Annotated in this window: 101 protein-coding genes, 2 tRNA genes and 1 pseudogene (2 of these 104 cut by a window edge); 68 read left to right on the forward strand and 36 right to left on the reverse strand. The window is 58.8% G+C overall.

The window, feature by feature from the left end; genetic code table 11:
- The 3 genes from ACZ5RI_RS00220 to ACZ5RI_RS00230 form a co-directional block, all read left to right on the forward strand.
- A protein-coding gene (locus ACZ5RI_RS00220; protein WP_464514102.1) for a hypothetical protein crosses the window boundary here: on the forward strand, window positions 1-681 show its 3' portion. It extends 369 nt beyond the left edge of the window; 681 of the gene's 1,050 nt are visible here — the last part of the coding sequence; its start codon lies beyond the left edge, outside the window; its stop codon occupies window positions 679-681.
- Window positions 682-814: 133 nt separating this feature from the next.
- On the forward strand, window positions 815-2,470 hold the full coding sequence (gene ettA, locus ACZ5RI_RS00225) for an energy-dependent translational throttle protein EttA (RefSeq protein WP_464514103.1): 1,656 nt from the start codon (window positions 815-817) through the stop codon (window positions 2,468-2,470).
- Between the two features lie 114 nt (window positions 2,471-2,584).
- Complete coding sequence (locus tag ACZ5RI_RS00230) at window positions 2,585-3,097, forward strand: hypothetical protein (protein WP_464514104.1); 513 nt, start codon at window positions 2,585-2,587, stop codon at window positions 3,095-3,097.
- Between the two features lie 266 nt (window positions 3,098-3,363).
- Here ACZ5RI_RS00230 and ACZ5RI_RS00235 read toward each other — a convergent pair whose 3' ends face one another.
- Window positions 3,364-4,236, reverse strand: a complete 873-nt coding sequence (locus ACZ5RI_RS00235) for a PDZ domain-containing protein (protein WP_464514105.1) — start codon at window positions 4,234-4,236, stop codon at window positions 3,364-3,366.
- 410 nt (window positions 4,237-4,646) lie between these two features.
- Here ACZ5RI_RS00235 and metK point away from each other — a divergent pair, with 410 nt between their 5' ends.
- Both metK and trmB read left to right on the forward strand, forming a co-directional pair.
- On the forward strand, window positions 4,647-5,837 hold the full coding sequence (gene metK, locus ACZ5RI_RS00240) for a methionine adenosyltransferase (RefSeq protein WP_464514106.1): 1,191 nt from the start codon (window positions 4,647-4,649) through the stop codon (window positions 5,835-5,837).
- Between the two features lie 7 nt (window positions 5,838-5,844).
- Window positions 5,845-6,558, forward strand: coding sequence for a tRNA (guanine(46)-N(7))-methyltransferase TrmB (trmB, locus tag ACZ5RI_RS00245; RefSeq protein WP_464514107.1), 714 nt, complete (start codon window positions 5,845-5,847; stop codon window positions 6,556-6,558).
- Window positions 6,559-6,665: 107 nt separating this feature from the next.
- Here the strand turns inward: trmB and ACZ5RI_RS00250 are convergent, their stop codons facing one another.
- The gene (locus ACZ5RI_RS00250; protein ID WP_464514108.1) at window positions 6,666-9,392 is read right to left on the reverse strand and encodes a TonB-dependent receptor; all 2,727 of its coding nucleotides are present in this window, start codon (window positions 9,390-9,392) and stop codon (window positions 6,666-6,668) included.
- 313 nt (window positions 9,393-9,705) lie between these two features.
- Between ACZ5RI_RS00250 and ACZ5RI_RS00255 the strand changes: the two genes are divergently transcribed.
- Window positions 9,706-11,331, forward strand: a complete 1,626-nt coding sequence (locus ACZ5RI_RS00255; RefSeq protein WP_464514109.1) for a family 43 glycosylhydrolase — start codon at window positions 9,706-9,708, stop codon at window positions 11,329-11,331.
- Window positions 11,332-11,398: 67 nt separating this feature from the next.
- Here the strand turns inward: ACZ5RI_RS00255 and ACZ5RI_RS00260 are convergent, their stop codons facing one another.
- The gene (locus ACZ5RI_RS00260) at window positions 11,399-12,274 is read right to left on the reverse strand and encodes an aldo/keto reductase family oxidoreductase (protein WP_464514110.1); all 876 of its coding nucleotides are present in this window, start codon (window positions 12,272-12,274) and stop codon (window positions 11,399-11,401) included.
- Between the two features lie 95 nt (window positions 12,275-12,369).
- On the opposite strand from ACZ5RI_RS00260, the pseudogene ACZ5RI_RS00265 reads away from it, so the two are divergent.
- The 14 genes and pseudogenes from ACZ5RI_RS00265 (at window position 12,370) to ACZ5RI_RS00330 (ending at window position 29,235) form a co-directional block, all read left to right on the forward strand.
- Window positions 12,370-13,289: pseudogene (locus ACZ5RI_RS00265) on the forward strand (LysR family transcriptional regulator).
- A 172-nt stretch (window positions 13,290-13,461) separates the two neighbouring features.
- Complete coding sequence (locus ACZ5RI_RS00270; RefSeq protein ID WP_464514111.1) at window positions 13,462-13,806, forward strand: hypothetical protein; 345 nt, start codon at window positions 13,462-13,464, stop codon at window positions 13,804-13,806.
- A 180-nt stretch (window positions 13,807-13,986) separates the two neighbouring features.
- Window positions 13,987-14,499, forward strand: coding sequence for a ribosome maturation factor RimP (rimP, locus tag ACZ5RI_RS00275; RefSeq protein ID WP_464514112.1), 513 nt, complete (start codon window positions 13,987-13,989; stop codon window positions 14,497-14,499).
- Window positions 14,500-14,550: 51 nt separating this feature from the next.
- Window positions 14,551-16,215, forward strand: a complete 1,665-nt coding sequence (nusA, locus tag ACZ5RI_RS00280; protein ID WP_464514113.1) for a transcription termination factor NusA — start codon at window positions 14,551-14,553, stop codon at window positions 16,213-16,215.
- A gap of 57 nt (window positions 16,216-16,272) precedes the next feature.
- Entirely contained in the window at window positions 16,273-16,929 is a 657-nt protein-coding gene (locus ACZ5RI_RS00285) for an RNA-binding protein (RefSeq protein ID WP_464514114.1), read from the forward strand.
- Window positions 16,926-19,673: a translation initiation factor IF-2 gene (infB, locus tag ACZ5RI_RS00290; protein WP_464514115.1), complete on the forward strand. Its 2,748-nt coding sequence runs from the start codon at window positions 16,926-16,928 to the stop codon at window positions 19,671-19,673. The genes ACZ5RI_RS00285 and infB overlap by 4 nt, the downstream gene beginning before the upstream one ends.
- Window positions 19,674-19,770: 97 nt before the next feature.
- Complete coding sequence (locus ACZ5RI_RS00295) at window positions 19,771-21,405, forward strand: tetratricopeptide repeat-containing sulfotransferase family protein (protein WP_464514116.1); 1,635 nt, start codon at window positions 19,771-19,773, stop codon at window positions 21,403-21,405.
- A gap of 238 nt (window positions 21,406-21,643) precedes the next feature.
- A complete protein-coding gene (gene rbfA, locus ACZ5RI_RS00300) occupies window positions 21,644-22,144 on the forward strand; it encodes a 30S ribosome-binding factor RbfA (protein WP_464514117.1) in 501 nt (166 codons plus the stop codon).
- An 80-nt stretch (window positions 22,145-22,224) separates the two neighbouring features.
- Window positions 22,225-23,169, forward strand: coding sequence for a tRNA pseudouridine(55) synthase TruB (gene truB, locus ACZ5RI_RS00305; RefSeq protein ID WP_464514118.1), 945 nt, complete (start codon window positions 22,225-22,227; stop codon window positions 23,167-23,169).
- 9 nt (window positions 23,170-23,178) lie between these two features.
- Window positions 23,179-23,448 (forward strand): 30S ribosomal protein S15, encoded by a 270-nt coding sequence (gene rpsO / locus ACZ5RI_RS00310; RefSeq protein ID WP_464514119.1) that lies wholly within the window; start codon window positions 23,179-23,181, stop codon window positions 23,446-23,448.
- A gap of 154 nt (window positions 23,449-23,602) precedes the next feature.
- On the forward strand, window positions 23,603-25,741 hold the full coding sequence (gene pnp / locus ACZ5RI_RS00315) for a polyribonucleotide nucleotidyltransferase (RefSeq protein ID WP_464514120.1): 2,139 nt from the start codon (window positions 23,603-23,605) through the stop codon (window positions 25,739-25,741).
- A 432-nt stretch (window positions 25,742-26,173) separates the two neighbouring features.
- Complete coding sequence (locus ACZ5RI_RS00320) at window positions 26,174-27,415, forward strand: sulfatase-like hydrolase/transferase (protein WP_464514121.1); 1,242 nt, start codon at window positions 26,174-26,176, stop codon at window positions 27,413-27,415.
- A gap of 17 nt (window positions 27,416-27,432) precedes the next feature.
- The gene (locus ACZ5RI_RS00325; protein WP_464514122.1) at window positions 27,433-28,230 is read left to right on the forward strand and encodes a PI-PLC domain-containing protein; all 798 of its coding nucleotides are present in this window, start codon (window positions 27,433-27,435) and stop codon (window positions 28,228-28,230) included.
- A gap of 237 nt (window positions 28,231-28,467) precedes the next feature.
- Window positions 28,468-29,235 carry a 2-keto-4-pentenoate hydratase gene (locus ACZ5RI_RS00330; protein WP_464514123.1) on the forward strand — a complete coding sequence of 256 codons (768 nt, stop codon included), beginning with the start codon at window positions 28,468-28,470 and terminating at the stop codon, window positions 29,233-29,235.
- 149 nt (window positions 29,236-29,384) lie between these two features.
- Here ACZ5RI_RS00330 and ACZ5RI_RS00335 read toward each other — a convergent pair.
- Window positions 29,385-29,470: transfer RNA gene (locus ACZ5RI_RS00335), tRNA-Leu, on the reverse strand.
- Window positions 29,471-29,568: 98 nt separating this feature from the next.
- Window positions 29,569-30,249, reverse strand: coding sequence for a dethiobiotin synthase (gene bioD, locus ACZ5RI_RS00340; RefSeq protein ID WP_464514124.1), 681 nt, complete (start codon window positions 30,247-30,249; stop codon window positions 29,569-29,571).
- Window positions 30,250-30,454: 205 nt separating this feature from the next.
- Between bioD and bioB the strand changes: the two genes are divergently transcribed.
- From bioB to ACZ5RI_RS00370, 6 genes are all read left to right on the forward strand, one after another.
- On the forward strand, window positions 30,455-31,495 hold the full coding sequence (bioB, locus tag ACZ5RI_RS00345) for a biotin synthase BioB (protein WP_464514125.1): 1,041 nt from the start codon (window positions 30,455-30,457) through the stop codon (window positions 31,493-31,495).
- Window positions 31,496-31,500: 5 nt separating this feature from the next.
- Window positions 31,501-32,763: an adenosylmethionine--8-amino-7-oxononanoate transaminase gene (locus tag ACZ5RI_RS00350; protein WP_464514126.1), complete on the forward strand. Its 1,263-nt coding sequence runs from the start codon at window positions 31,501-31,503 to the stop codon at window positions 32,761-32,763.
- Window positions 32,764-32,868: 105 nt separating this feature from the next.
- A complete protein-coding gene (purH, locus tag ACZ5RI_RS00355; RefSeq protein ID WP_464514127.1) occupies window positions 32,869-34,467 on the forward strand; it encodes a bifunctional phosphoribosylaminoimidazolecarboxamide formyltransferase/IMP cyclohydrolase in 1,599 nt (532 codons plus the stop codon).
- A 100-nt stretch (window positions 34,468-34,567) separates the two neighbouring features.
- Entirely contained in the window at window positions 34,568-35,488 is a 921-nt protein-coding gene (locus tag ACZ5RI_RS00360) for an ROK family protein (protein ID WP_464514128.1), read from the forward strand.
- A 672-nt stretch (window positions 35,489-36,160) separates the two neighbouring features.
- Window positions 36,161-37,102, forward strand: coding sequence for a protein translocase subunit SecF (gene secF / locus ACZ5RI_RS00365; protein WP_464514129.1), 942 nt, complete (start codon window positions 36,161-36,163; stop codon window positions 37,100-37,102).
- Window positions 37,103-37,347: 245 nt separating this feature from the next.
- Window positions 37,348-38,463 (forward strand): glycoside hydrolase family 5 protein, encoded by a 1,116-nt coding sequence (locus ACZ5RI_RS00370; protein WP_464514130.1) that lies wholly within the window; start codon window positions 37,348-37,350, stop codon window positions 38,461-38,463.
- A gap of 90 nt (window positions 38,464-38,553) precedes the next feature.
- On the opposite strand, the gene ACZ5RI_RS00375 is transcribed toward ACZ5RI_RS00370, so the two are convergent.
- Window positions 38,554-38,730 (reverse strand): Flp family type IVb pilin, encoded by a 177-nt coding sequence (locus ACZ5RI_RS00375; protein ID WP_464514131.1) that lies wholly within the window; start codon window positions 38,728-38,730, stop codon window positions 38,554-38,556.
- 195 nt (window positions 38,731-38,925) lie between these two features.
- Between ACZ5RI_RS00375 and ACZ5RI_RS00380 the strand changes: the two genes are divergently transcribed.
- The 3 genes from ACZ5RI_RS00380 to hpnJ all read left to right on the forward strand — a co-directional run bounded on the left by ACZ5RI_RS00380 (window position 38,926) and on the right by hpnJ (window position 42,126).
- Complete coding sequence (locus ACZ5RI_RS00380; RefSeq protein ID WP_464514132.1) at window positions 38,926-39,387, forward strand: pilus assembly protein N-terminal domain-containing protein; 462 nt, start codon at window positions 38,926-38,928, stop codon at window positions 39,385-39,387.
- Window positions 39,388-39,466: 79 nt separating this feature from the next.
- Window positions 39,467-40,699, forward strand: a complete 1,233-nt coding sequence (gene hpnI / locus ACZ5RI_RS00385) for a bacteriohopanetetrol glucosamine biosynthesis glycosyltransferase HpnI (protein WP_464514133.1) — start codon at window positions 39,467-39,469, stop codon at window positions 40,697-40,699.
- Window positions 40,699-42,126, forward strand: a complete 1,428-nt coding sequence (gene hpnJ, locus ACZ5RI_RS00390; protein ID WP_464514134.1) for a hopanoid biosynthesis associated radical SAM protein HpnJ — start codon at window positions 40,699-40,701, stop codon at window positions 42,124-42,126. Before hpnI ends, hpnJ begins: the two co-directional genes overlap by 1 nt.
- Before the next feature lie 94 nt (window positions 42,127-42,220).
- Here hpnJ and ACZ5RI_RS00395 read toward each other — a convergent pair whose 3' ends face one another.
- Window positions 42,221-43,147: a hypothetical protein gene (locus ACZ5RI_RS00395; protein WP_464514135.1), complete on the reverse strand. Its 927-nt coding sequence runs from the start codon at window positions 43,145-43,147 to the stop codon at window positions 42,221-42,223.
- A 469-nt stretch (window positions 43,148-43,616) separates the two neighbouring features.
- On the opposite strand from ACZ5RI_RS00395, the gene hpnK reads away from it, so the two are divergent.
- The 9 genes from hpnK (at window position 43,617) to ACZ5RI_RS00440 (ending at window position 53,399) form a co-directional block, all read left to right on the forward strand.
- Window positions 43,617-44,459, forward strand: coding sequence for a hopanoid biosynthesis-associated protein HpnK (gene hpnK, locus ACZ5RI_RS00400; RefSeq protein ID WP_464514136.1), 843 nt, complete (start codon window positions 43,617-43,619; stop codon window positions 44,457-44,459).
- 28 nt (window positions 44,460-44,487) lie between these two features.
- Window positions 44,488-45,471 carry a lysylphosphatidylglycerol synthase domain-containing protein gene (locus ACZ5RI_RS00405; RefSeq protein ID WP_464514137.1) on the forward strand — a complete coding sequence of 328 codons (984 nt, stop codon included), beginning with the start codon at window positions 44,488-44,490 and terminating at the stop codon, window positions 45,469-45,471.
- A gap of 13 nt (window positions 45,472-45,484) precedes the next feature.
- Window positions 45,485-46,480, forward strand: coding sequence for a hopanoid-associated sugar epimerase (gene hpnA / locus ACZ5RI_RS00410; protein WP_464514138.1), 996 nt, complete (start codon window positions 45,485-45,487; stop codon window positions 46,478-46,480).
- Window positions 46,477-47,634: a glycosyltransferase gene (locus ACZ5RI_RS00415; protein ID WP_464514139.1), complete on the forward strand. Its 1,158-nt coding sequence runs from the start codon at window positions 46,477-46,479 to the stop codon at window positions 47,632-47,634. The genes hpnA and ACZ5RI_RS00415 overlap by 4 nt, the downstream gene beginning before the upstream one ends.
- A gap of 11 nt (window positions 47,635-47,645) precedes the next feature.
- Window positions 47,646-48,506, forward strand: coding sequence for a squalene synthase HpnC (gene hpnC, locus ACZ5RI_RS00420; RefSeq protein ID WP_464514140.1), 861 nt, complete (start codon window positions 47,646-47,648; stop codon window positions 48,504-48,506).
- A 130-nt stretch (window positions 48,507-48,636) separates the two neighbouring features.
- The gene (gene hpnD / locus ACZ5RI_RS00425) at window positions 48,637-49,491 is read left to right on the forward strand and encodes a presqualene diphosphate synthase HpnD (protein ID WP_464514141.1); all 855 of its coding nucleotides are present in this window, start codon (window positions 48,637-48,639) and stop codon (window positions 49,489-49,491) included.
- A complete protein-coding gene (hpnE, locus tag ACZ5RI_RS00430) occupies window positions 49,488-50,747 on the forward strand; it encodes a hydroxysqualene dehydroxylase HpnE (RefSeq protein ID WP_464514142.1) in 1,260 nt (419 codons plus the stop codon). Before hpnD ends, hpnE begins: the two co-directional genes overlap by 4 nt.
- Window positions 50,748-50,787: 40 nt before the next feature.
- On the forward strand, window positions 50,788-52,725 hold the full coding sequence (gene shc / locus ACZ5RI_RS00435) for a squalene--hopene cyclase (RefSeq protein ID WP_464514144.1): 1,938 nt from the start codon (window positions 50,788-50,790) through the stop codon (window positions 52,723-52,725).
- A gap of 8 nt (window positions 52,726-52,733) precedes the next feature.
- Complete coding sequence (locus ACZ5RI_RS00440; protein WP_464514145.1) at window positions 52,734-53,399, forward strand: phosphorylase family protein; 666 nt, start codon at window positions 52,734-52,736, stop codon at window positions 53,397-53,399.
- On the opposite strand, the gene hpnH is transcribed toward ACZ5RI_RS00440, so the two are convergent.
- Together hpnH and ispH are read right to left on the reverse strand one after the other, a co-directional pair.
- Window positions 53,343-54,494, reverse strand: coding sequence for an adenosyl-hopene transferase HpnH (hpnH, locus tag ACZ5RI_RS00445; protein ID WP_464514146.1), 1,152 nt, complete (start codon window positions 54,492-54,494; stop codon window positions 53,343-53,345). The two genes, ACZ5RI_RS00440 and hpnH, sit on opposite strands and share 57 nt — an antisense overlap.
- 12 nt (window positions 54,495-54,506) lie before the next feature.
- The gene (gene ispH, locus ACZ5RI_RS00450; RefSeq protein WP_464514147.1) at window positions 54,507-55,433 is read right to left on the reverse strand and encodes a 4-hydroxy-3-methylbut-2-enyl diphosphate reductase; all 927 of its coding nucleotides are present in this window, start codon (window positions 55,431-55,433) and stop codon (window positions 54,507-54,509) included.
- Between the two features lie 231 nt (window positions 55,434-55,664).
- Between ispH and ACZ5RI_RS00455 the strand changes: the two genes are divergently transcribed.
- Both ACZ5RI_RS00455 and ACZ5RI_RS00460 read left to right on the forward strand, forming a co-directional pair.
- A complete protein-coding gene (locus ACZ5RI_RS00455) occupies window positions 55,665-56,576 on the forward strand; it encodes a polyprenyl synthetase family protein (protein ID WP_464514148.1) in 912 nt (303 codons plus the stop codon).
- Window positions 56,577-56,618: 42 nt separating this feature from the next.
- Window positions 56,619-57,248 (forward strand): ABC transporter substrate-binding protein, encoded by a 630-nt coding sequence (locus tag ACZ5RI_RS00460; RefSeq protein ID WP_464514149.1) that lies wholly within the window; start codon window positions 56,619-56,621, stop codon window positions 57,246-57,248.
- Between the two features lie 221 nt (window positions 57,249-57,469).
- Here ACZ5RI_RS00460 and hpnN read toward each other — a convergent pair whose 3' ends face one another.
- Complete coding sequence (gene hpnN, locus ACZ5RI_RS00465; RefSeq protein ID WP_464514150.1) at window positions 57,470-60,145, reverse strand: hopanoid transporter HpnN; 2,676 nt, start codon at window positions 60,143-60,145, stop codon at window positions 57,470-57,472.
- A 159-nt stretch (window positions 60,146-60,304) separates the two neighbouring features.
- Here hpnN and ACZ5RI_RS00470 point away from each other — a divergent pair, with 159 nt between their 5' ends.
- Entirely contained in the window at window positions 60,305-61,003 is a 699-nt protein-coding gene (locus tag ACZ5RI_RS00470; protein ID WP_464514151.1) for a glutamine amidotransferase, read from the forward strand.
- Between the two features lie 139 nt (window positions 61,004-61,142).
- Complete coding sequence (locus tag ACZ5RI_RS00475) at window positions 61,143-62,705, forward strand: tetratricopeptide repeat protein (RefSeq protein WP_464514152.1); 1,563 nt, start codon at window positions 61,143-61,145, stop codon at window positions 62,703-62,705.
- A 116-nt stretch (window positions 62,706-62,821) separates the two neighbouring features.
- Here ACZ5RI_RS00475 and ACZ5RI_RS00480 read toward each other — a convergent pair whose 3' ends face one another.
- The 5 genes from ACZ5RI_RS00480 to ACZ5RI_RS00500 form a co-directional block, all read right to left on the reverse strand.
- The gene (locus ACZ5RI_RS00480) at window positions 62,822-63,214 is read right to left on the reverse strand and encodes an Mpo1-like protein (protein ID WP_464514154.1); all 393 of its coding nucleotides are present in this window, start codon (window positions 63,212-63,214) and stop codon (window positions 62,822-62,824) included.
- A 120-nt stretch (window positions 63,215-63,334) separates the two neighbouring features.
- A complete protein-coding gene (locus ACZ5RI_RS00485) occupies window positions 63,335-63,991 on the reverse strand; it encodes an SdpI family protein (RefSeq protein ID WP_464514155.1) in 657 nt (218 codons plus the stop codon).
- Entirely contained in the window at window positions 63,984-64,277 is a 294-nt protein-coding gene (locus tag ACZ5RI_RS00490; protein ID WP_464514156.1) for an autorepressor SdpR family transcription factor, read from the reverse strand. Before ACZ5RI_RS00490 ends, ACZ5RI_RS00485 begins: the two co-directional genes overlap by 8 nt.
- Before the next feature lie 97 nt (window positions 64,278-64,374).
- On the reverse strand, window positions 64,375-64,953 hold the full coding sequence (locus ACZ5RI_RS00495; protein ID WP_464514157.1) for a septation protein IspZ: 579 nt from the start codon (window positions 64,951-64,953) through the stop codon (window positions 64,375-64,377).
- A gap of 59 nt (window positions 64,954-65,012) precedes the next feature.
- A complete protein-coding gene (locus ACZ5RI_RS00500) occupies window positions 65,013-65,612 on the reverse strand; it encodes a DUF1134 domain-containing protein (protein WP_464514158.1) in 600 nt (199 codons plus the stop codon).
- A gap of 268 nt (window positions 65,613-65,880) precedes the next feature.
- Between ACZ5RI_RS00500 and ACZ5RI_RS00505 the strand changes: the two genes are divergently transcribed.
- Together ACZ5RI_RS00505 and ACZ5RI_RS00510 are read left to right on the forward strand one after the other, a co-directional pair.
- Window positions 65,881-66,930 (forward strand): hypothetical protein, encoded by a 1,050-nt coding sequence (locus ACZ5RI_RS00505; RefSeq protein WP_464514159.1) that lies wholly within the window; start codon window positions 65,881-65,883, stop codon window positions 66,928-66,930.
- A 68-nt stretch (window positions 66,931-66,998) separates the two neighbouring features.
- Complete coding sequence (locus ACZ5RI_RS00510; RefSeq protein ID WP_464514160.1) at window positions 66,999-67,847, forward strand: PhzF family phenazine biosynthesis protein; 849 nt, start codon at window positions 66,999-67,001, stop codon at window positions 67,845-67,847.
- Between the two features lie 8 nt (window positions 67,848-67,855).
- Here the strand turns inward: ACZ5RI_RS00510 and ACZ5RI_RS00515 are convergent, their stop codons facing one another.
- Window positions 67,856-68,998 (reverse strand): MFS transporter, encoded by a 1,143-nt coding sequence (locus ACZ5RI_RS00515; protein WP_464514161.1) that lies wholly within the window; start codon window positions 68,996-68,998, stop codon window positions 67,856-67,858.
- Between the two features lie 217 nt (window positions 68,999-69,215).
- Here ACZ5RI_RS00515 and ACZ5RI_RS00520 point away from each other — a divergent pair, with 217 nt between their 5' ends.
- A complete protein-coding gene (locus ACZ5RI_RS00520) occupies window positions 69,216-70,373 on the forward strand; it encodes a phosphoserine transaminase (RefSeq protein WP_464514162.1) in 1,158 nt (385 codons plus the stop codon).
- Between the two features lie 80 nt (window positions 70,374-70,453).
- The gene (gene serA / locus ACZ5RI_RS00525) at window positions 70,454-72,031 is read left to right on the forward strand and encodes a phosphoglycerate dehydrogenase (protein WP_464514163.1); all 1,578 of its coding nucleotides are present in this window, start codon (window positions 70,454-70,456) and stop codon (window positions 72,029-72,031) included.
- A 77-nt stretch (window positions 72,032-72,108) separates the two neighbouring features.
- Here serA and ACZ5RI_RS00530 read toward each other — a convergent pair whose 3' ends face one another.
- The 6 genes from ACZ5RI_RS00530 to cydP all read right to left on the reverse strand — a co-directional run bounded on the left by ACZ5RI_RS00530 (window position 72,109) and on the right by cydP (window position 76,249).
- Window positions 72,109-72,426, reverse strand: coding sequence for a chorismate mutase (locus ACZ5RI_RS00530; protein WP_464514164.1), 318 nt, complete (start codon window positions 72,424-72,426; stop codon window positions 72,109-72,111).
- Window positions 72,427-72,519: 93 nt separating this feature from the next.
- Window positions 72,520-73,155 carry a hypothetical protein gene (locus ACZ5RI_RS00535; protein ID WP_464514165.1) on the reverse strand — a complete coding sequence of 212 codons (636 nt, stop codon included), beginning with the start codon at window positions 73,153-73,155 and terminating at the stop codon, window positions 72,520-72,522.
- 112 nt (window positions 73,156-73,267) lie between these two features.
- Complete coding sequence (gene cydX, locus ACZ5RI_RS00540) at window positions 73,268-73,354, reverse strand: cytochrome bd-I oxidase subunit CydX (protein WP_464515515.1); 87 nt, start codon at window positions 73,352-73,354, stop codon at window positions 73,268-73,270.
- 16 nt (window positions 73,355-73,370) lie between these two features.
- Entirely contained in the window at window positions 73,371-74,504 is a 1,134-nt protein-coding gene (gene cydB, locus ACZ5RI_RS00545) for a cytochrome d ubiquinol oxidase subunit II (RefSeq protein ID WP_464514166.1), read from the reverse strand.
- 5 nt (window positions 74,505-74,509) lie between these two features.
- Window positions 74,510-76,072, reverse strand: a complete 1,563-nt coding sequence (locus ACZ5RI_RS00550; protein ID WP_464514167.1) for a cytochrome ubiquinol oxidase subunit I — start codon at window positions 76,070-76,072, stop codon at window positions 74,510-74,512.
- 9 nt (window positions 76,073-76,081) lie between these two features.
- Complete coding sequence (gene cydP, locus ACZ5RI_RS00555) at window positions 76,082-76,249, reverse strand: cytochrome oxidase putative small subunit CydP (RefSeq protein ID WP_464514168.1); 168 nt, start codon at window positions 76,247-76,249, stop codon at window positions 76,082-76,084.
- 504 nt (window positions 76,250-76,753) lie between these two features.
- On the opposite strand from cydP, the gene ACZ5RI_RS00560 reads away from it, so the two are divergent.
- The 3 genes from ACZ5RI_RS00560 (at window position 76,754) to ACZ5RI_RS00570 (ending at window position 79,442) form a co-directional block, all read left to right on the forward strand.
- Window positions 76,754-77,377, forward strand: a complete 624-nt coding sequence (locus ACZ5RI_RS00560) for a TetR/AcrR family transcriptional regulator (RefSeq protein WP_464514169.1) — start codon at window positions 76,754-76,756, stop codon at window positions 77,375-77,377.
- Window positions 77,378-77,470: 93 nt separating this feature from the next.
- On the forward strand, window positions 77,471-78,091 hold the full coding sequence (locus ACZ5RI_RS00565; protein WP_464514170.1) for a TetR/AcrR family transcriptional regulator: 621 nt from the start codon (window positions 77,471-77,473) through the stop codon (window positions 78,089-78,091).
- A gap of 403 nt (window positions 78,092-78,494) precedes the next feature.
- On the forward strand, window positions 78,495-79,442 hold the full coding sequence (locus tag ACZ5RI_RS00570; protein WP_464514171.1) for a 1-phosphofructokinase family hexose kinase: 948 nt from the start codon (window positions 78,495-78,497) through the stop codon (window positions 79,440-79,442).
- Window positions 79,443-79,511: 69 nt separating this feature from the next.
- On the opposite strand, the gene ACZ5RI_RS00575 is transcribed toward ACZ5RI_RS00570, so the two are convergent.
- From ACZ5RI_RS00575 to ACZ5RI_RS00590, 4 genes are read right to left on the reverse strand one after another with little or no spacing between them, the layout of a single operon-like run.
- A complete protein-coding gene (locus ACZ5RI_RS00575) occupies window positions 79,512-79,841 on the reverse strand; it encodes an SMR family transporter (RefSeq protein WP_464514172.1) in 330 nt (109 codons plus the stop codon).
- 3 nt (window positions 79,842-79,844) lie between these two features.
- Window positions 79,845-80,303, reverse strand: a complete 459-nt coding sequence (locus ACZ5RI_RS00580; protein WP_464514173.1) for a threonine/serine exporter family protein — start codon at window positions 80,301-80,303, stop codon at window positions 79,845-79,847.
- Window positions 80,303-81,106, reverse strand: a complete 804-nt coding sequence (locus ACZ5RI_RS00585; RefSeq protein WP_464514174.1) for a threonine/serine exporter family protein — start codon at window positions 81,104-81,106, stop codon at window positions 80,303-80,305. Before ACZ5RI_RS00585 ends, ACZ5RI_RS00580 begins: the two co-directional genes overlap by 1 nt.
- Window positions 81,107-81,145: 39 nt before the next feature.
- Window positions 81,146-81,856: a TerB family tellurite resistance protein gene (locus ACZ5RI_RS00590; RefSeq protein ID WP_464514175.1), complete on the reverse strand. Its 711-nt coding sequence runs from the start codon at window positions 81,854-81,856 to the stop codon at window positions 81,146-81,148.
- Window positions 81,857-82,095: 239 nt separating this feature from the next.
- Between ACZ5RI_RS00590 and ACZ5RI_RS00595 the strand changes: the two genes are divergently transcribed.
- The 4 genes from ACZ5RI_RS00595 (at window position 82,096) to ACZ5RI_RS00610 (ending at window position 85,777) form a co-directional block, all read left to right on the forward strand.
- Window positions 82,096-82,926, forward strand: coding sequence for a 2-keto-4-pentenoate hydratase (locus ACZ5RI_RS00595; protein ID WP_464514176.1), 831 nt, complete (start codon window positions 82,096-82,098; stop codon window positions 82,924-82,926).
- A 140-nt stretch (window positions 82,927-83,066) separates the two neighbouring features.
- Complete coding sequence (locus ACZ5RI_RS00600) at window positions 83,067-84,386, forward strand: MFS transporter (protein ID WP_464514177.1); 1,320 nt, start codon at window positions 83,067-83,069, stop codon at window positions 84,384-84,386.
- A gap of 96 nt (window positions 84,387-84,482) precedes the next feature.
- Window positions 84,483-84,821, forward strand: a complete 339-nt coding sequence (locus ACZ5RI_RS00605) for a hypothetical protein (RefSeq protein WP_464514178.1) — start codon at window positions 84,483-84,485, stop codon at window positions 84,819-84,821.
- Between the two features lie 320 nt (window positions 84,822-85,141).
- Window positions 85,142-85,777, forward strand: coding sequence for a S24 family peptidase (locus ACZ5RI_RS00610; RefSeq protein WP_464514179.1), 636 nt, complete (start codon window positions 85,142-85,144; stop codon window positions 85,775-85,777).
- A gap of 83 nt (window positions 85,778-85,860) precedes the next feature.
- Here ACZ5RI_RS00610 and ACZ5RI_RS00615 read toward each other — a convergent pair whose 3' ends face one another.
- Both ACZ5RI_RS00615 and ACZ5RI_RS00620 read right to left on the reverse strand, forming a co-directional pair.
- Window positions 85,861-86,517 carry an MlaC/ttg2D family ABC transporter substrate-binding protein gene (locus tag ACZ5RI_RS00615; protein ID WP_464514180.1) on the reverse strand — a complete coding sequence of 219 codons (657 nt, stop codon included), beginning with the start codon at window positions 86,515-86,517 and terminating at the stop codon, window positions 85,861-85,863.
- A gap of 84 nt (window positions 86,518-86,601) precedes the next feature.
- Complete coding sequence (locus ACZ5RI_RS00620; RefSeq protein ID WP_464514181.1) at window positions 86,602-87,357, reverse strand: MlaA family lipoprotein; 756 nt, start codon at window positions 87,355-87,357, stop codon at window positions 86,602-86,604.
- 126 nt (window positions 87,358-87,483) lie between these two features.
- Here ACZ5RI_RS00620 and ACZ5RI_RS00625 point away from each other — a divergent pair, with 126 nt between their 5' ends.
- The 6 genes from ACZ5RI_RS00625 to ACZ5RI_RS00650 all read left to right on the forward strand — a co-directional run bounded on the left by ACZ5RI_RS00625 (window position 87,484) and on the right by ACZ5RI_RS00650 (window position 95,931).
- Entirely contained in the window at window positions 87,484-88,491 is a 1,008-nt protein-coding gene (locus ACZ5RI_RS00625) for an ArsR/SmtB family transcription factor (protein ID WP_464514182.1), read from the forward strand.
- Window positions 88,488-89,351, forward strand: a complete 864-nt coding sequence (metF, locus tag ACZ5RI_RS00630) for a methylenetetrahydrofolate reductase [NAD(P)H] (protein WP_464514183.1) — start codon at window positions 88,488-88,490, stop codon at window positions 89,349-89,351. Before ACZ5RI_RS00625 ends, metF begins: the two co-directional genes overlap by 4 nt.
- 43 nt (window positions 89,352-89,394) lie before the next feature.
- A complete protein-coding gene (gene metH / locus ACZ5RI_RS00635) occupies window positions 89,395-93,087 on the forward strand; it encodes a methionine synthase (protein WP_464514184.1) in 3,693 nt (1,230 codons plus the stop codon).
- 72 nt (window positions 93,088-93,159) lie between these two features.
- Entirely contained in the window at window positions 93,160-94,011 is an 852-nt protein-coding gene (locus ACZ5RI_RS00640; RefSeq protein WP_464514185.1) for a hypothetical protein, read from the forward strand.
- 27 nt (window positions 94,012-94,038) lie between these two features.
- Window positions 94,039-94,947, forward strand: a complete 909-nt coding sequence (locus ACZ5RI_RS00645) for a retroviral-like aspartic protease family protein (RefSeq protein ID WP_464514186.1) — start codon at window positions 94,039-94,041, stop codon at window positions 94,945-94,947.
- Between the two features lie 69 nt (window positions 94,948-95,016).
- On the forward strand, window positions 95,017-95,931 hold the full coding sequence (locus ACZ5RI_RS00650) for an aspartyl protease family protein (RefSeq protein WP_464514187.1): 915 nt from the start codon (window positions 95,017-95,019) through the stop codon (window positions 95,929-95,931).
- Between the two features lie 23 nt (window positions 95,932-95,954).
- Here the strand turns inward: ACZ5RI_RS00650 and ACZ5RI_RS00655 are convergent, their stop codons facing one another.
- Window positions 95,955-96,695: an NADPH-dependent oxidoreductase gene (locus ACZ5RI_RS00655; RefSeq protein ID WP_464514188.1), complete on the reverse strand. Its 741-nt coding sequence runs from the start codon at window positions 96,693-96,695 to the stop codon at window positions 95,955-95,957.
- 388 nt (window positions 96,696-97,083) lie between these two features.
- Between ACZ5RI_RS00655 and ACZ5RI_RS00660 the strand changes: the two genes are divergently transcribed.
- Window positions 97,084-98,034 (forward strand): aspartyl protease family protein, encoded by a 951-nt coding sequence (locus tag ACZ5RI_RS00660; RefSeq protein ID WP_464514189.1) that lies wholly within the window; start codon window positions 97,084-97,086, stop codon window positions 98,032-98,034.
- Window positions 98,035-98,098: 64 nt separating this feature from the next.
- Here ACZ5RI_RS00660 and ACZ5RI_RS00665 read toward each other — a convergent pair whose 3' ends face one another.
- The 4 genes from ACZ5RI_RS00665 to parE all read right to left on the reverse strand — a co-directional run bounded on the left by ACZ5RI_RS00665 (window position 98,099) and on the right by parE (window position 103,994).
- A complete protein-coding gene (locus ACZ5RI_RS00665) occupies window positions 98,099-98,587 on the reverse strand; it encodes a peptidylprolyl isomerase (protein WP_464514190.1) in 489 nt (162 codons plus the stop codon).
- A complete protein-coding gene (gene coaD, locus ACZ5RI_RS00670) occupies window positions 98,571-99,092 on the reverse strand; it encodes a pantetheine-phosphate adenylyltransferase (RefSeq protein ID WP_464514191.1) in 522 nt (173 codons plus the stop codon). Before coaD ends, ACZ5RI_RS00665 begins: the two co-directional genes overlap by 17 nt.
- 10 nt (window positions 99,093-99,102) lie before the next feature.
- A complete protein-coding gene (gyrA, locus tag ACZ5RI_RS00675; RefSeq protein ID WP_464514192.1) occupies window positions 99,103-101,889 on the reverse strand; it encodes a DNA gyrase subunit A in 2,787 nt (928 codons plus the stop codon).
- A gap of 131 nt (window positions 101,890-102,020) precedes the next feature.
- Window positions 102,021-103,994: a DNA topoisomerase IV subunit B gene (gene parE, locus ACZ5RI_RS00680; protein ID WP_464514193.1), complete on the reverse strand. Its 1,974-nt coding sequence runs from the start codon at window positions 103,992-103,994 to the stop codon at window positions 102,021-102,023.
- Between the two features lie 539 nt (window positions 103,995-104,533).
- Here parE and ACZ5RI_RS00685 point away from each other — a divergent pair.
- Window positions 104,534-105,973, forward strand: coding sequence for a sensor histidine kinase (locus tag ACZ5RI_RS00685; RefSeq protein ID WP_464514194.1), 1,440 nt, complete (start codon window positions 104,534-104,536; stop codon window positions 105,971-105,973).
- A gap of 48 nt (window positions 105,974-106,021) precedes the next feature.
- Here ACZ5RI_RS00685 and ACZ5RI_RS00690 read toward each other — a convergent pair whose 3' ends face one another.
- The 3 genes from ACZ5RI_RS00690 to ACZ5RI_RS00700 all read right to left on the reverse strand — a co-directional run bounded on the left by ACZ5RI_RS00690 (window position 106,022) and on the right by ACZ5RI_RS00700 (window position 108,657).
- The gene (locus ACZ5RI_RS00690) at window positions 106,022-106,690 is read right to left on the reverse strand and encodes a DUF1349 domain-containing protein (RefSeq protein WP_464514195.1); all 669 of its coding nucleotides are present in this window, start codon (window positions 106,688-106,690) and stop codon (window positions 106,022-106,024) included.
- A gap of 162 nt (window positions 106,691-106,852) precedes the next feature.
- Window positions 106,853-108,262 (reverse strand): type I glutamate--ammonia ligase, encoded by a 1,410-nt coding sequence (gene glnA / locus ACZ5RI_RS00695; protein WP_464514196.1) that lies wholly within the window; start codon window positions 108,260-108,262, stop codon window positions 106,853-106,855.
- Window positions 108,263-108,318: 56 nt separating this feature from the next.
- Window positions 108,319-108,657, reverse strand: a complete 339-nt coding sequence (locus tag ACZ5RI_RS00700; protein WP_464514197.1) for a P-II family nitrogen regulator — start codon at window positions 108,655-108,657, stop codon at window positions 108,319-108,321.
- Window positions 108,658-108,989: 332 nt separating this feature from the next.
- On the opposite strand from ACZ5RI_RS00700, the gene ACZ5RI_RS00705 reads away from it, so the two are divergent.
- From ACZ5RI_RS00705 to ACZ5RI_RS00735, 7 genes are all read left to right on the forward strand, one after another.
- Window positions 108,990-109,538, forward strand: coding sequence for a histidine phosphatase family protein (locus tag ACZ5RI_RS00705; protein ID WP_464514198.1), 549 nt, complete (start codon window positions 108,990-108,992; stop codon window positions 109,536-109,538).
- Window positions 109,539-109,556: 18 nt separating this feature from the next.
- On the forward strand, window positions 109,557-111,062 hold the full coding sequence (locus ACZ5RI_RS00710) for an NAD(P)H-hydrate dehydratase (RefSeq protein ID WP_464514199.1): 1,506 nt from the start codon (window positions 109,557-109,559) through the stop codon (window positions 111,060-111,062).
- Window positions 111,059-111,700, forward strand: a complete 642-nt coding sequence (locus ACZ5RI_RS00715) for an NUDIX hydrolase (protein ID WP_464514200.1) — start codon at window positions 111,059-111,061, stop codon at window positions 111,698-111,700. Before ACZ5RI_RS00710 ends, ACZ5RI_RS00715 begins: the two co-directional genes overlap by 4 nt.
- Window positions 111,701-111,707: 7 nt before the next feature.
- Window positions 111,708-112,247 (forward strand): N-acetyltransferase family protein, encoded by a 540-nt coding sequence (locus ACZ5RI_RS00720; protein WP_464514201.1) that lies wholly within the window; start codon window positions 111,708-111,710, stop codon window positions 112,245-112,247.
- Between the two features lie 243 nt (window positions 112,248-112,490).
- A tRNA-Leu gene (locus ACZ5RI_RS00725) sits at window positions 112,491-112,574 on the forward strand.
- A 105-nt stretch (window positions 112,575-112,679) separates the two neighbouring features.
- Window positions 112,680-114,041, forward strand: a complete 1,362-nt coding sequence (gene tig, locus ACZ5RI_RS00730; RefSeq protein WP_464514202.1) for a trigger factor — start codon at window positions 112,680-112,682, stop codon at window positions 114,039-114,041.
- A 128-nt stretch (window positions 114,042-114,169) separates the two neighbouring features.
- Window positions 114,170-115,343, forward strand: partial view of a BtaA family protein gene (locus tag ACZ5RI_RS00735; protein WP_464514203.1) — the 5' portion only. 41 nt of this gene lie beyond the right edge of the window; 1,174 of the gene's 1,215 nt are visible here — the first part of the coding sequence; its start codon is at window positions 114,170-114,172; its stop codon lies beyond the right edge, outside the window.

A 115,343-nucleotide genomic window follows, 5' to 3' on the forward strand; every position in this document is an offset into this window, starting at 1 on the left:
AATTTCGGCCAGGCCTTCTCGCGCGCGGGTCGTAACCCCTATCTGCTCAGCGGGCGGGGGAACTGGGCGGGCTATGCCGCGCTCAGCGTGCCGTTCGACCGGATGAAGCACGATACCGTGCTGGCCGGCCTCAGCTGGGATTTCGCCAAATGGGGCGGGATCAGCATGGCTGCCGCCCAGACCACCACACAGGGCGGCATGGGCGCATTGGGCAATGCCGAGGCGGCGATCAGCCGTTCGCGCCTGATGAGCCTGGGCGTTGCGGCCCATGTCGGCTTTGGCAATGGCTGGGTCACCACCCTGGCCTATAATCAGGGTGCCTCGCAGCTCAGCATCAGCCCCGGCGCGGGTGACGAGGCGGTGCACAGCCAGTCTTACGGCATTGCCGTGGCCAAGCAGGGCCTGTTCGGCCATGACGCGCTGGGCCTGTCGCTGTCGCACCCGGCGGGTGGCTATAACACCCCCGCCAGCATCGGGGCCGAGATGCAGCAGTTCCAGTTTTACGGCCGCGATAAGCTGCTATCCGGGGTGATGCCCGAAACCGATATCGAGCTGGGCTATATCACCACCTTCATGGGCGGGCCGCTGTCGCTGCAGGCCAATGCGGGCTATCAGCTGCATTATAATGGCCAGAACCGCGACTCGCTGTCGTTCATGAGCCGGGCCAAGATCAAATTCTGATCCCCCGCCATAAGACTTAAAACCCAGGCGGATCGCCGAACCAAAGCCAAACTGCGGCGCGGTCTGGGCTTGACGGCACGCCGCCAGCCACTAAAACCGCGCAGCAATCACATTCCAGCAAAAGGGGACCGACATGGCCGGGCCGCAATTCGTTTACTTCATGAAGGGTCTGTCCAAGACCTATCCGGGCGGCAAACAGGTCCTCAAGGATGTCTGGCTCAGCTTCTACCCCGGGGCAAAAATCGGCATTGTCGGCGTCAACGGTGCCGGTAAATCGACCCTGATGCGCATCATGGCCGGGATGGATACGGAATTCTCCGGCGAGGCCCAGGCGGCAGACGGCGTGCGCGTCGGCTATCTGCCCCAGGAACCGCAGCTTGATCCGACCAAGGATGTGCGCAGCAATGTGATGGAAGGCGTGGCGGCCAAGCAGGCGCTGGTCGACCGCTACAACGAGATTGCCGCCAATTACACCGACGAGACCGCCGACGAAATGTCCCGCCTGCAGGACGAGATCGAGGCCCAGGGCCTGTGGGATCTCGACAGTCAGGTCGATCAGTCGATGGATGCGCTGGGCTGCCCCGAAGGCGATGCCGATGTCACCACGCTGTCGGGCGGTGAAAAGCGTCGCGTGGCACTGTGCAAGCTGCTGCTCGACGCCCCCGATATTCTGCTGCTCGACGAACCGACCAACCATCTTGATGCCGAGACGGTGGGCTGGCTCGAAAAAACCTTACGCGAATACAAGGGCTGCGTCATTCTGGTCACCCATGACCGTTACTTCCTCGACAATGTCACGGGCTGGATTCTGGAACTCGACCGCGGCAAGGGCATTCCGCACGAAGGCAACTACTCGAAATACCTCATCGAGCAGGAGCAGCGCTTCCTCAAGGAAAGTCAGGAAGATGCCGCCCGCCAGCGCTCGATCGCCCGCGAACGCGAATGGATTCAGCAAAGCCCCAAGGCGCGTCAGGCCAAATCCAAGGCGCGTATCAACGCCTATGAAGATCTGGTGGCCCAGTCGCAGGAACAGCGTAACGGCACCGCGCAGATCATCATTCCGGTGGCCGAACGCCTTGGTGATGTGGTGGTCGAGGCGGAAGGTCTGTCGAAAGCCTTTGAAGACCGGCTGCTGTTCGAAGATGTCAGCTTCAAACTGCCGCCGGGCGGTATTGTCGGCGTCATCGGCCCCAACGGTGCCGGTAAAACCACGCTGTTCAAGCTGCTCACCGGGCAGGAAAAGCCCGACGCTGGCAGCTTAAAAGTTGGCGAGACCGTCCATCTGGGCTATGTCGATCAAAGCCGCGATGCGCTGGATCCGTCCAAGACCGTGTGGGAGGAAATCTCCGGCGGCCTTGATGTGATCGAGCTGGGCAAGCGCACCATGAACAGCCGCGCCTATTGCGGCGCGTTCAACTTCAAGGGCGGCGACCAGCAGAAAAAGGTCGGTCAGCTTTCCGGTGGTGAGCGCAATCGCGTCCATCTCGCCAAGATGCTGAAGTCCGGCGCCAACCTGTTGCTGCTTGACGAACCGACCAACGATCTCGACGTCGAAACCTTGCGGGCGCTCGAAGTGGCGCTGGAAGAGTTTGCCGGTTGCGCCATGATCGTCAGCCATGACCGCTGGTTCCTCGACCGTATCGCCACACACATGCTGGCGTTTGAAGGCGACAGCCATGTCGAATGGTTTGAAGGCAATTATCAGGATTACGAAGCGGACAAAAAGCGCCGCCTTGGCATGGATGCCGACCAGCCGCACAAGATCAAATACAAACGCTTCGCACGCTGATCCTTTTTGCGATCTTCATAGACAAAAGGCCGGAGCAATCCGGCCTTTTTTTTATTATTGAGAACACCGCGGCATCAACCTAAGGTGTAAAACCAATTAGTATGAGGTGAGCATATGTGCGAACAACTACCTACAGCTACTGAAAAAAGCTCACCTCAAAAAATAACAGACCGTTTCACTCGATGGCAAAAAACCACCATTGAGCAAATGACATATTCAATAAATCTTACCTTAGGTTTCTCGGTCGCCACATTAGGGTACGAAGCCAGCATCGTTTTGCGAGACCATTTTTGGAATTTTAGTATTCAAAATAGGTGGGCATTTATATGCGAAATTATTTCATTAGCCCTCACTGCGCTCTCTACCTTTTTGCTGGTTACATCATGTGCGCTTGGACTCTTCTGTACAATAAACCGCTTGGCCGACTTTCGTCTAACGGCACAGATTTCTAGGAAAGACCACCAGAGAAGCAACTGTCATAAATTACTGGAAGATAGAATTTATTCAAAGATATTAGGAAAAAGAACTTGGTGCCTATTCAGATGGCATATTTTCACTTTTGGAGGAGGTATTCTTTTTGCAGTACTTGGGATATTAGTCTTGAGCATTTATAATTTTATGCGCTGATTTTTATGCGGATATAAGAACCTCCAATTCACCCTGGCCACCCACCAAGGCGGCCATCCAGAAATGCGAGTAAGGAAACGCCCCTTCCGCCTCGCTATTGCTCGGCACCTTCCCCGCGCGCGGGGCAGGAGAAGTGCCCGCGGGCTCATGCTTCGGGCGGGCCTCATCCTTCGACAAGCTCAGGATGAGGAGATTGGTATCGTTTCATTTTCCTCATCCTGAGCTTGTCGAAGGATGAGGCGGATGTGGATAAAACAACCCCGCCCCTACCCCGCCAGCGGCACGGCCTTTGTGATTGTTTTATCATCGCGGCGGATGGTCAGTGTGATCTCCTTCGCGGTGGGATCATCGATCTTGTGGCCGAAATCTTCCGGCCCTGATACGGGCTGACCATTCACGGCGGTGATCACATCGCCCACCAGAATATCGGCACCAAAGGCCGGGCTGTCATCGACCACCACGGAAACGCTGACGCCTTTGTTGGTGCCAAGCTCTTTGCGCTCGCCATCATCCAGCGCGCGATAGATCGCCCCGAAGCGCCAGCGGATTTTGACAAAATAGAACGCGGCATAATCGTTGTAATTGACCGTGACCGGCATCCAGACCATGTCCGGGCCATAGTAGAACCCGCGACGGCCCCAACCCGGTCCCCAGCCCCAGCCGTGCCCCCAACCAAACGGCCGGGGAGGCCCAAAGCGTGAGCCAAAGCGGGGCCCAAATCCGGGGCCATAAAAGGGTGACGGGCCGACCATATCGACCGGCTCAACATCGGTGACCGAACCGGTGTAGCGCGGCGGTAAAACCACCACCAGATCGGCACCAACGCGTTTGGCCTGCGCCACCGCATCGGTGTCATGCTGGCCCTTGCCGCTGTTGAAGACCGAGCTGCCGATCAGCACATAGCCGCGCTTGGCATAGGAGTTGACCAGCCAGTCGACATCCACATCGGGGTCGGTGCCGCTCCACGAGGCGTGGGCTAGCCGCGGATTTTCCGGTGCCGGTGCAACACGCTTGGTCGCCAGATCCGCCAGCGCGCCATCGGAAGGGGTGTAGTAGCGCGAATAGCCACCAACGCAGCCCGCCAGCAGCAGGGCCAGCCCCAGCCCGAAGAAACCGCGCAATATTGTTCTGTTATGCATCGCCATTCGCCATCCCCAAGATGTGCTGTGCCTGATGGGGCCATAAGCCCTTTGGGTTTAATATAGTCCCTGACCGGGCGGTCCGGGACTCCCATCCCCGACAAAAGCCGCTGATAAATATTAAAAATAAGAGAAACCCGCATTCACGCCAGCGAGAAAATCGGCCGCACACGCACCATCACCGCCGGCAATGTGCACGAAAAAATCGCCGATCTGGCGAAGGATGAGGATTTGTCCAAATTTATTCTGTAAGAAATTTGGCCTGTCCGCGAAACCTGCGCCGACAAGAGACCCACGTCCTAACCATAGAAAGATATGTCAAAGTCTGCATATGGTCATTGACCTGAGGGGCTTTCCCTGCGAAAACCGGCACTCTAGTTTGCCGAAAGCTTGTTTCTCCGGAGGTGCATATGGCACGCAAGGATTATCTGTTCACCAGCGAAAGCGTATCGGAAGGCCATCCCGACAAGGTCTGCGATCGCATTTCGGACGAGGTGGTTGACCTTTTCTTCCGTGAAGGCCCGAAATACGGCTTTCAGCCTAAGGATTTGCGCGTAGCGTGCGAAACCCTGGCCACGACCAACTTCATCGCCATCGCCGGTGAAACCCGCGGCCCCAAGGAAATCACCTTCGACATGATCGAAGCGGCGGCCCGCGAGGCTGTGCGTGACATCGGTTATGAGCAGGATGGCTTCCATTGGAAGAATGCCAAGGTGGATATCCGCCTGCATGCCCAGTCGCCGCACATTGCTCAGGGCGTTGATGCCTCGGGTAACAAGGACGAAGGCGCGGGCGATCAGGGCATCATGTTTGGCTATGCCTGCAATGAAACCCCGGTTCTGATGCCGGCCCCGCTCTATTACAGCCACAAGATTCTGGAGCTGATGGCCAAGGCCCGCCACGCTGGCAAGGCCCCCAAGCTCGGCCCTGATGCCAAGAGCCAGGTTACCTTACGCTATGTCGATGGCAAGCCGGTGGAAGTGACCCAGATCGTGGTCTCGACCCAGCATCTTGATGCCGCGATGACCTCGGCCGACGTTCGCGCCGTGATCGAACCCTATGTCCGCGAAGCCCTTCCGGCGGCGTGGCTGAACGACAAGACCGTCTGGCACGTCAATCCGACCGGCGCGTTCGTCGTTGGTGGGCCGGATGGTGACTGCGGCCTGACCGGGCGCAAGATCATTGTGGATACCTACGGCGGGGCGGCCCCGCATGGCGGCGGCGCGTTCTCGGGCAAGGATCCGACCAAGGTTGACCGTTCGGCGGCCTATGCCGCCCGCTATCTGGCCAAGAATGTGGTTGCTGCCGGTCTGGCCGACAAAGCCACCATTCAGCTTGCCTATGCCATTGGCGTATCCGACCCGCTGTCGGTCTATGTCGATCTGCACGGCACCGGCAAGGTGGAAGAAGCCAAGCTGGAACAGATCCTGCCGCAACTGGTCAGCTTAAAGCCGCGCGGGATTCGCGAGCATCTTGGCCTGAGCAAGCCGATCTATGCCCGCACCGCCGCCTATGGCCATTTTGGCCGTGAGCCCGATGCCGAGGGCGGCTTCTCGTGGGAGAAGACCGATCTGGCTGACAAGCTCAAGGCAGCATTCTGAGCCGTATATGACGGACGCGGAAACACATCCGCAGCAAAAGCTGTTCGGGCGGAGGAAAGGTCCAAAATCCTCCGCCCGTCAGTTTTTTTTGCGGGAAAAATTATTACCCCATCTGTTGCTGGATCTGGCGGCGCTGACCGAGCCGACAAAGGCTTTTGGCACACCGGTCGATGAGGTGTGGCTGGAGATTGGTTTCGGCGCTGGCGAGCATCTGCTGGAGCAGGCGCAGAATAATCCACACACCGGGCTGATCGGGGCGGAAGCCTATCAGTCCGGCACCGACAAACTACTGTCGAAGCTGGGTGATCTGACCGGGGACGATATCGAACGCCGGGGCGAGCTGCCGCAAAACTTACGCCTGTTCGAAGGCGATGGCCGCGATATTTTGGCCGCCCTGCCCGATGGATCGCTCAGCAAATTCTTCCTGTTGTTCCCCGACCCGTGGCCCAAGAACCGCCACGCCCCGCGCCGTTTTGTGCAGACCGAACTGCTCGACACGCTGGCGCGGCTGCTGCGCCCCGGTGGGGAGTTTCGGCTGGCCAGTGATGATGCGACCTATGTCGCGTGGTCACTGGAACGGGTCATGGCGCACCCCGATTTCACATGGGCGGCACAGGGGCCGGATGACTGGCGCGTGCATCCCACCGGATGGCCGGTGACGCGCTATGAACAAAAGGCACTGCACGGCCCACCGGCCTATCTGTCCTTTATACGGAAATAAGACAAACGGACGGGGCAACCCGTCCGTTTTTTTGCATCGCAACCATCTAAAAAAACGCCATCCTGCCGGGGCAGGATGGCGCAAGTCATCATAGGGAGAGAGAAAAATCAGTAGGCGTATTTGACCGTCAGCAGCATGGTGCGGCCGGTATCGACGGTATCAGTCAGCGCCGAAGAATATTTGCCGACCTGCGCCTTGTAGGACAGATCATTCATCAGGTTCGAGATCGAGAAGTCTGTACGCAGACCATAGCCGATATCGTAACCGACATGCAGATCAACGCGCTGCATCGGCTGCACCCACAGATCGTCCCAGCTTTCGCCCTGACTTAAATAGTCATAGTTCGATACGTAAGCGCCGGTGTAGTGCCAGATGACATCGAACTGCAGGCCATATTTATCATAGAACAGCTGCAGGTTGGCGACATTGGCCGGGGCATTCTGAATCTGCTCGTCATGCATGGTGGTGTTTTTGCCCAGATCGACCTTGGTCCAGTTGTGGGTGTAGTTGCCACCAACACCAAAGCCTGACATCCAGCCAGACAATTCTTCCAGCTTCTGACGGAATTCCAGCTCGACGCCATAGACATGGCCCGAACCGCCATTGGTCGGCGTGGTGACATTGGTCACCGTGCCGGAATTCACATAATCGGTGCCACTGTTATAGATGTAATGGGATAACAGCTTGGCAAAGGCCGACGCCTGCACGTAACCGCCATGGCCCGAATACCACTGACCCGACAGATCAAAGTTCACCGCGGTGACCGGCTTTAAGTTCGGGTTGCCCTGGGTGACGGTATTCGAATCTTCGCCATAGTCGATGGTGCTGTGCGCCGCCAGCTGCACAAAGGCCGGGCGGGTATAGCTGGTCCACACCGAGGCGCGATAGAGCGCATCTTCACTGGGGCGGTAATTGATAAACAGACTGGGCAGCAATTCGCTATAGCCCGTGTTGCTGGAGGTAAAGCCACCGCCCTGCCAGTTGCCGCTGCTGTCGTAATTATCAAGCCAGTAGACGTTGTGAATGTCTGTATGTTCAAAGCGTAAACCGGGGATCACTTCGAGCGGACCCCACACCAGATTGGCCGAGACATAGCCCGCCGTCACCGCTTCACGCCCGTTCTGGGTGTTACACAGGCCACCGATGGTGGTGCTGGCACAGCTGTCGGATTCGCCGTTGCTGTATTTATCAAACAGCGCCAGCAAAGCCTTCTGATTGATCTTCGGCACCGACCATGTGTACTGACCGGGATAGACCTCGTCCCAGCTGCCGCTGGTGATGCCGAGCGAGGCAAAGGAACGCCCGTCGCTGAATTTGGCATTGGTCCAGTCGGTATTATCGACATGACGCCAGCTGGTGGTGTGTTTGACGCCGAACTGAACCTGTTTCAGCGCCCCCAGATCGAAATCATACGCCCCATCCAGAATCAGACCGAGCTTTTCCTGCCCCGAATGCTGCACCGTCAGCTCGCCCGAGCGGCGCGCCGGGTTGGCGGTCAGATCATCCAGACGGGCCGCCATCGCACTGGTCAGCTGGGCGGTGGGGAAACCATCGCCATCCACAGTGGCCAGCGTGGTACCGCCATAGGCAAAGCCGTTCGACCCGCCACTGTCATTGAGCGGACGATCAGAAATTTCGATATGATTGGGCCGGTCGTTATTGCCCCAGCTGTAAAACACCTTGCCGCTGATGGTAAGCTTATCGAACTTGGTCTCGCCGCCGATCTGCGCGGTACCCAGATTGGCATTTTCCGGATTGGTTTCGTACCACAGCCGGGTCGAGACATCACCGATCACCGGCTGATACAGCCCCGTGGTGCCGATTTCGCTGCCACTTTTGCCGGTGCTGACATTCATGCCGATGATCTGGCTTAAGGTCGAATCCTGCCGGGTGTGGGCAAAGGCATAGGTGACGCGGCCATAGACATGCGTCGTGTCCGAGACATTCCAGTCGAGCGACGCATTACCGCCATAGCGCGAGGTCGAGCCGGACGAGATACCAACATTGTACCCGGTCGTTTCCAGATTCCTGGCCGGGTTATAACCCGACGGGTTTTTGCCATTGGCATCGGCCACCGCAAAGGCCCAGGCGCTGTCGCTGTGTGCCTCGGTCGCCACGCCCAGCTCGCTGTTGGCAAAGCGGCGCAAATCATAATAGGCGCTGGCATAAAAGCCGAACTGCTGGCGGCTGCCGAATTTCACCGAACCATCGGCGGATACCGAATAACCCAGCCCCTCGGCACCGTAATCCATCGCACGGGTTTCACCGCGCCCACCCAGCGTGGCGCTGAACGTGGTATCCTTGTCGAAATCGAAAGCGGTCGGTGTGCGGTAATCGATGCTGCCACCGATGAAATCGAGCTCGTCACCCGCACCACCGGTTTTATTGACCACGATGGTCTGAAGGCCCGATGGCGGCAGCAGCGATAACTGAACCTCGCGGCTGTAGGGCATGCCCTGCGCAACATCGACGCCGTTGATCAGGTTCAGCGTGAATTCCGAATTCATGCCGCGCACCTGCGCGAACATGCCTTCGCCGCGTGAGGCACCATCAATACCGCCAAAGAACGAATTGCCGGTGTTGGTCACGTTAATGCCAGGAAGCAGCTGCAACGCCTCGGCGGCGTTATGCACCGCGGTATGCGACAAATCCTCGGCGGAAATTACGCTGATGGTGTTGGCGGCGTTGAACTGTGCATTGTCGGCGGCATAACGGTTTGCCACCACATGCACGGTTTCCACCGTATCCGTATCATCGCTGGCGGCGGCCCACAACGGCACCGCAACAGCCGAACAGGTTACAACACTAACCAAAAGAACGGATCTTAAACGCATAAGCTACCCCTCTCAACCGAACCCACATGCAAGTCACTTGCTCACCGGGAACGGGCTGCTAGGTAGCGGCGCTGTAAAAAGCTTTTATGACCGTCCTGTTACGGTGGCGTTGCGTCGCAGGGTTTTTCGAAAACGTGACTTTTCCGCCGCAGCGCAGGCCAAACCGTGTACGGAGGGATAGGCCTGATCGCAGATTTGAATACGCCAGCCATATCAAGGGTTGCCGACAAAACGGAACCAGCACAGTATGGCCGCCGACCAAACACTCCACCAAAACGCTTATTATATAAAGATCAACTTTAAGGCAGACCACATGCGTGCAACATCCCGGCGGGGCCTGATCAAGGCCGCCATTCTTGGTGCGGGCGCCACTCAGTTGCCATCGGCGCTGGCAGCCCCCAGTCCCACGGCAAAGATCACCCCCACCACCTGCGCACCAACGCTGCACTATGGCCATGGCATTGAGGGCCAGCGCAAAGCGGATCTGGGCAATGGCACCTATGTTAACCCGATCATCCCGGGTGACCATCCCGATCCCACCATCCTGAAAGATGGCAGCGACTATTACATGACGTTTTCGTCGTTCCAGTCTTATCCCGGTGCGGTTATCTGGCACTCGCGTGATCTGGTGAACTGGGCACCGATCGGTCCGGCGCTGACCAAACCAATCGGCTCGGTCTGGGCAATGGATCTGGTCAAGCACAAAGGCCGCTATTTCCTTTACATCCCGACCACAACGGATTCCGGTCAGGGCGTTTATGTTATCCATGCCGATACCATTGCCGGGCCGTGGAGCGATCCGATTGATCTGAAGCTGTCCGGCTGTATCGACCCCGGCCATGCGGTGGGCGAAGACGGCAAGCGCTATCTGTTCGTCAACGGCGTGCGCCGTATCCGCCTGACCGATGACGGGCTGGCCACCATCGGCACGCTGGAACATGCCTATGATCCGTGGCACTACCCCGAGGACTGGGTGGTCGAAATGTTCTCGGCCGAAGGGCCCAAGATTATGCGCCATGGCGACTGGTTCTATCTGATCTCGGCCGTGGGCGGCACCGCGGGCCCGCCGACCAGCCACATGGTGATTGCGGCACGCGCCAAATCAATCGATGGCCCGTGGGAGGATTGCCCCCACAACCCGATCATCCACACCCAGAGCAAGGACGAGCCGTGGTGGTCACGCGGCCACGCCTCGCTGGTTGAAGGGCCGGGGGGTGATTGGTGGATGGTTTATCACGCTTACGAAAACGGTATGCGCACGCTGGGCCGCCAGACCATTCTGCAGCCGATGGAATGGACGGCGGATGGCTGGTTCCAGGCCACCGGCGGCATACTGGCGACACCGCTGCCCAAGCCGAAGGGGGCTAGCCCCAGCCCGTCCGGTCATGCGCTGTCGGATGACTTCTCGACCAACAAGTTCGGCGTACAGTGGAGCTTCTTCAATCCGCAAGGTAACGAGATGCAGCGTGTGCGCTATGGCGACCACGCTTTGCAGGTGGCAGGCAAAGGCACCGCGCTGGCCGATTGCTCGCCACTGACCTTTGTCACCGGCGACCGCAGCTATGAAATGGAAGTCACCATTGAACTGGGTCAGGGCGGCGCACAGGCTGGTATCACCCTGTTCTATAGCGAACGGATGTTCTGTGGCATCGGCTTCAATGGCGACGAGATTTTCAATTACATCTATGGCGAAGAACAGAAATGGATGCGCCAGAAGATGCCAGCCAAGACCGTGCGGCTGAAACTGCGCAACGAAGAAAACATCGTCACCCTGCATTACGCCATCGATGGCAAACCCTGGGTCAAATACCAGCAGCAGATGGAAGTCTCAGGGTTCAATCACAATGTCTTCGGCGGCTTCCTCAGCCTGAAACCGGGCCTGTTCTGCGCCGGCAACGGCACGGCCACATTTAAAGATTTCCGCTATCTCGGTCTGTAACTAAAGCACCCCTATGCCCCCATGTTTTGCCTGTCCTGGCTTGGCCCAGCAAAACATGGGGCATATCTCAGCGGACCGGTGTCGCGATCTGGTTTAATTCCGTCACCGCATCCACAGGCAATGTGATGGCAGCGGCAGCCAAATTTTCCTGCAAATGCGCAAGGGAAGATGTGCCAGGGATCAGTAAAATATTCGGCGCGCGCTGCAGCAACCAGCTCAGCGCCACCTGCATCGCTGTTACCCCAAGCCGCGCCGCCACCGCCGACAAGGCCGTCGACTGCAATGGCGTAAAACCGCCGAGTGGAAAAAATGGAACATAGGCGATCCCGTCGCGGGCGAGATCATCAATCAAGGCATCATCAGACCGCTGCACCAGATTATAGTTATTCTGCACACAGACAATATCGGCGATACGCCGCCCTTCAGCGATCTGCGTCGCAGTAACATTGCTGAGACCGATATGGCGCACCAGTCCTTGCCGTTGCAATTCGGCCAGTGCAGTGAGTGGCGCTTCAATCGAACCTTCTGCCGGACCATGGACACCAAACATGATACGCAGATTAACCACCTCCAGCACATCAAGCCCAAGATGGCGCAGATTATCGTGCACCGCCTCCGTCAGCGCTTCGGGTGAACAGGCATCCAGCCAGCCACCAGCGGCGTCACGCCGGGCACCAATCTTGGTGACCAAAACGAGGTCGGCGGGATAGGGCGCCAGAGCCTCGCGGATCAGAAGGTTGGTGACATGGGGGCCGTAAAAGTCACTGGTGTCGATATGGTTGATCCCGGCGGCAATGGCCGCACGTAATACAGCCAGGGCGGTCTCACGGTCCTTGGGTGGGCCGAACACACCTGGTCCGGCCAACTGCATGGCACCATAGCCAAGCCGTTTCAGCCGGTGGCCACCTAACGGATATGTACCGGATTGATCAGAATGGGACATGACGGACCTCTTCGAAATTGCCCTGCAGAAATAGACGATATCGCGCCGTACGATAATATGGTACAATCCGCACAAGCTGTTCGGAGGAGCGAACAATCGCAGCAGACCTATCTGACCTTAATGCCTTTGTAGCCGTGGCGCAGGCCGGGGGCTTTCGTGATGGCGCACGGGCCAGCGGGCGCAGCGCATCCGGCTTAAGTGAGGCCGTCAGTCGTTTGGAGACGCAACTTGGCGTTCGTCTTCTCAACCGGACTACACGTAGCGTGGTCACGACCGAGGCTGGCGCTGGATTGCTACAGCGGCTGAGCCCCGCCCTGACCGAAGTTGCCGCCGCTATCGATGCCGTGAACAGTTTTCGCGACACCCCGACGGGCACGTTGCGTCTGAACGTACCGGCCAGCGCTGCGCGGCTGGTGCTGCCACAGATCGTGCCGCCGTTTCTGGCTACGCACCCGGATATTCGCCTCGAAGTCATCACAGAAGAAAGCTTTGTCGATGTCATTGCGGCCGGTTGTGATGCCGGTATCCGTTATGAAGAACGACTGGAGCAAGACATGATCGCCGTGCCCATTGGCCCCCGCATACAACGCTTTGCGACGGCCGCGGCACCGGCCTATCTCAATCGCCATGGCCGCCCCGACCACCCACGCGATCTGCTGCAACACGCCTGCTTGCGCGGTAAATTTGCAAGCGGGGTAATGCCGCCCTGGGAATATGAACGTGATGGCAACGTACTTCTGATTGATCCCAGCGGCCCCCTGATCATACGCGCGGGCGGTGCGTCAGATTTAGCAATTGATGCGGCCATTGCCGGAACCGGTATTGTCTATTTGTTTGAAGACTGGCTGCGGCCCTATCTCAACAGCGGCACGCTCGAAGCGATCCTGGAACCGTGGTGGCAATCATTCTCGGGGCCTTCCTCTACTATCCCGGACGGCAGCTGGTGCCCGCGCCGCTACGCGCGTTTATCGACTACATCAAAAATTCAGCAAACAAAGCTTTTGCGCCGCCGTAAGAGGGGGCACCGTATCGTTTTGCTGTGCGTGCCATGGTTAACGCGACTACGGCCCACGCAACAACCACAACTTGTAACTTCAAATCTCATTATGGCGCCCCGCCAAAACCTGGCATGAAAAACCACGTGTAAAAATTTGCGGGCACCCGCGCCTTCGGTTATAGAAAGCGCCATGAGCCAAAACGACGACGACGATTACAAGACACCCCGGTTTTATATACAGCCCGGCGACATCGCCCCGCTGCTGGGGGGATTGTTCATCTTCGCGATGACCCTCGCTATGGTTTACTTTTTCTATTTGCGCCCGGTTTCGCCCTTTGAGATTTTGATTCCCAAGGAAAAGCCCACCCAGTACGTGCCCAAGCCGATACAGGGCATGATGCCAGCGGCAGCGGTAACCGGTGAAGACAAAACCGCACCGCAAAGCGCCGCGCCGGCCACCCCGGCTGCACCGCAACAGGCCGAGGAGCCGCGCGTAAACGGCACCGACCGTGCGGAACAGCCCGAGAAGCGGTAAAAAACACCCGTAACTTTGAGTCCGCTTGCGCTTTGAGGCGCTTCGCGCTACAAAACCGTCATCCCGATACAACATAGTGATGTTGTGTGGCGGTTTCATAGAACCGCCGCGGGGATAGGGTTTGTCTGAGGCTGACGTCTGACCGCAGCCTCGGTTGTTTTTGCCAGCCATTTTTAGGGAGTGTCCGCCATAGTCGCCGCAACGTTGCATCTGGAAGAAGTTTTTGCCCCTGTGGTCGAAGCCGCCGGGTTCCAGCTGGTGCGCCTGCGCCTGACCGGCACCCAGCAACAAACGTTGCAGGTGATGGCTGAACGGCCCGATGGCACCATGGATGTCGAAGGCTGTGCCGCCTTAAGTGACATTCTGTCGGATTTCATCGAAGCCAATGACCCCATCGGCGGTGATTATCTGCTGGAAATTTCCTCGCCCGGTATCGACCGCCCTCTGACCCGGCTTAATGATTTCGCGCGCTGGTCGGGCCATGAAGCCAAGATTGCTCTGGTGGCGCCGGTGAACGGGCGCAAGCGCCTGCGCGGCGAGCTGCAGGGGCTGGCGGGTGACGAGGTTATGGTTGTTGTCGATGGCAAAACCATCCAGTTTCCGTTTTCGGCCATCACCGAGGCCAAACTGGTGCTGACCGACAAGCTGATTGAAGAAGATATGCGCCTGCACAATATTGCGGGCGAAGACTGATCTCACGGGTAACCTACAGCACGCCGTCGTGCGTGCGATAAGGAGATGACAATGGCAACGGTTGCCGCCAATAGAACCGAGCTTCTGCAGATCGCTGATGCGGTCGCCCGCGATAAGTCGATCGACAAGCGCGTTGTGCTCGCCGCTATGGAAGAAGCCATGCAGCGCGCGGCGAAAGCCCGCTATGGCAGTGAGAACGAGATTAAGGTCGAGATCGACCCCAAGACCGGTGAAACCCACATTTCGCGCTATCTGCATGTGGTCGAGCTGGTCGAAAACGACAAGACGGAAATTGCGCTCGAAGATGCGCATACCCGTAACCCGGCCGCCCAGATCGGTGACATCATTGCCGAAACCCTGCCGCCGGTCGATTTCTCGCGTATGTCGGCCCAGACCGCCAAGCAGGTCATCGTGCAAAAGGTGCGCGACGCCGAGCGTGAACGCCAGCATGACGAATACAAGGACCGCATCGGTGAAATCATTCACGGCGTGGTCAAGCGTTCGGAATTTGGTTCGGTGGTGGTCGATCTGGGCCGCGCCGAGGGTGTGGTTCGCCGCGACGAGATGATCCCGCGCGAGAATTTCCGCACCGGTGACCGTATCCGCGCCTATATCTATGACGTGCGCCGCGAAACCCGTGGGCCCCAGATTTTCCTGTCGCGCAGCCATCCCCAGTTCATGGTTCGCCTGTTTGCGCAGGAAGTGCCGGAAATCTATGACGGCATTATCGAGATTCGCGCCGTGGCCCGTGATCCGGGTTCGCGCGCCAAGATCGCCGTGATCTCCAAGGATTCCTCGATTGATCCGGTCGGCGCCTGCGTCGGTATGCGCGGCGTGCGCGTTCAGGCCGTGGTGCAGGAACTGCAGGGCGAACGCATCGACATCATTCCGTGGTCGAACGAACCGGCCACCTTCATCGTTAACGCGCTGGCCCCGGCCGAAGTCAGCAAAGTGGTGCTCGACGAAGACAGCCATCGCGTCGAGGTTGTGGTGCCGGACGAGCATCTGTCGCTCGCCATTGGTCGCCGCGGCCAGAATGTCCGTCTGGCGTCCCAGCTCACCGGCTGGCAGATCGACATCATGACGGAAGCCGAGGAATCGGAACGCCGCCAGAAAGAATTCGCCATCCGCACCAAGCTGTTCATGGAAGCGCTCGACGTTGACGAGACCGTGGCCCAGCTTCTGGCATCGGAAGGCTTTGCCGAGATTGAAGACGTCGCCTATGTGCCGCTGAACGATCTGGCCTCGGTCGAAGGGTTCGACGAAGACACCGCGCAGGAACTGCAGAACCGCGCCCTGGAATTCATCGAAGCCCGCAACAAGGAACTGGACGACAAGCGCCGCGCCCTTGGCGTGGACGATGCCGTGCTCAATGTCGAAGGCATCAACCTGCCGATGGCGGTTGCCCTGGGCGAAGCCGAAATCAAAACGCTGGAAGATCTGGCTGGCTGCGCCACCGATGACCTTCTGGGCTATTATGAGACCGGCAAGGACAAGGAACGGACCCGCATCAAGGGTGCGCTGGAAGACTTTGACCTGACCGCGGCTGACGCCAACGCCATTGTCATGGCGGCCCGCGTTGCCGCCGGCTGGATCGAGGCTGATCCCGAACCGGAAATCGTCGAAGAAGACGAAGAAGCCGAGGGTGAGGCCGCCGAAGACGGTGAAGAAGCCGAAGAAGGCACAACAGTAACCGCCGAAGACGGCGACGCATAAACAAGGTTACCCCCCATAAAACGGGGATAACCGTCAGAAACAAGGTGTGAGCCCCAAGTGACGGCCAAACGGATCAAAAAGGGTGAAGACGGCGAAAGACGCTGTCTGGCGACGGGGGAGATTTCCCCGTCGACCCATATGATTCGCTTTGTCGTCTCTCCCGACGGCGAAGTTGTTGCGGATCTGGCAGAAAATCTGCCGGGCCGTGGCCTTTGGGTAACGGCTTCACGCGAATGCTTGGAAAAGGTCACCAGTGGCAACGCCTTTGCCAAAGCGGCACGCGAACCCGTCAAGGTTGCACCAGATCTGATCAACCGTTTGGAAGATCTGCTGAAACAACGCATTGCCGAACGGCTGGGCCTGGCCCGGCGGGCCGGTCAGCTGGTTCAGGGCTTTGACAATGTGCTCAAATCCCTGGATACCGCTCGTCCATCAAGCCTCCTGATTGAGGCGGCGGACGGCGCGGCAGACGGCAGACGTAAAGTCTTACAGGCTGCCCATGCCCGGGGAAGAACGGTGGTCGTGGTCGATTGTCTCAAGGCAAGCGAATTGAGCTTGGCTCTGGGGCGAGAGAATGTGATACATGCCGCAGTAAGGCCCGGTGCCCTGGCGGATCGACTGATGGTCGATGTTGCCCGGCTGCAGGGTTTGCGCGCATCTGAAGTGGAAGGAATGGCTGGGGATAACCCCGCCGGTAACGAAAGAAACGCATGAGCGAGAGCAAGGACACCTCCACGCGCCAAAAGGGCCAGGGGCCGAACGCGACCAAGACCACGTTGACGCTGAAGAAGACGGAGACCTCCACCGTCAAGCAGAGTTTCAGCCATGGCCGGACGAAGGCGGTGGTGGTCGAGAAGAAGCGTACCCGCGGCGAACAGCCGGCGGCAGCGGCTGCCAAGCCGCCGCAGGATAACAAGACGCGCGAGTTCACCCCGCGCACGGTGCCGGTGCACAAGGAAAATGTGCCCCAGCGCGCCGGTGTGGTGTTGCGTCAGCTGACCGATGAGGAAAAGACCGCCCGCGCCAAGGCGCTGGCCGGTGCCCGCATCGCCGAGGCCGAAGCCCGCAAGCAGGCGGAAATCGATGCCAAGCGTCGGGCAGCAGAAGAAATTCTCTTAAAGAAAGAGCGTGAGGAAGCCGCCAAGCGCAAGGCAGAAGAAGATGCCCGCAAGGCTGCCGAAGAGGCCGTCCGTCAGCGCGCCGCCGCCGAAGCGGCCCGTCGCGCCGAGGAAAGCGCCCCGGCTGGTCAGTCTGGTGCACCGGCACCCTCGCAGAATACCGGCCGCCCGCAAGGTCAGGGCCGGCCGCAGCAGGCCCGGCCGCAGGGGACACGCCCCGCACACGGTGCGCATAACAATGCCGCCGCCAATGCCGAAGCCGATCAGAGCAAGGCCGCCGCGCAGGGCGTCGGTGGCAAGCCGACATCCGGCAAGAAACCCGATGCCGCTGCCCCCAAGGCGGGTGAAGCCGCGCGTCGCCGCGGGCCGATGGACGAAGAAGAGTCCAACACCAAAAAGGGTGTCAAAGCCCCGGTTAAGACCCCTGTCGTCAAAAAAGAGGCGGATCGCCGCCGCGGCAAGCTGACCGTGACCAAGGCGCTGTCGGGCGATGACGAACGCATGCGTTCGCTGGCCTCGTTCCGCCGCCACTTGCAGCGTGCCAACAAGGGCTCGCAGGCACAGGCCGCCGTTCAGGCCGGTCCCCGTGAAGTGACGATTCCGGAAAACATCACCGTAGCCGAGCTGGCCAACCGTATGGCCCGCCGCGCCGTTGACGTCATCAAGGTCTTGATGAAGAACGGCATTATGGCAACGGTGAACGACATTATCGATGCCGACACCGCCGATCTGGTGGCGACCGAATATGGTCATACCGTCAAGCGCGTGGCCGAATCTGACGTGCTCGAGGGCCTCAAAGGGGCCCAGGATGATCCCGCCGAGATGACCCCGCGTCCGCCGATCGTGACCGTGATGGGCCATGTCGACCACGGCAAGACCTCGTTGCTGGATGCGCTGCGCACGACCGATGTGGTTGCGGGCGAAGCCGGCGGCATCACCCAGCATATCGGTGCCTATCAGGTTAAGCTGAAAAGCGGTCAGCGTATCACCTTCATCGATACGCCCGGCCATGCGGCCTTTACCGAAATGCGTGCCCGCGGCGCCAAGGTGACCGATATCGTCATTCTGGTGGTGGCGGCCGATGACGGCGTCATGCCCCAGACGATCGAGGCGCTGAATCACGCCAAGGCCGCCGGTGTGCCGATCATCGTGGCGATCAACAAGATCGACAAGCCCGGTGCCGACCCGATGCGGGTCAAGACCGAGCTGTTGCAGCACGAAATTCAGGTCGAAGATCTGGGTGGCGAGACCATTGCGGTGGAAATCTCTGCCAAGCAGGGTACCGGCCTCGACAAGTTGCAGGAAATGATCCTGTTGCAGTCCGAAGTGCTCGAACTGAAGGCCAATCCGAACCGCACGGCAGAAGGTGCCATCATCGAAGCCAAACTCGACCGCGGTCGTGGCCCGGTGGCCACCGCCCTGATCCAGCGCGGCACCCTGAAGCTTGGTGACATTGTCGTTGCCGGTGCCGAATGGGGCAAGGTGCGTAACCTGCAGAACGAACGCGGCGAATCGCTGGAAAGCGCCGGTCCGTCGGTTCCGGTCGAGGTTCTCGGCCTGTCCGGTGCGCCGGAAGCTGGTGACGAATTCGCGGTGGTGGATTCCGAAGCCCGCGCCCGCGAGATCACCGAATATCGTTCCCGCAAGAAGCGCGAGACCCAGCAGGCAGCCCATGCCCGTCTGTCGCTCGATCAGCTGCTCAAGCGTCAGGCCACAGCCGGTCAGAAGAAGATGCTGCCGCTGGTCATCAAGTCCGACGTGCAGGGTTCTGCCGAAGCCATTCAGGGGGCGCTCGACAAGCTGGGCACCGACGAAGTGGCGGCGCAGGTGCTGCAGTCGGGTGTTGGCGGCATCACCGAAAGCGACGTTATTCTCGCCCACGCCTCGGGCGGTGCGATCATCGGCTTCAACGTCCGTGCCGACAAGATGGCGCGCGAACGGGCCAAGCGTGATGGCGTCGAAATCCGCTATTACAACATCATCTACAATGTGGTGGATGACGTGAAGGCGGCGCTGTCGGGCATGCTGGCACCGGAAACCCGGGAAAAGTTCCTCGGCAATGCCGAAATCCTGGAAGTGTTCAGCATTACCAAGGTTGGCAAGGTCGCCGGTTGCCGCGTCACCGAAGGTCAGGTCCGCCGTGGCGCCAAGGTCCGCCTGATCCGCGACCATGTCGTGATCCACGAAGGCGAGCTGTCAACGCTCAAGCGCTTCAAAGACGAGGTCAAGGAAGTCCAGAACGGTCAGGAATGTGGTATGGCCTTCGCCAACTATCAGGACATCGTCAAGGGCGACATCATCGAAGCCTTCGAAGTCGAAACCATCCAGCGCGAACTCTGAGCGCCGGACGAAAAATGGCCGGGGCAGGCAGCTGCCCCGGCTTTTTTTTCATCAAAACGGCAGGTAACGGCCAAACGGGTAATTTAAGGAACTGTCGATGCTACAGCAAAATCCGGAAATTCAGCGCCGTCTGGCCGCGATCGATGCGGCAATGCGCCGGAACGATGTCGCCACCGCCGGGCGGATGGCCGCCGAGGCGATCCGACTGGGCTGTGACATCCCGCAGATTCTGGTGCTGGCCGCGATCGATGCCTTAAACCGGGGCGATCCGCTGGCCGCCCTGCCGCTGGCCGAAAAGGCCCGCAGCCTGCTCAAACGCGACCCTGAAGTGCTGAATGTCTATGGCTCGGCGCTGTCGGCACTGGGCCGCGACCGCGAAGCCCTTACCGTCTTTGACAGCGCGCTGCGGCTGGCCCCGGACCGCCCCAGCCTGCACTACAACCGTGGCTGCAGTCTGGATGCGCTGGGCTATAACAACCATGCCACCCGCGCCTTTGAACAGGCCGTGGCGCTGCAGCCCAATCATGCGGCGGCTCAGGGACGGCTGGCCTATATTGCGATGATGCGCGGCGATGTCGCCGAGGCCCGCCGCTATGGCGAAATGGCCCGCCGCTATGCCCCGGACGAGCCTTCGGCCCTGATGGCGCTGACGCTGGCCGAGACCGAGGAAAAACATTTCGACACCGCCCTTGGCCATGCCCAGCGGCTGCTGCAAACCTGCCCGCCCGGCGGGGTCAATTTTGCCATCGCGCAAAGCCTCGCCGGGGATGCGCTGGATGGCATGAAACAGCCGGCCGAGGCCTTTGCCGCCTACAGCGCCCATAACGTCACCATGCGCGCCCGCTATCGCGCCGAATATGAGCGCCCCGATCTGACCGGGGCCCGTCAGGAAGCCGAAAATCTGGCGACCTATTTTGCCACCGCCCCGGCGGAACAGTGGCGCGCCGATCCGGCCACAGCGGTGGCCCATGCGCCGGTGAAGACCCATGTCTTTCTGGTTGGCTTTCCCCGTTCCGGCACCACGCTGCTGGAACAGGTGCTGGACGCCCACCCCGATGTGAAAACCATGCCGGAACGCGAATGTCTGGAGGAAATGGCCGCAGAATTCGTCCTGAAGGACGGCGGGCTCGACCGGCTGGCGCTACTGGATGGTGCCGAACTGGCCCGCTGGCGCAAACGCTATTGGGACCGGGCCGCGGAACAGGGCTCCAGCGCCGACCGCCCGGTTTTCATCGACAAGCTGCCGCTGCATTCGGTGCTGCTCTGTCTGGTGGTCAAACTGTTCCCCGACGCCAAAATCCTGTTCGCCCGGCGCGATCCGGTCGATGTGGTGTGGAGCTGCTTCCGCCGCCGCTTTGGCATGAACCGCCAGATGTACGAGCTGACCAGCCTTACCGGTGCGGCACAGTATTACGATGCGGTGATGCGCCTGTCTGAGCTGTATCGGGCCAAGCTCGGCCTTGCCACCTATGACACGGTCTACGAACGTCTGGTGTCGGATTTCGAGGGCGAAACCCGGGAAATCTGCGACTTTCTGGGAATTGACTGGCGCGAGGAGCTTAAAAGCTTTGCCCGCACCAGCCGCCAGAACGCCCCCGACACCCCCAGCGGTCTGCAGGTCGCCCGCGGCCTCTACAGCTCGGCGGTCGGGCAATGGGGCGCCTATCGTAAAGAGCTGGCGCCGATCCTGCCCACCCTGCAACCGTGGCGGGCACGCTTTGGTTACGAATGACGGCGCAAAAATCATCCCCTGTACGCCATGGCGAAATTAGTCTAGAGCGACGGACGCTTAAACGCGCTTCACCCCTGGTTCAGAGCCATGGCCGCTCTAGTCCTTTGTTTTGTCGCAACTTTTAAGCGCAAAACGGCCGATCGTTTTGCCCGCGTTGCCCCAGGCTTTTGTTTTATAGTACGTCTTGCGAGCGTTGCGCCCGACTTTGCCGTAAGATGCGCCCACCAAGGAGTTGCCTATGCCCCGCCCGCGCCACCATGCCGCCGCCAATCGCAACGGCCCGACCCAGCGCCAACTGCGCGTGGGCGAAGTGCTGCGCCACACTCTGGCGGCCATCCTGCGCGATGGTAATGTGCACGATGTCGATCTGGTCGGTGTTTCGGTCACCATCACCGAGGTCAAAACCTCGCCCGACATGCGCCATTCCACCGTGTTCTGTGAACCCTTGGGCGGCAAGGACGCCGCCAAGGTGATCAAGGCACTGAACCGCCACAAGGCCTTTATCCGCGGCGAGCTTGGCCGCCAGATCACCCTGCGCTTCACCCCGGAACTGCATTTCGTCGAGGATGTATCGTTCGCCGAAGCCGAGCGGATCGAGACGATTCTGAAATCCCCGCTGGTGGCGCGCGATCTGGAAGCCGAGGACGCAGATTTGGACGATGAGGCCCCCGGTTCGGACGATGAGGCCCCCGGTTCGGACGATGAGGCCCCCGGCGAGCCTGACAAGCACCAGGACTGACATACCGTTTCCCTTAAAAAGCCCCCGCGACCGCCTTAACGCTTTAAGGGGGAAGGACTTTTTTATCCGACAGGACAATTATGGCACGTAAGAAAAAAGGCAATCCGGTCCATGGCTGGGTGGTGATCGACAAGCCGTCGGGCGTGGGTTCGACCAAAGTGGTGGCCATCGTGCGCAGCGTTTTCGAGGCGCAAAAGGCCGGTCACGCCGGAACCTTAGACCCGATGGCCAGTGGCGTGCTGGCCATTGCGCTGGGCGAGGCGACCAAAACCGTGTCCTATGCCATGGATGGCGAGAAGACCTATCGCTTCACCGCCCGCTGGGGCGTGGCGACCGATTCCGACGATGCCGATGGCAAGGAAACGGGAACCTCGGATGTGCGCCCGACCCGCGATGAGATCGAGGCGATGATCCCCCGTTTTGTCGGCGAAATCCTGCAAACCCCGCCAATCTATTCGGCCATCAAGGTCGATGGCGCCCGGGCCTATGATCTGGCCCGCGAGGGCGAAACACCGGAACTGGCCGCCCGGCCGATCTTTGTCGAGGCCGCCCGGCTGGTTAACATCATCGACGACGACCATGCCGAGTTTGAAATGTCGTGCGGCAAGGGCACCTATGTCCGCGCTTGGGTTAGGGATTTGGCCATCGCGTTAGGTACATGTGCCCATGTCAGCGTGCTCAGGCGCACGAAATCGGGCTCTTTTTCGGAAAAGGACGCGATTGCACTGGAAACCTTGGAAGGTTTTATGCATAGTCCCGCCGCTTTTGAGCACTTGAGGCCTATTACGACCGCGCTGGACGGCATCCCGGCGCTGGCCATGACGGGTCCGGACGCCCTGCGTCTGCGTAGCGGTAATCCGGTGATGGTCCGTGCGAACCAGTTCGCAACTATCACCGCCGCGGCAGATGGGGACGACCTGCAAGGGCTTACGGTCTTTTGCACCGAAGGCGAGGATGAGCCGGTTGCGCTCACCGAATTCGTCGCCGGTGAATTAAGGCCGTTCCGTGTTTTCAACCTATCTTAGGGATGACCGATGACTATTACTGCAGAACGTAAAGCCGAACTTATCATTGAATATGCGACGAAGCCGGGCGACACCGGTTCGCCAGAAGTGCAGGTTGCTGTGCTGTCCGAGCGCATCACCAATCTGACGGAGCATTTCAAGACTCACAAAAAAGACAACCATTCGCGTCGCGGCCTGATCAAGCTGGTCTCGCAGCGTCGCCGCCTGCTTGACTATGTCAAAGCTGTCGAAGTGAAGCGTTATGAGTCCCTGATTGCTCGTTTGGGCCTGCGCCGCTGAAGGCCGCCGTCTCAACAGCATCATAAGTACCGCGCGCGCGTTTGCCGGCTCCTGCCGCAGACGCGCGTTTGCGTATTTTAGTTTCATCACTGCATACCCCGCACGGTGGCAATCCGGCCCCGCGGGAACGAAGGCAAAAGTAGGAAATCAACATATGTTTGATATTGCACGCGAGGAAATTGAATGGGCCGGGCGCAAGCTTGTGCTCGAAACCGGTAAGGTCGCCCGTCAGGCCGACGGCGCCGTTATGGCCACCTATGGCGAAAGCGTTGTGCTGGCCACCGTTGTCGGTGCCCGCACCCCCAAAGCCGGCGTCGACTTTTTCCCCCTGACTGTGAATTATCAGGAAAAATATTTTGCTGCCGGTAAGATCCCGGGTGGCTATTTCAAGCGTGAAGGTCGCCCCACCGAGCGCGAGACCCTGATTTCGCGCCTGATCGACCGCCCGATCCGTCCGCTGTTTGTTGATGGCTATAAGAACGAGACCCAGGTGGTCGTGACCGTCTTGAGCCATGACATGGAAAACGAAACCGACATTCTGGCTCTGGTCGCAGCGTCTGCGGCACTGACCATTTCGGGCATTCCCTTCATGGGCCCGATCAGCGCAGCGCGCGTCGGCTTCTTCGATGGCGAATATGTTCTGAACCCGACCATCGACAAGATGCCGGGGACCAAGCTTGACCTCGTCGTCGCCGGTACGGCCGATGCGGTTCTGATGGTCGAATCCGAAGCGCACGAGCTGTCGGAAAGCGAAATGCTGGGTGCCGTGATGTTCGGCCACCAGCAGATGCAGCCGGTCATCGATGCCATCATCCGCCTGGCGGAAAAGGCCGCGAAAGAGCCGCGCGTGGTGCCGGAAAACACCACCAAGCCGATCTATGACGCCGCCAAGGCGCTGGTTGGTGAAGAACTGAAGGCGGCGTTCAAGATCCCGCAGAAGTTCGTCCGTCGCGACAAGATCGAAGAGATTGCCAAGAAGGCCGCCGCTGAGTTTGTCGGCGAAGGCGAAGGCAAGCTCGACGCGATCAAATTCGGCGGGATCATGCATGACCTCGAAGCCGAGATCATGCGCACCATGGTGCTCGACACCCACACCCGCATCGACGGGCGTGATCTGGTCACCGTGCGCCCGATCGTGGCCGAAGCTGGCATTCTGCCGCGCACCCATGGCTCGGCCCTGTTCACCCGTGGTGAAACCCAGGCGCTGGTCGTGGCCACGCTGGGCACCGGTGAAGACGAGCAGATGGTCGACAGCCTGGAAGGCACCTACAAGCAGAACTTCATGCTGCACTACAACTTCCCGCCCTACTCGGTCGGTGAGACGGGGCGCATGGGCTCGCCGGGCCGCCGTGAAATCGGCCATGGCAAGCTGGCATGGCGCGCCATTCACCCGATGCTGCCGAAGAAGGAAGAGTTCCCCTACACGATGCGCGTCGTGTCCGAGATCACGGAATCGAACGGCTCGTCTTCGATGGCCACCGTTTGCGGCACCTCGCTGTCGCTGATGGATGCCGGTGTGCCGTTGTCGCGTCCGGTGGCGGGTATCGCCATGGGCCTGATCAAGGAAGGCGATCGTTTTGTCGTCCTGTCCGACATCATGGGCGACGAAGATCACCTCGGCGACATGGACTTCAAGGTGGCCGGTACCGACAATGGTATCACCGCCCTGCAGATGGACATCAAGATCTCCGGCATCACCGAAGAGATCATGCGCACCGCTCTGGCCCAGGCCAAGGACGGTCGTCACCATATCCTCGGCAAGATGTCGATGGCCTTAAGCCAGAGCCGCGCCGATGTTGGTGAACATGCCCCGCGCATCGAAACCATCAAGATCCCCACCGACAAGATCCGTGAAGTGATCGGCACCGGCGGTAAGGTCATTCGTGAGATCGTCGAAAAGACCGGCGCCAAGATCAACATCGAAGACGACGGCACCGTGATGGTGGCCTCGGCTGATGGGGAATCGATCCGCGCCGCCGTCAAGTGGATCAAGTCGATCACGGCAGAGCCGGAAATCGGCGAGATCTATGACGGCAAGGTCGTCAAGGTGATGGACTTCGGTGCCTTCATCAACTTCTTCGGGCCGAAGGACGGCCTGGTCCATATTTCCGAGCTGGCGCCGAACCGCGTTGCCAAGACCTCGGATGTGGTCAGCGAAGGTCAGGCCGTGAAGGTCAAGCTGTTGGGCTTTGATGATCGTGGCAAGGTGCGCCTGTCGATGAAGGTTGTCGATCAGGTCACCGGCGAAGATCTGTCCAAGAAGCAGGCGGAAGAAGCCCCCAAGGCTGAATAAGTACGCGCGCACTAGCGCAGCAAGCTTCAAACGAAATAAAACCACCCGCAAGTATTACTTGCGGGTGGTTTTATTTTTCCTTATGCAATATTTCAGTATAGGAGCCGATTTTAATTAACATACTAAGTAAATAGCGTGACAACCATGCAGCCTCATGATAGTGAGTTGAAAAAAATACATCTTAGGTTGCAATCCAGTATATTCAACATATCTACACATTCAATATTCAAATCAGTGTTCAACAAATATTTATTATATAATATATTAGCTTTCGTCATATTACCAAATATAATTTTCGTATTTCCCGCAACAGGAATCGCTATACAGAAGTCATACTTTAGTTATGACTTCTTGTTACTTAGTATATTTATGTTCTTTTTACGCTCCACTCTCACAACAATTATATACTGCCTACTTAGCTTCGTAAGCCTTTTGTCCATTACTGCACATGTGTTTCACTTCAACCTTGACGAGCTTTTCTACGCGAGCGGAAATACAAACCAACTCGGCTTCGATCCACATCTCATTCCGATTTTCCCGCTTCTTGCCTTTTTTCTCTTCTATGGCGCGGGAGGTTATCTCGCATGGAAATCCGCCAGACAGCACAGTAGCGTGCATGCAATCATAATGGCCGTGCTGGCGATAGGGCTTGCAATTTCAGATCATGCCAACGGCTCTTTATGCGCCAATGCTCCGGGATTTGTTGAGAAACTGCTTCCATCAACTTTTCAGCTATCCTCCTGTGATCACCTGAGCAGCCCGGTCAATTTCGTTCGTTCAGACAGTAAAGTTCTAATCTCAAGCATCTATGGAGCATTCAGGGACGCCGGAAAACCAACGGTGTGGACAAAAGAACCTTCGGCAATTCAAATTGCCCTGACTAAACAGCTTACCGATGTGCGACCGGCCGATTTATCAAACGAAAATCTCGTCCTGATATTAGTGGAATCCTGGGGGGATACCCCACGTCGCCCGGATGTGCAGCAGACAATCCTTGCCCCAATCCTGACACCACGCCTAACTGCCAGCTATACCTTGCAACGTGGCACGGTGCCTTTCCACGGCTCGACCACACATGCCGAATTACGCGAGCTTTGCGGCGTTGACGGAAACTTCCGTAAGATTACCTCGCGCAGCACACTGCAGTGCCTTCCAGACGTTCTGGCTAAAGATGGCTACGCCGTGCATGGATATCATGGCTTTTCCTACGATATGTTCGCACGAAACCGGTGGTGGCCCTTAATTGGCATTCCAAAGCAAAACATGCACTTTATGGAACAAATCGAGCCACAACATCCCGATCGTAAATGTGGCATGGCCTTCCGTGGAATATGCGATGCGGACATCATTGCCGACACGCAATCCGTCCTACGCCGCAGGCAGAAAGCCTTTGTCTATATTTTGACCCTGAATTCGCACCTGCCAATTACTATCGATGACAAGGATCTGGCCCGTATACCCTGCCAGCGCCTTAAACTTGATGAAAGCCAGTGCGCACTGGCGGTATCATGGCACATTGTCATGAGTGCCGTGGCCAAACTGGCCGGATCGTCGATCAATCCCACGCGCTTTGTCGTCGTTGGCGACCACGCCCCCCCGTTATGGTCGAGTGCATCGGCAGGGCTATTTGATCAGAAGCTGGTACCTTACTTTATCCTAGCGCCGCGTTCGTAAGGCAGGATTGACAGTCCATGCAAATTCTTAACCGTATACCACGCCATCTCTGGTTATTTCTGGTGATAGCAGCCGGACTACTACTGCTGGCGTATGCACTTATTCGAGGCAATCTCGGCGCAAGCCTGCTTGTCTCTGACAGCGATCATCTACCACCATCAAGGCCACGAATCGCACATGCTGGCGGGGCTATAGCTAATCAGACCTATACCAATTCTGTGGCAGCTCTGAACATTAACGCCGCACACTATAACCTTTTTGAACTGGATTTTAATTTTACCGCAGATGGTTACCTTGTCTGCACCCACAATTGGGCCGCCCCCCCCACCAAGCCCCCGACGCTACACCAGTTCTTGCTGGATCAGGCACATGCCGCTTACCCAAAATGTACGATTGGCACTGTAATTACGTGGCTTGACGCACACCCCGGCAAACGCATTGTCACCGACGTAAAAGACGACAACATCAAGGCGTTATCCTATATTGCCAGGCATTACCCGGCTTATATCAACCGTTTCATTCCACAGATCTACTTCCCACATGAATACCGCCCCGTCCGCACATTGGGCTACCGCGATATCATATGGACGCTCTACCGTTATCGCTGGGGCGGGATATTCGTTTTGTCGAACCTGCGATCCATGCATTTGTACGCAGTGACTATGCCGCTTAAGCGGGCCTATGCGCTGCCGCCGCTACTAAACCGCATGGGTATCGCAAGTTATGTGCACACAATTGACGCCCCAGCTCAGTGGGCAGAGCTGAAACGCGCAGGGGTGGCAGAGATCTATACCGACACCCTTGTTGAAAAATGAAGCTACGCCTTCATCCCGCCCCCCTAAGCCGAAGATGCGTGTAATCAAAAAACACAGCCCGCCCGCCCCACCGCGGGCGGTTTTGTTTTGCCCCGACGCTTGGCGAACGAGCCCTTGCGCGCTACCGTAACGGTAATCTTAACGGCCCTGTCCCACATGGATGCCGGGGCCCAATACAGCAGGAACAGACACGCTTAAAATCAAACCCAGAAAAACAAATCAGGAAGCAGAAACACCATGCCGTCAATTGCCCGGATTAATCGCCTCGCCAATCTGATCGCCGCCGCCCGCAAAGCGAGCCAGAAACTGCCGCTGCCGCCGGAGGAACTGATCCCCGCCACAGCCACCGAAGCCGAAGCGGTGCAGGTGACCGCCGCGCTGCAGATGGGTGGGATCGGCGGCTACAAGGTGATGAAGGCCAAGGACAGCGAAACCGGCATATGGGGCATCATTCCTGCCCCCCGAATTTATGCCGCCCCCGGCCCGATCATGGCGCCGGAGCTGCTGGTTGAGCTGGAAGTTGCTTTCCGTTTCCGCACCGACCTGCCCGGCCACGAGGATGGCTCGGACTACAGCCTTGAGGAGGTTGAGGACGCCATCGAAGGCGCGCTGCCGGTTTACGAGCTGTTGTCACAGCGCTGGCAGGTTGCCGCCCCCGCCCTGTTCCCAACCATCTTGCTGAACCACGCCGATACGCTGGGCAACTGGGGGCTGGCCTATGGCACGCTGATTCCGGACTGGAAAAAGCTGGTGCGCGACGATCTCAAAGTGGCGCTGACGGTCGGCGGCAAACAGGTGGTGTCGCAAACCGGCGGCCATGTTTCGGGCAACCCGGCCGCGCCGCTGCTGTGGCTGGCCAACGCCCTGTCCCGCCATGGCCATGGCATTGTCGCCGGTCAGATCGTCACCACCGGTGCCTTTGGCGGCGCGCATCTGATAAAGGCAGGCGAAGACGCCACCGGCACCATCGAAGGCTTCGCCCCGATCACGCTGAAACTGAGCTGATAACCGCCAGAGACAAAGACGCAAAAGCCGCCCTCACCGGCGGCTTTTTTTTTCGGGAGTGGTGCACCCCAATAAGGGCACAGTCGGCAAAAATCGCGGCTGAGCATTGTGGGTTGGTGGGCGGCACACTGCGAAGCCGCCAACAAAAATGGTGCCCCTGGCCGGACTTGAACCAGCACGCCCGTGAAGGCAACAGATTTTGAGTCTGCCGCGTCTACCATTCCGCCACAGGGGCAAGCACATTCTGCGAATGGTCGGGTGGGTATATCGGACGGGCGCGGGGGCCGTCAACGGCCAGATACCGCAGCAACCGTCTTTTGTTTCCTCCGGCGATCAGCCCGCCAGCAAGCCCGCCAGAGTGGCAAAATCAGCGCCATTATCGCGTTCGGCCGCCCGTCTGGGGGCCAGCACCATCGGCACATCAGGCAGAAAGCGGGCCAGCGTGGCCAGCGTCTGGTCGTGGGGCACCGCGCCATCGCCCGAATCGTTGAGCACCAGCGCGGCCACGGTGAGGCCCCGTGCCGCCAGCACAGCATGGGCGGTCAGGATATGGCTGATGGTGCCCAGATAGGTCCCCGCGACCAAAATGGTGGGCAGGCCGAGATCGGCCATCCAGTCGAGCACGGTGCGGCGGTGATCCAGCGGCACCATCACCCCACCCACCCCCTCGATCAGCCTGAGGCCCGGCCCGGCTGCGGCGTTACGGGAAAAATCGACCAGCGCGGCGTAATCGACGGCTTTGCCTTCGGCGGCGGCGGCCATATCGGGCGACAAAGCCGCCGTGAACCGCCACGGGGTAATGGCATCAAGGGTTTGCGGGGTTACCGGCTGGCCCATGGCCGCCAGAATGCGCCCGGCATCGCTTCCCCCGGCCCGATCCATGGCAAAATCGCTGAGCAGGGGTTTAAAGCCATAAACCGCCTGCCCGGCCCCACGCAAAGCCCGGATCAGCCCGGTGGTGACATAGGTTTTGCCGATATCCGTTCCGGTAGATGTCACAAAATATGCAGCCATGACTATAACCCTTCTTAACCCAAAGCAACGTGCGCAAAAGTGGGAACCGGTTTTGCGCGTAAAGTTGCGACAATATAAAAATAGGGCGACGGCCGCACCGCCAGGAAGCGGCCGTTGCACGAGTCCCGCGCTAGGTCTTGCGTCGGCGCGGATGCCGTTCTAATCCCGCCGGTGTCATTATCGCAAAGCCCTTTCAGGACGCCCCATGCCGCAGCCCATTTCCACCCTTCGCCATGACTGGACCAAAGACGCGCTGACCGCGCTCTATGATCTGCCGTTTGCCGACCTGATCTTCCGGGCGCAGAGCATCCACCGCCAGCATTTCGATGCCAACAAGGTGCAGGTGGCCATTCTGTTATCGCTCAAAACCGGCGGCTGTCCGGAGGATTGCAGCTATTGCCCGCAATCGGCGTCGAACGACACCGGGCTTAAAGCCACCAAGCTGATGATGAAGGAAAAAGCCATCACGGCAGCGAAACAGGCCAAAGACGCCGGTGCAGGCCGCTTCTGCATGGGGGCGGCGTGGCGCGTGCCCAAGGAAAAAGACCTCGACGCGGTGTGCGAAATCGTGCGCGAAATTCACGATATGGGCATGGAAACCTGCGTCACCCTTGGCATGCTGACCGAGGCGCAGGCGCAGAAACTCAAAGATGCGGGGCTGGATTATTATAACCACAACCTCGACACCTCGCCGGAATATTACAACAAGATCATCACCACACGGACCTATCAGGACCGCATGGACACCATCGCCGCGTTGCGCAAGGCCGACATCAAGGTGTGCTGCGGCGGCATTGTCGGCATGGGCGAAGCCAAGGAAGACCGCATCGGCCTTATTCAGGCGCTGGCCAATCTGCCCGAACATCCCGAAAGCGTGCCGATCAACATGCTGATGCGGGTGGCGGGCACCCCCTTAGAAAACGCCGCCGATGTGGACCCGATTGATTTTGTCCGCACCATTGCGCTGGCCCGCATCGCCATGCCGGCATCGTTCGTGCGCATTGCGGCGGGCCGCGAACATATGAGCGATGAAACACAGGCGCTGTGTTTTCTGGCCGGGGCCAACTCGCTGTTCTCGGGCGAGGTGCTGCTGACCACCGAAAACCCCGGCGTCAATCATGACCAGATGCTGTTTCAGAAACTGGGCATGACCACCACGACCGAGGTGCCCGAATGCATCCAGCCTGAAGAACTGAGCACGGATGACATTGCGGCCGCCAAAGCGAAATACGAAACGGCGGAGTAAGCACGATGGCAGAAGCGGCGGCGGACTGGATTGCGAACGGTGCACGCCATATCTGGCGGCCCTATTGCCAGATGAAGACCGCCGACCTGCCGCTGCCCGTCGCCCGCACCGAAGGGGTAAAGCTGATCCTTGCCGATGGCCGCGAGCTGATCGACGGTATCGGCGCATGGTGGACGGCCTGCCACGGCTATAACCACCCGCACATTGTCGGGGCGATTCAAAAACAAGCCGCGTTGATGCCCCATGTCATGCTGGGCGGGCTGGTTCATGAACAGGCCGCGACACTGGCCACGCGGCTGGCCGCCCTGCTGCCGGGCGATTTAAACCACGTCTTCTATTCCGATTCCGGTTCGGTGGCGGTGGAAGTGGCCATGAAGATGGCGTGGCAGTACTGGCTCAACCAGAACATCCGTGGACGGAACAAGTTCATCGCTTTTAAGGGCGGCTATCACGGCGACACCGTGGCGACCATGGCGGTGTGCGATCCGGCCATCGGCATGCACAGCCGCTTCGACGGGCTGTTGCCGCAGCACTACATTCTGGATCTGCCGCATGACGAGGAAACATACGCCGCCCTCGATGCGTTCCTCGCCAGCCATGCCGACGAAATCGCCGGTATCCTTGTCGAGCCGATGGTACAGGGCGCGGGCGGCATGCTGTTTCAGCATGAGGATGTGCCGAAGCGCCTGCGCACGCTTGCCGACAAATACAACACGCTGTTGATTTTCGACGAGATTTTCACCGGCTTTGGCCGCCTTGGCGCGCTGTTCGCCAGCCAGATCTGTGACACGGTGCCGGACATCATCACGCTGGGCAAGGGCCTGACCGGTGGCGCGCTGCCGCTGGCCGTGACGGTGGCCAGCCGCAAAGTTTTTGACGCCTTCTGGTCCGATGATCCCGGCGCGGCCCTGATGCACGGGCCGACCTTTATGGGCAATGCGCTGGGATGCGCGGCCGCCAACGCCTCGCTGGATCTGTTCGAGACCGAGCCACGCCTGTTTCAGGCCCACGAGATTGCCCAGAAGCAGGCCCCACGCTTAGGCCAACTGTCCGGGCGGCCCGGCATTGCCGCCGTGCGGGTGCGCGGGGCACTCGGCGTGGTGGAAATGCAGCGGGCCGAAAGTCTGGCCGGCCTTGGCCCCCGTTTTGTCGCAGAGGGGGTTTTCCTACGCCCCTTTGGCCGCACGCTTTATGTCGTTCCCTCGCTAACCATTGATGATGAAGCGCTTTTCCGCCTGACCGACGCGATTGTTAAAATTGTCGGGTAAGCGATCAGCAACGTCAGGGTGCGACAAATCCCGGCAAATGCCTTCTCTTTTGGCGGCCGGGGCAGTAAGACCCCACGAAACCCCAACCGAGAGCTATGAGCAGCCATGACGCTTCGCCCCATTCATCGCGCGTTGATCTCTGTTTCCGACAAGACCGGTCTGATCGACTTTGCCAAGGCTTTGGCCCGGCACAATGTCGAACTGATTTCGACCGGCGGCACCGCCAAAGCCTTACGCGAAGCGGGCCTGAAGGTCGCTGACGTTTCCGAGATCACCAATTTCCCGGAGATGATGGACGGCCGCGTCAAGACCCTGCACCCGATGGTGCATGGCGGTCTCTTGTCGATCCGCGACAAGGCCGATCACGCCCAGGCGATGAAGGATCACGGCATTGTCGGCATCGATCTGCTGGTGTGCAATCTCTACCCCTTCGAGGCCACGGTGGCCCGCAAGGCAAGCTTTGACGAGACCATCGAGAATATCGACATCGGCGGTCCGGCCATGGTGCGCTCGGCATCGAAGAACCACGACTATGTCACCGTGGTGGTCGATACCGAAGACTACGCCGCCGTCTTAAAAGAGATGGACGACAATAAGGGCGCCACCACGCTAAGCCTTCGCCGCAAGCTCGCCGCCACCGCCTTTGCCCGCACCGCCGCGTATGACGCTGCGGTGTCGACCTGGTTTGCCGCCGAGCTTGAAAAGGATGGCGAGAAAGAGCCGCCGCGCCGCCGCAGCTTTGCCGGCACGCTGAAGCAGCCCCTGCGCTATGGCGAAAACCCGCATCAGTCGGCGGCGTTTTATCTGACCGGCGAAATCCGCCCCGGTGTTGCCAATGCCGAACAGATTCAGGGCAAGGAACTGTCCTACAACAATATCAGCGACACCGACGCGGCCTATGAACTGGTGGCCGAATTCGACGCCGCCAAATACGCCACTTGCGCCATCATCAAGCACGCCAATCCGTGTGGCGCGGCGCTCGCCGGTTCCTTAAAAGAAGCCTATGACAATGCACTGGCCTGCGACCCGGTCAGCGCCTTTGGCGGCATCATCGCCTTTAACCGCACGCTGGACGGGGCGACGGCGGAAGAAATCTCGAAAATCTTCACCGAGGTGATTATCGCCCCCGATGCCGACGAAGATGCCCGCAAAATTCTGGCCAGGAAGAAGAACCTGCGCCTGCTGCTGGCCGGGGGGTTACCGGATCCGAACCTGCCGGGGCTGACCTGCAAGACGGTTTCGGGCGGGCTGTTGGTGCAGAACCGCGACAATGGCCATGTCAAAGAATCTGACCTCAAAGTGGTGACCAAGCGCCAGCCGACGGCAGCCGAAATGGCCGACCTGCACTTTGCCTTCACGGTGTGCAAATACGTCAAGTCGAACGCGGTGCTCTATGCCAAGGACCTGACCACCGCTGGGATCGGTGCCGGTCAGATGAGCCGCGTGATGTCGGCCCGTATCGCCGCGCTGAAAGCCGAAGATGCCGCCAAGGCGGCTGGCTGGGCCGTGCCCAGAACTAAAGGTTCGGCGGTGGCGTCCGATGCCTTCTTCCCGTTTGCTGACGGGCTCTATGAAGTGACCGAGGCCGGGGCCACCACAGTGATTCAGCCCGGCGGCTCGATCCGCGATGCCGAGGTTATCGAAGCCGCCGACAAGGCGGGCGTTGCCATGGTCTTCACCGGCATGCGCCACTTCCGCCACTAAACCGGCAGGGGTGTTACAACGCAAAAGCCCGGCAGCGATGCCGGGCTTTTTGTTATCGGCCTGACAGGATAGAAATTCCGGGCGCAAAAAGAGGCAAGCCATGATCCGTATCGGTATTGATTTCGGCGGCACCAAAATCGAGGCCGCGGCCTTAAACGCAGCTGGCGATATTTGCGCCCGCATCCGTGCACCCAACCCCGGCAGCTATGACGGGGCGATCAAAACGGTTGGCGAACTTATCCACAGCGCCGAAAGCCAGCTTTCTGTTACCGGGGCCACGATCGGTATCGGTATGCCCGGATCGGTCTCGCCCAAGACCGGACTGATCCGCAACGCCAATTCGGTCTATCTCAATGGCCGCAACTTCGCCGCCGATATGCAAGCCGCGCTGGGCCGACCGGTGCGGCTGTCGAACGATGCCAACTGCCTTGCCCTGTCGGAAAGCGTTGATGGCGCAGGGGCCGGGATGAGCCCGGTCTTTGCGGTGATCTTAGGCACGGGCTGCGGTGGCGGGGTGACGGTGGGCGGCAAGCTGGTCGAGGGGGCCAGCGCCATTGCCGGGGAATGGGGCCACAACCCGCTACCCTGGCCCGCTTCCGACGAGGTGCCGGGGCCAGCCTGCTGGTGCGGCCAGCATGGCTGTCTGGAGACGTGGATTTCGGGCACCGGCTTTGGTGCCGACTATCAGGCCCATGGTGGCGACGCGATTAAGGGCGAAGACATCATCGCCCGGATGCGCGGCGGCGAGGCAGCCGCCGTGGCAGCCTTTGACCGCTATGTCAGCCGGTTGGGGCGCGCGCTGGCGTCGATCTGCAATCTGATCGATCCGGCGGTGATTGTACTGGGCGGCGGCCTGTCAAACGTGCCCGAGCTGTATGCGCGGGTGCCAGCCGTGGTGACGCGGTATATTTTTTCCGATCTCTGGCTGGGCCAGATCCGCCCGGCCAAATGGGGCGATTCGTCCGGCGTGCGCGGGGCGGCCTGGCTGTGGCCCGATGCGCAGGCGGGGCAGGCAAAATAAAAGAGGCCGCGGGGCCCCTTATCATTGACCACTTGTCGTTGGCCATTTGTTGGCCTTTTGCCCTCAGCCGGGGCCGAAAATCGCTTCGGCCCCGATTTTCCCTTGAGGACATACGCACTACCCCGCTTAGAGAATTTGCATCGCCATGGTGTTGTAGACGTTCACCAGACCGGCGGCGTAGAGCACAGCAGCGGCAAAATAGAGCGGGCGGTTGTTCAGGATGTTGGTAACAAGGTTCTTCATGATTTTCTCCATCTTTATTGCGGTGCAGCATTTCATTCGCTCCCGCACAATTCATAGATAAATCCGAACCGCGTTTTCGCAAGGTGCTTTAGTAAAAATTCATACTATACGGGCTTTTCACGCACACCAACCGTGTGCTGCTTTGCAGTATAGACAATCCCAAACCCGCCCCGTTAAGATATAAAAATTCAGAACAAATCACTTAATACATATAAAATTCCAAACGCGGTTCAATTTATGACAGCGCTTACTAACCCACTCGACCGAACATTACAAATAATTCATCCAGCAGAAGACGTCATCGACCAACCCGCCCCGACGTGACCCAAGGCTTTCTTGCCCACACGCTTGCTTCCGTAAGCGCCAAGAGGTTATGTCTCAGCCACGATCGATCGTTTTGGAAGCCAAATATTTTCCGGAAAACCTGATATGCCGCTTTTGCGCTTTATTCCCGAAGCCTCGAACATCAACTTCGTCAAATACCGTTACGTCGCCTTTGCGCTGGACGGGCTGTTGGTCCTGGCGGCAATTGTTTCGCTTTGGGTGCACGGCCTCAATCTGGGCATCGATTTCACCGGCGGCGTGCTGATGGAAGTGCGCGCCGCGCATACCATCGATATCAGCACCTTGCGCAATGATATCGACGCGCTGCACTTCAACGACAATCAGATTCAGTATTTTGGCGGCGGTCAGTGCAATACGCCGGTCAATTCCTGCGCCCTGATCCGCGCCCAGCCGAAAGACGGCCAGTCGGGTGAAGCGGCGCAAAAGCTGATCAAGCAGAAGATCGGCAGCCAGTACAGCGTGATCAGCGCCCAGTATATCGGCCCGAAGGTTTCGGAGGAGCTGTTCCACAGCGGCGTTTACGCCACCATTTTGGCGGTTTTTGCCATCGCCATCTGGGTCGCCTTCCGCTTTGAATGGCAGTACGGCATCGCGGCCGCCGTGGCCACCGGCCATGACGTATTCGTCACCGCCGGGATGTATTCGCTGATGCATCTCGACTTCACGCTGACCTCGGTCGCCGCCCTTCTGACGCTGGCAGGCTATTCGATCAACGATACCGTGGTGGTGTTCGACCGCTTGCGCGAGAACCGGCGCAAATACAAGCGTATGCGGCTCTATGATCTGATCAACCTGTCGACCAATCAGATGCTGACGCGAACCATCCTGACCTCGGCGGCCACCGCCATGTCGATCATTCCGCTGCTGCTTTATGGCGGGGCGTCGCTCTATGACTTCTCGGCCGCCATGTTGTTCGGCATCGTCGTCGGCACCTTCTCGTCGACCTATGTTGCCGCCGCGCTGCTGCTCTATCTGCCGGCCCCGGCGGGTGCGATCGAGGAAAAAGCCGCACCGGCACAGGCCTGAACACCGGTCTGAACACGGGCTACACGAAAATAAAGGCCATGGCGGACAAATCCGTCATGGCCTTTTCTCTGCCTGGGGCATTGTATTGCGCTTCGTCTTTGCGCCGAAGCCATTATACTCGCGTGAAAATGATCGGCACCGCCCTTAACCCTGCTTGACGATGCGGGTAAGCGTTGTCAGATAACGCCTCACGAAAACACCTCTACCCAGGTGCAATAAACACCGTCTTCAACAGGGAGATGCCCATGAATTTTGCGAAAATAGCCCGCAACCTCGCCATTGCGAGCGGGATGCTGGCGCTGGCTGGCCTTGCCGGCTGTACCCAGATGGACGACGCCTTCGAGGCGACCGTCGGCGGCACCCCGCCGGCGCGCGTTGCCACCATCGGCAGCCCGTCCTCGGACGAAACCACAACGGCGAAGCGTTTCGTCGGCATCGATGCCTTTCTGCAGACGGCGGAAATGGGCCGGGGCGTCAACGTACTGTCCGAAGATCCGGGCTGGAACGATCCGGCCAACGCCCGCTTCAAGGTTTCGTATTTCAAAAAGATTCACGATGCCGGATTCTCGACTGTCCGTATCGTGACCAATCCTTTCAGCCATATGGACGATTACTATGTCGTCGATGCCCATTGGCTGAAATATCTCGACACCATGATTCAGGCGGGGCTGGATGCGAACTTAACCGTCATCCTCGACAATCATGAATTCAATTATTGCGGCGAGAACGTTGCTGGCTGCCTGCCCCGGCTCAATGCCTTCTGGGCGCAGGTTGCACCGCGTTATCGCAACGCCTCGGCCAAACTGGTGTTCGAGATCCTCAACGAGCCGCATCAGGCCCTGACGCCGGAACTTTGGAACGCCCAGATCAAGCAGACCCTGCCGATCATTCGTGCCACTAACCCGGTGCGCAACGTCATCATCGGACCGGGCAGCTGGAACAGCCTGTCCTATCTGCCCAAGCTGGAGCTGCCGGTGGTCGATCGCCATCTGATCGTGACGTTCCACTATTACGCACCGATGGAATTCACCCACCAGGGCTCGCCCTGGGTGTCGCAGTATAAGCTGACCGGACAGAACTGGGGTTCGGCCGCCGACCTGGCACAGCTCAACAAAGACTTTGACGAGGTTAAAGCCTGGTCGGACAAATGGAACCGCCCGATTCTGCTGGGTGAATTCGGCGCCTATGAAACCGGTCCGATGGATGGCCGCATCCGCTATACCAATGCGGTGGCGCGCGCCGCCGAAGCCCGCGGCTTTGCCTGGGCCTATTGGCAGTTCGACAAAGACTTCATCGTCTATGACGTTGCCAAGGATCAGTGGGTTGAACCCATTCTGAACGCGCTGATCCCCAAAAAATAACCCTGATTTTTAAAGCCATAAAAAACGGACGGCATCGGATGCCGTCCGTTTTCTTTTGCGTCTAGCCACCATAAGACGGAGAGTACAAACTTATGTGTTGGCCTTCGACAGGGCTGAGCCGACTTTAGTGAAGCTCGAGTTGAGCTGGGTCCCAATGTTGGTGACCGCCGCAATGATGACCACAGCGATAAGGGCCGCGATCAGACCGTATTCGATCGCCGTGACGCCCGATTCGTCCGCCGCGAAACGAGCTAAGAACTTCTTCATATATGCCTCCGCTTGTAAGCTCTGTAGGATTTTCTGAGTGGTTGATAAGTGTAAACAACTTATGCGACAGGTTTACTGATCTGTAAAGTTCGTATATCAGTATTAATTACTGGTTAACCTTTTGGCGTTGCTAGTGGATATAATACACTTCTGCCCTTAAAGTCGTTTTAAAGGTTCTGGTTAAAGATTGCCGTTATGAAACATGCACCGCGAAAGCAATTACTGGTCCTGCTCACCGGCTGGCTCCTCTGCCTGCCTGCGCTGGCGGGTGGCTTGTCGCTGCCCACCGGGGGCAGCCGGGTTATTGCCCTTTCGGCACCAACGGCCTCGTTTCATATTGCCGATCCTGGCGTGCTGGACGCCCGCGCGATTGATGACAGCCATGTCGAACTGATTGCCAAAGCCCCGGGCAGCACTTTGGTTGCCGCCTATGATACCAAGGGGCGTCTGGTCTACAGTGGCCGGGTTCAGGTTGGTGCGGGGCGCCCAGTCGCGTCCAGCCACGGGGATTCCGGCACCGTGCTGTATCAGCGCGGCACGAGCCAGATCGTCTATCAGTGCAATGCCGACCGTTGCCAGTCGCGCAGCCCGGTCCAGCCAACCCAGACGGCAAGTGCCCCGGCCACCGCCGCAGCCGCTTTGGCACCACCACACTGAATGCCACCGATTAGTTCCCCATTGACCTGACCGACCAGCTTTGCCAAATCCTTCGGGCTACGGATAGGATGCACGCGCTTTGCGTGCAGACGGCGGCGAAGGGTTTAAGGGGATGCATCTGATCGGCTGGATACTAGCCGTCACGTTTATGGCTCTGGCGCTGGCCGGAACCGTCTATACCCTGATGACGGCATGGTTCGTTGGCCGCCACGCCCGCCAAAACCACCCCGCCCCCACCGAATTTCCTGCCGTCACCATCCTGAAGCCCCTGCATGGCGCCGAGCCCGGCCTTCGCGCCAATCTGACCAGCTTTTTTCGTCAGAATTATCCGGCCCCGCTGCAAATCATCTTCGGGGTGCAGAGCCGCACTGACCCGGCAATTAAAATTGTGCAATCCTTGTGCGACCAATACCCGGCAGCAAACACCGCACTGGTGATCAGCCCGCGCGTCCACGGCGACAATGCCAAGATTTCCAATCTGGCCAACATGGCCGCCAGCATAACCGGCAACAGCCGCCATCAGATGATCGTCATCAGCGACAGCGATATCGCTGTCGCCCCCGACTATTTACGCGCACTTGCCGCCGCGCTGGCCCCGGCAGACACCGGGGCAGTCACCTGCCTGTACACCGGCTGGGCCGCCGTGCCGGGAATCGGCGCACGGCTGTCGGCCATGGGCATCAGCTACCATTTCCTGCCCAATGTGGTGACGGGGATAAGCCTTAAAATGGCCAAGCCCTGCATGGGTTCGACCATCGCGCTGTCGTCGGCAACATTATCCGACATCGGCGGCATCGCCGCCTTTGCCGATTATCTGGCCGACGATTACGAGATTGGCCGGGCGGTCCGCACCCGGGGCCTTGAAGTCGCGGTTCCCGGCTTTGCCGTGCGCCATGGCTGCACCGAGACGAGCCTTAAAGCGTATTTCAGCCACGAGTTGCGCTGGATGCGCACCATCGCCATTAACGATATGGCGGGCCATGTTGGCAGTATAGTTACCCATCCGGTGCCCCTTGCCCTCCTTTCTTACGCGTTTTTTGCTTTACTGGGTGGGCCATTCTCCCTAAACGCTTTGTATCTACTTGGCGCTACCCTTGGCGCCCGCGCTATGCTCAAATGGCGCATCGATCGTTGTTTCGGTGCCACAAGTGGCCCGATATGGCTCCTGCCGCTCAGAGATGTGTGCGCTTTTGGCGTATTTCTCGTCTCGCTTGTCGGAGGGCCGGTTGATTGGCAAGGCAAAAAGTTGCATGTCGCGGCGGGTGGCATACTGACAAAAACAGATGGCCCGGCGAAAACAGAGGTTACGTGATGAAGTCTTTATTCCTTCAAGCCCCATCCTATGACGGTTACGACGGCGGCGCCGGTGCCCGCTATCAGATGAAGCGCGAGGTGAAGAGCTTCTGGTACCCGACATGGCTGGCACAGGCTGCCGCCATGGTCGAAGATTCCAAGCTGATCGACGCCCCGCCGCACAAGCTGCATTACAAGGATATCGAGGCCGATATTAAGGCGCACGAACTGATCGTGCTGCACACCTCGACACCGTCGTTCAAGTCCGACTGCAAAACAGCCCGGATGATCAAAGAAAGCAATCCGAAAGCCATCGTCGGCTTTATCGGCTCCAAGGTGGCGGTGCAGCCGCAGGAAAGCTTGGAAGCCTGCGAGGCAATCGATTTCGTTGCCCGTAACGAATATGAATTCACCATTCAGGAACTGGCCCGCGGCGATGCGTGGGAAGGGATCAAAGGGATCTCCTACCGCGACAAGTCCGGCACCATCGTGCACAATCCTGAGCGCGAAATCCTGACCGATATGGACAAGCTGCCCAGCGTGCTGCCGATCTATAAGCGCGATCTTAAGATCGAGAATTATTACGGCGGCTACCTCAAGCATCCCTATATGTCGTGGTACACCGGCCGTGGCTGCAAATCGCATTGCACCTTCTGCCTGTGGCCGCAGACGATTTCGGGCCACAAGTACCGCACCAAGTCGATCCCCTATGTGATCGAGGAAGTGAAGTACATGAAGGCGAATTTCCCGCAGATTCGCGAAATCTTCTTCGATGACGGCACGCTGACCGACAACACCGAACGCGTTGAGGAACTGGCCAAAGAATTGGGCAAGCTGGGCGTGACCTGGTCGTGCAACGCCAAGGCCAATGTGCCGCGCAAAACCCTCGAAATCATGAAGGCCAACGGCCTGCGCATTCTGCTGGTCGGCTATGAAAGCGGCAATCAGCAGATTCTGCACAACATCAAAAAGGGCCTCTTGGTCGATGTTGCCCGCCGCTTCTCCAAGGATTGCCACGAGCTTGGCATTCTGGTCCACGGCACCTTCATCCTCGGCCTGCCGGGCGAAACCCGCGAAACCATGAAGGAAACGCTGGCCTTCGCCAAGGAAGTCAATCCACGCACGTTGCAGGTTTCGCTGGCCGCGCCCTATCCGGGCACCTTCCTGTATCAACAGGCTAAGGAAAATGGCTGGTTCGCCTCGGATGTTGATCTGTTGACCGACGACGGCACCCAGATCGCACCGCTGAACTATGACAATTTAAGCCACCACGAGATTTTCGAGGCTGTGGAAGACTTCTATCGCAAGTTCTATTTCCGCCCGTCGAAGATTTTCGAAATCCTGGGCGAAATGTGCACCTCGCCGGAAATGTTCGGCCGCCGCTTACGCGAAGGCGTCGAATTCTTCCAGTTCCTCAAAACCCGCGAGGACATGATCGTTTCGTAAAGTAATACGCAAAGGCTTTGAGTAATCAAAAACACCCATGCAGCTCTCTGCATGGGTGTTTTTTAACAATATTTGATTTAGATGTCTGCACGGATTACTGTAAACAGCTTTTCACACCAGTAGAAATTGGCGTTGACATTGCCTGTGCAAATTCTGACAAAGAGCATACACCATACTCTAATCTCGCCAAATTCTTCGCGACGGCATGTGTAAGCTTCAGAACAGCGAATTTGAAACTGGCACCAACGATCTGTGTCTGCTGCTGGTATTCATTAGCAGGTGCAGACTTACCGCTATTCACACTATACTTCATACTCATCCAAGTATAGGCAAGAGCATAATGGATATCTTTGTCAGACCCTGTGCAAGACACTTGACTCTGACAGAATGTAGTAGCCGTGTTTTCTGTATTTGATTGACTTGTGCAAGCTATAGCAAGGCTTGTAAGAGAATTTTTAATCGTTGTAATATCACCAGTAAAGATACTAGATATAGCATTCGCAGCTTTATCTATTAAATCTTTATAATTCTTTTCTGCATACGTAAGAGTTTCCGTTTGAGCGTTTTCCACCTCAAGAAGATTAATACTTGATACGAGTTTTGTATATGCGGAAAATCCTTCTGCACTCTCTTTCGTATTAGACGAAAGCGGATTCCACTTAGACTCAACGCGGCAGGCATTTAGAAGAGTAGTAACGGCTTCAATCGGATTTTTTAAAAACACATCGGCCATTTCTTCTAAATCTTCATCAGTGTATTCTGATTTTGCCTGAAAGTTTTCTACTTTTCTATCTGCAACCTTAACACTATTTACTATGTCTTCTGCAATGTCGTTATTTGCATTTGAACCAGGAACATACTGATTATGCGAAGAGTTCAGAAAATCATCCAGCGAGGATGACGCATTTACTAGCATCATATGATGCCTATACGAGATAGTGTCCGCACTGTAGCGTTTATTTACATCGGATACTAGCAAGCCGGCCTGAGCCAGATCATATCCTTTTGTGACTACACTCATAGCACCCCTCCTTATATTTGCACGCAGCGATACGCCACCGCTGGTTGCAACGAGAGTGCTATGACACAACTGTAGGTTAGTCAACTTAAAATAGCGAAATAGCCAACTTCACAACTTTAAGTGATGTCTCTTGCCTTTGCAGCAACATCGTTACGATCCACGCCACCATCTGCCCCCCCCCTCTGGCAGCGGACCGAGCGTGCTCACAATCCACATTTCAGCATCGCTTCTGGCCACACGCCACTGTGCCGGACCACGCACCGACGGATGCACAATAATCGTTTCGACATTCGCCCAATCGTTAACGAGTAGTGCGGCAGGGAAAACGCCCCAACAGGATCAAAGAGCAGAAAAAACCACATGTCGCCGTTAGACCGGGGAACCACCAAGGCGGCATGATATTTGTCCCGAGCCAAACAACCCTGTATGGCTACACAAGCACGGCTCAGCAAAAGTCAGGTATTTCAGCATGTCGCAGCAACACAAACTGATTGTCACCGCCGATGATTTTGGTGCCGATGTGGCGGTCAACGACGCCATCATCCGCGGCCACCGCGATGGCATTCTGACCGCCGCCAGCCTGATGGTCGCGGCGCCGGATGCCGCCGACGCCGTGCTGCGGGCCAAAGCCTATCCGAAACTGGGGGTTGGTCTGCATCTGGTGCTGGTCGAAGGCCGCCCCACGCTGCCGCCCGAACAGGTGCCCGATCTGGTCGGCCCGGATGGGTATTTTCGCACCGACATGGCATGGCAGGGCGCGCGCATGTTCTTCCTGCCCCATGTCCGCAAACAGCTTGCCGCCGAAATCACCGCCCAGTTTGAAGCCTTTGCCGCCACCGGTCTGCCGCTCGACCATGTTAACGCCCACAAGCATTATCATCTGCACCCCACCATCGCCGCGCTGGCGCTGCAGATCGGCCGCCGCTTTGGCGTAAAAGCGATGCGCGTTCCCTATGAGCCCGCCGAAGTTATCCACAAGGTAGAACCGGATGCCCCGCACAGTGCGCTGGTCGCCTGGTATGCCCAAAAGCTCAAACGCAAACTGGCGCGGGACGGGGTGCGCACCACCGACGCCACCTTTGGCCTTAGCTGGTCCGGGGCAATGACCACCGAACGGGTCTGCGGATTGCTGAAAGCCTTGCCGCCGGGACTGAACGAAATCTATTTTCACCCCGCCATGGTGGATAGTTATCCACAGAGCGCCCCCGGCTACCGCTACCGCGCAGAGGCCGACGCGCTGACCGCGCCCGAGGTGCTTGCATTGGTGCGACAAGCTGGTATGGCCTTGGGGCCCTTTGCCGCCTTCGGCTGAGGGTTAAGCCAATGGTGACGGTCTGATTATGCGCAAATTCGGAATCTGGGCGGCGCTGGCCGCCGGCTTTGTCCTTGCCATCGGCGTGTTGTGGCATATCGGCATCGCCCCGGTATTCGCCGCCATCGCCCGCGTCGGCGTCATCGGTTTTATCCTGATCTGTCTGGCCAATGTGCCGGTGATCGCCTTTCTGGGCCTTGCGTGGCGCTCGCTGGTCGGGCCGCTGGCTGCACACTGGGTGTTCTTTGCCTCGCGCCAGTTGCGTGATTCGGCCACCGATCTTTTGCCCTTCACCCAGATCGGCGGCATCGTCATCGGGGCACGGGCGGGCATTCTGGGTGGCATTCCGCCGGTTAATGCCTATTCCTCGACGGTCGTCGATGTCACCGCCGAGATGATGGCGCAGATTGCCTTTACCATTCTGGGCCTGCTGATCGGGCTGGCCAAAATCAAGGCGACGCCCGAGCTGGCCCCCTATGCCGACGGGCTGATTCTGGGCACCGTTCTGTTCATTCCGGCGATTGCCGCCTTTGTCGTGTTACAGCGCAAAGGGGCCAGGCTTGCCGCAGGGCTGGCTGGCAATTTCCTGCCCGCAGCCGTGGCGCACACCCAGGCCTTTACCGACCACATTGAAGAACTCTACCGCCAGCCTGCCAAACTGGCGGCGGCATCGAGCTGGCACCTGTTAGCGTGGCTGGCCAGCGGCGCCTGGCTGTGGGTCATTTTCCACCTCTGTGGGGCCGACATTGATCTGTTAAGCGCCCTTGCCATCGAAAGCCTGCTGGCGGCCTTGCGCGGTATCACCGTGTTCATTCCGGCCTCGATCGGAGTGCAGGAAGCCGGTTATGCCGCGCTGGCCCCGGTGTTTGGGGCTGGCCCCGAGGTCGGGCTGGCGGTGTCGCTTTTGAAGCGCGGGCGCGATATCATTCTGGGCATACCGGTACTGCTGATCTGGCAGTGGATCGAAGGCCGCCGGGCGCTGAAGACCGCCCAGCCCGACCAGACAGCTTAAAGGAATTTGACGCGTGGGTGACTGCATCTTCATCACGGGGGCCAGCGGCTTTGTCGGTTCGGCCATTGCACGGATAGCCCTTGAGCGCGGGTTTCACCCCCGCCTGCTGGTGCGCGCCACATCGCGCCGTGACAACATTGCCGGTCTGGATGCCGACATCTGTGTCGCCGATATGGCCGACGCCGATGCGCTGGCCGCCGCCATGAAGGGCGCGCGCTACTGCATTCATGCCGCCGCCGATTACCGGCTGTGGGCCAAAGACCCGGAAGAAATCGTCCGCAACAACCGCGAAGGCACCCGCGCCGTGATGGCCGCGGCGCTGAAGGCCGGGGTCGAACGCGTGGTCTACACCAGCTCGGTGGCGACGCTGCACCCGAATGAAGACGGCACCCCGGTCGATGAAACCCACCGCCACACGCCTGAAAGCGCCATCGGCGCCTACAAGCGCAGCAAGGTGGTGGCCGAGCGCGTGGTCGAGGAAATGGTAGCCAAAGACGGCCTGCCCGCCATCATCGTCAACCCGTCGACCCCGATCGGCCCACGCGACATCAAGCCGACGCCGACCGGGCGCATCATTGTCGAAGCGGCGGCGGGGCGCATTCCGGCCTTCATCGAGACCGGGCTTAATCTGGCCCATGTCGAAGATGTCGCCGAAGGGCATTTTCTGGCGCTGGAAAAGGGCCGCATCGGGCAAAGCTATATTCTGGGCGGCCAGGATGTCGCCTTTCGCGACATGGTGGGGGAAGTCGCCCGTCTGGCGGGGCGCAAGGCCCCGACCATCGCCCTGCCGCGCCTGCCGCTGATGCCACTGGCCTATGCCGCCGAAATGGTGGCACAGTTTACCGGCAAGGAACCGTTCATCACCGTCGATGGTTTGAAGATGGCGCGCTATCATATGTTCTTTTCTTCGGCCAAGGCGGAATCCGAGCTTGGCTATCGTGCCCGGCTCTATACCGTGGCACTCAAAGATGCCTATGACTGGTTCGACATGGCGGGGTATATAAAATGATCGCAGTGCTGATCCTGTCCCTTTTACCGCTAGCGATCTGGCTGGTGCTGGTGTTCGCCCGCCACGCCTTCTGGCAGATGCGCGAACGCGACAGCCTGAACGGTCTGGAACGGCCGATGAGCTGGCCGTCGGTGGCCGCCGTGGTACCGGCCCGTGACGAAGCCGAAACCATCGAGCGGACGTTGAAAAGCCTGCTGGCGCAGGATTATGCCGGATCATTCCGCATCATTCTGGTCGATGACCAGAGCAGCGACGGCACCGCCGAGCGGGCGCGGGCTTTAAACGATGCCCGGATCGACATTCTGACCGGGGCCGAGCACCCAGAAGGCTGGACCGGCAAGCTGTTCGCCTTGAGCCAGGGTGTGGCGGCGCTGGACGGCTGGCACGCGCCGGAATATCTGTGGTTCACCGATGCCGACATTGCCCACCAGCCCGACAGCTTACGTGCGCTGGTCATCCGCGCCGAAGCACAAGGCCTGGTGCTGACCTCGCTGATGGCGCGGCTCAACTGCACCAGCTTTGCCGAAAAGTTCCTGATCCCGGCCTTCGTGTTTTTCTTCGCCATGCTCTACCCGTTCGGCGCGGTGAATAACCGCAAATCCCATCTGGCCGGGGCGGCGGGCGGCTGCATGCTGATCAAGCGCGCCGCGCTGGAAAAAGCCGGTGGCGTTGAAGCCATTCGCGGCGAAATCATCGACGATTGCGCCATGGGCAAGCTGATGAAAAAGCAGGGGCCGATCTGGCTGGGCCTGACCAACCGGGTGCTCAGCCTGCGGCCCTATCCCAAAATGGCCGACATCCACGCCATGGTCGCCCGCACCGCCTATGCCCAGCTGCATTATTCGCCGGTGCTGCTGACCGGCACGCTGATCGGGCTGTTCATCGTCTTTCTGCTGCCGGTGTTCGATCTGTTGTTCGGCGGCTTCTTCTTCGGTGGTTTTGCCGCCCTGTGCGGGGCTTTGAGCTGGGCCCTGATGGCGGTCGCCTTCCAGCCGACCTTACGCTTTTACCACCGCTCGCCCTTCTGGGGGCTGGCGCTGCCGCTGATCGGCGCGGTCTATGGCTATTTCACGCTCGATTCCGCCCTGCAGCATGCGGGTGGCAAGGGCGGCATGTGGAAAGGCCGCGCCCAGGCCGCCACCAGCAAATCATAAGGCAAACACCCATGACCACTGCTGCGGACCTTGCCTCGGGCAAGGGCGATCATGACGAGAATTTTCCCGTCGCGTCTTATTTTATCGGCCCGGCCTATCGTGCGCCGGTGCTGGCTTTTTATGATTTCGTCCGGCTTGCCGACGACGTCGCCGATCACGAGACCGCCCCGGCCGGGGAAAAACTGCGGCTGCTCGAAGAAATGGGGGCCTGCCTGTCGGGGGATAACGAGGCATCGCCCGAAGGTATCAAACTTCGCCAGATTCTGTCGCTGAACCACCTCAGCGCCCGACACGCCTTTGACCTTCTGGCCGCCTTCAAGCTCGACTGCACCAAAACGCGCTATGCCGACTGGGCCGATCTGATCGATTACTGCCGCTATTCAGCCATGCCGGTCGGCCGTTATGTTCTTGACGTGCATGGCGAAAGCCACGAGCTGTGGCCCGCCAATGATGCCCTGTGCGCCGCCTTGCAGATCATCAACCATCTGCAGGATTGCGCCAAGGATTACCGCAAGATCAACCGGGTCTATCTGCCTCAGGATATGCTGGCCACCCATGGCGCCAGTGTCGACATGCTGGCCGAAGATCACGCCCCCGCCGCCTTGCGCGCCGTGATCCGCGCTGTGGCCGAAAAAAACGCCGAACTGTTAAAGCAGTCCGCCACCTTTGGCCGCGCGATCAACAACGCCCGGCTGGCGCTGGATGTCGAAGTGATCCAGACCCTGGCCGAAGATCTGAACCGCAAACTGCTGACCCGCGACCCGTTGTGCGAAAAGGTCCATCACAGCAAACTGGCGCTGGCCGGGCTGTGCCTGAAGGCCTTTTTCCGTTTCTGCTGTGGGCGAATCAGGCATTCCTGCCACAAAAGCTGAATAACCATGGGCGAGGTCGGTGTTTTTGCCGTATAGATTGCATTTTGACAGCAAGACGCTTCACAGCCCCGTGTGAAGGGCATTAAAAGACCGCTCACGTAAAACCGCCTGTTTAACCTTTCGAGTGTCCATGTCCGACAGCACATCCCTTCAGCCCACCGAAATCGCCGCAGTCCGTCGCAAGGCCTCTGGCAGTTCTTTCTATGCCGCCATGCGACTGATGCCGAAAGAGGCCCGCAATGGCATGTTCGCCATCTATGCCTTTTGCCGGGCGGTGGACGATATCGCCGATGACGGTCTGGGATCACGTGACGATCGCCGTATCAAGCTTGAAGCCTGGCGCGCCGATCTGGCCGAGCTGTATGCCGGGGGCTCGGGCGGCCGGGCCAGTTTCTTAAAGCCGGTGATCGTCCGCTATGCCCCGCGGCAGGAAGATTTCCAGGCCGTGATCGACGGTATGGAAATGGATGTGGCGCAGGACATCGTCGCCCCGGATCTCGGCACGCTGGATCTGTACTGTGATCGCGTGGCCAGTGCGGTCGGCCGTTTGTCGATCAAGGTCTTCGGCATGGAAGAAGGCCCCGGCTTTGCGCTGGCCCACCATCTGGGCCGCGCCTTGCAGATGACCAACATCTTGCGCGATCTGGACGAAGACGGTCGCATCCACCGGCTCTATCTGCCGCGCGATTATCTGCTGGAAGCCGGTGTGACGATTGGCGAGCCGCTCGAAGCGCTGGCCGATCCCAAAGTTGATATCGCCTGCAAGCGGCTGGCGGTGCTGGCCCATGGCCATTACGAAAAAGCCGCCCGCGTGATGGACAGCCATCCGGCAGGAAACTTGCGCCCGCCCCGCCTGATGGGGGCCGTCTATGAAGAAATTCTGCGCCGAACCGAGCTGGTCGGCTGGGCTGCACCGCGCACCCGCGTGCATCTGCCCAAGCTGACCTTACTGAAGATCGTGCTGCAGTGCAGTCTGAAGGCATGACGGTGCCGCACCGTAGCAAAAAAATTCATATTATCGGTGCGGGACTGGCTGGCCTGTCGGCAGCCGTCCATCTGACCAAAGCCGGATACGCCGTCACGCTGTCCGAAGCGGCGGCGCAGGCGGGTGGCCGCTGCCGGTCCTATTACGATGCCGCCATTGATGCGGTGATCGACAATGGCAATCATCTGGTGCTGTCGGGCAACCGCGCGGTGCAGGATTTCCTGAAGCTGACCGGGGCATCTGACCATCTGGTCGGGCCGCACCATGCCGAATTTTCTTTTGTTGATCTGAACGATGACACGCGCTGGCGCTTACGGCCCAATGACGGGGCACTGCCGGTGTGGCTGTTATCGGCCAGCCGCCGCGTGCCGGGCACAAAGCTGGGCGATTATCTGGCCTGGCGCCATCTGGTGAACCCGCCCAAGGGTGCCACCATCGGGGATATTGCCCCCTGTGACGGGCCGTTATGGACGCGGCTGATGAACCCGCTGCTGACCTCGGTGCTCAACACCGACCCCAGAATTTCGTCGGCCGCGCTGGCCGGGGCCGTGCTGAAAGAAACCCTGCTGAGGGGTGGCAAATCTTACGCCCCGCGCATTGCACAGCCCACACTGGCCGCAACCTTTGTCGAACCGGCACTGCGCTATCTGGCCGATCATAGCGTCGACGTCCGCCTTGGCCGCCGCCTGCGCCACATCGAGAGTGATACGGGTGCCGCCACCGCGCTGCACTTTGCCGATGGCGTTGATACAGTTGCCACGGGCGACACGGTGGTTCTGGCCACCCCGGCCTGGGTCAGCGGCGAGCTGGTGCCAGACCTGAGCGTGCCGACGGATTTTCGCGCCATCGTCAATGCCCATTTCCGCATGGCCCCGCCCAAAGGCGCCCCGACCATGACCGGTGTGATCGGCGGTACGGCAGAATGGATTTTCTGTTTCGAGGACCGCATTTCGGTGACGATCAGCGCCGCTGAAGCCATTCTGGATCTGCCCCGCGAAGACCTTGCCCGCCGCATCTGGTCCGACATCACCCGGGCGCTTGGCTTTGAGGCGGCCCTGCCAGCCTGGCAGATCGTCAAGGAAAAGCGCGCCACCTTTGCCGCCACCCCGGCGGAAGATGCCAAACGCCCCGGCGTTACCACACACCTGACCAATCTGTTGCTGGCTGGCGACTGGACCGCCACCGGCCTGCCCGCCACCATCGAAGGGGCACTGCGCTCGGGCGAGACCGCCGCCGCCGCGGTGCAGCACGGATGATCGGCCCCGTTATACCTTTAAGCCAGCATGTGAGTAAGACATGTCGATGAATACCACCACACCCCAAGACGCCGTTGAAACCATGATGCAGCGCGCTGCCGCCGCCATAGCAGGTGATCAGCGTGCGGACGGTCACTGGGTTTACGAGCTGGAAGCCGACTGCACCATTCCGTCGGAATATGTCCTGCTGGTGCATTTTCTCGGCGAAGACGCCAACCCGGAGCTGGAGCGCAAGATCGGCGTTTATTTGCGCCGCATTCAGGGGAAACATGGCGGCTGGCCGCTGTTCCATGGCGGGCCGCTCGACATCAGCGCCACGGTCAAAGCCTATTTCGCCCTCAAAATGATCGGCGACGATATCAACGCCCCGCATATGGTGCGGGCGCGCGAGGAAATTTTAAAGCGTGGTGGTGCAGGCCGGACCAATGTCTTCACCCGGATTCAGCTGGCGCTCTATGGCGAGCTTGACTGGAAATACACCCCGTCGGTGCCGCCCGAACTGATCCTGCTGCCGCTGTGGTTCCCGATCCATCTGTCGAAGATGTCATACTGGGCCCGCACGGTGATTGTGCCGCTGCTGGTGCTGGCGGCGTGCAAACCGCTGGCGAAGAACAAACGCAACATTCATGTGCCCGAGCTGTTTGCCCCCGGTAAGCTGAAGATCAAACGCGCGCCGCAGCAAAAGCGGCTGTGGTATGCGTTTTTCAATACCATCGACCGCGTTCTGAAGCTGCTCGACCCGGTGTGGCCCAAGGGCCTTCGCGCCCACGCCATCAAGCGGTGCGAGGAATGGACCATCGAACGGCTGAATGGCGAGGACGGTCTGGGCGCGATTTATCCCGCCATGGCCAATTCCGTGATGATGTTCGACCATCTGGGCTATGCCCCGGACGAACCGCACCGCGCCATCGCCCGCAAATCGGTCGAGAACCTGCTCGTCATCAAGGACGAGGAAGCCTATTGCCAGCCTTGCGTCTCGCCGGTGTGGGACACCGCGCTGATCTGCCATGCGCTGATGGAAACCAATGACCCGGCACTGACACCCGCGATCAAAAGCGGCCTTGCCTGGCTGAAAGACCGTCAGGTGCTCGATGTGAAGGGCGACTGGACGACCTGGAAGCCGAATGTGCGCCCGGGCGGCTGGGCCTTTCAGTACAACAACGCCTATTACCCCGATCTGGACGATACCGCGGTGGCGGTGATGGCGCTGGACCGTGCCAAAACCCTTGGCGTGACCGGCAATGACGAGGCCATTGCGCGCGGCCGCGAATGGGTCGAGGGCCTGCAAAGCGAAAACGGTGGCTGGGGCGCGTTTGACGCCGATAACGGCTATTTCTATCTCAACAACATTCCGTTCGCCGATCATGGCGCACTGCTCGACCCGCCGACCGAAGATGTTTCGGGCCGCTGCCTTGGCATGCTGGCGGCGTTGGGCGAAAAGCCCGACAGCCCGCGTATGAAAGCCGCAATTGACTACCTTCGCACCACACAACTCGCCGATGGCAGCTGGTTCGGTCGCTGGGGCGTCAATTACGTCTATGGCACCTGGTCGGCGCTGGCAGGCCTCAATGCCGCCGGTCTTGCCGCCGACGATCCGGCGATGGTGCGTGCCGCCGACTGGCTGGTCACGATCCAGAACGAAGATGGCGGCTGGGGCGAAGATTGCGACAGCTACAAGCTGGACTATCGCGGGTATGAGCCCGCGCCTTCCACCGCCTCGCAGACCGCGTGGGCGCTGCTCGGTCTGATGGCCGCGGGCCGCGTTGATGACGTGGCCGTCGAACGCGGCATTGACTGGCTGGCCCGCAACCAGCAGGACGACGGATTATGGCCGCAGGAATTTTACACCGGCGGCGGGTTCCCGCGTGTCTTTTATCTGCGTTATCACGGTTACCCAAAATTCTTCCCGCTGTGGGCCGTGGCGCGCTATCGTAATCTGAAATCCGGCAACTCCCGCCGGGTCACTTATGGGCTCTGACGAAAACCGTGAGCATTATCGCCGTTACCGGACTTGCCAAGGAAGCGCGTATCGCGCGACGCGCTGGCCTTATCCCCGTCATCAGTGCCTGTGATGGCGCGCTTCTTACCGAACGGCTCAATGCCGTTGCGGACGGGGCGCACGCTGTCATCAGCTTCGGCATTGCCGGATCGCTGTCGCCGCTACTGAAGCCGGGCGATGTCGTCATCGGCAGCCATGTCGTGGCCGAGAACGAGCATTATTTCTGTGATGCGGCCTGGACCAAGGCGATGCAGGCCCGCCTGCCCAAGGCGCGGCTGGCCATTGTAGCCGGGGCCGATCAGGTCATCTCGCAGATTTCGATGAAGAAGGCGCTCCGGGGGCAAACCGGGGCGCATCTGGTCGATATGGAATCGCATATCGCCGCGCGCTTTGCTGCCGCCCGCGGGCTGCCCTTTGCAGTCTTACGCACCATCAGTGACGGCAATGAACATACGCTGCCGCCAGCGGCACTGGTGCCGCTGAAAGCCAATGGCAAACCCCATATGATGGCGGTGTTGAAATCTTTGGCGGGCGATCTGGAGCAATTACCTGAACTGCTCCAGACCGCACGCGAAAGCGGACGCGCCTTTGCGAGCTTAGCCCGCAGCCGGCGTCTTCTCGGCCTGGGCCTTCGCTGCCCGTATCTCGGCTAGCCGTTCTTCGACATGACGGGCGTAGATGTCCTCGGCCGGGCGCTGCTGGTCGAGCGAGATATCGGGGGCCATCGCCCCATCGGTCCTGATGCCACGCATTGCCAGCATCATCGGCTTTAAGGGATGCGACACCGCATCGGCGACCGCCGTGCCTTCAAAGCCGCAATGGACCATACAGTTGGCGCATTTGGCATAGTTGCCGACGCCATACTTGTCCCATTCGGTGGTTTCCATCAGCTCCTGATAGGTCCTGGTATAACCTTCACCAAGGAGGTAACAGGGCTTCTGCCAGCCGAACACCGTGCGGCACGGCATCGACCAGGGTGAGCATTTGTAGGTCTGGTTCCCGGCGAGGAAATCGAGGAACAGATCCGACTGGGTGAACTGCCACTTCTTGGGCGCGTTCTTGCCGCGCGACAGGATCGAGCGGAACAGCTCACGCGTGGCATTGCGGGTCAGGAAGGATTCCTGTGCCGCGGCGCGTTCATACGCATAGCCGGGCGAGATGGTGATACCATCGCAGCCCATCGCCATGACATCGTCGAAGAACTTCGCGGTGCGTTCCGGATCGGCATCATTGAACAAGGTGCAATTGATCTGGGTGCGGAAGCCGCGCGACTTGGCCAGCTTCAGCGCCGCCACGGCCTTGTCATAGGTGCCGGGCTGGCAAACCGATTTGTCGTGCATCTCACGATCGCCATCAAGATGGATCGACCAGGTGAAATTGGGGCTGGGCTCATACTCGTCGATCTTTTTCGACAGCAGCAGCGCGTTGGTGCACAGGATGACGAACTTGTTCTTGGCGATGAAGCCTTTGACGATCTTTGGCATCTCGTGATGCAGCAAAGGCTCGCCACCGGCAATCGACACGCAGGGCGCGCCACATTCGTCGATCGCCGTCATGCAGTCATCATAGGACAGACGCTGATTGAGAATTTCGGCCGGATAATCGATCTTACCGCAGCCCTGACAGGCGAGATTGCAACGGAACAGGGGCTCCAGCATCAGCACCAGAGGAAAATGTTTGCGGCCCAGCAGCGACTGCTTCACCACATAGCCGGCAATGCGGGCTTCTTGCTTGAACGGAATGGTCAAGTTTCTTCTCCGTTAGTCTTTGAGTTCGGCAGGAAGCTTGAACTCGATATGTTCTTTTTTGCCGTCCATCTGGGTGACGTCGGCATTCGGATCAATCTTGCGCAACGCAGCGACAACATTCTCGACCAGCGTTTCCGGTGCCGAGGCACCTGCCGTGATACCGATAATTTCTTTGCCCACCACCCAGGCCGGATCAAGCTCGTCGGCATCGGCGATCAGATAGCTCGGCACGCCGATTTCGCGGCCGATTTCGCACAGGCGGTTGGAGTTGGAGCTGTTCTGCGCCCCCACCACCAGCAACAGATCGACATGGTTGCACATTTCCCGCACCGCCGACTGGCGGTTCTGGGTGGCATAGCAAATGTCGGTGGTTTCCGGCCCGACAATGTCGGTGAATTTCTTTTTCAGCGCATCAATGATGCCGCGCGTATCGTCGATCGACAGCGTGGTCTGCGTGACATAGGCCGCCGGGGTATCGGCCGCCAGCGTCAGCGCGGCGACATCCTTTTCCGACTGCACCAGATGCACCGGCGCGCCGACCTGGCCCTTGGTGCCTTCGACTTCCGGGTGACCGGCATGGCCGATCAGGATCAGGGTCCGGCCCGAAGCAACATAGCGCTTGCCCTGGCTGTGCACCTTGGAGACCAGCGGACAGGTCGCATCCAGCACCGGCAGGCCGCGCGATTTGGCCACTTCGACCACCGACGGCGGCACGCCATGGGCGCTGAACACGGTAACGGCGCCATCGGGCACTTCATCCAGCTCTTCAACGAAGACCGCGCCCTTGTGCTTCAGGCTCTCGACGACATGACGGTTGTGCACAATCTCGTGGCGCACATAGACCGGGCTGCCGTATTTTTCGAGTGCGTGTTCGACCGTGTTGATCGCCCGCACAACACCAGCGCAAAATCCACGCGGCTGGGCAAGAACGATTCGCATTATCTCACTCCTGAAGCAAAGAAGGGTCTAGCATTCACATCAACAAAGCCCCATTACCCTTAAGGTCTTGACCGGGAATGCTTATGTATGTCTTCTGCACTATGCTATCGTGCCTGCGCAAGGTCTTACTTCGATCTAACACGTTCTTAACGCACTGTCACATTAGTAGCATTTGTTCTTTTTTACGTTTGCGCTAGATGAGAGGCCGCAAACCTTCGAGGGGTATATGTCATGGCAGATACGGTAATCGCCAATCCGGTGCAACTAAAGCAGGCGATGAAAGAGTGTGCCAAGGCGGTCGAACAGACGCTGGAAACGCTGATCCCCTCGCCCAGGGGCCTGAACAGCCGGATTTTTGAGGCGATGCGCTACGCCACCTTCGCGGGCGGTAAACGGTTACGCCCGTTCCTGGTGCTGCAAAGTGCAGGGTTATTCGGCGTTAAGCCTGAAAATGCTCTGCGCACTGCCGCCGCAATCGAAGTGCTGCATACCTATTCGCTGGTCCATGACGATCTGCCCGCCATGGATAACGATGATTTGCGCCGTGGCCGCCCCACCGCCCACAAGGCCTTTGACGAGGCGACCGCCATTCTGGCCGGTGACGCCCTGCTCACCATTGCGTTCGAGTTTCTGGCCCACCCGGCGACCCATGATAATCCGGCGGTGCGTTGCGCGCTGGTCACACAGCTGGCAACCGCAGCGGGTGCGGCGGGCATGATCGGCGGCCAGATGATCGACATGCTGGCGGCGGAACGCCATTTCGGCCATGACGAAATCATCCTGTTACAGCGGCTCAAAACCGGCCAGCTGTTTGAATTTTCCTGTGAAGCCGGGGCCATCCTAGGTGAGGCGAGCGCCGGACAGCGCGATGCCTTGCGGTCCTATGCCAAGGATATGGGTCTGGTGTTCCAGATCACCGATGACATTCTCGACGTCACCAGCACGGCGGAAAAGACCGGCAAAGCGGTGGGCAAGGATGCCGACCACGGCAAGGCGACGCTGGTATCGATCTACGGCCTCGACGGCGCGCGCAAGGAAGCGGCCAAAATCGCCGACCGCGCGATTGCCGCCCTGGCAGGTTTCGATGAAAGGGCCGATGCACTAAGGGCCTTAATGCCCTATCTTCTGGGCCGCGACGCTTAAAAACTAACAAAGCCTATCAGGTTGGGCTGCAAGGAGTTGACCATGAGCCATACAGGGATGCGTCTGAAATTTGCCGCGTTGTGCCTTTGCTCGGCACTGCTGAGCGCCGGTTTAAGCACCCCGGCGCGGGCCGCCGATGCCGCCGACCCCGCCACGGTCCAGGTGCAGGGCTTTTACGATACGCTGCTCGACAGCATGAAACACGCCAAGGAACTGGGTGTGAAGGGCCGCTTCGACAAGCTTAAACCCGCCATCGAGAAAAGCTTCGATCTGCCGGCCATGCTGCGCACCGTGGTTGGTCCCAAATGGTCCAGCTTTACCCCGGCGGAACAAACCGCGCTGCTCGCCGCCTTTGAGCGCAAGACGGTCGCCGAATATGCCAGTAACTTCGATGGTTTTTCGGGCGAGAAATTCCTGGTTGAGCCCACGACCAAGCCGCGTGGGGCTGATAAGATTGTGGAGTCCAAACTGATCGCGGGTAAGCAGACCGTGCCGTTTGGCTATCGCATGCGCCAGTCGGCGGGGTCGTGGAAAATCCTCGACATCTACCTGAACGGCGTCATCAGTCAGCTCGCCATGCAGCGGTCGGATTTTGCCGCCACGATCACCACGGGGGGCGCAGGCGCACTGACCAAACAGCTGAACGCCAACGCCGACAAGCTGCTGAAATAAGATTTTCGCTATCTCAATAAAAAAGCCCGGCAGTACTGCCGGGCTTTTTTATTGGTCGGCCTCGCATTGTGCCGCCCGCCAACCCACAATGCTCGGCCGAGAAAGGCCGAGGCAGTATAAAGACGAAAGCGGCGGACCTTCGTGATCGGTCCGCCGCTCAGGCTCTTTATTTCGTCGCAACTTTGCACGCAAAACCGGTTTCCACTTTTGCGCTCGTTGCTTTATCCCGCTTCGGTTTCGGGCGGCGGCCCCAAAAGCGCGGGCATGAAGAACAAGGTGGTCAGCAGCGTCCAGGTCAGCGAGATCAGCAGCACCACGCCCATACTTGCCGTGCCGGGATGGCTCGACACCCACAGCGAGCCAAAGCCCGATGCGGTGGTCAGTGCACTGAAGACCACGGCGCGCGTCAGGCTCGACTGCAGCAAACCACGCGTTCCCTTACGCCAGGCGATCAGGAAATAGACGTCGAACGCCACGCCGATGCCGAACAGCAACGGCAGCGCAATGATGTTGGCAAAGTTGAGCTTCATGCCGAACAAGACGCAGGTCGCCAGCGTCAGAAGCGCGGTGAGCAGTAACGGCACGATGGTGCGCAACACATCGGAAACCCGCCGCAGAACAAAGAGCAACAACAGCGTAATGACGACAAAGGACAGAATGCCGGCCTTGGCAAAGGCATGCACAATGGTCTTGCCCGACTCCTCAATCGTGATCGGCGCACCGGTGGCATCGGGGGCCACCGACAACACCGCCTTGCTGAAACGCTTCAGGGTCTTGTCATCGGTCGCTGCGGTTTTGGGGAACACCGACACCCGGGCAGTCCCGTCTTTGGCAACCCATTCGTCATGCATTTCCTGCGGCATGGTTTCAAGGCTAACCGGCCCGGCCTGCAAGGCATAAGAAATCTGACTGAGCAGCGTCTTCAGGCCAGGGATCAGCGCCTCGGTGGCGCGGGCCCGCATAGCGACAGAGCCTTTGCCCAACGCATCCAGCGTCACCGCCAGATGCAGGGCATCGGCCTTGGCCTGTTTGTCTGACGCCGACAAATGCCCGGTCATCTTAGCCGCCGCCGCCCGCAAGCCATTCGCGGTATTGATCAGACTGACCGACAGCTCCCGGTCACTGGGTTCCGGCTTGACCTCAAGCGGATTGATCGTGGTGTCGAGCAGTAGCGACGCATCCGAAATCGCCGCCAGCTTCGGGGCCTGGTCTTCCGGCACAAAGCTTTTCAGCGTCAGCGCCAGACCGACTTCCGGCTTTTTCGACAGCTTGTCGGCCAACTTGTCGGCGGCATCCAGATTGGGGGCCATCACATCAATGGTATAGGGCGATGTGGTGGGATCTTTCATCATGTCGTACAGGGTCGAAACCGACTCCACCTTGCGCGAGCGCAGATCGATGGGGTTAGAATCGAACTTCAGCATCGGCACGATCAGTAAGGCCCCGAAGCCGACCAGCGCACCGGCCACCAGCACACCGGTGCGATGACGGTGCAGAAAGGTATCAACCGGGGTAAGGAACTTAAAGCCGACATGTTCGGCCTCGCCTTCGGGCTTGATCGCGTAAATCAGCGCGGGCAGAAAACTGATGCTCAAACCAAACGCCACCACCATACCGATACCGGCAATCAGCCCGAGCTCGGCCACGCCGGTGTAATCGGTCGGCAGAAACGAGAAGAAACCCACCGCGGTGGCCGCCGCCGCCAGAGCCAGTGGCATACCGGCGCTTGAGCCCGCCTCTTTCAGCGCATCGGCCAGATCGCCGACACGATAGCGTTCCGCGCGATAACGCACCGAAAACTGAATGGCGAAATCCACCCCCAGGCCCACAAACAGCGCGATGAAGGCAATCGACAGCACATTAAAACCACCGGTCGCCACCAGCCCCACCGCCATGGTGATGACCAGCCCTAAAACCAGTGTTGCCAGAATGCAGGCGATGATGCGGAATGAACGCACCGCCAGCCACAGGCAAAACACCACCAGCACCAGCATCATGCCCCCCATCAGGGCACCGTTTTCGGCAATGGTGGCAAATTCTTCATCGGCCAGCGGTACCGGCCCGGTCAGGCGCACCGTGACACCCTTATCCGGCGACAGGCCCAGATCGGCGGCAGCCTTGCGGATGGCATCCGAGGCCTTGGCCCCCGGCGTCAGATCATTAAAATCAAGCTTAGGCTGCACCTCGATAAAGGCGCGGGTGCGTGCCCCACCGGTATCGCCGGTAAACAGACTGTTCCACGACAGAAAGGCCGACTTGCCACCGGCAACTTTTTCCAGCGTGTCGTCAAAGGCCCGCATCGGCATATCAATATCGGCCAGTTTGGCCTGCCCGGCATTGATGCCCATCAGCATGGTATCCACACTGCTCATCACGCCGCGTAACGAAGGATCAGAACCGAGCGCGCCCAGGAAGGGCTGGGCCTGAATAAGTTTTGCCGTGGTTTCGCGCACCTCTTTGGTCGAGAGGTAGAGAAAACCGTTACGCTCGAAAAATTCGCCGCCATCGGGACGGCGCACCGTCGGGAACAACGTCTTGTTTGTGGTGAGCCGGGCCGCCAGCGCATCGGCGGCACCCTGGGCGCGTTCGGGTGTCGCCCCGTCAATCACCACCAGAACAAGATTATTCCGCTGCGGAAACAAACGGTCGAAACGCGCCATGGTCTGGCGCCAGCCCAGCTTGGACGATAACAAACTTTCGCTATCGGTATTGATGGCAAAGGCATAGGCCGTGTAGAAGGCCGCGCCCAAACCGATGATCAAACCGAGCAGAATGATCAGGCGCGACCGGCGGCAACACAAGGCGACGATCCGCTCAATAAGCTTCACAATGGCGAACATAAAGGATCCCGGATAAAGCGCCCCCTGACGGCCATCAGCCGGACAGAAGATACGCATCTTAGAAACGCAAGGCCACAAGTCTAAACCTTAAGGCTTAAGGCTTACCCCCAAGGCCGAACCTAGGGCCAGAAAAAATCCGACCGTCATATAACCCCGGGCGGCTTTTGCGAAAATGTGATATATGTTTTTTGTTAAAATTGCGATGCAGGAAGCCCTATGAAAAGTGCCGTAGCCATTCGCCATGTCCAGTTCGAGGATCTGGGATCCTTTGAGGGACCGCTGAAGCAGGCGGGCTATGAGATTTATTACCTCGATGCTGGCCTGCACGACTTAAGCAAGCTGGCCCCGCAGGCCCCCGACCTGATGTTCGTGCTGGGCGCCCCGATCGGGGCGAACGAGACCGATCTTTACCCCTTTTTAAACGATGAATATGCCTTGATCCGGGCCCGGATCCTGGCCGACAAGCCGCTGATCGGCATTTGTCTGGGGGCGCAGATGATCGCCGCCGCATCAGGAGCACGGGTTTACCCGTCAGGAACCAAGGAAATCGGCTATGCCCCGGCCCAGCTGACGGCGGCGGGGCTGACCAGCCCCTTACGCCATCTGGACGGGGTCGATGTGCTGCACTGGCACGGCGATACCTTTGATCTGCCGGTCGGCGCAGCGCATCTGGCAGCCACCGGCATCTGTCCCCATCAGGCTTTCAGTCTGAGCGACAAGGTGCTTGGACTGCAGTTCCATCCCGAAGCCGACAGTACAAGGATCGAATCCTGGCTGATTGGTCATGCCTGCGAACTGGCTGCGGCCAAAATCGATGTGCAGAAGTTGCGCAGCGACGCCCGCCGCCACGGTCCGGCGCTGGCCAAAGCTGCGGAAAACATGTTAGCCGAGTGGCTTAAAGCTGCCACCGCGTAACGGTAAGCGCGTACCAGTTTCATGAGAGCAAAGTATTTCCGGGGGGATACTGCCGTCGCTCTGACTTTTGTTTAGTTGCGTTTCATCCCCGGAAAAACCGTCCCCCTTTTTCGGTGAAACGCCTTTTTTGTGAGAGAACATGCAATCCGATTTGCCATGGAATGTGCCCGGAATCTCGCCGGACGCACGCGAAGCCGCCAGGGCCGCCGCCCGCCGCGAAGGTCTTTCGCTTGGTGAATGGTTAACACGCCGGATTGAGGCTGGTCCGTCCGCCGCGGTGCCGCCCGATGCGGCCCCCGCCAACGACAGCAGCACCGGTGAAGACGGCCCTGATGCCCAGTTCTTCGTCCCGGCCGACGGTCAAACCGCTGGCGATGGCCCCGATGAGGGCCTGCGGTTCGAGATTGAGGAACAGCTGCAGCTTTTATCACAGCATTTGAGCGGCGAGATCGCCGCCGCCCATGGTGAGGAGCAGAGCGCCCAGCCCCAGATGCAGGCACTGGAGCGGCTGGAGGACCAGCTGGCTGTGTTGTCGAGCCAGATCGCCCAGCTGGCCCAGAACCAGCCGCAGCAAACAGCGCTCACCACGGGTGACGAGACACCGGCATCGACCGACGGGGTCCTGCGCGCCCTGTCGGGGCTGGACGAGCATCTTGCCCTCGCCACCGGGCGCAACGGAACGCGATTGTCCGAACTGGCCAAGGATATTCTGGTGCTGACCGGCAAGCTTGACCGGCTGCATGCCGATCTGGCGGCCCAGTCGGCGGTACTGGAAAACCGCCTGCAATCGCTTGATTCGCAGCTGGCCACCGCCACCTTGCAACCACCACGGCTGAAAAGCTGGGGCCTCAGGGATGAGCACCCCGGCGAAACGATACAGTTACCGGCTGCCCCCCCGGCCGCCGTCTGGCACGACAGTGTTGCCTCGCGCCGCAGCCGCCGCCTGATTGCCATCACCGTGGGGATTTTTGTACTGGCCGGTGCCGCAGGGGGCCTGGCAGTGGGCTGGAACTACATTCCGGCGGACTGGCGGACGAATTTAAGCCTGACCTCGCTCACGCCCAAAGCGGCCGCACCGCAGACGGCCGCGCGCGATAACACCGCCAGGCTGACCGAACAGGCCAAGGCGGGGGACAATCGCGCCGCGCTGGCACTGGGCATGCGCTATGCCGACATTGATCCGCCCCAGACGGCCGAGGCCGCCAAATGGCTCGAACAGGCCGCCGAAAGCGAACCAATGGCGCAATACCGGCTGGCCGATCTGTATGCCCGCGGCAACGGGGTTGCTGCCAATCCGGTCAAGGCTGCCAACCTTTATCTGGCCGCAGCAGCCGCCAGCAACCGGCTGGCGATGTATCAGCTGGCGTCGGCCTATGCCGCCGGGATCGGCGTCAAACAGGATGATGCCGCCGCCGCCCACTGGTTCCAGCTTGCCGCCGAAGCGGGCTCGACCGATGCCCAGTTTAATCTGGCGGTGCTGTACGAGCGTGGTGCGGGTGTGCCGCAAAGCATGGTTCAGGCCTATAAATGGTATGCCGTTGCGGCCTCTCAGGGCGATCCGGAAGCCAAGGGCCGCCTGGGCGTTCTGGCTGGCCAGATGAACCCGGCCGAGCAGAAACAGGCCGAAACCGCGGCCCTGGCGTTCAAACCGGCACAGACCGCTGGGCTGATCCCCAGCCAGAGCGGTAAGACGAACCCTTAATGCCAGAGACGGTAAAACCCGAGCAACGGGCGCAAAAGTGGGAACCGGTTTTGCGCATAAAGTTGCGACGAAACAAGGAACTTGGGCAACGGACGTGTCTTTGAACGTCCGTTGTTTTAGTGCCGTATGGAGACTTTGACGGGCAACCCGGCGCGCTGCAGATCGCCGTCGATTTGCCCGATCAGGGCCGAAAACGACATGCGGTAGCAGCACAAAAGCGACCAGAACGGGTGACCGGCCACCCCTAACAGGGCGTCGCGGTTGCGTTCGATCATGGCATGGCCCAGCATGGTCACGGCGTAGCCCGCCAGATGACCGAACCAGAACAGCGGCCAGGACGCAATCATCACGCTGGTGATGACGCAGACCGCCCCGACACCAACCCCGAGATAATGGATGAAGCGCGTAGCCGGCAGGCTGTGGGCACGCAAATAGCTGAGCCAGAAGCTTTCAAAATCGGCTTGCGGGTCAATCGGTGCAGGTGCGGTATCCGGGGTGTGCTTGGTCATGGTGGCTCCCTGCTGCGTATATTCTCCCGCATAGCGGGAATTAACAATGCAGCAGACTGCGACCAAGGGGAGCAAAAACTAGTTAACAGCGCTTACATCGCTGCGGCGAATTGGCCTGCCCTACGGGTGGCGGGACGGATCACGCCGCCAGAAGAAATAAGATGCCAGTACGCCAACGACAGCAGATGCAATGCAACCAGCCAGCAGACACCGGATCGCCAGCATTGGCCACGGCGCGAGCAGCAGCGTGACAGCCCCCGTAAGGAATAACAGCCGCCCGGTCAGCCGGTTGGTTTTATCCCAGGCATAGTCACTCGACAGGCTCCAGGGCGTCCGCATGCCGATGAAGAAATTAGGGCGTGTCTTGCCAAGATAGTTGCCGATCAGCAGCATCAGCCCGCCACAACCAACGGTCGGCAGCCAGACAGGAAACCCAGTACCGCCCAGCCCTTGCAGCAAAATAAGCGCGTGCGCCAAGGCCAATAAGGCCAGCACACCAATCCAGACCACATGATACAGCGGAAAAGTTGCAATCTCACGGGCGCGGCGCGGCTCTATCCGGGGCAGAAGCGCCAAAAAAACTGTCAGCCCCAAAGCCAGAACCGGCAACATCCACAACGCCTCGCTCTTGCCTGCGAACCCGTTGGCTTGGCCATTCCCCCCCCAGTGAACCGCAAGTCGGGCATCATCCGGGATGTGTATCAGCCCCCACAGGCTGGCCGAGAGCATGACAGCCAACAGCAAAGCACTGAGCAACAGCGACGTGCGATTAGACATGACGGCCTTCCTGTTTCCGAGGTTCCGTTTCTGTACCGGTCAAATCCAGCAGCAATGCCATCACTTCTTCGACCACACTGACATTGAGCCGGTAATAAATGGTGGTGCCCTGCCGTTCGGTCGTCACCAGACCGGCGTTTTTCAGCAGGGTGAAATGACCGGATAAGGTTGGCTTGGCCAGATCAAAATGGGCAGCCAGCGCCCCGGCGCTCATCTGCCCTGCGCGCAGCAGCTTCAGGATTTTACGTCGCACCGGATGCGCCAGAGCTGTAAAACTATCAGTCATGTTCGGTATTTAGGAAAATACCGAAATAAAAGTCAAGACCTTACTTTGGCAATGCAGTGGCACCCGGGGCGCAATGACATGGAGATTGAACAGACCGCTAGACCGACGGATCGGCCGGGTGGACGCGCGCTTGTATCGCGGTGCGGATGCGGGTGCGGAACAGCCGGTACTGCACCCCGAGCAGAATGAGATAGGACAAGGCGGGCACGCAGAAAATAAACGCCGCCCACCAGCGATCCGAGCACAACTCGGCCACCACGGCATTGGCCACCGCCAGCGCAACAAACATCACCGCCCAGACTTTGGCCGCCTGGGTGATGGTCGGCACATCGAGATTGTCGCGGATTACCGGCGGCAGATAGGGCCACAGCCATTGCCGGCGCAGCATCACCATCGCCAGCACCAGCGCGATGATCGAGGATTTCAGCTTAAAAAACAAACCGTTATGCGTGATGATGGTGGTAGTGCCCAGCACGGCGACCAGAATGAGACTGAGCCACTGCAAAGCCCCGATCGGCTTACGCTGCACCAGCATCCAAATGGTCTGCACCACCCCCACGGCAATGCCGATGGCGGTAGCCAGCACGATGTTTCCGGTAATCCAGATACAGGCGACAAAAACGATAGTCGAAAGGAAATCCCGTAACACCGGCCGTACGGCCTTAAGCAATGCCATTGTGAACAAATCCTGGACGGTCGGCGGGATACCCCCGCCAGACCGGTCGTTGGTAAGGATTACAGCGGGAACCAGTCACGCTTCGGGGTGAACTCTTGATACTGGGCGTTGACCCCGGCACGCAAGCCCACGCCAGTGCGCATCGGGGCAATTGTAACGCCATTTTTGCGCATGTAGAGCACACCGATACCGGCGATGAAGTAATAGCTACCCTCGGCACCGGGGAAGCGCGTGTACATTTCTTCATCCTGCTGCAGATTGTAGATCAGGGTGAAGACCTTGGAAGCATTGGCCCCGGCATCAAAGCCGACCGAAGGCCCGCGCCAGTAGATTTCACGGGGTTCCATATGCTTGCGCGCCAGCCAGCCGGTGCCATAGCGCAAACCGAGGATAAAGGCCGCCGAGCCCTCGTTCCCTTTGATATAGGCGTTGGGCTGGCCGAGATCCTTGAAAACGCGCTGCACCGCCTTGGCGGTGGCTTCAGCGGCAATGCCAAAGAAATCCGTCGCGGTGCTAATGATTTCGTCTTCGGAATAGGTGTCCTTGCCCGAGGATGGCGGGGGGGCAGAACCGGTCCCATTTTCTTCGGCCAAAACCCGACCACTTGCCAAGCCAAGGGCCATTGCGCCTGCGCCCGAGATGAATTTGCGCCTTAACATGTCAGCACTCCTTATCGAATCACCCGCCTCATGCCAGTCTGTAATATTGCGCCGAACCGTCGCAAGCACCAAGCTTTGAGATAAACCTACGGTAATTCAAGGATATAAATCCTAGTTTTCAGACGGTATTTCGAGAAAACCGCCGATAAGTCTGAGACTACTCCCAAACACGTATCGGAAGAATTGATGACTTTGGGTAAAAAGGTATAGTTATCAAACGTTGCATTATCTCGATGCACTCGGCAGCCTATCATTCGGGGGGACGTACATGGTTCCACTTTCCGTTGAATCCTTGCCGCAAGATCCCTTTATCTATGCCAGTGCCGCACTTCTGGTGCTGTTCCTGTGGGCGTGGCTGGCTGCGGCGCGCGCCCGCCGCCGGGCACGGCGACAGGCCGATGAACTGGGTCACGCCAAACAGGAAATCGAAAAGCGCGATCTGCTGCTGGAGAAGAGCCGGGCGATCAACAAAGATATTCTGGCCCGTATGCCCGACAAGATCCTGAAAGACGCCGCGCGCGAGACCAAAGAAGGCCATTTTGCCGCCGCCGCACGCGCGCTCAACCGCTGGCTCAACGATGAGGGGCCGCTGGTGGCCCCCCTGCTGCTGGAGCGGGCCCGCTGGGCCTTCATCCGCGCCCGTGGCGAAATGCGCCCCTTCGCGCTGGCCGGGGCTGAAGCCTATGCCGCAGCGGCCCAGACCCTCGCCCCGCATGACGACGCGGTCGACGGCTTTCTGAATGAGATCCGCGCCCTGCGCAAGACCGAGGGGCGCAGTTCCCCATCAGTGTCACAGGCACTCGACAAACTCGACACCCTGACGCGCGACGATGCCATTGCGCCCGATTTGTTCGGCACCGACCTCGACCTTGTCGCCGGCGAGGCTGAACATAATGCTGACAAGCAATATGAACTGGGCCGCAACAATCTCGCCCTGACGCTGATCGGGGAAGCGATCACCATCCGCACCCAGATGGCCGGTGCCGATGCGGTCGAAACCCTCAACGCGCTGTCGCTGAAAGGCTATATCCTGCTCGGCCTCAACCGCGCCGCCGAAGCGTTGCCGATCATCCGTTCGGTGGCCGAGCGGTTATCGTCCAACCCCGAATATGGCCCCGATCATCCCGATACGCTGTCCTGCCGGTACGAGCTGGCGCAGGTGCTCGACAGCATCGGCAAGGAGACCGAGGCGATGAACACCTTACGCGATGTCATCGCCCGCCAGAGCGCCAGCCCCGAACTGGGCCAGAACCATCCCGACACGCTGGAAAGCCGCCGCCTGCTCAAAACCATGGAATCGCGCCTGGTGACGGCGTAAAGCCCGCCCGGGCGATTTACGTAAAAAGACCGGCGGTGTGCACGCCCTCCGCCGATGGGACAGATGACATGACACAAGTCGCGCTTTGGCAAATTGATGCCTTTGCTGACCGCCCCTTCATTGGCAACCCTGCGGCTGTGGTGCCGCTGGCAGCTGGACCGACCGCACAATGGCCAGACGACGCACTGCTCCAGCAGATTGCGACCGAGAATAATCTGTCGGAAACCGCCTTCTTCCGCCCCACCCTTGGTTCCGATGGCGAACAGCGCGGCCAGTATGATTTGCGCTGGTTCACCCCCGTGTTTGAAGTCGATTTATGCGGCCACGCCACGCTGGCCACCGCCTGGGCGATTTTCCATCTGGTGGCGCCAGAGCTAGAACAGATTACCTTTCACACCCGTTCGGGCGCACTGACGGTCACGCGCCAAAGTGATGGCCAACTGGCCATGCGCCTGCCCGCCGATACGCTGCACCCCTTTACACCACCGACGCCGGATTTTGCCGCGGCGCTGGGGGACACGCTGGAGGCACCGCCACCCGCAGAACTGTGGATGGGGCGCTATCTTACCGCGGTGTGGGAACGGCCAGCGATAATCCGTACACTGAACGGCCCCGGTACCAACAATCCGCAATTACGCGCTGCCAAAAGCTGGGGGCTGATCGTCACCGCACCGGGAACCGACTGTGATTTTGTCTCGCGCTTCTTCGCCCCCGACAAGGGCGTGGCCGAAGATCCGGTAACCGGATCAGCCCATTGTGGACTGGCCCCGTTCTGGGCAAAGCGTCTGGGCAAAACAACCCTGAACGCCCGGCAGATTTCACGCCGCGGTGGGGCCATGCAATGCCGTGTTGAAGATAGTCACGTCACCCTGATCGCCCCCTGCACACTCTACATGCGTGGCGAAATCGAAATCTGACGACGGCTTTAAGACGCGGAACGTGTACGCCCGGCGATCAGCGAGAAGGCCAGTGCGAGCAGTGCAAATGCTGCCAGCACGGCCATACCGATGCGCAAGGTAGAAACCGCAGCCACCGCGCCGATCAGCGGCGGGCCCGCCAGCATGCCGCCATAGCCCGCGGTGGAAACTGCCGCGATGCCAGCCGCTGCGGTCTTGCCCAGTTTGGCGCTGGAGCTGAATACCACGGGCACGACATTGGCAAGGCCGAAGCCGACCAAAGCAAAGCCCGGCACGATAGACCAGAAGGCCGGCACCAGCACGGTGACAAGCAACCCGAGCATAGCCAGCGTTGCGCCATAGCCGACCACGCGTGAACGCCCCACAACATAGACGATGCGGTCACCGCTGAAGCGGCCGATAACCATGGCCAGAGAAAAGGCCCCATAACCAGCGGCAGCCGCGGCCGGGGCCACCCCGAGGGTGGTAAGATAAACCCCGCCCCAGTCGGCCATGGCCCCTTCGATCAAAAAACAGCACAGCGCGATCAGTGCAAAAGGCAGCAACACAAGATCGGGCAACTGAAACACCATGCCCTGCTGGCCTTGTGTGCGGCCACGGCCCAGAAACGGACAGCCGATTAGCACCAGCACGCCAACCATTGCGGCAGCGGGCAGCATCAACAAATGCGTCGGTACCCCCAATGCCAGCGTTGCGGCACCAAAGCCGGTGCCAACTAATCCGCCTAAGGAGAATCCGGCGTGAAACGACGACATGATCGGTTTGCCCCACAGCCGTTCCACCGTGGCGGCATGGGCATTCATCGATACCGCCATCAGGCCGGAGGTTGCCCCCAGCGCAAATGTGCACAACACCAACACCGGCAGACTGAGCGCCAGCGGCGGCAAAGCGGCCATCACGCAATAGGCATAGGATGCAATCCGCATCGTTCGCCCGGTGCCGCCGAAACGCGAGATCAGCACGCCGGCAAACTGCATCATGGTCACCGCACCGATGGCAACCGCCAGCAGTGCAATGCTGAGTGACGAGGCCGAGAGGCCGAGCGCAATTTTGAGCGGCGGGATCGCGGCCGCCCAGGCGCCGAAGCCAAAGCCGTTAGCGAAGAAAATTGTAAATGTCGCCCAGCGGGCGGAAAGCGGCCGTATCGCCATGCGCATCAAACCATTGCAATATCTGTATTTATATAAGCGGATTTATAGGCGAAACTATGTCGCAGCACAGCTGAATAATGGGTTTAGAAACATCACACTTTTTGTGCGGGTAAGAAAAACTTTCTGTCCCCGGTTGACGGGGGTGAAACTAGCCATCATAGTCGTCGGTGGGCCACACCTCCCCAACGAGGTGCAACATTCTGTAAGGAATGTCGATATGACTGGAAGTTCACCGGTCGTGCGCCCTGCACGACCTTTTTTTTCGTCCGGACCTTGCGCCAAGCGCCCCGGCTGGACCCCTGACGTTTTGAAGGACGCCCTGGTTGGCCGTTCGCACCGCTCGAAATTGGGCAAGGCGCGGCTGAAAGAGGCGATTGAACGCACCAAACAAATTTTACGCCTGCCCGCCGATTACCGCGTTGGTATCGTACCGGCATCCGACACCGGTGCAGTCGAAATGGCGTTATGGTCGATGCTGGGTGCACGCCCCGTCGACATGTTCGCCTGGGAAAGCTTTGGCGAGACCTGGGTGACCGACGTGGTCAAACAGCTCAAGCTTAAAGATGCCCGTATTTTCAAGGCCCCCTATGGCGAGCTGCCCGATCTGAAACAGGCGGACTTCTCGCATGATGTCGTTTTCTTATGGAACGGCACCACATCGGGCGTGCGCGTACCGGATGGCAACTGGATCCCCGACGACCGTCAGGGCCTGACCATTTGCGATGCCACCTCGGCCGCCTTTGCGCAGGATATCGCCTGGGACAAAGTCGATGTCGCGACCTTCTCGTGGCAGAAGGCGTTGGGCGGTGAAGCGGCCCATGGCGTGCTGATTTTAAGCCCGCGCGCGGTGCAGCGGCTGGAAAGCTATACCCCGGCCTGGCCGCTACCCAAGATCTTCCGCATGACCAAGGGCGGCAAGCTGATCGACGGTATTTTTGAAGGCGATACCATCAACACCCCCTCGATGGTGGCGGTGGAAGATTATATTGATGCGTTGAAATGGGCCGAAACGCTGGGTGGTTTTCCTGCCCTGAAAGCCCGTTCCGACAAGAGCCTGGCGTCGATCGAGACGTGGGTTGCCAAATCGGACTGGGCGGCATTCCTCGCCACCGACAAGGCCGTGCGCTCGAACACCAGCGTCTGCCTGAAGATTGTCGATCCGTGGTTCGTTAAACTGAGCGATGACGAAAAAGCCGCGGCGGTCAAGAAAATCCCGTCACTGCTCGATAAAGAAGGCGTTGCCTTCGATGTCGGCGGCTATCGCGATGCCCCGCCGGGCCTGCGCATCTGGTGCGGCGCCACGGTGGATCCTGCCGATGTCGAAGCCCTGCTGCCCTGGCTGGATTATGCCTGGGCTCAGGTCAAGGCTGGCTGAGGCCACCCGCTATAATCCGTGGGCGGAGCGATCCGTCCACGGTCATCCCTCATTTTCAAAAAATCGCAAGGACAACCGCTATGCCTAAGGTCCTTATTGCCGACAAGCTGTCGCCTGCCGCCGTTTCCATTTTTAAGGTGCGCGGCATTGATGTTGATGTGAAGACCGACCTTCCCAAGGAAGAGCTGCTCAAAATCGTTGATCAGTATGATGGTATCGCCATCCGTTCGGCGACCAAGATTACCGCCGATGTGATCGCCGCTGCCAAAAATCTGAAGGTCGTTGGCCGCGCCGGTATCGGCGTTGACAATGTTGATATCCCCGCCGCCACGGCTGCGGGCGTTATTGTCATGAACACCCCGTTTGGCAATTCGATCACCACCGCCGAACATGCTGTGGCCATGATGATGGCTCTGGCGCGCGATATTCCCGCCGCCAACACCTCGACCCAGGCCGGCAAGTGGGAAAAGAACCGCTTCATGGGTGTCGAGCTTTATGGCAAGACCCTCGGTATCATCGGGGCGGGCAATATCGGCTCGATCGTTGCCGACCGCGCCAAGGGGCTCAAGATGCATGTCATCGCCTTTGACCCCTATCTGACGGCGGAACGCGCTTCAGAAATCGGCATCAAGAAAGTCGATCTCGATACGCTGCTGCAGGATGCCGACTTCATCACCCTGCACACCCCGATGACGGCCGAGACCAAGGGCATCCTCAATGCCACCACGCTGGCCAAGACCAAGAAGGGCGTGCGGATCATCAACTGCGCCCGTGGCGGGCTGATCGACGAAGTGGCGCTGAAAGCCGCGCTCGATTCCGACCAGGTCGCCGGGGCAGCGCTGGACGTGTTCCCGCAGGAACCGGCCAAGGAAAACATCCTGTTCGGCAACGACAAGATCATCGCCACGCCGCATCTTGGGGCCTCGACCGCAGAAGCGCAGGAAAACGTTGCCCTGCAGGTGGCCGAGCAGATTTCGGACTATCTCATCACCGGCGCGGTGACCAACGCGCTTAACATGCCGTCGATCAGCGCGCAGGAAGCCTCGGCGGTCCGGCCGTGGATCGTACTGGCGGAAAAGCTGGGCGCGTTTGCGGGCCAGGTGACCGAGACCAGCATTGAAGCGGTCGACATTGCCTTTGAAGGCGTACCGGCGGGTTTAAACCGCCGCGCGCTGACCCAGGCAGCACTGGCCGGGCTGTTAAAGCCCCATCTGCCGACGGTGAACATGGTCAATGCCCCGATTGTTGCCAAAGAACGCGGCATCAAGGTGAGCGAAATTTCGCGCGATCAGGCCGGCACCTATGACGGGCTGATCACCATCACGGTCAAGATGCCGGATATGAGCCGCTCGGTCGCCGGTACGGTCTATTCCAATGGTCAGCCGCGTCTGGCGCAGGTCAAAGGCATCAATCTGGATGCCGAATTTGCCCCGCACATGCTCTATATCACCAACGAGGATAAGCCGGGCTTTATCGGCAAGCTTGGTACCGTGCTGGGCGAGGCAAAGGTCAATATCGCCAACTTTAATCTTGGCCGCACCAAGCCGGGTGAGGATTCGATCTGCGTCGTCGATGTCGATGGAGAGGTTGCGGAAGCGGTGCTGGCGACCATCCAGGCGTTACCGCTGGTGCGTCAGGTCAAGGCGTTGCGGTTCTAAGCTGTCGAACATCAAAACGCCGAAAAAGCGCTTCATCGTTTTATAAACGGTGAAGCGCTTTTTTATTAGGCATAAAATCAGCGGGAAATTTCGCCCGTGGCGACCGCCACATGATGGCGGATAACTTCCTTGATGATGAAATTCAGAATTTTTTCTGCGAAGTCGGGATCGAGCTTGGCGTCTTTGGCCAGCGACCGCAGGCGGGCGATCTGACGGGCTTCACGATCGAGATCGGCGGCAGGCAGCTCGTGCTCCGCCTTGAGGAAGCTCACCGCCTCGGTGCACTTAAATCGTTCGGCAAGAATGTGAATGAGCGCCGCATCGAGATTGTCGATGCTGTCGCGAATATGGGCCAGTTCCTTTAAGGCGGCATCCTTTTCGTTTTCCGTCACCATCGCTGTTGATCCATGATGTAAGTGTCCTTTCGTATAGGGGCTACTCAGCCCCTCAAGGATTCTGTAGCATAAAAAAACGCAACGCCGCACCCCTCATGGCGAATTGATGACATGATAGGGGTGCTCATTTACCGGACATTTTTCAACCTTTTGCGGATGCAGATTATCCAGACTACTGATCCAGCATTCATCAAAAATAGAGCAGTAACAGGCTTTATACTTTAGGGCGAGCAGTGCGGCAGGCAATGTACGCCGCAACACGGGATTAGAAATCGGCTTATTTATTGCAATTGGCGTTAATTGTGCCCCCGGCCTGAGCACAACACCATCTACGGAATTCAGGGATAGTGAGACAGTCATATCCTGATGTTCATGCCCCGCAACACTGAACTTACAGCATTGCTTCATAAGATCGACAACAGATGAAACCGGCTTACCCTTATAATAGAATTGTATGTATTCCAGCTTCGCAGGGCCGGTACCGTCATTACTGATGGTCATACTTGCGGTGCCATCATCAGTGAGAACACTCACTCCTGCACTCAGAAACGGCCAGGAATTGGCCGCCACCAGTTGCCGTTGAACATGGCCATGCTCTATCGCCACAAACAATGAAATGGCTGACATGAAAATCGCCGTAAGGGCAATGGCCAGATCCAATACACTGCCACTACGCTTCGGTCTTGGACTGAGATCATCTACCCCCACTTCGATTGGTGGTTCAGACATAGTCACCCCCAGAATACGCTCCACAGATGAGCATAAAACAAAAACGCCGTTTCGCAAGAAACGGCGTTTTTTCGTTTACAGGTAGCGGAGCGCAGGAGCCCCGGCGACCACCTTATTTACCGCTATCAAGCAGATAACCGGTGGCCGCAGCAAACGCGCTGGCAAGCAGCAAACCCAGAATCCAAGCGAAATACCACATGGCTTACCCCTTTATCTCAATATTTGGCGTGGCTGTCGGCCGTGATCGTCTTTTCAGAGATCGTGCCGCGCAGGATTTTGTAGGCCCAGCCGGTATAGAACAGGATGATCGGCAGGAAGACGCAGACGCAGAACAGCATGATCTCCAGCGTCAGCTTCGAGGACGACGTATCCCAAACCGTCAGACTCATATCCGGATTGGTGGATGAGGGCAGCAGGAAGGGAAACAGCGCAAAGCCCGCCGTGGCAATGACGCCAAACGGCACCAGCGCCGAAGCCACCCAGGCACCCAGCGTCTTGCCGCTGCGCGAAGCCCAAACCGCCAGCGCCGCACCGACATAGGCCAGCAAGGGGGCCAGCCAATAGACCGGATGAGCCGCGAAGTTGACCAGCCAGCCGCCCTGAACCCGCGCCACCGTCTTGTACAAGGGGTTGGACGGGCCGTTTGTTACCACATCGCTGACAATGCGATAGGCATCCAGCTTGGTCGCCCACCACGCGCCAGCGGTGAACAGCACGAAGAAAGCCAGCGCCGCAAACGGCACAATCTTTTTGGCCCGCACAGCGGCAGGGCCTTCGGTCTTGAGCGAGATCCAGGTCGCACCATGCAGCGCCAGCATCGAGACCGAAATCAGCCCGCCGACCAGTGCAAACGGGTTGAGCAGCGAGAACAGTGTGATCTCCTCATGCAGGCGCAGATCGCTGTCAAAACCAATCGGCACGCCGACGAACAGATTGCCAAAGGCCACGCCGAACACCAGCGCCGGAACAAAGCCACCAATAAACAGGGCCCAGTCCCACACCGAACGCCACAGCGGATTTTCGATCTTACTGCGGAACTTGAAGCCGACCGGGCGCAGAATAAGCGACGCCAGCACCAGAAACATCGCCAGATAGAAGCCGGAAAAAGCCGTAGCATACAGCGCCGGCCAGGCGGCGAAGATCGCCCCCGCGCCCAGCACCAGCCAGACCTGATTGCCTTCCCAAACCGGACCGATCGAATTGATGACCACCCGCCGCTCGATATCCTTGCGCGCGACGAAGGGCAGCAACATGGCGGTGCCCAGATCGAACCCGTCCATGATGGCAAAGCCAATCAGCAGAATGCCGAGAAGTGCCCACCAGATGACACGTAAGATTTCATAATCCATTGTCATTACTCCGCTGCGCTGATGGTGTTGGGCGATGCGACGGTATGGCCAAGCGTGCCATCCGGCCCGAGGCGGACATATTTGATCATCAGGAAGGCATCGACGACGGCCAAGGCACTGTAGAAGACGATAAAGCCGAGCAGGCTGAACAGCACATTGCTGGCCGGGGTGGAAGACACCCCAAGCGCCGTCGGCAGAACCCCTTCGATCACCCAGGGCTGACGACCATATTCGGCCACCACCCAACCCAGTTCAGAAGCGATCCACGGCAGCGGCAGGCTGAGCGCGGCAATCCGTAAGTACCAGCGATACCGCTTATCGGTCACATCGCGCCGGGTGCAGAGCCAGTAGCTGAAACCGAACAACAAAATGAACAGCAGCCCCAGCCCGACCATGAAGCGGAACGACCAGAACAACACCGGCACATCCGGGATGGTGGTGGCCGCAGCGGCATCGATTTGGGCCGCCGTGGCGTTCTGTACATCAGGGCGGAAGCGTTTCAGCAGCAAGGCATAGCCAAGATCGGCACCATGCTCCTCCACCGTGTTGCGCAGCCCTTCGTTGGTGCGGTCTTTCTTCAGTTTGGCCAGCGCATCATAGGCGATCATGCCATTGCGGATGCGATGCTTAGCCATTTCGACCAGATCGTTGATGCCGAGCACCTGCTTATCCAGCGAACGAGTGGCAATGATGCCAAGCGCATAGGGCACCTTAACCTCGAAATGGGTGGTGCGATCCTTGACACTGGGCAGCCCCACCACGGTGAACGAGGCCGGGGCCGGCTGGGTATCCCATTCGGCTTCAATCGCCGCGACTTTCATCTTTTGGTTTTCGCTGGCGGTGTAACCACTTTCATCGCCCAGCACGACGGCGCTGAGCGAAGCGGCAAGGCCGAAAGCCGCCGCCACCGCGATGGAGCGCTTGGCCAGTTCAACATGGCGTTTGCGCAGGAGGTAATAGGCGCTGATCGCCAGCACGAAGATCGAGCCGGTAACATAACCGGCGCTGACGGTATGGACGAATTTGACCTGTGCCACCGGGTTGAAGATCACCTGGGCAAAGTCCGACACTTCCATGCGCATGGTGTCGACATTGAAGTGCGATCCGACCGGAAACTGCATCCAGCCATTGGCGATCAGAATCCACACCGCCGACAGGTTGCTGCCGATGGCCAGCAGCCAGGTGCACAGCAGATGCGCCCCCTTGGACATCTTGTTCCAGCCAAAGAAGAACAGGCCGACGAAGGTCGCTTCCAGGAAGAAAGCCATCATGCCTTCGATGGCGAGCGGCGCACCGAAAATATCGCCAACATAGTGGGAATAATACGCCCAGTTGGTGCCGAACTGGAATTCCATGGTGATGCCGGTGGCAACGCCCATGGCGAAATTGATGCCGAACAGCGTGCCCCAGAATTTCACGATGTCACGCCAGATTTCACGGCCGCTAACCACATAGATCGTCTCCATGATGCCGAGCAGGATCGCCAGACCCAGAGTCAGCGGCACGAAGAGAAAGTGGTAAAGCGCGGTGACGGCAAATTGCAGCCGGGATAGTTCGACAATGTCCATGGTCGTTTCCTAGCGGTTATCGCTGCCGAGCAGATGCGCGGCGGCAGCGGACGAGTCGGGATGCAGACGGTGGGACGGACTGAAAAAGGCGAAAAAAATCCCCATCAGAAGCACGAACTTGACGGCCAGAATAACCGTAATTTCGCGCCTGAGGCGAGTTCTTTTTTCCTTAGCCATTATCTTATCCCCCTAAAAGGACAGCGAATCACCGCCAAAGCGTGAACCGTCCCCAATGCCTATCACGGCGCCACACGGCGCCGGATACTTCGACAACTCGATAAGGTTTACAAACTGTGGGGGAATCCTATTAGGCGAGGGGTAAATGTCAACGAAGATTTGGATTAGACGAATTAAAAAAAGCACCTCACCCCAGCGTCCTTTGTGGCCACATCACACAGAACACAACGACAGGACAATGTTGACATATCAGGCAATCTGGAGCTGCCTATAAAACCGTAACAAAATGTAGCGAGCGTTTTGTTTATAGATACAACGCTCTAGCAGCCTTCATGACATTGCGTTTATATAACAAAGCCGCGATGAAACGGCCGGGGCTTGGCAATCCGTTGTAGGGGCTGGTGGCAACTGCAATGTGGCGGCAACAGGTGTTCGGCGTTGCAGCGGTGACAAAACAGGCCCTGATACGTAACGCTTCACCAAGCCCACGCATGGGAGTTGAGTTTGCCACGCTCGCTGAGTGAGAAAGAAGTTACAGAATTCCGTAACCGGATTTGTGACACCGCCTCCCGTTTATTCGCCGAAAAAGGCGCTGCCGGTATCACCATGCGTGAGCTGGCCGCGGCACTGAATGTCAGTGCCATGACGCCCTATCGCTATTTTCATGACAAGGACGAGATCCTGGCGGAACTGCGCGCCCAGGCCTTCGAACGCTTCATCCTGGCGATCAATCAGGTCCGCAGTGATTCGAACGACCTGCTGCAGAATGCCTTTGCCATGCGCGATGCCTATGTTCGCTTTGCTTTGGCCGATCCCAACAGCTATCGCCTGATGTTTGACCTGACCCCACCGGACATAGAAAAGTACCCGACCCTGCAAAGTGCGATCAGCCGGGCCAATATCGTGCTGGCTGGCCACATTCACGATCTGGTGAAGGCGGGCTATCTCAAGGGCGATCCCGAAATCATTGGTCGCACCTTATGGGCGCTGACCCACGGCATTGTCTGCCTGGAACTGGCTGGTAAGCTGGCCCCGGAAATGTCGGTCGAGCGCCTCATTGTCGAAGCTTCGGATGCGCTCTGCCGTGGCTTCGGACTGCAAATGCCCGCAGCGCCGTCTGCGTTGTAAACCGTCTGCGTTGTAATACGCCGCACGGCAGTCCCTTCACATTTGCTCCATTGTGGCACAATATAGATGTCGTTTTTGTAGCAGGAGATCTCTGTGCCCCGTGCCCTTAGTGAAAAGGAATACAGCGATTTCCGCCACCGTCTCTGTCATACGGCCAGCCGCCTGTTTGTTGAAAAGGGACTGGCAGGCGTAACCATGCGGGAACTGGCTGCGGCCCTTGGGGTCAGCGCCATGACGCCCTATCGCTACTTCCGCAACAAAGAAGAAATCCTCGCCACCGTACGGGCGCAGGCATTCGATCAGTTGGCGGACGATCTCGCCCAGGCCAACCAGACCGCTGATTCCGATCTCGATCGATTAAATGCCCTCCATAAGGCCTATCTGCATTTCGCGCTGGAAAACCCCACCCGCTATAAGCTGATGCTCGACTATGGCGAAGATGATGCCGCAGCCTATCCCGAACTTGGCAAAGCCCAGGATCGCTGCCGTCATTGGCTGACCGGCTATATCGACAGCATGGTTGCCACTGGCTACCTGCACGGCAAACCACGCGTTATCGCCTATACGTTGTGGTCCAGCATGCATGGTGCCATTGCCCTGCGCTTTTCCGGAAAAATCGATGCCGAATGTGATCTCTCGACGATTGTCGAGACGGCTCAACGCGCATTGATTGCCGCGTTCACTTCGGCCTGCCCCGAGCTTGCACCAGCCTGAGCTGCAAACAGCCTGCGACAAACCTGCAGCGGACCAATCAGTTTGAAACAATGCCATAATGATACCGGTGTCAAACACCCCAGTCAAAATAGCGCACATCTTTTTAAGGTATCGGAAACACTGATAAATCGATACTTTCATGTAACATGGCTGCATCGGGCGGATATTTTTTCCGACTGCGGTATTTTATCAATTCGCCAGCGTAACAAGAATAGCCTATAGAGCCCGAGGCCGCTGATACAAATCCTTTGGAAGGCCGCCAAGGTTGTGACGTTTTGGGGGCGTTTTATGTGGCAAGCCATTTGCCGGAACGTGCCAAAGTTCTGACTACAATCTTGTGCGTCGTCACGGGCATGTAGAATTCGGTAAACACCTTGCGGGCCATAATGCGAGTGAGGCGCGTATGAAAACTGAAAATATTGTTACCTTGACCATGAACCCGGCGATCGACATCGGGACCACGGTTAAGCAGGTTATGACGACGCATAAAATCCGTTGCCTGAAGACCCAGCGGGATCCGGGCGGCGGGGGCATCAATGTTGCCCGTGTGCTGAAGCGTTTTGGCGCTGACCCTCTGGCGATTTTCCCAGTCGGCGGACCTTCGGGGCTGATGCTGGAACGTCTGGTGGCAGCTGAAGATGTGCGTCATCAATCGTTCAACACCACGCACGAATGCCGTGCCAACTTCACCGTCAACGAAGAGGATTCGGGCGAGCAGTATCGTTTCGTTCTGCCCGGCCCAGCCCTTGGCGAAGAAGAGTGGAATGCCGGCCTGGGTCTGACGACTGCGGCCTGCACCACCGGTTACTGCATTGCTTCGGGCAGCCTGCCGCGCGGCGTACCGCACGACTTCTATGCGCGTCTGTCGCATAACCTGAAGGCTATCGGCAGCACAGCCAAAGTGGTGCTCGACACCTCGGGCCCGGCGTTCAAGCACGCCCTTGATGTTGGGGTCTATCTGGTCAAGCCGAGCCTCAGCGAATTCACCGACTTTATGGGGGTTTCTAATCCCGATCAGAAGTCGTGTGTTGATGCGGCCCGTCAGCTTGTTCAGGCTGGTAATGCCGAAATCGTCGCCCTCACGCTGGGCGAAGAAGGTGCCATCCTGGTATCGCGCGATCTGGCGCTGCAGGCAGCTCCCCCGCCGGTCAAGGTCAACGGTACCGTTGGCGCCGGTGACAGCTTCCTCGGCATGCTGGTGCTGCGTCTGGCCCAGCGGATGAATCTGATCGACGCCTTCCGCCAGGCCATTGCGGCCGGCACCGGCGCGCTGGCTTCGGCTGGCACCGGTCTGTGCACACCTGAACTGGTAGAAGAGCTGACCCCGCAGGTTAAGGTCAACATTCTCTGATAGCGGTCACATGTCATATTGAAACGGGGCCCGTCGGGCCCCGTTTTTTTTTGCGCTGTACAGAGAAAATCAGTGCACAGAGGCTTTTGAAAACAGGTTCATCACCAGCGCACCGCTGATGATCAGCCCCATGCCGAGCATGGCAGGAATATCCAGTTTCTGGCCCTGGAAACTCCATGCGATGATGGCGATAAGAATGATGCCGCAACCGGACCAGGTGGCATAGGCGATGCCGGTCGGGATCGTCCTTAGGCAATTGCACAGGCAATAGAAGGATACGGCGTATCCGCCGAACACGATAATCATCGGGCCTAATTTCGTAAAACCATCCGTCAGGCGCAGAAAGGACGTCGCAATCACCTCGCAGACAATCGCAAGGGCAAGATAGACATAAGCCATTACCTAGAAATCCTTATTCTTCAACAGATGGGTGGGGATGGCCAGACCAGCCCCAATCGCTCCCAATGTGAAGATCACCCGTAGCATATATTCAAGGGCTAAGACGATGGTCGCGACCTCGTTTTCGGGATGCGGTGCCGTAACCGCAAACAGACCGAGAATCGCCTGACTCATAAACGCACCCGGCACCATGGGAATACACCCTGCCAGCGCCATGGCGTTACCCGCAACGCCTAAACCTTCGCGTAAGATCCGCACCACACAACCGGTTACCATCGCCGCACAGAACGAAGCCGCTTCCAGCGTCCAGCCTGCGTCGAGGCCCAGCGTACGCACGAATAAGGCGAGCGCCCCGGCCAGCGCGCACCAGATCAGCGAGCGTGGACCGAAATTGAACAATACGCCGAACCCAGCTGCGGCCGCGGCACCAAACAACGCCTGATGGAGAAGATGGGGCAGCATCACAGCACCCCGATCACGGTCTGGGCGATCCACACCCCGACGGTGGCAAAGATCATCACCATCAGCACCGAAACCGCCCGGGCGCTGCCCATAGCAGGATAACCATCCATAATATCAGTCTGGGCGTTGGTTGCCGGTACGCCGGGCACCAGCAACAGAATCGAAGCCATCATCGCCAGCGGCACCGTATGGCTGCCCAAGCCCCGCGCTCCGGCCCCGCCCAGCCCCGAGCTGCAAAAGGCCACCAGTGCGGCAATGATATATTCGTTGATCTTGCGCCCGAGCAGCAGATGGCGGGCATATTGGCCGACCATTCCGGCCACCAGAACGGGGCCGAAGGCAGCCCCATCGATGCCGAGCAACCGACCGAAAGCCGCACAGGCAATGCCGACCGCCACCGCAACCGTTTCAGGCCGGTAGCGCGGTGTTTTCTGGACGAGTGCATCAAGGGCCGCATCCACCATGTGCGGGGTCATGCCACCCGCAGCCACCCGCACACACAAAGCGCGTAAGGCATAGTCGAGACGATGATTAACCCCGTGGCGGCCCACCGTAATCATACGGGTGATGGTGTTGGCGCCGCTGGAAACCGTGATTTCATGCGACGCATAGCCCGCGCGGGCACCGACGAATTCCACCCCCAGACCGCGCACGATCAGCCCGGTGCCCTCATGCACCACTTTGACCTTGGCCCCACATTCGAGAAACAGACGCGCAGCACGCAGCGCCACCATGGCGATTCTTTCGAGTTCGCGATGGCGCAGCAAAACGGGATCGACCGTCTCGGTCACAGCAGCAGTCATGGTGCCGCAAGCATAAACTTATTGGCGAAAAAAGAAAATTCAGCTGCGCCCGGCCCGCGCGCGGGTAATTTTTTCATAAGCCCCGGTGATCGAGGCCAGTTTATTGGTGGCCAGCTTGACGAATTCGGCCGGGACCCCGCGGGCGATCAGCCGGTCCGGGTGGGTTTCACGCACCAGCGCATAATAGGCCCGCTTGATGGTCTCGTCGTCATCATCCTCGCTCACGCCCAGGATGGTATAGGGATCAGCCGCATCGGGACCAAAATGGGCGGCACGGATGCGCCGGAAATGGGCCGGGGTGAAACCGAAAATCTCGGCAACACGGGCCAGAAACGCTTCTTCGCCGGGGTGCAACACGCCATCGGCCTTGGCAATCTCGAACAGCCCGTCGATGACGTCTTCCAGCAGCGCGGTCTGCCCGACATAGAGCTTGGCGATCTGTGCGGCATAGATTTCGAACCCGGCACTGTCACGGCGGGCAAAGTCGAAAAAGCGCCGGACATGAGCGCGTTCTTCTTCCGGTACGCGGAAAACCCGCTCGAACGCCTCGACCTCTGAATCGAGCACCACACCATCGGCTTTAGCCATCTTGCCGCATAACGCGATCATCGCGATGGCAAAGGTCAGCTCTGGGTCAGACGGCACCCGGTCAAACAGGAAATGCCCCGCCACCACGCCAAGCGCCGCGCCGACCGGTCCTGCAACCCAGAACCCGGCGGCAAAGCCGCCCAATTTACCCCAAACCGACATGCGCTCCCGTATCGAAAACCGGTCCGGGTAACACCTTTAAAACCCAGACCAGACAGACATTCCATTATGGTACCAAAGATATGGCATGGGGCGCCGGTGCTGCCTAGCCTTTACCCCATCGGCCAAGATGAAAAAAACGTTGGAATACGAGACGAAGCGATTGAAAATGACACCGGTTTCCATTAGAAGTTTGACATTATAAGAATCGACCATAAGAGGTTCTGGGAGGAAGTTTCCGGATGTTGGCAGCCGAGAAGACGATTTTCACCCCCGCCGCCAGGATTGCTCAGGCATTCGTCGCGGCACGGATCAACGCTCAGGCATTGGCAGATTTTCCGGGCGAGATGCCACCGGATCTCGACAGCGCGTATCAATGTCAGAATGAAGCAATTGCCATATGGCCCGACCGGATAGCCGGCTGGAAAATTGGCAAAATCCCGGATGCGCTGCAGGCAAAGTTTGGCTGCCACCGACTGGCCGGACCGATTTTCACCCGGAACGTTTTTCAAAATGATGGGGCAAGCGAGACCGCGTGTGGTGTTTTTGTCGGCGGCACGGCCTGCTTCGAGGCGGAATTTGTCTTCGAAGTCGACCATGACGCCGATCCGGCCAAGCTGACCTATTCCATCGCCGACGCCGACGCGCTGGCAGGCAAGCTCTATGTCGGCGTGGAAATGGCCGGCAGCCCCCTGGCTGATATCAATGCCCGCGGCCCCCACATCGTGGTGGCGGATTTCGGCAATAATGCTGACGAAATCCTGGGGCAGGAAATTGCCGACTGGCGTACGCGCACGTGGGAGGAGCTTACCGTTGAATCCTTCATCGATGGGATCCGTGTCGGCAGCGGCAGTGCCGCCAATGTTCCGGGCGGGCCATTGGAATCCTTGCAGTTTATCGCTGAAAACTGTGCCCGGCGGGGGCTTGCGCTCAAAAAGGGCCAGCTTATTTCAACCGGCGCTGCTACCGGTGTCCATGACATTGTGACCGGGCAAAAAGCTAAAGCGGTATTCGCAGGGATTGAAACCATCGCAATTTCCACTCATCCTCGTCGTGCCATATCGGTTGCTTAAAATTAAGGGGGTTGGGGGAAACGATGGCAAACCCGTCCGCAAGATCAGAGGCTTCACCGTAGACAGTCTTAAAAACGCCGCGTAGAAATATGTTGGGAGCGGTCCCAGATAAAAACAACACACCGCTTCGGGAGGATAAAATGGTAGAGAGTAAGGGGAAGACGCAACCGTCTTCCACCGCGCGCATCGGCAAGTTTCGCTGGTTGATTTGCGCGCTTTTGTTCATGGCGACCGGGCTGACCTATATTGACCGGCAGACCATCGGTTTTCTCAAACCGGAACTGACCCGGCTCTATGGCTGGAATCAAGCCGACTATGCCCACATCGTGCTGTGTTTCATGGTCTTCTACGCCATCGGCTATGTCTGGTTTGGCCGCATCATTGATAAAATCGGCGTAAAACTGGGCTACATTCTGGCCGTTGTCCTGTGGACCGGAGCCCATCTGGCCTGCGCCCTTTTAGGCTTTCTTTCGCCGGCGCTGGTGCTGTTTGGGTTCATGGTAACCCAGGCACTGCTGGGCCTGGGCCAATCGGGCAATTTCCCCGCCGCCCTCAAAGCCGTGGCCGAATGGTTCCCACAACGCGAACGCTCGCTGGCCAACGGCATTTTCAATGCCGGCTCTAATGTCGGGGCCATTCTGACCCCACTGATCGTGCCCTTTGTCATGCTGAACTATGGCTGGCAGTGGGCCATTGTCGCCACCGGTTCTTTAAGCGCGATCTGGCTGCTCCTGTGGATCGCGGTCTATTATGCCCCACAAGTGCATAAAAACCTGTCGCCTGCCGAGCTCGACTATATCGAAAGCGATAATTCCCCACCGGTCAAACAGCTGCCCTGGGGCAAAGTGATCTTCATCAAGGAAACCTGGGCCTTTGCGCTCGGGAAGATGCTGACCGATCCGGTGTGGTTCTTCTATCTGTTCTGGCTGCCACCCTACTTTATGGAAACCTACAAGGATCAGGTCGGCAACATCTCCGGCGTGGCCGCCCCGATCATCGTCATCTATGTCATCTCGGATGTCGGCTCGATTGTCGGCGGCTGGATGTCGTCGGCGATGATTAAGCACGGGCTGACCGTCAACATGGCGCGTAAGCTGACCCTGCTGATCTGCGCCTGCTGCGTGCTGCCGGTTGGTTTTGCCACCATGTTCCTGCACGATTTGTGGACCGTCACCTGCGTCATCGGCATTGCGGCTGCGGCCCATCAGGCATTTTCGGCCAACCTGTACACCATCCCGTCAGATACCTTCCCCAAGGCGGCGGTCGGTACCGTGTCCGGCATCGGCGGCACCATGGGCGCCATTGGCGGCATCGTCATGGCGCTGGGCGTGGCCAAGGCGCTGGCGGGTCTCGGTGGTTATTCGGTGGTGTTCTTCGTCGCCGGGCTGATCTACCTTTTGGCGGTGCTGGTCATTCACACGCTGACGCCGCGACTGGCACCAGCCAAACTCGACCTCTGAAGCCACACCCTTTCGGAACGAAAAAATCCCGGCAGCAATGCCGGGATTTTGTTTTGCCCCAAGAGCCGTGATAGAAAACCGCAAGCTGAAGGAGCCATGATGACCCGCCCGATCCTTGCCACGCTTGCGCTGCTGACCAGCATTGCCCTGCCCGCTTTTGCCCTGTGCAGCGTGGCCGAACCGGCCCTGGCCGACGACGCCATGATGAAGGCCTGCACCGCCCAACCCTCGGATCTGCCACGCAACAAGTGCCTCTGCCTGGAGCATGAGCTGCGTAAAGCTCTAAGCGCCGACGAAATGCGGATCGAAATCTTAGCCTTTGAAGGCAAGTACAGCGCGCTGCGCCGCAAAGTGGCCGACATGGGGCAGGCGAAGGCAGAAAATTTCACCAGCCGGGTCAGTGCCGTGATGAACGGAGCAACCTGCAATCGCTAACATTCCGGCTTTCGCGTCATTCGTTGCCGATTTGAAAACCATACGAATAGTTTCGGCTTGCGAGTTGTAATTCCTATCAGTACGCTTTCTTAGGAAGAATTGCCGGACGTGATTGAATACCGGAATTGGTCCGCGCTGCGTCCCCTTAAGTGCCGGAAACGGCCTTGCGCCAGCTGAACAAGCGTATCACAGCGGTACGGCGTCATGCTTTTAAGGGTAGGACCCGATTTACGTTCCATCGCGGCCGACTGCAGGCGCAATGGGTTTCTGATGCCCCTGGTGCAGCAGATCCTGAGCGCCACTGATCTTGGGATGAAGCCATGCTGACGCACAAGCAAATCTGGAGCGCAATCGACGCGCTGGCAGCGCAGAACCGCCTCTCACCTTCGGGCTTGGCGAAACTGGCCGGGCTCGACCCCACCACCTTTAACAAATCCAAACGCGGCGCCCCCACCGGTAAGCTGCGCTGGCCTTCGACCGAAAGCCTGTCCAAGGTGCTGACCGCGACGGGGGCCCCGTTGCGCGACTTTGTTGCCCTGACCGAAGGTGATACCAGCCCACGCACCAGCCCGCGTCTGGTGCCGCTGGTCGGCATGGCCCAGGCTGGCAGCAATGGCTATTTCACCGATGCAGGCTTTCCGGCCGGTGCCGGATGGGATGGAATTCCCTTCCCGGAACTGGCCGACGAACACGCCTATGCGTTGGAGATCTCTGGCGACTCGATGCTGCCGGTGTTCCGCGACGGCGACCGCATCATTGTTTCCCCTGCGGCAAGCTTACGGCGCGGCGACCGCGTGGTGGTCAGAACCAATGGCGGCGAAGTGATGGCCAAACACCTGTTGCGTCTGACCGCGCAGCGTATCGAATTGAAATCGCTGAATCCGGCCTATGAAGACCGGGAATTTGCCTTGAGCGACGTCAGCTTCATTCATCGCATCATCTGGGCCAGCCAATAACGCCAGCCACCCTCTACAACGAAAAACGCGACAGAACCCAAAGCTCTGCCGCGTTTTTGTCTGTAACGTCACTGAGGCGAGGCTTAACGCGCGCGCAGGGCTTCCTGCTTGGTCTTCGTCTTCAGTACACTGATCAGCGCTTTGATATCGCCGCCATGCTGCCCCAGAAAGCTGGTGAAATCATCACGCTGGGTCTGGCGCAACCACACCCCTTCGAATGAAATATCGGTGGCGAGGAACTTGCCGCCCTGATTTGCAAGACGGAAATTGACGATCGGTGGCTTACCCACGGGGGCTTTGCTCGGATCGTGCATCTCGGTCTTGACCACGCTTTCATCGCCGGTCAGCGGATAGGAGCTGATAACCTTCAGCGTCTGTCCGTTAAACTTGTCGAAATACGTACGATACACCGCCAGGGCATAGTCCTTGTACGCCGCTTCATAGGCGGCGAGATCGGCCGGGGTCGCACCGCGGCGATATTGGCCCAAGGTATATTCGGCAATCGACTTTAAATCAGCCAGAGAAAGCAGAAAGTCCTGAAACTGATCACGGCGCTGATCTTTCGATAACGCCTTATTGGTCAGAATGTTCATGCCCTTCTGCACATTGTCATTGACGAATTGTTCGGCTGGAGAAGCGGCCGCTGCGGGGGCAGCAATACCCACTGCCATCACCAGCGCCATCAGGCCGATAACGACCAAACGACGCAAAGCGGAAAAACCGAAAACAATCTCACGCATATGTCTGCACTCCCGACGGTATGGGCCTGACGTAATGGATAGCTAATGCGCCAGCCGCCTCAAAACAAGTTCTCAGGGATATGTTTACGGCAAGTTTACGCCGCCCTCTGCCAACGCCTCGTCATCCGCATCGATATCGGGGGCCTGTTCCACCTGATTTTGACGGTACTGGCGGTACAGACTGCGTGTAGTAGCATAATAATCGAGCGAAGAACGCTCAATCGCATCTACCGTGCTGAGGTTGCGGGCACGCATATCAACCAGCCCCAGCCCCTGACGGCTGACCAGCGACCAGACAAAATATTTGTATTGTAGGTAAATAGCGGGATCCAAAACGATGTCCCCGGCAAAGCCAATCACGTCGCGCGGGTTGCTCGGACCAATCAGCGGCAGCATCAGATAGGGCTCACCATTCCAGCCCCAGACACCCAGGGTACGACCAAAATCATTATCATGTTCGGTGATGCCGAATGCACTCGCCGTATCATAAACACCCAATCCCAGTGTTACATTGACCACCAGCCGTTCAACGGTTTCCACTGCGGCGCGGGGACGGGCCTGTAGCATATCATTGGCGAACACCACCGGCAGATTGGCCGTAGTCAAAAGTGTATGCAGACCTGCCCGCAACCGTTCTGGCACCAATTCGACATAGGTTTCCGCAATGGGGCGCAGAATAGTGCGATCCATACGCTGGTTCATCGAGAAAAAGTGACGGTTAAGATCTTCATAAGGGTCACGACTGCTAAAGCCATCGCCCCCATCCGGGGCGGTTGCACAGCCCGCCAGCCCCCCAGCCGCCAGCAGGACAAACAGCGCTGCTGCCACCGCCTTCATCATTCGTTTTCCAATCTTCCGGTTATTTCCAACCCTGGGACATTAAAGTTTAAGCCCTGAAAGCATTCCCGTCTTGCCTGACGTCGCCATACCATATAAAGATATGTTTATATGTGCTGAAGGTTAGGTATGGATAAACTCGTCTCCATGTTGCGCGCCGCCGGCGATCCGACGCGACTGCGCCTGTTACTGCTGCTACGCCAGGCCGAACTGACGGTAAGCGAACTGATCGAAATCGTCGGGCAAAGCCAACCACGGGTCTCGCGCCATCTGAAATTGTTATGCGAAGCGGGGTTACTGGAGCGTTTCAAGGAAGGTAGCTGGGTGTTCCACCGCGCCGTCGATGAAGGCGATGGTGCCGCGCTCGGCCAGTTGCTCGCCAGCTTAGTGACCGAAGAGGACGGGCTGTATGCCCTCGACCGCCAGCGTCTGGCCGGGGTGCGGGCGGAACGCGCCCACCAGGCAGCAGATTTTTTCAAGGCCAATGCCGCCGAATGGAATCGCATCCGCGCCCTGTATGCCCCGGAGCAGGCCGTCGAAGCCGCCATTCTGCGCCATTTATCCGACCGCCATATCGACATGCTGCTGGATGCCGGCACCGGCACCGGTCGCATGCTGGAACTGGCCGCCCCCCTTGCACGCCGCGCTATCGGCATCGACGCCAGTTCAGAAATGCTGGCGATTGCCCGCGATAAGCTGGCCAGGCCGGAACTGGCCCATTGTCAGGTGCGCCTCGGCGACATCTGCCAACTGCCGTTCAGCAACGGTGCGGCGGAAAACGGCTTTGATGCCGTGCTGATCCATCAGGTGCTGCATTATCTCGAGAACCCCGCAGCCGCGGTGGCCGAGGCCGCGCGGGTTCTGCGCCCCAACGGGCGGCTGATCATTGCCGATTTTGCTCCCCATACGCTGGAATTCCTGCGCGAGGAATATGCCCATCGCCGCCTTGGTTTTGCCGACAAAGAGGTCGCGGGCTGGTTCCACAGTGCGGGCCTGCGCGTGGCCCCGGCCGAGGCGATCGCCCCCGATGCCGCGGGGACAGCGAGTGACAGCACCGAAAAACTCACCGTCAAAATCTGGCTCGCCGAAAAGCCCAAAAGCCCCGCCTCAGCCGCTGCGCAAAAGGAGATCTTATGAGTCTGGAAAAACTGATCACCCGTCGGCGCGCCATCGCCATATCGTTCGAATTCTTTCCGCCCAAAACGGCAGAGATGGAACAGCAGCTCTGGACGGCGGTCAAACGGCTCGAACCGCTCAACCCGGACTTTGTTTCGGTTACCTATGGCGCAGGCGGCTCGACCCGCGAACGCACCCACGCCACGGTCAAACGGCTGGTCGACGAAACCAGCATGAAGCCCGCCGCGCATCTGACCTGTGTGGCAGCATCGAAGGAAGAAGTTAATCGCGTTGCCCGGGCCTATTGGGATGCCGGGGTGCGCCATATTGTGGCCTTACGCGGTGATATGCCGGATTTCACCCCCTATCGTCCGCACCCGGAAGGTTATGCCTCGACCGCCGATCTGGTGGCGGGCCTTAAAGCCATTGCCCCGTTCGAGATCTCGGTATCGTGCTATCCCGAACGCCACCCGGAATCGCCCAACATTGCCCATGATATCGAGCTGCTCAAGCGCAAGGTCGATGCCGGTGCCAGTCGTGCCATCACCCAGTTCTGCTTTGATGCCGATGCGCTGGCACGCTTGCGTGATGCCGCCGCCGCGGCCGGGATTTTTGTGCCGATCCTGCCCGCCCTGATGCCGACCTCGAATTTCAAGGGTTTGGTGCGCATGTCGGCCAAATGTGGCACGTCGATCCCGGACTGGATGCACAAGGTCTATGCCGGGCTTGAAGACGACGCTGAAAGCCGCCGCATCATCGCCGCGACCGTGATGACCGACGAGATTGAGCTGCTCTCTACACGGGGCTTTAACCAGTTTCACTTCTATACCCTCAATCAGGCCGATCTGACCTATGCGGTCTGCCGTCTGCTGGGGCTATAATCATCTGGCCCCGCAAGAACTGGCCGATAACAAGGATATTTCTATGACCAATACGCGCGCCGCCCGCATTGCGTGGCTGAAGGAAGAAGCTCGCAAACGGATTCTGCTGCTCGACGGTTCGTGGGGCGCGCTGATCCAGACCTATCATCTGAACGAACAGGATTACCGCGGCACGCGCTTTGCCGATCATGCCAGCGAGCTTAAGGGCAATAACGATCTGCTGACCCTGACCAAGCCCGATGTCATCCGCGAAATCGGACATGCCTATCTGGCCGCCGGGGCCGATATTATTGAAAGCAATACCTTCACCTCGAACGAAAGTTCGCAGGCCGATTACGATCTTGCCCCGCTGGTCAGTGAACTGAATGAAAAGGGTGCCGCCCTTGCCCGCGAGATCTGCGATGATTTCACCCGGCAGGCTGGTGACAACCGCCCGCGCCTGGTGGCCGGCGTACTCGGCCCGACCAACCGCACCGCATCGATCTCGCCCGATGTCAACGACCCGGCCAAACGCAACATCACCTTTGATGCGCTGCGCCAGACCTATTTTGAAGGCACGATGGGGCTGATCAAAGGTGGCGCCGATCTGTTGATGATCGAAACCGTCTTTGACACGTTAAATGCCAAGGCGGCGATTTTTGCCATTGAAGAAGCCTTTGCTGCCTCGGGTGAACACCTGCCGGTGTGGATTTCCGGCACCATCACCGACCGTTCAGGCCGCACCCTGTCGGGCCAGACGGCGGAAGCGTTCTGGTATTCGACACGCCATGCCAACCCGTTTGCCATTGGCTTCAACTGCGCGCTGGGTGCCGATGAAATGCGCGCCCACATCGCCGATCTGTCGCGCATCAGCGATACGCTGGTGTCGGCCCACCCCAATGCGGGCCTGCCCAATGAATTTGGCGAATATGATGACAGCCCGGAGATGATGGCCAAGGTCGTCGGCGGCTATGCCAGGGACGGCATCGTCAACATCGTCGGAGGCTGCTGCGGCACCACGCCTAAGCACATTGCCGCCATTGCCGAAGTGGTCAAAGGCCTGCCGCCGCGCAAAATCGAAGAAAAGCCGAAATTCTTACGTTTGTCAGGGCTGGAGCCGTTCACGCTGACGCCGGAAATCAATTTCGTCAATGTCGGCGAGCGCACCAACATCACCGGTTCGGCAAAGTTCCGTAAGCTGATCAAGGCCGAAGATTACGATGCCGCGCTGGAGGTTGCCCGCGCCCAGGTCGAAAACGGCGCGCAGGTCATCGACATCAATATGGACGAGGGGCTGATCGATTCCAAGGCGGCGATGATCCGCTTCCTCAATCTGGTGGCAGGCGAGCCCGACATTGCCAAGGTACCGATCATGGTCGACTCCTCCAAATGGGAGGTGATCGAGGCAGGCCTGAAATGCCTGCAAGGTAAAGGCATCGTCAATTCGATCTCGCTGAAAGAAGGCGAAGAAGCCTTTCTGGACCACGCCCGGCTGATCCGCCGTTATGGCGCCGCCGCCGTGGTGATGGCCTTTGACGAGACCGGTCAGGCCGATACCGAGGAACGCAAGGTTTCTATCTGTCAGCGCGCCTATGACCTGCTGGTGAATACGATCGGCTTCCCGCCGGAAGACATCATCTTCGATCCCAACATCTTTGCGGTTGGCACCGGCATCGATGAGCACAACAATTATGCCCAGGATTTCATCGCCGCCACAGCGCGCATCCGCAAGGCAATGCCGCTGACCCATATTTCGGGTGGTGTGTCGAACATCTCGTTCTCGTTCCGTGGCAACGACCCGGTGCGTGAGGCCATGCATTCGGCCTTTTTGTTCTATGCCATCAAGGCGGGCATGGACATGGGCATCGTCAATGCCGGTCAGCTGGCGGTGTATCAGGACATTCCGGCCGAGCTGCGTGAACGTGTCGAAGACGTGCTGCTCAATCGCCGGAATGACGCGACCGAAAGGCTGCTCGAGGTTGCGGCCAAATATAAAGGCGATGGCGCGGTTGCCGAAACCCAGGAAGCCGAATGGCGCACCCTGCCAGTGGCCGAACGTTTAAAATACGCGCTGGTACATGGCATCGACGCCTTCGTCACCCAGGATACCGAGGAAGCCCGTGCCGCAGTAGCGCGCCCGTTGGAAGTCATCGAAGGCCCGCTGATGGCCGGGATGAACGAGGTTGGCGATCTGTTCGGTGCTGGCAAAATGTTTCTGCCGCAGGTGGTCAAATCCGCCCGTGTGATGAAAAAGGCCGTGGCCTATCTGATGCCCTATATGGAGCAGGATAAGCTGGGCAAGCAAAGCTCGGCCGGGCGTATTGTGCTGGCGACAGTCAAGGGTGACGTACACGATATCGGCAAGAACATTGTCGGCGTGGTGCTGCAGTGTAACGGATTCGAGGTGTTCGATGTCGGCGTGATGCAGCCGTCAGATAACATTCTGGCCGCCGCGCGCGAGCACAAGGCCGATATTGTCGGACTGTCCGGGCTGATTACGCCATCGCTGGATGAAATGTGCCATGTTGCCTCGGAAATGCAGCGGCAGGGTTTCACCATTCCGTTGATGATCGGCGGAGCCACCACGTCGAAGGTGCATACCGCGGTTAAAATCGACCCCAACTACCCGGCGGGCTCTGTGGTCTATTCCTCCGATGCATCGCGCGCCTGTGGTGAAGCCTCACGCCTGCTCAGCGCAGACGGGGCCGCCTATCGCAAGAAGGTCCGCGACGATTATCAGGCGATGGCGATCAAGCACGCTGCCGCCCACAAGCCCACCACACGCGCCACATTGAGCGAAGTGCGCGCCAATGCCACCAAGATTGACTGGAACGGCTATATTCCACCGGTGCCGAGTTTCTTCGGGCCCCGGACGATTACCAAATTCGACCTCAACGAACTGGCCAGGAACATCGACTGGACACCGTTCTTCTCGGCCTGGGAGATGAAGGGGCGCTATCCCGAAATTCTGCACAACGACAAGACCGGCCCGACGGCGCGCGCTTTGTTCGCCGACGCGCAGAAAATGCTTGAAAGCATTATCAGTGAAAACTGGCTTGAAGCCCGTGCGGCGGTTGGTTTCTATCCGGCCAATGCGGTGGGTGACGATATCGAGGTCTATGGCGACAAGGCGCGCAAATTCCCCATCGCCACCTTCCACACCCTGCGCCAGCAAATGTCACGCGATGCCACCCGGCCCAATATTGCCCTGTCCGATTTTATCGCCCCCAAGGGCATCGAGGATTATATCGGCCTGTTCGCGGTGACGGCAGGTATTGGTGAAGAAGCCCGTGCCAAAATCTTCAAAGAGGCCAAGGACGATTATTCGGCCATCTTGCTAAACGCGCTGGCCGACCGGCTGGCCGAAAGCTTTGCCGAAACCCTGCATGCCAGGGTGCGCAAGGAATATTGGGGTTATGCACCGGACGAGACCCTGACCAGTGACGAGATGATTGCCGAAAACTATCGCGGCATCCGCCCGGCACCGGGCTATCCCTGCCAGCCTGACCATACCGAAAAAGATCAGTTGTTCACGCTGCTGGAAGCCACAATGCGCACCGGGATCACGCTGACCGAAAGCTTTGCCATGTGGCCGGGGCCATCGGTATGCGGATTGTATTTCTCGCACCCCGAAGCGCGCTATTTCGGCGTTGGCAAGATCGAGGCCGATCAGGTCGCCGATTATGCCAAACGCAAAGGCTGGACGCTGGCCGAGGCGGAAAAATGGCTTAAACCCAACCTGTCTTACGAGCCTTAAAAACACCTAAACTCAGCGTTGCAGAAAATCAAAACCCCGCTATGATTTACCCCATAAGATCAGGGGGAAATCATGGCGTGGAAGGCGTTCTGGGCCCTGCCTTGGGCAGCGGTGTTGGGCTGTACCTGGGCAGCCAGCTATGACGACTATACACGGGGTTTAAGCGCGCTGGCCGCCAAACGGTATGATCTGGCGATCCAATCTTTCAGCACGGCTTTGGCGGCGGGCGATCTGGCCGCCACCTATATCCCCGTCGCCCACATGCGCCGGGCTGCCGCCTATATGGCGGCGGGCGACTGCAAAAATGCCGTCAGCGATCTTAACGCGGCCGCGGCGGTCAGAACTCCGGACAGTGAACTTCTCACCCTGCGGCTGTGGGGCAATCTGTGTGCGGGCGACAAGGTCGCCGCCGACCGTGATTTTACCGCCCTGCTGAGCACTAGGCCGGAAAAACTACAGGGTGGACTTTTTACCTCCTATGCCCGGGCCTTGTGGGACTATGGTGATTTTGCTGCTGCGGGTGAGAAATACGCCCTTGCGCTGCAGCACACCGACAAAAAAAACACGCACAGCCTTTATCTGGACCTGTGGTACGCCATGAGCACTTTACGCGCCGGGCGGTTCGATACGGCCGACTTTGATAAACGCACAGCGGACATACCATCAGGCTGGCCGGCCCCCATTGTTGCATTCTATCGCGGCCAAACAACGGTAGAACAGCTTTATCACGCGGCGCAGGACAGTGACGCGGTGCTGGCTGCGGGGCAGAAATGTGAAGCCGATTTTTATCTGGGGGAATGGCATTTATCCCATGGCGATCAGGCCGTGGCTGCACCGCTGATCCACCAAGCGGCAGAGAACTGCCCACACCGTTTTGTTGAATATGACATGGCACAGACTGAGGAACATCGGCTGAAAAAATAACGCAGCTTAAAGGGGGGGAGAAAATCAATGCGTAAATGGGGTGCCTGCGCCGCGCTCGCGGGGCTTTTATACAGCGCAGCAATAACCAGCGGCGCCACCGCCGAGGAAGCCAAATGTCAGCTGGTGCGGTTTTATTCCTGGCCAATGACCCTCAACGCCGTCGGGCATCTGACCATACCGGTTCCCATCAATGGCCAGCCGATCAATATGCTGGTCGATACCGGTTCGTTCTATTCCATCCTGACCCGCACAACAGCGGACCAGCTGCACCTGCCGGTTCGGGCCAACCCCGGCGCCTCCATAGAAATGTTCGGTGGTGAAAAGTCCAACTTAATGGCCACAGCAAAAGAGGTCACGATCGGGCCGGTGGCATTACATGACAGACCCTTTTTCATATTAAGCCGCAACACCGATTGGTATGACGGCATTCTGGGTGCGGAAATCCTGCGGATTTTCGATGTCGATTTTGACTTTGCCGGCGGAAAGCTAAACCTCTATTCCCAGGAACATTGCCCCGGCAAGATCAATTATTGGTCCCACACAACGCCGGCAATACCGCTCGATTTTAAAATTGAAGGCAATCACATTGTGGTTGATGTTGAGCTGGGGGGGCGTGAAGTCAAAGCAATTGTTGATACCGGCGCACCGCAATCCGTGATGAGTCTGGAGGTCGCATCCCGCCTGCTGCATATCGACGAGGACACCTTAAAAAAACAGCGCGATAAGGATGAAAGCGCCGATCTGTTCAAAACGCTGACCTTTCAGGGCATCACGGTCAACAATCCTGACATTCGCCTGTTCTCGGATGAGGAAAGCAAACTGATGGGCAACTCTGGTCAACCCAAGCTGATCATCGGTATGAGCATTCTGCGCCAATTACACCTTTATATCGCCTACAAGGAAAAGAAGCTCTATGTCACCCCGGCGGTAATGTAGCCGCCGGGCAGTCTCGCCAACCATACCAAATACGCTATAATCCCGGCTGATGGTCAGGGAGCCTGAGCTATGACACGTTATGGTCTGGCGTTTTTGACGCTTGTATTATTGTGCGGCCCGCTGGCCGCCGGGGAGGCGTGTCGGCAGCAAGCGGTGGCCAGTACCCCCTTACAAAAGGCGCACCTGTTCAATCAGGTCGCCACACCGGTTACCATTTCCGGGCAACCATTGCGCTTTCTGGTCGATACCGGCTCGCCATCATCGATGGTCACCGAACATGCGGCAGATGCTGCAGGGCTTAAGCCCAAAGCACTGGCCAGCGGCAGCGTTAAGATGTTTGGCGGCGACGAAGCTAAATCATCCGTCCACGTTACAAATTTCAAAATCGGCAATGCCGCTATGCCTGATGGAGATTTTGTCGTTATGCGAACCCTGCGCTTTAATTTTGGTGGCGAGCAATTTGATGGCCTGATCGGAGCGGATATCCTGGCGCGTTATGATGCAGATTTTGATTTCGCCGCAGGCACGCTGACCCTGTTCAGGCCCCATCCCTGCGATGGTCAGGAAATTCAGTGGAAGACCGACACGGTGATAGAGACACTGCCCTTCACCGGGGATAATGGCCGCATCATTGTGCCCATCCAGCTCGACGGCAAGGACATGATCGCCATTGTCGATACCGGGGCCAGCGATTCCAGCCTGGGGGCAAAGATCGGCATGGCAAAACTGGCGCTGTCACCGCAATCGCCCGGCATGATGCGCGAAGGGCCGGCAGATGATGCCGACCCGATCTATGATTACAAATTCCGGGAAATGAAACTCGGCCACGTCCGCCTCACAGATACGCAGTTTCGCTTCATACCCTTTTCAAAAGCCCACTGGTTCTTCGCCGGACTTCTCGGTATGCCGGAGCTGAGACGCCTGCACCTGTATATCGCATACAAAGAACACAAGCTGTATTTCACCCCGGCATCCGCCCCCTAAAGTCAGGACCTATAGGGCTGTGGTCACTGATCGAAGCCGAACCCCTGTTTGGAGGCCGCGGCGCGCAAATTGGGGAAATAGACCTTGCTGTAGTAATCGCGGATGCTGATCGTCCACGGCTCACCATCATCACGGCCCTGTGCCTGCCAGTGCGCCATCATAGTCTGGTCATATGCCGTGATGGCCGCATCAAGCCCATCGGCCTGATAGGTCTCCTTATGCACATAGGTCGACAGCGGCAGACGGGGTTTGAGCGGCGCGTCCTTCGCGGCATACCCCAGACAGACACCAACCATCGGGAAGGTATGCTCGGGCAAATGCAGCAGCGTGGCCAACGCTGTCGGATCATTACGGATGCCACCGATCGGCACAACACTCAGGCCAGCGGCACGCGCCGCCGTCATCAAATTGCCCAGCGTAATACCGGCATCAATGGCACCGACGGTAAAGCCTTCCAAACTGTCGTGGATCACCTGTGTGCTGCCAGTGGCGGCCACGGCCCGACCGGTTTTATAAAAGTCTGCCACCACGGCGATGAAAACCGGGGCCTGAGCAATCCAAGGCTGGCCACCGGCAATTTCAGCGATTTTCTGACGGCGCGCGGCATCTTCCACCACCACCAGAGAAACCTGCTGACCGTTCACCGAAGTCGGGCCATGCCAGGCGGCTTTCAGCACACTGTTCAAAACGTCGGACGGAACCGCTTTATCCTGATAGGCACGAATACTGCGATGCTGGTACATCAGCTCCAATGTCGAATTCAAAAGCACTCTCCTGCAAGATTAATCCGTACACATCACAAAACCATAACGCTGCGGACGGCCCCTTAGGAACGGACCATCTTCAACACACGCGCTTTGGTGTGACGGAAAATACGGCGGCAAAGCCGTGGGCGGCACATGGTCCTACGGTCATGACCTGCTGTCAATCACAGCGACCGCACCGACAATTCCATATATATTGTATGGCTAAGACCAGCCACTGATGTGCCGCCTGCACCTGCAGCACACTCTACAGTGTAAGGGATGGCATGTTTGGTATATTACAGCGAATTTAATCGGCACACACGCTTTCGCGGCACAAAGACGCAAGCCCTGCGGTAGACGAAAAGATTTCGCGCGGACTACCCTTCAAACATAATGGGGGATACCGATGAAACATTTTATCTTTGTATTTTGTGCACTCTGCTTATTAGGGGCGCTGCTTTGCCCACCCGCCGCAGCAGAAGAGGATTGCCGCCTGCAGATCGTGGCCAGCGTGCCGCTTGAGGAGGCAAAAAATCATACCGGCGTTGCGGTAGAGGTGATCATTGCCGCGCACACATTCCATTTTCTGGTCGATACAGGATCACCCGCATCGGTTATGACCGAGCAAACCGCAGACACGTTAGGCCTGACGCAATTAGGGCTGCCAGGCATATCCTATTTCAAACTATTTGGCGGTGAGAAAACCCGGCATTATGTTGGTGCTAAAGACATCAAAATCGGTGGCACGAATATACCATCTGCCAAATTCATCGTCGTCAGCACGGAGCGATTGCACCACGGCGAGCAATATGACGGACTCATTGGTGCTGATTTTCTTTCGTTATTTGATGCTGATTTTGATTTTGCCGCACATAAGCTCAATCTGTTCTTACCGCACCGTTGCTCTGGCCGTGCGGTCTATTGGACCGAGAACGAAGATCATATTGCCAAATTTCCTTTTGCCCTGCTTCATGACCACATTAACCTGCCAGTGGTCATTGATGGAAAAAAGGTTGATGCCATTCTCGATACAGGATCATCATCTACCGTCATGGATATGCATCTGGCCGAAACCGAATTTGGTCTGACACCGCAATCGCCAAACATGGAACGGTTAAGCGCTGCGGATGACCCAGCCCCAACTTACCGCCACACATTTAAAACGCTCCAGTTTGGCGGTGTAACTGTAAATAATGTGCCAGTATTATTAATACCGAGAGACAAATCAAAAGTGAGTATTGACCTGATTATCGGGATGCGAGAGATAAATAGATTGCACCTGTTCATCGCTTATAAGGAACGCATGCTCTATGTGACGGCGGCCGGTGAGAAACGCACAAGCCCCGCCAGTCCATAAATCGTTCAAACAAAAAAGGCGGGCACCGGGCCCGCCTTTTTTCTATATCTCAGCTGCAGACAGATCAGGCCGGATCGGCCGCAATCCGCATACGGACAATCTTGTCCGGCTCGCCTTCGATGGCACCGTTATTATGTTCTGAACCTTTTTTGATGGCATCGATATGCTCCATGCCATCGACCACCTCGCCCCACACGCTGTACTGGCGATCAAGCCACGGCGCATCGGCAAAGCAGATGAAGAACTGGCTGTTGGCGCTGTGCGGGCTGGAAGACCGCGCCATCGAGCAGGTGCCACGCTTGTGGTGCTCGGCCGAGAATTCGGCCTTGAGGTCGGCGAGCTTGGAGCCGCCCATGCCGGTGCCGGTCGGATCGCCGGTCTGGGCCATAAAGCCGGGGATGACCCGGTGGAACACCACGCCATCATAGAAGCCGGACCGCGCCAGCTCCTTGACGCGGGCGACATGACTGGGCGCCAGATCAGGGCGCAGGGCAATGGTGACCGCGCCGGTCTTCAGTTCCATAATCAGCGTGTTTTCAGGCTCTTGCGCCATCTCTCTTCTCCCCAAGCGCCTTACAGCGCTGTTTCAACAGTTTGGCCACACGCGGGGTCGTAAAGGCAGAAACATTGCCCCCCAACATGGCGATTTCCTTGACCAGCCGTGAGGCAATGGCCTGATGGCGCGGATCGGCCATCAGGAACAGTGTCTCGATATCCGGCGCCAGCTTCTGGTTCATGCCAACCATCTGGAATTCGTATTCGAAGTCCGAGACGGCGCGCAAGCCCCGCACGATTACCCCGGCCTTTTGGGCGCGGGCAAATTCGACCAGCAGACCGGAGAACGGCTTTATTTCGACGGACTTACCCCATTTTGCAACCTCAACCCGGATCATCTCGACACGTTCGTCCAACGTGAACAGAGGCGTCTTGGCGGCGTTGGTGGCAACCCCGATCACCAGCTTATCGACCAGCCGCACCGCGCGGGCAATGATATCGAGATGCCCGATGGTGGGTGGATCAAAGGTCCCGGGGTAAACGCCAATGCGTTTGAGTGCCATGATTTAACCGTTAGGTGTTTGCATTAGGAACATCGCCGCCCGCGTCATCGGGCGCCGCGTCAGTGTCATCGCCGGAAACATCGGCAATGCGCTCAACCGAGACCACGCGTTCCTCGTCATCAACGCGGAACACCGTCACGCCCTGCGCAGCACGGCCCTGGAAGCTGATGTCCCTGACCGGCACACGAATGGTCTGACCGGCATTGCTGATCAGCATAAGGTCATCGCCTTCCTCGACCGGGAACGACGCGATGATGGCGGTGTTTTTCTTGCCCATCCCCATGGCCACAATGCCCGAGCCGCCACGGCCCGTGACACGGTATTCATAGGTGCTGGAGCGCTTGCCAAAACCTTCTTCCGACAGGGTGAGCAGGAACTGTTCGCCCGCCCCCAGCGTGGCATAGCGCTCAGCCGTCAGCACGGCTTCTTCGCCGTTCTCCTCGGGCTCGTCGATCACCACATCATCGGTTTCCTCGCCTGCGGCACGGCGCAGGGCGCTGGCCTGTTTGAGATAGGCGCGGGATTCGGCAGGGGTGGCATCGGAATGGTGGATCAGGGCCAGACTGACGATTTCATCACCGTCCGCCAGCTTGATGCCACGCACGCCGGTTGATTCACGGCCTTTGAAGACGCGGATGTCAGACAGCGGGAAACGGATCGCTTTGCCACGGTGCGTGGTCAGCAGCACGTCATCGGCCTCGGTGCACAGCTGCACCCCGACGATGGCGTCGCCTTCAGACAGTTTCATGGCGATCTTGCCGGCCTTGTTGATCGAAACAAAGTCGGACAGTTCATTGCGGCGCACATTGCCCGATTTGGTGGCGAAAACGACGTGGAACTTCTCCCACTGGGTTTCGTCTTCCGGCAAGGGCAGAATGGTGGCGATGCGTTCGCCATCGGACAGCGGCAACAGATTGACCATCGCCTTGCCACGGCCGGTAATCGGCGCGTCGGGCAGGCGCCAGACCTTGAGCTTGTAGGCCATACCGGTCGAGGAGAAGAACACCAGCGGCGCATGGGTGGATGCCACGAACAGGTTGGTGACAAAATCCTCGTCCCGCGTATTCATGCCCGAGCGGCCCTTACCGCCACGGCCCTGCACGCGGTATTCCGCCAGCGGGGTGCGCTTGATATAGCCGCCATGGGTGACGGTGATCGCCACATCTTCGCGTTCGATCAGCGCTTCGTCTTCCAGCTCGACATCGGCGTCGATCAGCTGGGTCAGACGCGGGGTGGCAAACTCGGCCCGCACGGCGACCAGCTCGTCCTTGACGATGGTCAGGATGCGATCCCGATTGCGCAGGATATCAAGATAATCGCGAATTTCTTCGGAGAGTTTTTTGACCTCTTCGCCGATTTCATCGCGCCCTAAGGCGGTCAGGCGCTGCAGCCGCAGATCAAGAATGGCCTTGGCCTGTTCCTCGGTCAGATGCAGCGTGCCATCCTCGGCCAGAACCGAGCGCGGATCGGCGATCAGCAGCACCAGCGGGGCAACATCCCGCGCCGGCCAGGCCCGGGCCATCAACTGTTCGCGCGCCACATTGGCGTTCGGCGCGGCGCGGATCAGCGCAATCACTTCGTCGATATTGGCCACCGCCAGTGCCAGACCGGCCAAGACATGGGCGCGATCGCGCGCCTTGCCGAGCAGGAACTTGGTGCGGCGGGAAACCACTTCCTCGCGGAAGGCCACGAAGCAGACGATGAGGTCCTTGAGGTTCATCAACAGCGGGCGGCCATCGTTCAGCGCCAGCATGTTGACGCCGAAGCTGACCTGCAGCTCGGAATAGCGGTAAAGCTGGTTCAGCACCACTTCGCCCGAGGCATCGCGCTTAAGCTCGATCACCACGCGCATACCGTGGCGATCGCTTTCGTCGCGAATATCGGAAATGCCTTCGACGCGCTTATCGCGCACCAGTTCGGCAATCCGCTCGATCATGCGCGATTTGTTGACCTGATAGGGGATCTCGGTGACGATGATGGCGAAGCGATCCTTACGGATCTCCTCAATCTCGCAACAGGCCCGCATAAGGATCGAACCACGACCGCGGGCCAGCGCATTGCGCGCCGCCGCCCGACCGATGATCAGACCACCGGTGGGAAAGTCCGGCCCCGGAACGATTTCGGTCAGCACATCCATGCCGATCGACGGATCTTCGATATAGGCCAGACAGGCATCAACCACTTCGCCCAGATTATGGGGCGGCACATTGGTCGCCATACCGACGGCGATACCACCGGCACCATTGACCAGAAGATTGGGGAAGCGCGCCGGCATCACGATCGGCTCTTGTTCCGAGCCGTCATAATTGTCCATGAAATCGACGGTATCTTTGTCGAGATCATCTGTCAGCGCATGGGAAATCTTCGAACGCCGGATTTCGGTATACCGCATGGCGGCGGCCGGATCGCCGTCGACCGAGCCAAAGTTACCCTGGCCATCGGCCAGTGGGGCGCGCATCGAAAAACTCTGCGCCATACGCACCAAAGCGTCATAGACCGAGGAGTCGCCGTGGGGATGGTATTTACCGAGCACGTCACCGACAACGCGGGCGCACTTGCGATAGGCCTTGTTCCAGTCATAGCCGTTTTCGTGCATCGAAAAAATGATGCGCCGATGCACCGGCTTCAAACCGTCACGCGCATCAGGCAGGGCGCGCGAAACGATCACGCTCATCGCATAGTCGAGATAGGAGCGCTTCAGCTCGTCCTCGATGGCGATGGGGGACACATTCGACCCCGCGGGCGGGGTGGGCAGGTTCGACACGGGCGGGGTCGATGGCGGCAGATCTTCGGTCAAATTCCGGTCCTTGAAAGAGCCGCTTCGGGATACGAGAAACGGCGGCTGTTCCTAGCATTTTTACGGGCGATTCGGCCAGCAAAAGATGGGGATTAGCCTATGGGCTGGCAGGCATTTTCGTCTGAACGGGTTTAAACGTCCACATCGGTGACGAAGCTGGCGTTCTCCTGGATGAACTGAAAGCGCAGTTCGGGTTTTTTTCCCATCAGGCGTTCGACCATGGCTTCGGTCTCGTCACGCTGTTCATCGGCGATATCGACACGGATCAAGGTCCGTGTGCCCCGCTTCATGGTGGTTTCCTTAAGCTGGGCCGGCATCATCTCACCCAAGCCCTTAAAGCGTGAAACCTCAACCTTAGCGTTTGACTTGAAGGCCGATTTCAAGAGTTCCGCCTTGTGGTCGTCATCGCGGGCATAGAGGGTCTTGCCACCATGGCTTAAGCGATAAAGCGGCGGCATGGCCAGAAACAAATGCCCACCATCAATCAAACCGGGAATCTCCCGGTAGAAGAAGGTCAGCAACAGCGAGGCGATATGGGCGCCATCGACGTCGGCATCGGTCATGACGATGATGCGATCATAGCGCAGATCTTCGTCGCGGTATTTATCGCCGACACCACAGCCCATCGCCTGCACCAGATCGGTCAGTTCCTGGTTCTGAGCCAGCTTACCGGCCGCAGCCGAGGCCACGTTAAGGATCTTGCCCCGCAGCGGCAGCACCGCCTGGGTGGCCCGATCACGCGCCTGTTTGGCAGAACCACCGGCGCTGTCGCCCTCGACCAGGAAAATCTCCGTACCCGCGGCTTCGCTACGGGAACAGTCCGCCAGCTTGCCGGGCAGACGCAGCTTGCGCGTCGCGGTTTTACGGGAAACGTCCTTTTCCTGTTTGCGCTTAAGCCGTTCTTCGGCACGATCAATGGCGAATTCCAGCAGCTTATCTGCCTCAGCCGGGCTTTCGGCCAGCCAATGCTCGAAATGATCACGCACCACATTTTCGACCAGCTTCTGCGCCTCGACGGTCGAGAGCTTCTCCTTGGTCTGGCCCTGAAACTCGGGCTCCCGAATGAACACCGACAACATGGCCGAACAGGACGCCAGCACATCATCCGGGGTAATCAGCGTAGTCTTGCGGTTATTGGCCCGCTCGCCATAGGAGCGTAACGCCCGGGTCAGCGCATTGCGCAGGCCCTGTTCATGCGTGCCGCCCTGTGGCGTGGGGATGGTGTTACAATAGGACAGCATCATGGCATCAGCATCAGGCAGCCAGGCAACCGCCCATTCCACCGAACCTTCACCATCGCGGGCCTCGGTCCGCCCCGAGAACATCCGCTCGGTCACCGTCGTCTGGGTGCCGATTTCACCTTGCAGGCAGTCGGCCAGACCGCCGGGGAACATCAACCGGTCTTCCGCCGGGGTATCGTCCTTGATCAGGGCGGGATCGCATTTCCAGCGGATTTCAACGCCGCGGAACAGATAGGCCTTCGACTTGGCCATGCGATAGAGCTTATTGGGCGAGAAATGCAGTTCCTTGCCGAAGATCTGGATGTCAGGCTTGAAGCTGACACGGGTGCCGCGCCAGTTGGCCCCACCCATATCCTGCAATTTGCCGATGGCCTTGCCACGTTCAAAGCGCATCTTGTAGCCGCGCTTTTCGCGCGCCACTTCGACATCCATCCATTCCGACAAAGCGTTGACCACCGACGAGCCGACGCCGTGCAGACCGCCCGAGGTCTGATAGGCCTTGCCGCCGAACTTACCGCCGGCATGCAGCGTGGTCATGATGACCTCGAGCGCCGATTTGTCCTTGAACTTGGGATGGGCATCAATCGGGATACCACGGCCGTTATCACGGACGACCAGCACATCATCGAGCATGCATTCGATCTCGATGCGGCTGGCGTGACCGGCGACCGCTTCGTCCATAGCATTGTCGAGGATTTCTGCCGCCAGATGATGCATCGCGGCACTGTCGGTGCCGCCGACATACATACCGGGACGACGGCGCACCGGCTCCAACCCCTCCAGAACCTCAATATCCTTGGCGGTATAGCCGCCGCCGCGCCCCGACGTCGGCTGAAACAGATCTTCCGGTTGTGCTTTCGTCATATTCGCCTAACTTGCAGACATCTCGACATTTCAAGGTGCGGATCAAACGCGGGATCTGGCCTAAAGAACCGGCCCCAAATCCGGCCCGAATCGACCAGGGACCAATCTAGCGTGTTTGCCGCGCCAAAACCTGCACCCTTCGCGGGACCGGGGCCGTTACAGCCCCGCCCCAAACTTCATCCTTGGGATATACCGAACTCGGGGGCCTGATGCCAGCAGCCCAACGCACCCATCCCATCCGAGCTGTGGGCATTATCCGTATACGGGAAAAATCAGGGCTAAACGGACACGCCACACGGCATTGACACACCCACAGATTGAGTATCACAGTGCACGCATAACAATGGGTGCACGCTGTGCGTTTAAAGGCCGCGCAAGAAGGTATTAGGCAATATGACGAATTTGGGCAAAAATGTGGGGCAAGGTCACAGATAAATATTCCTTGCCCCGGTAGAAATCGCTAAAATCTTTTCCTGCTGGGCGTATTTGCCGTTTTATTTGACGAACACAATATTGGCAAACAGCAAGGGGGAAAGGCTGTGAAATATCTTAAGCGTTTGCGCAGCCAGCGAAGCACAGACGTACGTGTATTACGTTCGCAGCTCGATCTTACTTCGCAAACCGTTCGATCATCGCGACTTTCCTCGCCATTCTGGGCTCTGGCGATTGCCTGGCTCGGCTCGGATAGCTGCGGGCTGTTTGGCCATGTCAATTTCAACACGGCGGTTTTTGTCCCGGTCATTGTCTCGGCAACAATGATTCTCTCGGCCTCGGTGGTGTCGATCTACCAATATGACACGGCCGAAAGCGCCGAATATGACCGTACCCGGCCATGGTTCTCGCGCATTGTCGCCATGCAGGCGAGTATCAGCTTTGCCTGGGGCCTGATGCCCTGGCTCTTGTGGACGCCGGGGGATTCGATCAACCATCTGTTTCTGGGTGGCGTCACGCTGGCGACGCTGGCGATGCTGGTGGTCAGCCGCTCCAGCCATATGGACATGTTTTTGGCCAGCCTGATCCCGATGACGGTGATGGCGGCGGTGCGTTTTTTATTGGGCGACAGTGCGGTCGATACCGGTATTGCCATCGTCATTCCGGTGTTCGGGGCCCAGCTGCTGGTCGATGGCCGCCGCCTGATGCATCGGCTGGACGAGGATTCGCGCTTACGGTTTCAGGTTGAAGACATGGCGCGCGAGATCGAGATCACCCGCGATGATGCCCTGCGCAAGCGGTTTGAAGCCGAAACCGCCAACGCCTCCAAAACGGCTTTTCTGGCCAATATGAGCCACGAGCTGCGCACACCGCTCAACGCTATTTTAGGGTTCTCTGAAATCATCGCCGGGGAATGTTTCGGCCCGGTCGGTTCGGACCGTTATAAGGAATATGCAGGCGACATTCATTCCTCCGGCGCGCACTTACTCAGCCTGATCAACGATCTCCTGGATGTCGCCAAGATTGAGGCCGGTCGGATGGAGATTGCGCCCCACCCGCTCGACCCACAGCACACCTTCGATGTCGCCCTCAAACTGGTCGGGGCCAAAGCGCGCGAAAAGCATCAGCAGCTGATCATTTCGATCACGCCGGATGTGCCGCCGCTGTATGCCGACGAACGCGCGATCAAGCAGATCCTGATCAATGTCGTTTCCAACTCAGTGAAATTTACCCCGGATGGCGGCATCCTCAAGGTTTCGGCCAGCCGCTCGCCCCGGGGCGAATTTCAGATCTGCTGCGAGGATAACGGACCGGGCATTCCCCGCGAAAAGCTCGACAAGATCTTCGTCCCCTTCAGCCAGGTCGATAACCGCTATGACCGCCAGGCGGGCGGCACAGGGCTGGGCCTGGCGCTGGTGCGGGGCCTGACCGAACTGCATGGCGGACGGGCCTGGATCGAAAGCGAATATGGCAATGGCTGCCGCACCTATATCGTGCTGCCAGCCGAGCCACCGCTCAGCGCCATTAATAAATCGACCCTCAATTAGGGCCGCACGTGAAAGTATCGGGGCGTTTTGCCCGTAATGCAGAGTGGGCTACTGCCCGGTGAACAGGTTCTTCACCGGTGCCGTGCTGTAGCGCAGCTCGGAAAAATCCACCGCAATACCATTACCTGTCGGGGACTGGGCCAGAAAACCGGCCTGTAGATCCTGACTGGGGGATAGCCGGAAAGCCCGGACCATCTGCCAGATTTTGCCATCTTCGGACGCAAAAAACGTGACGCCGGGGCCCTGCCGGGCGATTTTCAGATACAGCGCGTGGCCCGCTGCCGGAATCGAATAGCTGTCATCCGAAGCGCCATTGGTGACCACCATGACCACCGACAAATGGCCATCGCCTTGCGGCGTTTCCAGACACAGTTTGGCCCAGTGATCTTTATCGACATACAGGGCCAACGCCCCGGAATCCCAGCGCGACAGCGGCGTCAGCGAAATCTTAGCGCTGAGGATGAAATCTTCGGGGGCATGAAACAGCAGCGTCGGCGCGCTATCCACCCGGCCCAAATCAAACGGTGATATGAACCAGTTGCTATGCGCAGGGGCCGTGATGGTGAAACGGTCAGGCCCGGTCACCTTCCACTGCACCGGGGGATTACGGTATTCAAGCGCCGCAGGCAGCGCCGCGAGCGTCTGCGCAGAGCCCGCCGCCATAACCGGAACGGCAAGAACGCCCGCAACAGCAAGCGATAACAGGAAATGACGCATGATCCCCCCAGTGGCGCGTGTCTTTGCGATCTTTTGAGCGCGCGTTGCGTCTGAGCCTACACCTTTCAACCGTAAAGCGCGATCCGTGCAGCAGGCGTCCACAGGCGAAAAAAAGGGGCGCGGCAGATGCCGCGCCCCTGATTTGGCAAAATCCGAGTGACCTCAGACCGAATAATACATCTTGAATTCGATCGGATGCGGGGTGTGCTCGAACGCATAGACTTCGTTGTACTTCAGTTCGATATAGCTATCGATGAAGTCCTGGCTGAAGACGCCGCCCTTCTTGAGGAAGGCGTTGTCGGCGGCCAGACTGTCGAGGGCTTCGCGCAGCGAACCGCACACGGTCGGGATCTGCTTGAGCTCTTCCGGCGGCAAGGCATACAGGTCCTTGTCCATCGGATCGCCGGGGTGGATCTTGTTCTCGATACCGTCGAGGCCGGCCATCAGCATGGCGGCAAAGGCCAGGTACGGGTTCGAACCAGCATCCGGGAAGCGCACTTCAACGCGCTTGGCCTTGGGGCCCGAGCCGAACGGAATGCGGCAGGAGGCCGAACGGTTGCGGGCCGAATAGGCCAGCAGGACCGGGGCTTCAAAGCCGGGGATCAGACGCTTGTAAGAGTTGGTCAGCGAGTTGGTGAAGGCGTTGATGGCCTTGGCGTGCTTGATGATGCCGCCGATGTAATACAGGGCCATTTCCGACAGATCGGCATAACCGTTACCAGCGAACAGCGGCTTGCCCGCCTTCCAGATCGACTGATGGACGTGCATGCCCGAACCATTGTCGCCATAAACCGGCTTCGGCATGAAGGTCGCCGTCTTACCGAACGAATTGGCAACCTGATGCACAACATACTTATAGATCTGCATGTTGTCGGCCATCTTGACCAGCGGCGCAAACTTGGTGCCCAGCTCATGCTGCGCGGTCGCCACTTCATGATGGTGCTTCTCTGGCCCGATGCCCATTTCGCCCATAATAGCGAGCATTTCGGCGCGGATATCCTGAGAGCCATCAACCGGCGGAACCGGGAAATAGCCGCCCTTGACCGACGGACGGTGACCAAGGTTGCCACCTTCATATTCGGTGCCGGTGTTGTAGGCGCCTTCCTTCGAGTCGATATAATAGAAGCACTTGTTCATCGTCGCTTCGAAACGCACGTCGTCGAAGATGAAGAATTCAGCTTCCGGGCCAAAGAAGGCGGTATCGCCCAGCCCGGTGGACTTCAGATAATCTTCGGCGTTCTTGGCGATGGCACGCGGATCGCGCGCATAACGCTCGCCCGTGGTCGGCTCGACGATGTCGCAGGTGATGGCCAGGGTCTTGTCGGCAAAGAACGGATCGACAACCGCAGTCGAACAATCGGGCACCAGAATCATGTCCGACTCATTGATGGCCTTCCAGCCGGCGATCGACGAACCGTCGAACATCGTGCCTTCGGTCAGGAATTCTTCGTCGACCACAGACAGGTCGAACGTAACATGCTGCCACTTGCCCTTGGGATCAGTGAAGCGCAGGTCGACGTACTTAATCTCTTCTGCCTTAATAAGAGACAGAATGCTTTGTGCATTAGCCATAGTAGTCGGTCTTTCCCCTTTGTGATGTTTATCTACACGTGCCGCAGGCGGCCTTATTAGATGGCGTCCGCCCCGGTCTCGCCGGTACGGATGCGGATGGCTTCCTCAACATTGAGGACGAATATCTTACCGTCGCCGATGCGACCAGTGCGCGCAGCCTTCTGAATGGCATCCACCGAGGCTTCCAGGCGGTCGTCGCCAATGATGATCTCGATCTTCACTTTGGGCAGGAAGTCCACGACATACTCGGCACCGCGATAGAGTTCTGTGTGCCCCTTTTGACGGCCGAACCCCTTGGCCTCCGTCACCGTAATACCCTGGACACCCACCTCCTGCAGCGCTTCCTTCACCTCGTCGAGCTTGAACGGCTTAATAATCGCTTCGATCTTTTTCATTCTCGTGCTCCTTCGCGCAGCCCCGTAAGGTTACAGCGCACCTCGCCGTCCGTAGCAGGGGTTATGCCAACAATTAAGGACTTAATCACAAATAAATTCAGCAACTTATTTACCATTTGCCCCATTTTTGTATAGATGCCGCCCATTTTTAAGGCGTCTGCACAGAAAACAATCACATTTCTTGCGACGGGACTGTGCAACAGTAAAGTGCATTTTAAGATATTAGGAATAGAAACAGCAAAGACAGTTCCCGTTATAGGGGTTATACAGATTTGATCTCTCTAAAATAGCAGCATTCACCGCATGACCCCAGAGATGAAGGGCGGGCTAAAATGACGCGGTTTTACCTCGTTCGTAACGCACGGACCGAAGAGGGCGTCGGCTTCATCGAAAACCCGGCCCTGGATGAGGTCGGCCAGATTCAGGCCGAAGGCGTCGCCGATCTGCTCGGCAGTCAGCCCCGCATGATGCTGATCAGCAGCCCGCAGCGCCGCGCCATAGAAACCGCCGCACCACTGGCCCGACGCTGGATGACAGCCCCCGCCATCGACGAAACCCTCACCCTGATGCCGCTGCCCGACGCAGCGACCTATAATCGCGAGGCCTGGCTTAAAAACTTCATGAAAGGCAACTGGGACGCGGCTTTGCCCTTTCAGGCCACCTGGCGGCGTGAATGCTTAAGCAAACTCCTCCGCCTTGACCGCGATGCGGTGATTATCTCGCATTTTGTTGTCATTAATATGATTGTGGCCGCCGCCATGGAGGATGCGCGCACAACGGTCTTTCAGCCGGACAACGCATCGATTAGCATCGTCGATGTTGAAAGTGGCGCGCTGAAATTGGTTGAACTGGGCCGACAGGCGGCAACCAGAACGCTGTGAAGCCGCCCATAGGGTGCCATGCACACGGAAATTCTGACTGTGGCGGAGATTTACGCCGCCGACCATTTTACCGCCAGCCACGGTACGCCGACCCTTGAACTGATGGAAAACGCTGGCAGCGCCATCACCAGAACCCTTCGCACCCGCTACAGCCCGCGCCGCACCGTCATTCTGTGCGGGCCGGGCAATAATGGCGGCGACGGCTTTGTGATCGCCCGTCAGCTGGTCGAGGCCGGCTGGTCCGTTACTCTGGCCCTGCTGGGGGCTAAAACTGCCCTCAAAGGGGATGCCGCCAGCAATGCCGCGCGCTGGAAAGGCCCGGTTCATCCGCTTTCGCCGACGGTGCTGGCGGGGGCCGAACTGGTGATTGATGCGCTGTTTGGCGTCGGCCTTACCCGCCCCTTAAGTGGGCCTGCGCTGGAAACGGTCCAGGCATTAAATGCCCTGACACCGCGCCCCGCGATTGTGGCGGTGGATATCCCCAGCGGCATCGCTGGCGACAGCGGCAAACCGCTGGGCGACGGCTTTGTCCGCGCCGACCGGACTGTGACATTCTTTCGCAAGAAGCCGGCCCATGTGCTGATGCCGGGGCGGCTTTACTGCGGGCAGATCGAGGTTGCGGACATTGGCATCGCCGAATCAGCTATCGGCACGATCGGCCCCAAACCGCCGCTGCAGGAAAACACCCCGGATCTGTGGTCAGCCGCCATCCCCCGCCCCGATCCCCTGGGATATAAATATAGCCGCGGCCATACCCTGGTGGTAAGCGGGCCTGCCTATGCCACCGGTGCGGCGCGCATGGCGGCACGTGCGGCCTTACGCGTGGGGGCGGGGCTGGTCAGCATCGCCAGCCCGACCGACGCGATGGCAATCAATGCTGCCCACGCAACCGCCATCATGCTGAAATCCTTTGATGATCCGGCCGGGCTGGCGCACATCCTGACCGACAAGCGCTTCAATGCCACCATCATCGGTCCGGGCTGTGGATTAAACGAAACAACCCGGGCGCTGACCGCCGCCGTGCTGGCCAGTGGAGCAGCCACCGTGCTCGACGCCGATGCCTTGAGCGTGTTTGCCGACGACCCGACCACCTTGTTTGCCGGACTTCATCCAAACTGCGTGCTCACCCCCCACGATGGCGAGTTCGAGCGTTTGTTTCCCGGCCTGCTCGATCGCTGCCAGCAGGACGGCACCGGGAAGCTGGGCGCCGCCCGTCAGGCCGCCCGAACCGCCGGGGCTGTGCTGCTGCTCAAAGGGCCCGACACTGTGATTGCCGCCCCCGATGGCAGCGCCACCATCTGCACCAATGCCCCGCCCACCCTCGCCACCGCCGGGGCGGGCGATGTGCTGGCGGGCTTTATTGGTGGCTTACTGGCCCAGCATATGCCGGTATTTCTGGCCGCCGCTGCGGGTGCCTGGCTGCACGGCGCAGCAGCACGGGAATTTGGCCCCGGGCTGATTGCCGAAGACCTTCCCGAAACACTGCCGGCGGTGTTGCGCCGTCTTTATGGAGAGACCTTGTGACGATTACTTCCGAAACCACCCCGCAATGGCTGACCTGGGCGCGGGAACTGCAAGCGATTGCGCAAGTCGGCATCACCTACTCCCACAATCTGTACGATACCGAGCGCTATGAGCAGATGCGCGAACTGGCCGCCCGCATGATGGGGGCCTATTCCGGCACCGATCCTGAGAGGGTTGAAGCCCTGTTCAAGAGCGAGCTCGGCTATGCCACCCCCAAGGTCGATACCCGCGCGGCGGTGTTTCGCGGGCGCGAGGTGCTTTTGGTCAGCGAACTGATTGATGGTGGCCGCTGGACACTGCCGGGGGGCTGGGCCGATGTGAATCTGACCCCGTCGGAAAATGCTATCCGCGAAATGCAGGAGGAGGCCGGCCTGTTGGTGCGCACCACCAAACTTGCCATCGTCTGCGACCGGGATAAAGCCGGGCATACCGAGCCCTATCCCTTTCATATTTATAAGTTTTTCTTCTTGTGTGACGAGATCGGCCCGGCACCAAAAACCGAAGGCGAGACCGGCGACGCAAAATTTTTCCCGATCGATGCGCTGCCCGAACTATCGACCTCGCGCGTCTTGGCAAGCCAGATCCTGCGGCTGTATGAGCATACGCAGCATCCAGAGCTGCCAACCGATTTCGATTGAGGGGATTATGAGCCGAATCGTCGTGCGCCGTATGAGCGAGGCCGATCTGCCGGTCATTCTGGCGATCTATAACCATTACATCGAAAACACCCCGACGACCTTCGATCTGGAACCCCAGACGCTGGAGCTGCGGCGGCACTGGTTTGCCAAAATCGGCCCCAGCGGGCGCTATCAGGCCTTTGTCGCCGAACGTGATGGCGTGGTGGTCGGCTGGGCTAATACCAGCCCGTTCCGGACCAAAGCGGCCTATGAAACCACGGTCGAAACCACCATTTATCTGGCCCCCGACGCAATGGGGCTGGGTTTGGGCCGCATGCTGTACCGCACCCTGCTTGAGGCGATCAGTCGCGAGGATGTCCACCGCGCCTATGGTGTGGTGACCATGCCAAACGACGCCTCGGTGGCGCTGCATGTCGCGATGGGCTTTAAGCTGATCGGTGAAATGAAAGAGGTCGGGCGTAAATTCGACCGCTTCTGGGATGTGGCCTGGTTCGAACGGGCGATCTCGCCCAAAATGTTCGCAGAACCGCCGACGCAAACACCCTGAAGGCGAATATTTATATCATCGCCACCCGCAGATGGTGAGCCGAATCGGCCGGCAAGCACCCAGGCTGGGCGAAATTTCCCCTCCCTGCAGGCTATTTATGTGGTTAAGCCCCCGAATCCGCCTTGCGGGCTGAATTGCACTCTAGCGGCGGGGTCAAACCCCTGATATAGGGGCGCCCTTCCCTTGTCGTAGCGGCCTAGTCTTAACAAACCCAGGCCGTTACGGTAGGCATGGGGCCCGTATGCGGGCGTGGCGGAATGGTAGACGCGCTGGATTTAGGTTCCAGTGACGAAAGTCGTGGGGGTTCAAGTCCCTTCGCCCGCACCAGCCTTCGACCACGTCGGCAGGCCGCGATTACTCGCGGCGGGTTTTTACAAGATCTTATGGCTGGCAAGCCGCTTTGTGTCGGATTGAGGAAGTTAGGATAGAAAAATGCAGATTACCGAGACCGTTTCCGAAGGGTTGCGTCGCGAATATTCCGTCATCATCGCCGCGAGCGATCTTGACCAGCGCCTGACCGGCAAGGTCGAGGAAGTCAAGCCGCGCCTCAACATCAAAGGCTTCCGCCCCGGCAAGGTTCCGTCGTCCTATGTCAAAAAGACCTATGGCAAGTCGATGATGGGCGAAGTGCTGGAAGAGGCCGTCAACGAAGGCAGCCAGAAGGTTGTCGCGGACAATGGCCTGAAGCCGGCTTTCCCGCCGCGCGTCGAACCGGTGGGTGATATTGCCGCCGTGATCGATGGCAAGGCCGACCTGGAATTCAAGGTCCTGATCGACCTGATGCCCGAATTCGAGCTGTGCGATGCCGCCCAGATCAAAGTTGAGCGCCTGACCGCCGAAGTGGGCGATGCCGATGTCGATGAAGCGATTGCCCGCTTTGCCGAACAGACCCGCACCTTCAACGACCGCGCCGAAGGCGATGCCGCTCAGGAAAAAGACAATGTCGTGATCGATTTTGTCGGTTCCGTTGACGGCGTCGAATTCGAAGGCGGCAAGGCCGATGATTTCAACCTGGTGCTCGGCTCCAAGCAGCTGATCCCCGGCTTTGAAGAGCAGCTGATCGGTGCCAAGGCTGACGAGACGCGCGACGTCAAGGTCACCTTCCCGGCCGATTATGGCGAGCCCAAGCTGGCTGGCAAAGACGCCGTCTTCGTCGTGACCGTCAAGGACGTGCAGGCGCCGGAAGATGCCCCGATCGACGACGAAATGGCCAAGAAGTTCGGTCTGGAGTCACTGGCCGTGCTGAAGGATCGCATCCGCGATCAACTCAAGCGCGAATTTGCCGCTGCCAGCCGCACCCATCTGAAGCGCCGCATCCTCGATGCGCTGGATTCTGCCCACAGCTTCGAGCTGCCGCCGACCATGGTGGAAAGCGAATTCACCGGTATCTGGAACGCGGTTGAGGAAGAGCTCAAGCGCGAAGGCAAGAAGGCTGAAGACGAAGGCAAGTCCGAAGACGAGCTTAAGGCGGAGTACCGTACCATTGCGGAACGCCGCGTGCGTCTCGGCCTGGTGCTGGCCCGCATCGGCGAGCAGAACAGCCTGACCGTCACCAACGAGGAATTGCAGCGCGCCCTGACCGAACGGGCCCGTGCCTTCCCCGGTCAGGAAAAGCAGGTCTTTGAATATTATGCCCGTAACCAGCAGGCCCAGGCCGAGCTGCGCGCGCCGATCTTCGAAGACAAGGTCGTCGATTTCATCGCCGAGTTGGCCGAAATCACCGACAAGCCGGTGTCGAAAGACATCCTGATGCTGGATCCCGATGATGCCGCCGAGAAGCTGAAGACCGCTTGAGGCATCTTAAGATAAAATAATTTTTCGCATCCCCCGGCCTTTTCAAGGCCGGGGGATTTTTTATCCGGTTGCACGAGAACGGCAGCGAGCCTAGAAGCGAACTGCCGCCGATAGGTTCGACTACAAGGATGACCAATCATCTGTTAAAGCGTGCCGCGCTGCATAAGCCGGCCGCCACCAAACGGGGTGCCTTAGAGCGCCTGTTTACCCTGATGTTTCAGGGCTTCGTCTACAACCAGATCTGGGAAGACCCGGATGTCGATCTGGCCGCGCTGGAGCTGAACAGCCATCACCGGTTGATCACCATCGCGTCGGGCGGCTGCAATGTGCTGAATTATCTGGCAGCAGACCCGGCGGCGATTATCGCCATCGATCTCAACCCCAATCATATCGCGCTGACCCGGCTCAAACTGGCCGCGCTCAAGAATCTGCCGACCTACGAGGATTTCTTCCGCTTTTTCGGTTCCGCCAACGACAAGCGCAATGCAGCACTGTTTGACCGCTATCTGTCATCGGTGCTGGATGAAGAAACCCGCGCCTATTGGCAGAAGCGCATCTTCCTGCATGGGCGGCGGATCAATATGTTCGCCCGCAACCTGTACCGTTATGGCCTGCTCGGTCGCTTCATCGGCTTATTACATGCGGTGGCCAAGCTGCACGGCAAGCATCTGGAGCCGATCCTGGCGGCGAAGACCCCGGCCGAACAACGCCGGATTTTTGAACGCCAGATTGCCCCGCTGTTCAATGATAAGACCATCCAGTTTCTGGCCAAGAGCCCGATTTCGCTTTATGCGCTGGGGATTCCGCCAGCCCAGTATGATGCGCTGGTGGCAGCCTATGGCGGCGACCCGATTGCGGTGTTGCGCGAACGGGTCGAGCGACTGGCCTGCGATTTCCCGATCCGGAACAATTATTTTGCCTGGCAGGCCTTTGGCCGCGGCTATGACACCGAATTGCGTGTTGCGGTGCCGGCATACCTGCGCCGTGAGGTCTATGAAGACATCCGTGAGCGGACAAACAAGGTGGAAGTCCACCATGCCATGTTCACCGATTATCTGAAGACCCAGCCCGATCATTCGCTGCATCGCTTTGTGCTGCTTGATGCGCAGGATTGGATGAACGCCGAACAATTCACCGCCCTGTGGCGGGAAATCGACCGGGTGGCCGACGCCAAAGATGCGCGCGTGATCTTCCGCACCGCCGGACCAGACAGCCCGCTACCCGATATGCTGCCGCCAGACGTCCTGGCCCCCTGGCATTACGACGCGGAAAAAAGCCGCGCCTTCCACGCCCAGGACCGCT

Source organism: Micropepsis pineolensis, assembly GCF_055392125.1.

Bases quoted from the DNA above. Each gene is read 5' to 3' on its own strand.
- ettA (WP_464514103.1), top strand. From the start codon at position 815: ATGGCCGGGCCGCAATTCGTTTACTTCATGAAGGGTCTGTCCAAGACC.
- ACZ5RI_RS00230 (WP_464514104.1), top strand. From the start codon at position 2,585: ATGTGCGAACAACTACCTACAGCTACTGAAAAAAGCTCACCTCAAAAA.
- ACZ5RI_RS00235 (WP_464514105.1), bottom strand. From the start codon at position 4,236: ATGCATAACAGAACAATATTGCGCGGTTTCTTCGGGCTGGGGCTGGCC.
- metK (WP_464514106.1), top strand. From the start codon at position 4,647: ATGGCACGCAAGGATTATCTGTTCACCAGCGAAAGCGTATCGGAAGGC.
- trmB (WP_464514107.1), top strand. From the start codon at position 5,845: ATGACGGACGCGGAAACACATCCGCAGCAAAAGCTGTTCGGGCGGAGG.
- ACZ5RI_RS00250 (WP_464514108.1), bottom strand. From the start codon at position 9,392: ATGCGTTTAAGATCCGTTCTTTTGGTTAGTGTTGTAACCTGTTCGGCT.
- ACZ5RI_RS00255 (WP_464514109.1), top strand. From the start codon at position 9,706: ATGCGTGCAACATCCCGGCGGGGCCTGATCAAGGCCGCCATTCTTGGT.
- ACZ5RI_RS00260 (WP_464514110.1), bottom strand. From the start codon at position 12,274: ATGTCCCATTCTGATCAATCCGGTACATATCCGTTAGGTGGCCACCGG.
- ACZ5RI_RS00270 (WP_464514111.1), top strand. From the start codon at position 13,462: ATGAGCCAAAACGACGACGACGATTACAAGACACCCCGGTTTTATATA.
- nusA (WP_464514113.1), top strand. From the start codon at position 14,551: ATGGCAACGGTTGCCGCCAATAGAACCGAGCTTCTGCAGATCGCTGAT.
- infB (WP_464514115.1), top strand. From the start codon at position 16,926: ATGAGCGAGAGCAAGGACACCTCCACGCGCCAAAAGGGCCAGGGGCCG.
- ACZ5RI_RS00295 (WP_464514116.1), top strand. From the start codon at position 19,771: ATGCTACAGCAAAATCCGGAAATTCAGCGCCGTCTGGCCGCGATCGAT.
- rbfA (WP_464514117.1), top strand. From the start codon at position 21,644: ATGCCCCGCCCGCGCCACCATGCCGCCGCCAATCGCAACGGCCCGACC.
- truB (WP_464514118.1), top strand. From the start codon at position 22,225: ATGGCACGTAAGAAAAAAGGCAATCCGGTCCATGGCTGGGTGGTGATC.
- rpsO (WP_464514119.1), top strand. From the start codon at position 23,179: ATGACTATTACTGCAGAACGTAAAGCCGAACTTATCATTGAATATGCG.
- pnp (WP_464514120.1), top strand. From the start codon at position 23,603: ATGTTTGATATTGCACGCGAGGAAATTGAATGGGCCGGGCGCAAGCTT.
- ACZ5RI_RS00325 (WP_464514122.1), top strand. From the start codon at position 27,433: ATGCAAATTCTTAACCGTATACCACGCCATCTCTGGTTATTTCTGGTG.
- ACZ5RI_RS00330 (WP_464514123.1), top strand. From the start codon at position 28,468: ATGCCGTCAATTGCCCGGATTAATCGCCTCGCCAATCTGATCGCCGCC.
- bioD (WP_464514124.1), bottom strand. From the start codon at position 30,249: ATGGCTGCATATTTTGTGACATCTACCGGAACGGATATCGGCAAAACC.
- bioB (WP_464514125.1), top strand. From the start codon at position 30,455: ATGCCGCAGCCCATTTCCACCCTTCGCCATGACTGGACCAAAGACGCG.
- ACZ5RI_RS00350 (WP_464514126.1), top strand. From the start codon at position 31,501: ATGGCAGAAGCGGCGGCGGACTGGATTGCGAACGGTGCACGCCATATC.
- purH (WP_464514127.1), top strand. From the start codon at position 32,869: ATGACGCTTCGCCCCATTCATCGCGCGTTGATCTCTGTTTCCGACAAG.
- ACZ5RI_RS00360 (WP_464514128.1), top strand. From the start codon at position 34,568: ATGATCCGTATCGGTATTGATTTCGGCGGCACCAAAATCGAGGCCGCG.
- secF (WP_464514129.1), top strand. From the start codon at position 36,161: ATGCCGCTTTTGCGCTTTATTCCCGAAGCCTCGAACATCAACTTCGTC.
- ACZ5RI_RS00370 (WP_464514130.1), top strand. From the start codon at position 37,348: ATGAATTTTGCGAAAATAGCCCGCAACCTCGCCATTGCGAGCGGGATG.
- ACZ5RI_RS00375 (WP_464514131.1), bottom strand. From the start codon at position 38,730: ATGAAGAAGTTCTTAGCTCGTTTCGCGGCGGACGAATCGGGCGTCACG.
- ACZ5RI_RS00380 (WP_464514132.1), top strand. From the start codon at position 38,926: ATGAAACATGCACCGCGAAAGCAATTACTGGTCCTGCTCACCGGCTGG.
- hpnJ (WP_464514134.1), top strand. From the start codon at position 40,699: ATGAAGTCTTTATTCCTTCAAGCCCCATCCTATGACGGTTACGACGGC.
- ACZ5RI_RS00395 (WP_464514135.1), bottom strand. From the start codon at position 43,147: ATGAGTGTAGTCACAAAAGGATATGATCTGGCTCAGGCCGGCTTGCTA.
- hpnK (WP_464514136.1), top strand. From the start codon at position 43,617: ATGTCGCAGCAACACAAACTGATTGTCACCGCCGATGATTTTGGTGCC.
- ACZ5RI_RS00405 (WP_464514137.1), top strand. From the start codon at position 44,488: ATGCGCAAATTCGGAATCTGGGCGGCGCTGGCCGCCGGCTTTGTCCTT.
- ACZ5RI_RS00415 (WP_464514139.1), top strand. From the start codon at position 46,477: ATGATCGCAGTGCTGATCCTGTCCCTTTTACCGCTAGCGATCTGGCTG.
- hpnC (WP_464514140.1), top strand. From the start codon at position 47,646: ATGACCACTGCTGCGGACCTTGCCTCGGGCAAGGGCGATCATGACGAG.
- hpnD (WP_464514141.1), top strand. From the start codon at position 48,637: ATGTCCGACAGCACATCCCTTCAGCCCACCGAAATCGCCGCAGTCCGT.
- hpnE (WP_464514142.1), top strand. From the start codon at position 49,488: ATGACGGTGCCGCACCGTAGCAAAAAAATTCATATTATCGGTGCGGGA.
- shc (WP_464514144.1), top strand. From the start codon at position 50,788: ATGTCGATGAATACCACCACACCCCAAGACGCCGTTGAAACCATGATG.
- ispH (WP_464514147.1), bottom strand. From the start codon at position 55,433: ATGCGAATCGTTCTTGCCCAGCCGCGTGGATTTTGCGCTGGTGTTGTG.
- ACZ5RI_RS00455 (WP_464514148.1), top strand. From the start codon at position 55,665: ATGGCAGATACGGTAATCGCCAATCCGGTGCAACTAAAGCAGGCGATG.
- ACZ5RI_RS00460 (WP_464514149.1), top strand. From the start codon at position 56,619: ATGAGCCATACAGGGATGCGTCTGAAATTTGCCGCGTTGTGCCTTTGC.
- hpnN (WP_464514150.1), bottom strand. From the start codon at position 60,145: ATGCGTATCTTCTGTCCGGCTGATGGCCGTCAGGGGGCGCTTTATCCG.
- ACZ5RI_RS00470 (WP_464514151.1), top strand. From the start codon at position 60,305: ATGAAAAGTGCCGTAGCCATTCGCCATGTCCAGTTCGAGGATCTGGGA.
- ACZ5RI_RS00475 (WP_464514152.1), top strand. From the start codon at position 61,143: ATGCAATCCGATTTGCCATGGAATGTGCCCGGAATCTCGCCGGACGCA.
- ACZ5RI_RS00480 (WP_464514154.1), bottom strand. From the start codon at position 63,214: ATGACCAAGCACACCCCGGATACCGCACCTGCACCGATTGACCCGCAA.
- ACZ5RI_RS00485 (WP_464514155.1), bottom strand. From the start codon at position 63,991: ATGTCTAATCGCACGTCGCTGTTGCTCAGTGCTTTGCTGTTGGCTGTC.
- ACZ5RI_RS00490 (WP_464514156.1), bottom strand. From the start codon at position 64,277: ATGACTGATAGTTTTACAGCTCTGGCGCATCCGGTGCGACGTAAAATC.
- ACZ5RI_RS00495 (WP_464514157.1), bottom strand. From the start codon at position 64,953: ATGGCATTGCTTAAGGCCGTACGGCCGGTGTTACGGGATTTCCTTTCG.
- ACZ5RI_RS00500 (WP_464514158.1), bottom strand. From the start codon at position 65,612: ATGTTAAGGCGCAAATTCATCTCGGGCGCAGGCGCAATGGCCCTTGGC.
- ACZ5RI_RS00505 (WP_464514159.1), top strand. From the start codon at position 65,881: ATGGTTCCACTTTCCGTTGAATCCTTGCCGCAAGATCCCTTTATCTAT.
- ACZ5RI_RS00510 (WP_464514160.1), top strand. From the start codon at position 66,999: ATGACACAAGTCGCGCTTTGGCAAATTGATGCCTTTGCTGACCGCCCC.
- ACZ5RI_RS00515 (WP_464514161.1), bottom strand. From the start codon at position 68,998: ATGGCGATACGGCCGCTTTCCGCCCGCTGGGCGACATTTACAATTTTC.
- ACZ5RI_RS00520 (WP_464514162.1), top strand. From the start codon at position 69,216: ATGACTGGAAGTTCACCGGTCGTGCGCCCTGCACGACCTTTTTTTTCG.
- serA (WP_464514163.1), top strand. From the start codon at position 70,454: ATGCCTAAGGTCCTTATTGCCGACAAGCTGTCGCCTGCCGCCGTTTCC.
- ACZ5RI_RS00530 (WP_464514164.1), bottom strand. From the start codon at position 72,426: ATGGTGACGGAAAACGAAAAGGATGCCGCCTTAAAGGAACTGGCCCAT.
- ACZ5RI_RS00535 (WP_464514165.1), bottom strand. From the start codon at position 73,155: ATGTCTGAACCACCAATCGAAGTGGGGGTAGATGATCTCAGTCCAAGA.
- cydX (WP_464515515.1), bottom strand. From the start codon at position 73,354: ATGTGGTATTTCGCTTGGATTCTGGGTTTGCTGCTTGCCAGCGCGTTT.
- cydB (WP_464514166.1), bottom strand. From the start codon at position 74,504: ATGGATTATGAAATCTTACGTGTCATCTGGTGGGCACTTCTCGGCATT.
- ACZ5RI_RS00550 (WP_464514167.1), bottom strand. From the start codon at position 76,072: ATGGACATTGTCGAACTATCCCGGCTGCAATTTGCCGTCACCGCGCTT.
- cydP (WP_464514168.1), bottom strand. From the start codon at position 76,249: ATGGCTAAGGAAAAAAGAACTCGCCTCAGGCGCGAAATTACGGTTATT.
- ACZ5RI_RS00570 (WP_464514171.1), top strand. From the start codon at position 78,495: ATGAAAACTGAAAATATTGTTACCTTGACCATGAACCCGGCGATCGAC.
- ACZ5RI_RS00575 (WP_464514172.1), bottom strand. From the start codon at position 79,841: ATGGCTTATGTCTATCTTGCCCTTGCGATTGTCTGCGAGGTGATTGCG.
- ACZ5RI_RS00580 (WP_464514173.1), bottom strand. From the start codon at position 80,303: ATGCTGCCCCATCTTCTCCATCAGGCGTTGTTTGGTGCCGCGGCCGCA.
- ACZ5RI_RS00585 (WP_464514174.1), bottom strand. From the start codon at position 81,106: ATGACTGCTGCTGTGACCGAGACGGTCGATCCCGTTTTGCTGCGCCAT.
- ACZ5RI_RS00590 (WP_464514175.1), bottom strand. From the start codon at position 81,856: ATGTCGGTTTGGGGTAAATTGGGCGGCTTTGCCGCCGGGTTCTGGGTT.
- ACZ5RI_RS00595 (WP_464514176.1), top strand. From the start codon at position 82,096: ATGTTGGCAGCCGAGAAGACGATTTTCACCCCCGCCGCCAGGATTGCT.
- ACZ5RI_RS00600 (WP_464514177.1), top strand. From the start codon at position 83,067: ATGGTAGAGAGTAAGGGGAAGACGCAACCGTCTTCCACCGCGCGCATC.
- ACZ5RI_RS00605 (WP_464514178.1), top strand. From the start codon at position 84,483: ATGATGACCCGCCCGATCCTTGCCACGCTTGCGCTGCTGACCAGCATT.
- ACZ5RI_RS00610 (WP_464514179.1), top strand. From the start codon at position 85,142: ATGCTGACGCACAAGCAAATCTGGAGCGCAATCGACGCGCTGGCAGCG.
- ACZ5RI_RS00615 (WP_464514180.1), bottom strand. From the start codon at position 86,517: ATGCGTGAGATTGTTTTCGGTTTTTCCGCTTTGCGTCGTTTGGTCGTT.
- ACZ5RI_RS00620 (WP_464514181.1), bottom strand. From the start codon at position 87,357: ATGATGAAGGCGGTGGCAGCAGCGCTGTTTGTCCTGCTGGCGGCTGGG.
- ACZ5RI_RS00625 (WP_464514182.1), top strand. From the start codon at position 87,484: ATGGATAAACTCGTCTCCATGTTGCGCGCCGCCGGCGATCCGACGCGA.
- metF (WP_464514183.1), top strand. From the start codon at position 88,488: ATGAGTCTGGAAAAACTGATCACCCGTCGGCGCGCCATCGCCATATCG.
- metH (WP_464514184.1), top strand. From the start codon at position 89,395: ATGACCAATACGCGCGCCGCCCGCATTGCGTGGCTGAAGGAAGAAGCT.
- ACZ5RI_RS00640 (WP_464514185.1), top strand. From the start codon at position 93,160: ATGGCGTGGAAGGCGTTCTGGGCCCTGCCTTGGGCAGCGGTGTTGGGC.
- ACZ5RI_RS00645 (WP_464514186.1), top strand. From the start codon at position 94,039: ATGCGTAAATGGGGTGCCTGCGCCGCGCTCGCGGGGCTTTTATACAGC.
- ACZ5RI_RS00650 (WP_464514187.1), top strand. From the start codon at position 95,017: ATGACACGTTATGGTCTGGCGTTTTTGACGCTTGTATTATTGTGCGGC.
- ACZ5RI_RS00660 (WP_464514189.1), top strand. From the start codon at position 97,084: ATGAAACATTTTATCTTTGTATTTTGTGCACTCTGCTTATTAGGGGCG.
- ACZ5RI_RS00665 (WP_464514190.1), bottom strand. From the start codon at position 98,587: ATGGCGCAAGAGCCTGAAAACACGCTGATTATGGAACTGAAGACCGGC.
- coaD (WP_464514191.1), bottom strand. From the start codon at position 99,092: ATGGCACTCAAACGCATTGGCGTTTACCCCGGGACCTTTGATCCACCC.
- parE (WP_464514193.1), bottom strand. From the start codon at position 103,994: ATGACGAAAGCACAACCGGAAGATCTGTTTCAGCCGACGTCGGGGCGC.
- ACZ5RI_RS00690 (WP_464514195.1), bottom strand. From the start codon at position 106,690: ATGCGTCATTTCCTGTTATCGCTTGCTGTTGCGGGCGTTCTTGCCGTT.
- glnA (WP_464514196.1), bottom strand. From the start codon at position 108,262: ATGGCTAATGCACAAAGCATTCTGTCTCTTATTAAGGCAGAAGAGATT.
- ACZ5RI_RS00700 (WP_464514197.1), bottom strand. From the start codon at position 108,657: ATGAAAAAGATCGAAGCGATTATTAAGCCGTTCAAGCTCGACGAGGTG.
- ACZ5RI_RS00705 (WP_464514198.1), top strand. From the start codon at position 108,990: ATGACGCGGTTTTACCTCGTTCGTAACGCACGGACCGAAGAGGGCGTC.
- ACZ5RI_RS00710 (WP_464514199.1), top strand. From the start codon at position 109,557: ATGCACACGGAAATTCTGACTGTGGCGGAGATTTACGCCGCCGACCAT.
- ACZ5RI_RS00720 (WP_464514201.1), top strand. From the start codon at position 111,708: ATGAGCCGAATCGTCGTGCGCCGTATGAGCGAGGCCGATCTGCCGGTC.
- tig (WP_464514202.1), top strand. From the start codon at position 112,680: ATGCAGATTACCGAGACCGTTTCCGAAGGGTTGCGTCGCGAATATTCC.